The 112,920-nt window shown below is 65.5% G+C and carries 102 protein-coding genes, 2 tRNA genes and 1 other RNA gene (2 of these 105 running past the window's edge); 47 read left to right on the top strand and 58 right to left on the bottom strand.

The genetic code is table 11. The annotated features are described in order from the left end of the window. From KW836_RS10655 to KW836_RS10645, 3 genes are all read left to right on the top strand, one after another. Positions 1-348, top strand: the 3' portion of a protein-coding gene (locus tag KW836_RS10655) for a LysR family transcriptional regulator (protein ID WP_218343200.1). The gene continues 564 nt to the left of window position 1, outside the view; 348 of the gene's 912 nt are visible here — the last part of the coding sequence; its start codon lies off the left edge, out of view; it ends in the stop codon at positions 346-348. Between the two features lie 163 nt (positions 349-511). Further along, entirely contained in the window at positions 512-1,114 is a 603-nt protein-coding gene (locus KW836_RS10650; protein ID WP_218343199.1) for a LysE/ArgO family amino acid transporter, read from the top strand. An 81-nt stretch (positions 1,115-1,195) separates the two neighbouring features. Next, positions 1,196-1,537 (top strand): hypothetical protein, encoded by a 342-nt coding sequence (locus tag KW836_RS10645; RefSeq protein ID WP_175125980.1) that lies wholly within the window; start codon positions 1,196-1,198, stop codon positions 1,535-1,537. Positions 1,538-1,624: 87 nt separating this feature from the next. On the opposite strand, the gene KW836_RS10640 is transcribed toward KW836_RS10645, so the two are convergent. Beyond that, positions 1,625-1,942, bottom strand: coding sequence for an outer membrane protein assembly factor BamE (locus KW836_RS10640; RefSeq protein WP_254594382.1), 318 nt, complete (start codon positions 1,940-1,942; stop codon positions 1,625-1,627). A gap of 216 nt (positions 1,943-2,158) precedes the next feature. Between KW836_RS10640 and KW836_RS10635 the strand changes: the two genes are divergently transcribed. Beyond that, on the top strand, positions 2,159-3,067 hold the full coding sequence (locus KW836_RS10635; protein WP_218343198.1) for a DNA/RNA non-specific endonuclease: 909 nt from the start codon (positions 2,159-2,161) through the stop codon (positions 3,065-3,067). 64 nt (positions 3,068-3,131) lie between these two features. On the opposite strand, the gene KW836_RS10630 is transcribed toward KW836_RS10635, so the two are convergent. After that, the gene (locus KW836_RS10630) at positions 3,132-4,214 is read right to left on the bottom strand and encodes a flavodoxin family protein (protein WP_175186579.1); all 1,083 of its coding nucleotides are present in this window, start codon (positions 4,212-4,214) and stop codon (positions 3,132-3,134) included. Between the two features lie 156 nt (positions 4,215-4,370). Between KW836_RS10630 and KW836_RS10625 the strand changes: the two genes are divergently transcribed. After that, positions 4,371-4,637 (top strand): hypothetical protein, encoded by a 267-nt coding sequence (locus KW836_RS10625; protein WP_175138273.1) that lies wholly within the window; start codon positions 4,371-4,373, stop codon positions 4,635-4,637. A 90-nt stretch (positions 4,638-4,727) separates the two neighbouring features. Here KW836_RS10625 and KW836_RS10620 read toward each other — a convergent pair whose 3' ends face one another. Beyond that, the gene (locus KW836_RS10620) at positions 4,728-5,192 is read right to left on the bottom strand and encodes a hypothetical protein (protein ID WP_175138272.1); all 465 of its coding nucleotides are present in this window, start codon (positions 5,190-5,192) and stop codon (positions 4,728-4,730) included. 141 nt (positions 5,193-5,333) lie between these two features. Next, positions 5,334-6,227, bottom strand: coding sequence for a LysR family transcriptional regulator (locus KW836_RS10615; RefSeq protein WP_218343197.1), 894 nt, complete (start codon positions 6,225-6,227; stop codon positions 5,334-5,336). An 83-nt stretch (positions 6,228-6,310) separates the two neighbouring features. Here KW836_RS10615 and KW836_RS10610 point away from each other — a divergent pair, with 83 nt between their 5' ends. Both KW836_RS10610 and KW836_RS10605 read left to right on the top strand, forming a co-directional pair. Continuing rightward, positions 6,311-7,261 carry an esterase gene (locus KW836_RS10610; protein WP_218343196.1) on the top strand — a complete coding sequence of 317 codons (951 nt, stop codon included), beginning with the start codon at positions 6,311-6,313 and terminating at the stop codon, positions 7,259-7,261. A gap of 32 nt (positions 7,262-7,293) precedes the next feature. After that, positions 7,294-8,274, top strand: a complete 981-nt coding sequence (locus tag KW836_RS10605) for a tripartite tricarboxylate transporter substrate binding protein (protein WP_218343195.1) — start codon at positions 7,294-7,296, stop codon at positions 8,272-8,274. A gap of 189 nt (positions 8,275-8,463) precedes the next feature. On the opposite strand, the gene KW836_RS10600 is transcribed toward KW836_RS10605, so the two are convergent. The 6 genes from KW836_RS10600 to ppk1 all read right to left on the bottom strand — a co-directional run bounded on the left by KW836_RS10600 (position 8,464) and on the right by ppk1 (position 14,950). Continuing rightward, positions 8,464-8,540, bottom strand: a tRNA-Pro gene (locus KW836_RS10600). 149 nt (positions 8,541-8,689) lie between these two features. Continuing rightward, positions 8,690-9,466, bottom strand: a complete 777-nt coding sequence (pstB, locus tag KW836_RS10595) for a phosphate ABC transporter ATP-binding protein PstB (RefSeq protein ID WP_218343194.1) — start codon at positions 9,464-9,466, stop codon at positions 8,690-8,692. Positions 9,467-9,515: 49 nt separating this feature from the next. Beyond that, positions 9,516-10,370, bottom strand: coding sequence for a phosphate ABC transporter permease PstA (gene pstA, locus KW836_RS10590; RefSeq protein ID WP_082579045.1), 855 nt, complete (start codon positions 10,368-10,370; stop codon positions 9,516-9,518). A 24-nt stretch (positions 10,371-10,394) separates the two neighbouring features. Then, on the bottom strand, positions 10,395-11,411 hold the full coding sequence (gene pstC / locus KW836_RS10585) for a phosphate ABC transporter permease subunit PstC (RefSeq protein WP_175126056.1): 1,017 nt from the start codon (positions 11,409-11,411) through the stop codon (positions 10,395-10,397). A 100-nt stretch (positions 11,412-11,511) separates the two neighbouring features. Next, entirely contained in the window at positions 11,512-12,552 is a 1,041-nt protein-coding gene (gene pstS, locus KW836_RS10580) for a phosphate ABC transporter substrate-binding protein PstS (RefSeq protein WP_175138263.1), read from the bottom strand. Between the two features lie 322 nt (positions 12,553-12,874). Beyond that, complete coding sequence (gene ppk1 / locus KW836_RS10575) at positions 12,875-14,950, bottom strand: polyphosphate kinase 1 (protein ID WP_175138262.1); 2,076 nt, start codon at positions 14,948-14,950, stop codon at positions 12,875-12,877. Between the two features lie 219 nt (positions 14,951-15,169). Between ppk1 and ppx the strand changes: the two genes are divergently transcribed. Continuing rightward, entirely contained in the window at positions 15,170-16,657 is a 1,488-nt protein-coding gene (ppx, locus tag KW836_RS10570; protein WP_175138261.1) for an exopolyphosphatase, read from the top strand. 159 nt (positions 16,658-16,816) lie between these two features. Here the strand turns inward: ppx and KW836_RS10565 are convergent, their stop codons facing one another. From KW836_RS10565 to KW836_RS10545, 5 genes are all read right to left on the bottom strand, one after another. Beyond that, entirely contained in the window at positions 16,817-17,623 is an 807-nt protein-coding gene (locus tag KW836_RS10565; protein WP_218343193.1) for a GNAT family N-acetyltransferase, read from the bottom strand. A 169-nt stretch (positions 17,624-17,792) separates the two neighbouring features. Continuing rightward, positions 17,793-19,136 carry a phosphoglucosamine mutase gene (gene glmM / locus KW836_RS10560; protein ID WP_218343192.1) on the bottom strand — a complete coding sequence of 448 codons (1,344 nt, stop codon included), beginning with the start codon at positions 19,134-19,136 and terminating at the stop codon, positions 17,793-17,795. Further along, positions 19,133-19,978, bottom strand: coding sequence for a dihydropteroate synthase (gene folP, locus KW836_RS10555; RefSeq protein WP_218343191.1), 846 nt, complete (start codon positions 19,976-19,978; stop codon positions 19,133-19,135). Before folP ends, glmM begins: the two co-directional genes overlap by 4 nt. Positions 19,979-19,996: 18 nt before the next feature. Then, positions 19,997-21,883, bottom strand: coding sequence for an ATP-dependent zinc metalloprotease FtsH (gene ftsH, locus KW836_RS10550; protein WP_175126049.1), 1,887 nt, complete (start codon positions 21,881-21,883; stop codon positions 19,997-19,999). Between the two features lie 221 nt (positions 21,884-22,104). Continuing rightward, entirely contained in the window at positions 22,105-22,737 is a 633-nt protein-coding gene (locus KW836_RS10545; protein WP_175126048.1) for an RlmE family RNA methyltransferase, read from the bottom strand. Between the two features lie 18 nt (positions 22,738-22,755). On the opposite strand from KW836_RS10545, the gene KW836_RS10540 reads away from it, so the two are divergent. Continuing rightward, positions 22,756-23,358: a YhbY family RNA-binding protein gene (locus KW836_RS10540; protein ID WP_218343190.1), complete on the top strand. Its 603-nt coding sequence runs from the start codon at positions 22,756-22,758 to the stop codon at positions 23,356-23,358. A gap of 130 nt (positions 23,359-23,488) precedes the next feature. Here KW836_RS10540 and greA read toward each other — a convergent pair whose 3' ends face one another. Beyond that, positions 23,489-23,965, bottom strand: a complete 477-nt coding sequence (gene greA / locus KW836_RS10535) for a transcription elongation factor GreA (protein ID WP_175126060.1) — start codon at positions 23,963-23,965, stop codon at positions 23,489-23,491. 416 nt (positions 23,966-24,381) lie between these two features. Beyond that, a complete protein-coding gene (locus KW836_RS10530; protein ID WP_218343189.1) occupies positions 24,382-25,692 on the bottom strand; it encodes a solute carrier family 23 protein in 1,311 nt (436 codons plus the stop codon). A gap of 145 nt (positions 25,693-25,837) precedes the next feature. Between KW836_RS10530 and KW836_RS10525 the strand changes: the two genes are divergently transcribed. From KW836_RS10525 to KW836_RS10500, 6 genes are all read left to right on the top strand, one after another. Continuing rightward, the gene (locus tag KW836_RS10525) at positions 25,838-26,260 is read left to right on the top strand and encodes a FlxA-like family protein (RefSeq protein ID WP_218343188.1); all 423 of its coding nucleotides are present in this window, start codon (positions 25,838-25,840) and stop codon (positions 26,258-26,260) included. A gap of 116 nt (positions 26,261-26,376) precedes the next feature. Beyond that, positions 26,377-27,702, top strand: a complete 1,326-nt coding sequence (locus KW836_RS10520; RefSeq protein ID WP_218343187.1) for an ABC transporter substrate-binding protein — start codon at positions 26,377-26,379, stop codon at positions 27,700-27,702. An 89-nt stretch (positions 27,703-27,791) separates the two neighbouring features. Continuing rightward, complete coding sequence (locus KW836_RS10515) at positions 27,792-29,504, top strand: iron ABC transporter permease (protein ID WP_175126043.1); 1,713 nt, start codon at positions 27,792-27,794, stop codon at positions 29,502-29,504. Next, complete coding sequence (locus tag KW836_RS10510; RefSeq protein WP_105240132.1) at positions 29,501-30,586, top strand: ABC transporter ATP-binding protein; 1,086 nt, start codon at positions 29,501-29,503, stop codon at positions 30,584-30,586. Before KW836_RS10515 ends, KW836_RS10510 begins: the two co-directional genes overlap by 4 nt. Before the next feature lie 15 nt (positions 30,587-30,601). Next, positions 30,602-31,510 (top strand): LysR family transcriptional regulator, encoded by a 909-nt coding sequence (locus tag KW836_RS10505; protein ID WP_175126042.1) that lies wholly within the window; start codon positions 30,602-30,604, stop codon positions 31,508-31,510. A gap of 26 nt (positions 31,511-31,536) precedes the next feature. Then, a complete protein-coding gene (locus KW836_RS10500) occupies positions 31,537-32,181 on the top strand; it encodes a histidine phosphatase family protein (RefSeq protein WP_175126041.1) in 645 nt (214 codons plus the stop codon). A gap of 43 nt (positions 32,182-32,224) precedes the next feature. Here KW836_RS10500 and KW836_RS10495 read toward each other — a convergent pair whose 3' ends face one another. The 3 genes from KW836_RS10495 to carA all read right to left on the bottom strand — a co-directional run bounded on the left by KW836_RS10495 (position 32,225) and on the right by carA (position 37,469). Continuing rightward, positions 32,225-32,989, bottom strand: a complete 765-nt coding sequence (locus tag KW836_RS10495; protein WP_175138251.1) for an SDR family oxidoreductase — start codon at positions 32,987-32,989, stop codon at positions 32,225-32,227. Between the two features lie 75 nt (positions 32,990-33,064). Beyond that, complete coding sequence (gene carB / locus KW836_RS10490) at positions 33,065-36,304, bottom strand: carbamoyl-phosphate synthase large subunit (protein ID WP_175126039.1); 3,240 nt, start codon at positions 36,302-36,304, stop codon at positions 33,065-33,067. 10 nt (positions 36,305-36,314) lie between these two features. Next, on the bottom strand, positions 36,315-37,469 hold the full coding sequence (carA, locus tag KW836_RS10485) for a glutamine-hydrolyzing carbamoyl-phosphate synthase small subunit (protein WP_218343186.1): 1,155 nt from the start codon (positions 37,467-37,469) through the stop codon (positions 36,315-36,317). A 235-nt stretch (positions 37,470-37,704) separates the two neighbouring features. On the opposite strand from carA, the gene tal reads away from it, so the two are divergent. Next, positions 37,705-38,658 (top strand): transaldolase, encoded by a 954-nt coding sequence (tal, locus tag KW836_RS10480; protein WP_218343185.1) that lies wholly within the window; start codon positions 37,705-37,707, stop codon positions 38,656-38,658. Between the two features lie 38 nt (positions 38,659-38,696). Here tal and KW836_RS10475 read toward each other — a convergent pair whose 3' ends face one another. Next, positions 38,697-39,224 (bottom strand): carboxymuconolactone decarboxylase family protein, encoded by a 528-nt coding sequence (locus tag KW836_RS10475; RefSeq protein WP_218343184.1) that lies wholly within the window; start codon positions 39,222-39,224, stop codon positions 38,697-38,699. Positions 39,225-39,321: 97 nt separating this feature from the next. On the opposite strand from KW836_RS10475, the gene KW836_RS10470 reads away from it, so the two are divergent. The 4 genes from KW836_RS10470 to KW836_RS10455 all read left to right on the top strand — a co-directional run bounded on the left by KW836_RS10470 (position 39,322) and on the right by KW836_RS10455 (position 43,185). Next, positions 39,322-41,511: an ATP-binding protein gene (locus KW836_RS10470; protein WP_218343183.1), complete on the top strand. Its 2,190-nt coding sequence runs from the start codon at positions 39,322-39,324 to the stop codon at positions 41,509-41,511. Positions 41,512-41,536: 25 nt separating this feature from the next. Continuing rightward, entirely contained in the window at positions 41,537-41,893 is a 357-nt protein-coding gene (locus KW836_RS10465) for a response regulator (RefSeq protein ID WP_224776719.1), read from the top strand. Between the two features lie 10 nt (positions 41,894-41,903). Continuing rightward, positions 41,904-42,536 carry a hypothetical protein gene (locus KW836_RS10460; RefSeq protein ID WP_218343182.1) on the top strand — a complete coding sequence of 211 codons (633 nt, stop codon included), beginning with the start codon at positions 41,904-41,906 and terminating at the stop codon, positions 42,534-42,536. Between the two features lie 73 nt (positions 42,537-42,609). Then, on the top strand, positions 42,610-43,185 hold the full coding sequence (locus KW836_RS10455; protein ID WP_218343181.1) for a biliverdin-producing heme oxygenase: 576 nt from the start codon (positions 42,610-42,612) through the stop codon (positions 43,183-43,185). A gap of 25 nt (positions 43,186-43,210) precedes the next feature. Here the strand turns inward: KW836_RS10455 and KW836_RS10450 are convergent, their stop codons facing one another. The 12 genes from KW836_RS10450 to KW836_RS10395 form a co-directional block, all read right to left on the bottom strand. Beyond that, entirely contained in the window at positions 43,211-44,005 is a 795-nt protein-coding gene (locus tag KW836_RS10450; RefSeq protein WP_218343180.1) for an ABC transporter permease, read from the bottom strand. Between the two features lie 3 nt (positions 44,006-44,008). Then, on the bottom strand, positions 44,009-44,818 hold the full coding sequence (locus tag KW836_RS10445; protein WP_056570777.1) for an ABC transporter ATP-binding protein: 810 nt from the start codon (positions 44,816-44,818) through the stop codon (positions 44,009-44,011). Next, positions 44,811-45,851 carry an ABC transporter substrate-binding protein gene (locus KW836_RS10440; protein WP_175186418.1) on the bottom strand — a complete coding sequence of 347 codons (1,041 nt, stop codon included), beginning with the start codon at positions 45,849-45,851 and terminating at the stop codon, positions 44,811-44,813. Before KW836_RS10440 ends, KW836_RS10445 begins: the two co-directional genes overlap by 8 nt. Continuing rightward, a complete protein-coding gene (locus KW836_RS10435) occupies positions 45,848-47,122 on the bottom strand; it encodes a CaiB/BaiF CoA-transferase family protein (RefSeq protein ID WP_175126030.1) in 1,275 nt (424 codons plus the stop codon). Before KW836_RS10435 ends, KW836_RS10440 begins: the two co-directional genes overlap by 4 nt. A 67-nt stretch (positions 47,123-47,189) precedes the next feature. Next, on the bottom strand, positions 47,190-47,798 hold the full coding sequence (gene recR / locus KW836_RS10430; protein WP_175126029.1) for a recombination mediator RecR: 609 nt from the start codon (positions 47,796-47,798) through the stop codon (positions 47,190-47,192). A gap of 21 nt (positions 47,799-47,819) precedes the next feature. Continuing rightward, the gene (locus KW836_RS10425) at positions 47,820-48,146 is read right to left on the bottom strand and encodes a YbaB/EbfC family nucleoid-associated protein (RefSeq protein ID WP_056326789.1); all 327 of its coding nucleotides are present in this window, start codon (positions 48,144-48,146) and stop codon (positions 47,820-47,822) included. Positions 48,147-48,190: 44 nt separating this feature from the next. Continuing rightward, entirely contained in the window at positions 48,191-50,554 is a 2,364-nt protein-coding gene (dnaX, locus tag KW836_RS10420; protein ID WP_218343179.1) for a DNA polymerase III subunit gamma/tau, read from the bottom strand. A gap of 151 nt (positions 50,555-50,705) precedes the next feature. Further along, an RNA gene (gene ffs / locus KW836_RS10415) (signal recognition particle sRNA small type) lies at positions 50,706-50,803 on the bottom strand. A 272-nt stretch (positions 50,804-51,075) separates the two neighbouring features. Continuing rightward, positions 51,076-54,528: an exodeoxyribonuclease V subunit beta gene (locus KW836_RS10410; protein WP_218343178.1), complete on the bottom strand. Its 3,453-nt coding sequence runs from the start codon at positions 54,526-54,528 to the stop codon at positions 51,076-51,078. Positions 54,529-54,530: 2 nt separating this feature from the next. After that, entirely contained in the window at positions 54,531-57,200 is a 2,670-nt protein-coding gene (locus KW836_RS10405; RefSeq protein ID WP_370632999.1) for a PD-(D/E)XK nuclease family protein, read from the bottom strand. A 124-nt stretch (positions 57,201-57,324) separates the two neighbouring features. Further along, complete coding sequence (locus KW836_RS10400) at positions 57,325-57,483, bottom strand: hypothetical protein (protein WP_175126025.1); 159 nt, start codon at positions 57,481-57,483, stop codon at positions 57,325-57,327. A gap of 23 nt (positions 57,484-57,506) precedes the next feature. Beyond that, complete coding sequence (locus KW836_RS10395; protein ID WP_175126024.1) at positions 57,507-58,712, bottom strand: MFS transporter; 1,206 nt, start codon at positions 58,710-58,712, stop codon at positions 57,507-57,509. Between the two features lie 350 nt (positions 58,713-59,062). On the opposite strand from KW836_RS10395, the gene KW836_RS10390 reads away from it, so the two are divergent. Both KW836_RS10390 and pbpG read left to right on the top strand, forming a co-directional pair. Further along, a tRNA-Arg gene (locus KW836_RS10390) sits at positions 59,063-59,137 on the top strand. 310 nt (positions 59,138-59,447) lie between these two features. Then, positions 59,448-60,650, top strand: coding sequence for a D-alanyl-D-alanine endopeptidase (gene pbpG / locus KW836_RS10385; RefSeq protein ID WP_255595223.1), 1,203 nt, complete (start codon positions 59,448-59,450; stop codon positions 60,648-60,650). 60 nt (positions 60,651-60,710) lie between these two features. Here pbpG and KW836_RS10380 read toward each other — a convergent pair whose 3' ends face one another. Continuing rightward, on the bottom strand, positions 60,711-61,940 hold the full coding sequence (locus KW836_RS10380) for an MFS transporter (protein WP_218343176.1): 1,230 nt from the start codon (positions 61,938-61,940) through the stop codon (positions 60,711-60,713). After that, positions 61,925-63,133 (bottom strand): MFS transporter, encoded by a 1,209-nt coding sequence (locus KW836_RS10375; protein ID WP_218343175.1) that lies wholly within the window; start codon positions 63,131-63,133, stop codon positions 61,925-61,927. Before KW836_RS10375 ends, KW836_RS10380 begins: the two co-directional genes overlap by 16 nt. A gap of 135 nt (positions 63,134-63,268) precedes the next feature. On the opposite strand from KW836_RS10375, the gene KW836_RS10370 reads away from it, so the two are divergent. Continuing rightward, positions 63,269-63,856 (top strand): TetR/AcrR family transcriptional regulator, encoded by a 588-nt coding sequence (locus KW836_RS10370; RefSeq protein ID WP_218343174.1) that lies wholly within the window; start codon positions 63,269-63,271, stop codon positions 63,854-63,856. A gap of 81 nt (positions 63,857-63,937) precedes the next feature. Here the strand turns inward: KW836_RS10370 and KW836_RS10365 are convergent, their stop codons facing one another. Continuing rightward, positions 63,938-64,324, bottom strand: coding sequence for a ribbon-helix-helix domain-containing protein (locus KW836_RS10365; protein ID WP_175125912.1), 387 nt, complete (start codon positions 64,322-64,324; stop codon positions 63,938-63,940). Between the two features lie 199 nt (positions 64,325-64,523). Here KW836_RS10365 and adhP point away from each other — a divergent pair, with 199 nt between their 5' ends. The 5 genes from adhP to KW836_RS10340 all read left to right on the top strand — a co-directional run bounded on the left by adhP (position 64,524) and on the right by KW836_RS10340 (position 70,293). Further along, the gene (gene adhP, locus KW836_RS10360) at positions 64,524-65,549 is read left to right on the top strand and encodes an alcohol dehydrogenase AdhP (protein WP_175125911.1); all 1,026 of its coding nucleotides are present in this window, start codon (positions 64,524-64,526) and stop codon (positions 65,547-65,549) included. A 108-nt stretch (positions 65,550-65,657) separates the two neighbouring features. Further along, positions 65,658-66,722, top strand: coding sequence for a LacI family DNA-binding transcriptional regulator (locus KW836_RS10355; RefSeq protein WP_218343173.1), 1,065 nt, complete (start codon positions 65,658-65,660; stop codon positions 66,720-66,722). A gap of 149 nt (positions 66,723-66,871) precedes the next feature. After that, positions 66,872-67,777: a dihydrodipicolinate synthase family protein gene (locus KW836_RS10350; protein WP_218343172.1), complete on the top strand. Its 906-nt coding sequence runs from the start codon at positions 66,872-66,874 to the stop codon at positions 67,775-67,777. A gap of 85 nt (positions 67,778-67,862) precedes the next feature. Then, positions 67,863-68,846 carry a tripartite tricarboxylate transporter substrate binding protein gene (locus tag KW836_RS10345; protein ID WP_218343171.1) on the top strand — a complete coding sequence of 328 codons (984 nt, stop codon included), beginning with the start codon at positions 67,863-67,865 and terminating at the stop codon, positions 68,844-68,846. A 19-nt stretch (positions 68,847-68,865) separates the two neighbouring features. Continuing rightward, the gene (locus tag KW836_RS10340; RefSeq protein WP_218343170.1) at positions 68,866-70,293 is read left to right on the top strand and encodes an FAD-binding oxidoreductase; all 1,428 of its coding nucleotides are present in this window, start codon (positions 68,866-68,868) and stop codon (positions 70,291-70,293) included. Positions 70,294-70,342: 49 nt separating this feature from the next. Here KW836_RS10340 and aceE read toward each other — a convergent pair whose 3' ends face one another. Continuing rightward, a complete protein-coding gene (aceE, locus tag KW836_RS10335; RefSeq protein ID WP_218343169.1) occupies positions 70,343-73,030 on the bottom strand; it encodes a pyruvate dehydrogenase (acetyl-transferring), homodimeric type in 2,688 nt (895 codons plus the stop codon). Between the two features lie 172 nt (positions 73,031-73,202). Between aceE and KW836_RS10330 the strand changes: the two genes are divergently transcribed. From KW836_RS10330 to KW836_RS10320, 3 genes are all read left to right on the top strand, one after another. Beyond that, the gene (locus KW836_RS10330) at positions 73,203-73,649 is read left to right on the top strand and encodes a MarR family winged helix-turn-helix transcriptional regulator (RefSeq protein WP_218343168.1); all 447 of its coding nucleotides are present in this window, start codon (positions 73,203-73,205) and stop codon (positions 73,647-73,649) included. A gap of 192 nt (positions 73,650-73,841) precedes the next feature. Then, positions 73,842-74,507, top strand: coding sequence for a glutathione S-transferase family protein (locus KW836_RS10325; RefSeq protein WP_218343167.1), 666 nt, complete (start codon positions 73,842-73,844; stop codon positions 74,505-74,507). Between the two features lie 3 nt (positions 74,508-74,510). Next, positions 74,511-74,834: a multidrug efflux SMR transporter gene (locus KW836_RS10320; RefSeq protein ID WP_191575964.1), complete on the top strand. Its 324-nt coding sequence runs from the start codon at positions 74,511-74,513 to the stop codon at positions 74,832-74,834. A 62-nt stretch (positions 74,835-74,896) separates the two neighbouring features. Here KW836_RS10320 and KW836_RS10315 read toward each other — a convergent pair whose 3' ends face one another. The 4 genes from KW836_RS10315 to KW836_RS10300 all read right to left on the bottom strand — a co-directional run bounded on the left by KW836_RS10315 (position 74,897) and on the right by KW836_RS10300 (position 78,050). Further along, positions 74,897-75,475 carry a DJ-1/PfpI family protein gene (locus KW836_RS10315; RefSeq protein WP_175125902.1) on the bottom strand — a complete coding sequence of 193 codons (579 nt, stop codon included), beginning with the start codon at positions 75,473-75,475 and terminating at the stop codon, positions 74,897-74,899. 134 nt (positions 75,476-75,609) lie between these two features. Next, complete coding sequence (ybaK, locus tag KW836_RS10310; protein ID WP_175125901.1) at positions 75,610-76,098, bottom strand: Cys-tRNA(Pro) deacylase; 489 nt, start codon at positions 76,096-76,098, stop codon at positions 75,610-75,612. Positions 76,099-76,130: 32 nt separating this feature from the next. Beyond that, a complete protein-coding gene (xerD, locus tag KW836_RS10305) occupies positions 76,131-77,114 on the bottom strand; it encodes a site-specific tyrosine recombinase XerD (protein ID WP_218343166.1) in 984 nt (327 codons plus the stop codon). A gap of 9 nt (positions 77,115-77,123) precedes the next feature. After that, positions 77,124-78,050, bottom strand: coding sequence for a LysR substrate-binding domain-containing protein (locus tag KW836_RS10300; protein WP_218343165.1), 927 nt, complete (start codon positions 78,048-78,050; stop codon positions 77,124-77,126). Between the two features lie 165 nt (positions 78,051-78,215). Here KW836_RS10300 and KW836_RS10295 point away from each other — a divergent pair, with 165 nt between their 5' ends. The 3 genes from KW836_RS10295 to KW836_RS10285 all read left to right on the top strand — a co-directional run bounded on the left by KW836_RS10295 (position 78,216) and on the right by KW836_RS10285 (position 82,392). Further along, the gene (locus KW836_RS10295) at positions 78,216-79,898 is read left to right on the top strand and encodes a thiamine pyrophosphate-binding protein (RefSeq protein WP_218343164.1); all 1,683 of its coding nucleotides are present in this window, start codon (positions 78,216-78,218) and stop codon (positions 79,896-79,898) included. 143 nt (positions 79,899-80,041) lie between these two features. Further along, positions 80,042-81,235 carry an acyl-CoA dehydrogenase gene (locus KW836_RS10290; RefSeq protein ID WP_056570859.1) on the top strand — a complete coding sequence of 398 codons (1,194 nt, stop codon included), beginning with the start codon at positions 80,042-80,044 and terminating at the stop codon, positions 81,233-81,235. A gap of 170 nt (positions 81,236-81,405) precedes the next feature. Next, positions 81,406-82,392 carry a TRAP transporter substrate-binding protein gene (locus tag KW836_RS10285; protein WP_218343163.1) on the top strand — a complete coding sequence of 329 codons (987 nt, stop codon included), beginning with the start codon at positions 81,406-81,408 and terminating at the stop codon, positions 82,390-82,392. 13 nt (positions 82,393-82,405) lie between these two features. Here the strand turns inward: KW836_RS10285 and KW836_RS10280 are convergent, their stop codons facing one another. The 5 genes from KW836_RS10280 to KW836_RS10260 form a co-directional block, all read right to left on the bottom strand. Next, positions 82,406-82,849: a MaoC family dehydratase gene (locus tag KW836_RS10280; RefSeq protein WP_175125896.1), complete on the bottom strand. Its 444-nt coding sequence runs from the start codon at positions 82,847-82,849 to the stop codon at positions 82,406-82,408. Between the two features lie 70 nt (positions 82,850-82,919). Then, on the bottom strand, positions 82,920-84,170 hold the full coding sequence (boxA, locus tag KW836_RS10275) for a benzoyl-CoA 2,3-epoxidase subunit BoxA (RefSeq protein WP_218343162.1): 1,251 nt from the start codon (positions 84,168-84,170) through the stop codon (positions 82,920-82,922). 42 nt (positions 84,171-84,212) lie between these two features. Then, a complete protein-coding gene (boxB, locus tag KW836_RS10270; RefSeq protein WP_218343161.1) occupies positions 84,213-85,640 on the bottom strand; it encodes a benzoyl-CoA 2,3-epoxidase subunit BoxB in 1,428 nt (475 codons plus the stop codon). 111 nt (positions 85,641-85,751) lie between these two features. Next, positions 85,752-87,422 carry a 2,3-epoxybenzoyl-CoA dihydrolase gene (gene boxC, locus KW836_RS10265; protein ID WP_218343160.1) on the bottom strand — a complete coding sequence of 557 codons (1,671 nt, stop codon included), beginning with the start codon at positions 87,420-87,422 and terminating at the stop codon, positions 85,752-85,754. Positions 87,423-87,628: 206 nt separating this feature from the next. Beyond that, on the bottom strand, positions 87,629-88,537 hold the full coding sequence (locus KW836_RS10260) for a helix-turn-helix transcriptional regulator (RefSeq protein WP_175125893.1): 909 nt from the start codon (positions 88,535-88,537) through the stop codon (positions 87,629-87,631). A gap of 173 nt (positions 88,538-88,710) precedes the next feature. Here KW836_RS10260 and KW836_RS10255 point away from each other — a divergent pair, with 173 nt between their 5' ends. The 8 genes from KW836_RS10255 to KW836_RS10220 all read left to right on the top strand — a co-directional run bounded on the left by KW836_RS10255 (position 88,711) and on the right by KW836_RS10220 (position 96,400). Next, the gene (locus tag KW836_RS10255) at positions 88,711-89,184 is read left to right on the top strand and encodes a DUF4863 family protein (protein WP_218343159.1); all 474 of its coding nucleotides are present in this window, start codon (positions 88,711-88,713) and stop codon (positions 89,182-89,184) included. An 80-nt stretch (positions 89,185-89,264) separates the two neighbouring features. Continuing rightward, a complete protein-coding gene (locus KW836_RS10250; protein ID WP_218343158.1) occupies positions 89,265-90,824 on the top strand; it encodes a benzoate-CoA ligase family protein in 1,560 nt (519 codons plus the stop codon). Then, positions 90,821-91,645, top strand: coding sequence for an alpha/beta fold hydrolase (locus KW836_RS10245; RefSeq protein ID WP_218343157.1), 825 nt, complete (start codon positions 90,821-90,823; stop codon positions 91,643-91,645). The genes KW836_RS10250 and KW836_RS10245 overlap by 4 nt, the downstream gene beginning before the upstream one ends. A 54-nt stretch (positions 91,646-91,699) precedes the next feature. Further along, complete coding sequence (locus KW836_RS10240; RefSeq protein ID WP_175125890.1) at positions 91,700-92,860, top strand: ABC transporter substrate-binding protein; 1,161 nt, start codon at positions 91,700-91,702, stop codon at positions 92,858-92,860. Positions 92,861-92,893: 33 nt separating this feature from the next. Continuing rightward, the gene (locus KW836_RS10235; RefSeq protein ID WP_175138223.1) at positions 92,894-93,775 is read left to right on the top strand and encodes a branched-chain amino acid ABC transporter permease; all 882 of its coding nucleotides are present in this window, start codon (positions 92,894-92,896) and stop codon (positions 93,773-93,775) included. Between the two features lie 30 nt (positions 93,776-93,805). Next, positions 93,806-94,936, top strand: a complete 1,131-nt coding sequence (locus KW836_RS10230) for a branched-chain amino acid ABC transporter permease (RefSeq protein WP_218343156.1) — start codon at positions 93,806-93,808, stop codon at positions 94,934-94,936. Continuing rightward, entirely contained in the window at positions 94,929-95,690 is a 762-nt protein-coding gene (locus tag KW836_RS10225; RefSeq protein WP_175186265.1) for an ABC transporter ATP-binding protein, read from the top strand. The genes KW836_RS10230 and KW836_RS10225 overlap by 8 nt, the downstream gene beginning before the upstream one ends. After that, positions 95,690-96,400 carry an ABC transporter ATP-binding protein gene (locus KW836_RS10220; RefSeq protein WP_175125886.1) on the top strand — a complete coding sequence of 237 codons (711 nt, stop codon included), beginning with the start codon at positions 95,690-95,692 and terminating at the stop codon, positions 96,398-96,400. Before KW836_RS10225 ends, KW836_RS10220 begins: the two co-directional genes overlap by 1 nt. 55 nt (positions 96,401-96,455) lie before the next feature. Here the strand turns inward: KW836_RS10220 and KW836_RS10215 are convergent, their stop codons facing one another. From KW836_RS10215 to KW836_RS10195, 5 genes are all read right to left on the bottom strand, one after another. Continuing rightward, the gene (locus tag KW836_RS10215; RefSeq protein ID WP_218343155.1) at positions 96,456-98,015 is read right to left on the bottom strand and encodes an acetolactate synthase large subunit; all 1,560 of its coding nucleotides are present in this window, start codon (positions 98,013-98,015) and stop codon (positions 96,456-96,458) included. Positions 98,016-98,213: 198 nt separating this feature from the next. Continuing rightward, positions 98,214-100,622, bottom strand: coding sequence for a TonB-dependent siderophore receptor (locus KW836_RS10210; protein WP_218343154.1), 2,409 nt, complete (start codon positions 100,620-100,622; stop codon positions 98,214-98,216). A gap of 97 nt (positions 100,623-100,719) precedes the next feature. Next, positions 100,720-101,682 (bottom strand): FecR domain-containing protein, encoded by a 963-nt coding sequence (locus tag KW836_RS10205; RefSeq protein WP_218343153.1) that lies wholly within the window; start codon positions 101,680-101,682, stop codon positions 100,720-100,722. Further along, the gene (locus KW836_RS10200; protein ID WP_105240177.1) at positions 101,679-102,197 is read right to left on the bottom strand and encodes a sigma-70 family RNA polymerase sigma factor; all 519 of its coding nucleotides are present in this window, start codon (positions 102,195-102,197) and stop codon (positions 101,679-101,681) included. Before KW836_RS10200 ends, KW836_RS10205 begins: the two co-directional genes overlap by 4 nt. Before the next feature lie 188 nt (positions 102,198-102,385). Continuing rightward, a complete protein-coding gene (locus KW836_RS10195) occupies positions 102,386-103,408 on the bottom strand; it encodes an amino acid ABC transporter substrate-binding protein (RefSeq protein WP_218343152.1) in 1,023 nt (340 codons plus the stop codon). Positions 103,409-103,762: 354 nt separating this feature from the next. Here KW836_RS10195 and KW836_RS10190 point away from each other — a divergent pair, with 354 nt between their 5' ends. The 4 genes from KW836_RS10190 to KW836_RS10175 are packed head-to-tail and all read left to right on the top strand — an operon-like array spanning position 103,763 to position 107,000. After that, positions 103,763-104,782 (top strand): tripartite tricarboxylate transporter substrate binding protein, encoded by a 1,020-nt coding sequence (locus tag KW836_RS10190; protein WP_218343151.1) that lies wholly within the window; start codon positions 103,763-103,765, stop codon positions 104,780-104,782. 43 nt (positions 104,783-104,825) lie between these two features. Continuing rightward, positions 104,826-105,506, top strand: a complete 681-nt coding sequence (locus KW836_RS10185; protein ID WP_218343150.1) for a 3-oxoacid CoA-transferase subunit A — start codon at positions 104,826-104,828, stop codon at positions 105,504-105,506. Positions 105,507-105,531: 25 nt separating this feature from the next. Next, positions 105,532-106,173 (top strand): 3-oxoacid CoA-transferase subunit B, encoded by a 642-nt coding sequence (locus tag KW836_RS10180; RefSeq protein ID WP_175125880.1) that lies wholly within the window; start codon positions 105,532-105,534, stop codon positions 106,171-106,173. Further along, complete coding sequence (locus KW836_RS10175; RefSeq protein WP_175125879.1) at positions 106,173-107,000, top strand: IclR family transcriptional regulator C-terminal domain-containing protein; 828 nt, start codon at positions 106,173-106,175, stop codon at positions 106,998-107,000. Before KW836_RS10180 ends, KW836_RS10175 begins: the two co-directional genes overlap by 1 nt. A gap of 26 nt (positions 107,001-107,026) precedes the next feature. Here KW836_RS10175 and KW836_RS10170 read toward each other — a convergent pair whose 3' ends face one another. From KW836_RS10170 to KW836_RS10145, 6 genes are all read right to left on the bottom strand, one after another. Beyond that, positions 107,027-108,076: an L-threonylcarbamoyladenylate synthase gene (locus KW836_RS10170; RefSeq protein ID WP_218343149.1), complete on the bottom strand. Its 1,050-nt coding sequence runs from the start codon at positions 108,074-108,076 to the stop codon at positions 107,027-107,029. Positions 108,077-108,087: 11 nt separating this feature from the next. Next, positions 108,088-109,278, bottom strand: coding sequence for a 5-(carboxyamino)imidazole ribonucleotide synthase (locus KW836_RS10165; protein ID WP_218343148.1), 1,191 nt, complete (start codon positions 109,276-109,278; stop codon positions 108,088-108,090). A 5-nt stretch (positions 109,279-109,283) separates the two neighbouring features. Next, positions 109,284-109,805 (bottom strand): 5-(carboxyamino)imidazole ribonucleotide mutase, encoded by a 522-nt coding sequence (gene purE / locus KW836_RS10160; protein WP_218343147.1) that lies wholly within the window; start codon positions 109,803-109,805, stop codon positions 109,284-109,286. A gap of 103 nt (positions 109,806-109,908) precedes the next feature. Further along, complete coding sequence (locus tag KW836_RS10155; RefSeq protein WP_218343146.1) at positions 109,909-110,481, bottom strand: disulfide bond formation protein B; 573 nt, start codon at positions 110,479-110,481, stop codon at positions 109,909-109,911. 10 nt (positions 110,482-110,491) lie between these two features. After that, positions 110,492-110,650: a DUF5993 family protein gene (locus tag KW836_RS10150; protein ID WP_175125874.1), complete on the bottom strand. Its 159-nt coding sequence runs from the start codon at positions 110,648-110,650 to the stop codon at positions 110,492-110,494. 186 nt (positions 110,651-110,836) lie between these two features. Further along, positions 110,837-111,718, bottom strand: a complete 882-nt coding sequence (locus KW836_RS10145) for a phosphoribosylaminoimidazolesuccinocarboxamide synthase (RefSeq protein WP_175125873.1) — start codon at positions 111,716-111,718, stop codon at positions 110,837-110,839. 243 nt (positions 111,719-111,961) lie between these two features. Between KW836_RS10145 and KW836_RS10140 the strand changes: the two genes are divergently transcribed. Then, positions 111,962-112,414: a GFA family protein gene (locus KW836_RS10140; protein WP_218343145.1), complete on the top strand. Its 453-nt coding sequence runs from the start codon at positions 111,962-111,964 to the stop codon at positions 112,412-112,414. Between the two features lie 105 nt (positions 112,415-112,519). Here the strand turns inward: KW836_RS10140 and fba are convergent, their stop codons facing one another. Beyond that, a protein-coding gene (gene fba, locus KW836_RS10135) for a class II fructose-bisphosphate aldolase (RefSeq protein WP_056326713.1) crosses the window boundary here: on the bottom strand, positions 112,520-112,920 show its final stretch. Its footprint extends 664 nt past the window's final position; only the last 401 of its 1,065 coding nucleotides appear in the window; its start codon lies off the right edge, out of view; its stop codon occupies positions 112,520-112,522.

Raw genomic sequence — 112,920 nt, 5'->3', positions numbered from 1 at the left:
GAGGACGCGCTGGAGTACGAGCATGTCAGCATGCCGGCCGCCGGCGCCGTACTGCGCATGCTGCAAACGGCAGCCAACGACAGCGGCAAGGCGCTGCGGCACCGCGTCACGGTCAGCAACTTCGATTCTGCGTTTCGCGTCGTGCTGGCGGGACTGGCCATCAGCGTGGCGCCCATTGAAGTCGCCACGCCCTATGCGATGGCGCACGGGCTGCGGGTGCTGCCGCTGAAGGACGCCTGGAGCCGGCGGCGCTTTGCGATCTGCATGCGTAGCGAAGCGGCGCTGCCTGCGGCGGCGGCATTGTTGCTGGATCATCTGGTGGCGGCGGGCGCGAGCAGCGAGTCGTGAAATGGCGTGGGCATGGACGGGGCTTCGGTGTGCGCATCGACCGGGAGCAGGCAAGTCAGGAATGATTAGCCACGCTAATCAAAGATTAGGATATTTAGTTTTTCTAATTTCCCAGCCAGCGCTAGTCTGAGCGCCCCCTAATGACCTTGCCAGACCTTGCAGTATGTCCACCGCCTTCATCCCCGGATTTCTCCTCGGCCTCAGCCTCATCGTCGCCATCGGCGCACAAAACGCCTTTGTGCTGCGGCAAGGCTTGCGCAAGGAGCATGTCTTCCTGATCTGCCTGACTTGCGCGCTGTCCGACGCCGTCCTAATCGCGGCGGGCGTGGCGGGCTTTGGCATGGCGGTCGGTCTGCTGCCGTGGCTGGAGCCCGCAATGCGCTACGGCGGCGCCTTGTTTCTCTTTGTCTACGCGGCGCGCAGCCTGCACTCGGCGTTTCGCAAGCAGCACGACCATCTATCACCCTCGTCCCGTCAGGCAAATAGCCCGTTAGCGGCGCTGGCCACGTGTCTGGCGCTCACCTGGCTAAACCCGCATGTCTACCTGGACACCGTCGTCCTGCTGGGCTCCATCTCCAGCCAGTACGAAGGGCGCAAGCTGGCCTTTGCTGCCGGCGCGATCTGCGCGTCGTTCTGCTTTTTCTTTGCGTTGGGATATGGCGCGCGGCTCCTGCGACCCGTCTTCGCCAATGCCACCGCGTGGCGTGTGCTGGATGCCTGCGTCGGCATCCTGATGATCGTGATCGGCATACAGCTGGTGAGGTAATCCTCATCCTTCTGACGGACGGCGAAGGCGGCGGCGCGCTGCTACGCTGCCCTACCCGTCGTCCTTGAAGGATCGTCCGCCATGAGAATCGCAGCTGGCGCCGCCGGCGCATTGGCCATCCTGCTGTGCAGCGGCCCGGCCTTTGGCCAGTATGTGGTGCGGACCCAGGACATGAGCGGCAAATGGAGCGTGCCCAACCCGCAGTACGAAGGCGTGCCCGAGCTGTTCCGGGCAAGCTCGGGCGCCAAGCGTGCCTGCCTGGATCGCGGCCCGCCCAGCAACCTGTACCGCGCCGCCAAGGTCATCGACCTGCGGACCGGCGAAGAGGTGCTGGTGGTGGACTGCATTCCGATCCGCAACGAGCAGCGCCAGCGATCGGAGCAGATTCGGGCCAATGCGTTGAAGGCGGCGCCGACGCAGTGACCCCTCGTTCTTGAAACGTGTCGCCGTCCGTGATGGCGCGCCGACAGGGTTCGGCGGCCTAAGCCACGCGTCTTTGCGACGAGCGCCCTATCGCTTCTTTTGCGCGCCGTCCCTTTCGCCCGCGGACGCGTTCATGTAGTCCTTGACCGTGCCGTCCTTGTTGTAGGTCACCGTCAGCGTGCGCTGGTCCTGCATGGCGCCGTACTCGCTGTTGTTGAAGTAGAACCATGACGCGGTGCGCAGGCCTTGCGGGTTGACCTGCTGCGTGCGAGGGGGACCAAAGTCGCGGACCATCTCATCGAACGTCGTGACGTTGATCTGGATGGCTTGCACCTTATCTTGCGTGATCATGTCTCCCGGCGCGGGAGCAGCGCAGCCCGCCACGATGGCGGCGACGAAAAGCACGGACGATCTCATTGAACTTCCCCAGTCCTGTGTCAGCCGGCAAACGCGGCCGTTGTGTTTGTGAATTCCGAACGAGCATAAGAATACTCTGCCCGCTGCCGCGCGCAGCGTGGGCGTGCGCCGCAATGGCCGGTTAACGTCTGTCACGTTGCGGTCATCTACAATGCCGCCAGTTGCCGAGCGCGAAATGGCGCCGGCCCGCAACAAACAGGCAGCATGACCCGCGCGAAGAAATCAGCACCCAGAAAGAGAGCACCGGCCAGCAAAAGCCGGGCCGCCAGCCCCGGCCGCATCTACCGATTCCTGCGAACGTTCTCGCTCACGTCGCTGGCCGCTTTCGGCGCGGCCACGTACGCGCTGAACCCGCAATGGCGCGCCCACTTCTCCATCGACAACATCCTTGCGCGCGTCGGTTGGCCGACCCAGGAAAAGTTCGCCCCCGCCGCGGTGCCCGCCGGCGGCATGGCGCACACGCGCTTTGCCGACTGCCCGCAATTCTTCCCGCAGCAGCGCCCGCCCGTCGTGCCCGCCAGCCAGGCGCTGCGCGAGCTGTGCTTTTCAAACTTCGCCATCCTGCACAACGGACAGACCAAGACGCCGGTGTTCGTGGCCGAGCGTCTGAACCGCAAGATCCTGACGCAGGCACAGGGCATGGAACGGTCCGACAAGTTCTATGCCGAGGCACGCGTGCCGCGCGCCGAACGCGCTGAACTGACGGACTACAAGGGGTCGGGCTACTCGCGCGGTCACATGGCGCCGGCGGGTGACATGTCCACGCACGAGGCCATGGCGCAGAGCTTTTCGCTGGCGAACATGGTGCCGCAGGACCAGCGCCACAATGGTGGGCCGTGGAGCCAGATTGAACAGGACACACGCAAATACGTAATGCGGGCATCGGGCGACGTGTATGTGTTCACCGGGCCGTACTACGGCGACAAGCCCAAGGAGATTGGCTCCGGCGTGGCGGTGCCAAGCCATCTGTTCAAGGTTGTGTTTGATGCGTCCACGGGGCGCTCGTGGGTGCATTGGCAGGGGAACAGCGCGAGCACCAAGGCGGGCGCGCCGATCAGTTATGAAGAGTTCGCGCGCCGCACGGGGATGCAGTTGCTGCCGACGGGGAATTGAACGTCTCGTCGGCGTTGACTGCCCGATTTTGGTTTAGGTGTCGACCGCATATCGCCCGCGGCGCCTACTTCGGCCGCGGCGATGGCAACCCCTGATCCACGGCGGGCCACTCTCCGGCCCGCAGGCGCGGCAGGCACAGCACCATCGCCTTCGCCACATTGCGCACCTCTTCCTGCAACGCCGAGTCCTCGTCCAGCTCGGCATGACTCGTGGCATACGGCTTGTAGTAGCCAATGTAGCGATCCAGCTTCGACGACGCCCCGGCATCCACCAACCCCATCCATTCGAGCCAGTCGCAGAGCGCGCGCCGCTGCCCCTCAATGCCCGCCACGTCGCCGTGCACCACCACGCCGTAGGCGCGGCCAGCCAAATGCTTCGGAAACGGCCATCCGTCCATTTCGATCTGCTTGGCCTTCCTCGCGTCTTTGCCTGACGTCGTCGTCGGATCGGGGTTGCCGCCATCCGCACAGACCAGCCGGTCGATCATCAGCTTCAGGACGCTGGGCGACTGATACCAATAGGTCGGCGCGAGCAGGATCACGCCATGCGCCGCCATCCACTGCTCGTAGATGTCGTTCATCGCATCGTTGTCCTGCGCGAGCGAATGGTTGGGATAACAGCTACAGGGCCAATGGCAGAGCGGCATCGCGGTGGACACGCAGCCTTTGCAGGGGTGGATGAGGTACTGGTATTCCGACGTGAGGCGGCTCAGATCCAGCATGTCCGCCTGCACACTGGCCGACTCCAGTTCGTCGCGCACGATTTCCGACAGCCGCCAGGTCTTTGAGACCTCGCCAGGACAGGTCCCGTCATTGCGCGCCGCGCCGTTGACCACCAGGACGCGGGAGCGCGTTTCCGGATCGCGCTGCACCAACGCCGCGCGCGCGAGGCGGTCACGGGCATCTTTCCATTCCACAGATAAGTCGTAATCGGGATCTGCGTAACCTGACCCCGCCTTGACGGTATCGGGCGCCTTGCGTCCATTCTCGTAGGCATCCCAGGCGATGGCTTCAAGCCTTTCCAAGGCTTCGGTTTCAGACTTGAACGCCGGGTCATAGAAGCGGCGCATGAAACGCAGGCGGAATGTGTCGCGGGGCAGCTTGCCGGAATATTGTCCTGTTCGGACGTCGAGCTTCGGATTGGCCATTGCAGTGGTTCCGCGAAGATGAACCCTGCCAGGCAGCAACTCTCATGCCTGCCAGCTTGCCGCATGGCTTGCATTCGGCTGATGACTGCGCGGGCGCGTCACACCTTTCAAGCGCGCATCGAGTGCAGTAGGATGAACCGACCGACTGGAGGAATTATGCAAACAGCCAAGTGGGACTTTCAGATCGCGCAGCCAGAGCAGGAGGGCGATGAATGGCGCATCGGCTACACGCTGATCTCACCGATCGCCGGCGTGCCGTCCGAACGCATTGCCATCGACGAGCGGTTTCATTCCGCGCATGGCGCAATTGCCGAGGCGACCCGCCTCGCGCAGATTCATGTTGCCGACCTGAACGGTGAAGCGCCGACGTTCGAACGTCCGAGCGATGCCGAGGTGCCGTTCGACAAGGACCAGCGGTTTTAGGCAGTCGCGCGCAAACAGACAAACGCAGCCACGCGAACGTTTCTCGCGTGGCTGCAATTCGCTACGTTTGTGCGTTCTACGACAGGCCGTTCAGCGGGCCGGCGCCGGTGCGGTGCTGGCTGGCGTAGCCGGGTTCGCCGGGGTGGCGGGCACCTGAATCTCTTTCTTGCGCAATACGCCACCGCCCTGCACGCTACCCTGCACATTCGTGGGCGAGGTCATCTTGGCCACGCAGGTTGCACGCTGCGATTCGGGCAGACGGTTGCAGCGAGCCAGCTCATTCTGCCGAAGTTGCTCGGGGCTCTCCGCACTCAGATTCTGACGATCACGCTCTTGCCGTGCCGCTGCCGCTTCGCGCAGGCAAGTTTCCAGCGGTTGGCCGGAGGCGCCGCTCTTGCAGGTGGCGACATCCTGCTGATGCTGCGCTTGCGAGGTAGCGCTGGTGTCAGCGGCGTAAGCCGCGCCCGTGGCCCACGTCATACCCGCCACGCAAAGAATCGCGGAAACTCTTTTCAGGGGCACTTGAACAGCATTCATCTTGTGAACAGTATTCATGGTCAGCTCCTCAAAATAGGGACATGCGCCCGGCGACACGCCGAACGGAATCTCCCGGCGATATATCTACCACGCGGGGTTCAGAAGTAGCAGCGAACGAAGTAACGCGATGTGTCAACCGCCGCGTTCGATAGGCGTGTTTCAACGCGCAAGGTAGGCGCGTACGAGTTCCATCAGATACTGACCTTGCGGCGTCGGCGTGCTGTCACGGCGGCGCACGATATACACATCCCGCGCGATGTCGGGATCCAGCACTGGGATCGACTTCAGGCCATACCCATGCGCTTCGAACAACGCGGGCATGATGGTCACGAAATTGCCCGATTGCACCAGCCCGATCATGGTGGCCAGCTGATCGACTTCGATGGTCCAGGGCAACTCCAGCCCGCGAGCGTTCAGGACACTGTCGATCTGCAAACGGGTGGAACTGACCGGATTCAGCCCCACTACCGGCAGGCCCGGCAGCTTTTTCCAAGACAGCTTGCGGCTGCGTGGCGCCAGGGCAGAACCCTCGGCAAACACCAGGTTGTAGCCATAGGTGGCGACGCGCTCGGCCTCCAGGGTGGGACCGAATGACACCGGCGTGGTGATGCCGAATTCCACCTCGCGCTCTTCGACCAGTCCCGTCGTGACGGTCGCGTTGCCGTCGCGGATGGACAGATACACCTGCGGATGCCGTGCATAGAATTCGGGCAGCACATTCGGCAGCACCGAATAGCCTACCGAAGCCACCGTGCTCACCATCAGCGTGCCTTCGTGCCCCCGCGCGCGGCGGGCGGCCTCGGTCAGGCTGGCATCCATCTGGGTAACGATGGGCAGCACGCGCTCATACAGCGCGCGGCCTATCGACGTCAGCACCACGCTGCGCGTCGTACGTTCAAACAAGCGTCCGCCGATTTCCGATTCCAGCTTTGCGATACGCCGGCTCAAAGCCGACGTCGTGACGCACAGCAGCGCGGCGGCGGACGTGTATTGGCCCATGCGCGCCACGCAGCAGAACGAGCGGATATCTTCCAGATCGTAATTGATTCGCATGGATCAAGAATCGTTGAAATTTTTTCGATAGACGTAACTATACGCGCGGCCTGAACATGCGGGCATCACTTCAACGAGCCATCATGAATCCACAAGGCAAGGGCATTTTTCTGAAATCGATGAACAGCTTCTTCGTGGGCGGCGCGACCGCCGTGCTTGAAGGCCTGCCCGTCGAATATCGCAGCATGGTCCTGAACGGTTCCCCGCGCGAGGTCAACCCGAACGGAGAGCAGGTCTATGGGCAGATGTATGTCCAGGAATACCGCCTGGCACAGCCCCGGCATCCGGATCCGGTGCTGCTTTGGCATGGCGGGGGCATGACCGGCTGCACATGGGAAACGACCCCAGATGGCCGCAACGGCTGGCTGTGGAAATTCCTGGATGCCGGTTACGACGTCCTGGTCAGCGACGCAGTGGAACGCGGCCGTTCGTCGTGGGCACGCTTCCCGCAGGTGTATCGCGAGTCGCCCGTCTTTCGCACCAAGCGCGAGGCCTGGACGACGTTTCGAATCGGACCCGTCTACGACCCCGACCCGCCGCAGCGAAAGGCCTATCCAGGGCAACAGTTTCCCACCGAGGCGTTTGACGCGTTCGCCAATCAATGGGTGCCGCGCTGGCCGGGCCATGAATCCATGATTCTGGCGGCGTACGAAGCGTTGATCGACCGGGTGGGGCATTGCCATATCGTCGCCCACAGCCAGGGCGCGGGCTTTGCCGCCGAAATTGCGCGCCGCCGTCCTCAAGCAGTGCGCCGGGTGGTGGGCGTGGAGCCTGGCGGTATGCCGCAAGCGGCCCCGATTGAAGCGCTGCCGCCGCATCTTGTTGTGTGGGGCGACTACATCGAAGCGTCGGGCTCGCACTGGGTCGGCTACCGCCAACAAGCCGAGCGTTATCTGGATTCCATCCGGGGGTGCGCCGACGTGTCGGTGCTGGACCTGCCCGCCAGCGGCGTCGCGGGCAATTCCCACCTGCCGATGATGGACCGCAATAGCGACGAGGTGTTCCAACGCGTCTTGAAGTGGCTGCAAAGCTGAAGCAACACGAACGAAAACAACAGGAGACAACCATGACCATTCGACCCCTTTCCAGCGCAGCGCTGCTGGGAGCCCTTGTGTTGGGAGGAACCAGCGCGGCGCATGCGCAGGCCTACCCCGCCCATCCCATCAAGCTCATCGTGGGCTACGCACCGGCAGGATCGGTGGACACGTTCGCTCGCATCATCGCCCCCGAACTGGGCCGCGAGCTGGGCCAGACCATCGTCATCGAGAACGTCGCGGGAGCCGGCGGCATCATCGGCGTCACGCGCGCGGTCAACGCCAAGCCCGACGGGTACACGGTGCTGATGGGCATCGTGTCCGATGTCGTGATCGCGCCCATTCTGCAATCGTCGGCCAAATACACCTACCGCGACCTGGCCGCCGTCGCGCCGCTGGGCACAAGCGGCGTTGGCGTCGTGGCGAATCCGAATCTGGGCGTGAAATCGTTCGGCGACCTGATTGCACGGGCCAAAGCAAACCCGGGCAAGCTGACGTACGGCGCCACGGGCGTCGGCTCGCTGCCCGCCATCGCCATGGAGAGCTTCAAGCTCACCACGGGTACGGACATCACGTTCATTCCCTACGCCAGCGCGTCGAAAATCGCGACCGATGTCATCGGCGGCAATGTGGATATCGCGGTGTCCGGGCTGCCAGCCCTGCTCGAACTAATTAAAAGCGGCCGTGTGACGGGCGTGGGCGTCATGAGCCGCGACCGCGACATCGGCAACCCGGACTTGGCGTCGGCGGGTGAAACACCGGAACTCAAAGGGATGGACTATTACTTCTGGACCGGAATTTTCGCACCGTCGAATACGCCGGACCCCATCGTCCAGACGTTGAACGCCGCGTTCAGCCGTGTCATGGCCAAGCCGGAGATCCAGGCACGGTTCAAGGAATTGGGTGTCAAGGTCAGCCCGGCCACCTCGCCGTCAGCGTTTGGGCAGTTTGTGGCAAGCAGCGATGCGCAATGGCAAAAGCTGATCGAAGACGCGAAGATCCCGCGTCAGTAGGAGGAAGGGGCGGAGCATGCGCTTACACGCCTAAGCTCACACGCTCGAAGCCCGATCGCGAGTCGGGCGGACCAACAAAATGGCCCCAACCTCGGTGAGTTTGGGGCCATTTTGTTGGTGGTCCCAATTTTCTTGGACCACCTGTCGTCTTTGCTTGCACTGCGGAAATCCGGAGACCCGCATGGATATTGGTCGGGGCGGTGGGATTCGAACTCACGACCCTCTGCTCCCAAAGCAGATGCGCTACCAGGCTGCGCTACGCCCCGAAGGGTGGCAACTATACCAGAAAGCGATCATTCGCGGCCGAGGTTCAGCCATTCGGCGACGTAACAAAATACCTGCCCTGCATCCCACGAAATGAAAAACGGCGCGCCACCCAGGCGCGCCGCTTCCAGCACTGCAGGACGAATCGCGATCAGCCAAAACGGCCCGTGATGTAGTCCTCGGTTTCCTTGCGCGAAGGCTTCACGAAGATCTGGTCGGTCTGACCAAACTCCATCAGCTCGCCCAGGTACATATACGCCGTGTAGTCCGAGCAACGCGCAGCTTGCTGCATGTTGTGCGTCACGATAACGACGGTGTAGTCGTTCTTCAGCTCAGCGATCAGTTCTTCGATCTTGGCCGTGGAAATGGGATCCAGCGCCGAGCACGGCTCATCCAGCAGGAGCACTTCGGGTTTGATCGCCACGCCGCGCGCGATGCACAGACGCTGTTGCTGGCCGCCGGACAGGCTGTTGCCGCTTTGATGCAGCTTGTCCTTCACTTCGTTCCACAGCGCAGCCTTGCTCAGCGCCCATTCCACGCGCTCGTCCATCTCACCCTTCGACAGGCGCTCGAACAGACGCACGCCGAAGGCGATGTTGTCGTAGATGCTCATGGGGAACGGCGTGGGCTTTTGAAAGACCATGCCGACCTTGGCGCGGATCAGCGAGATGTCGGTCTTGGCCGTCAGCAGGTTTTCGCCGTCCAGCAGAATTTCGCCCTCGGCGCGCTGGCCGGGGTACAGCTCGAACATGCGGTTGAACGTGCGCAGCAGCGTCGATTTGCCGCAGCCCGACGGACCGATGAAGGCGGTGACCTTCTTCTCCTGGATCGACATGTTCACGTTACGAATCGCGTGGAACTTGCCGTAGTAGAAGTTCAGGTTCTTGACCTCGAGCTTGTTCTTGACTGCGGTAGCGGTGTTTTCCATTGGGTTTCCCTTGGATGTCGGCGCGGCCAGCGCGCCGGCAAAGCGATCTTTATTTGCGGAACAGGTTGCGGGCGATGATGTTGATGCCCAACACCAGCAGCGTGATCAGCGTGGCGCCGGCCCAGGCCAGGTTGTTCCAGTCCTTGAAGGGGCTGGCGGCGTATTGGTAGATGACGACCGGCAGGTTGGCCATCGGGCCGTTCATGTTCAGCGACATGAACTGATTCGACAGCGCGGTGAACAGCAGCGGCGCGGTTTCGCCGGAGATGCGGGCGATGGCGAGCAGCACGCCGGTAATGATGCCGGACTTGGCGGCGCGATAGCAGACCAGCGTGATCATGCGCCACTTCGGGCAGCCCAGCGCGGCGGTCGCCTCGCGCAGGCTGTTGGGCACCAGCAGCAGCATGTTGTCGGTGGTGCGGACCACGACCGGGATCACCAGGATGGACAGCGCAATGGCGCCGGCCCAACCCGAGTAATGCCCGACCTGCGCCACATATACGGCATAGATGAACAGGCCGATGATGATGGATGGCGCCGACAGCAGCACGTCGTTCAGGAAGCGCGTGGCCGGGGCCAGCCAGCCGCGCTGGCCGTATTCAGCCAGGTAGGTGCCGGCCAGGATGCCGACCGGCGTGCCGATCAGCGTGCCGACGCCCGCCATCATCACACTGCCGAGAATGGCGTTGAGCAAGCCCCCCGCCTGGCCCGGCGGCGGCGTGATTTCGGTGAAGAGCGTGTACGACAGCGCGGGCGCGCCCTTCATCAGCAACGTGAGAATGATCCAGAACAGCCAGAACAGGCCGAAGACCAGCGTCGTCATCGACACGGCGAGCATGATGCGATTGACCACGCGGCGCCGGCGGTAGATGCCGTTCTGCATGTTGAGTACGGATTCAGCCATGATTTTTTCCTTGTGCTCCGGGCGTCAGGTCTTCTTGCCTTCGCCGGCGGACAGGCGGACCAGCAGCGTCTTGGCCAGGGCCAGCACGATGGTCGTGATGAGGAACAGGATCAGGCCCAGTTCCAGCAACGCCGCCTTCTGGATGCCGCCCGCCTCGTTGAATTCGTTGGCGAGCGCCGAGGCGATGGAGTTGCCGGGCGAGAACAGGGAACCGGACCACTTGAAGGCGTTGCCGATGACGAAGGTCACGGCCATGGTCTCGCCCAGGGCACGGCCCAGGCCGAGCATGATGCCGCCGATGACGCCCGACTTGGTGAAGGGCAGCACCACGCGCCACATCACTTCCCAGGTCGTGCTGCCCAGGCCGTAGGCCGATTCCTTGAGCATCGCGGGGACCAGTTCGAACACGTCGCGCATCACCGCGGCGATGAACGGGATGATCATGATCGAGAGGATCAGGCCGGCGGTGAAGATGCCGATACCGAACGGTGGGCCTGCAAACAGACCGCCGATGATGGGAAGATTGCCCAACGTCGCGATCAGGAACGGCTGCACGTACTGCTGGAACACCGGCACGAAGACGAACAGGCCCCACATGCCGTAAATGATGGACGGGATGGCCGCCAGCATTTCGATAGCGGTGCCCAGCGGGCGGCGCAGCCAGGTCGGGGAGAGTTCGGTCAGGAAGATGGCGATGCCGAAGGACACCGGCACGGCGATGATCAGTGCGATCGCGGACGTCAGCAACGTGCCGATGATCGGCACGACGGCGCCGTAATTGGAGTTGACCGGGTCCCAGTCATTGAGCCACAGGAACGACAGGCCATATTTGGCCAGCGATTCGCGGCTGCCGTAGATGAGGGAGATGAGAATCGCCGCCAGAAGAATGAACACCAGGAAGGCGAACAGGCGGGTCAGATTCTTGAACAGCGCATCCATCAGCGCGTTTTTTGTTTGCTTCATAGGCGAAGGCGTGCCGGTAGTCACGGAATCCGCCACGCTGGGCGGAAGCGGCACACTATTATCCATTACCGCGCTCATGGATGGACTTTCCTTAGGAAACCTGGGGGAACAGCAGAGAGGTCGATTTACAAGCGGCGGCCCCGCCCGCCATCAGGCGTCGGGGCCGCTCGGTACTGATTTACTTCCAGACAGCCTGGCCGTCAGCGGACTTCACTTCGCCCCAGGCGGCGCGGATTTCCTTGGTCACGGCTTCCGGCAGCGGCACGTAGTCCATGGCTTCAGCCGACTTGGCGCCGTTCTTGAAGGCCCAGTCGAAGAAGTCCAGCACAGCCTTGCCCTGAACCGGCTTGTCTTGCGACTTGTGGATCAGGATGAAGGTGGCGGCGGTGACGGGCCACGAATCGGCGCCCGGCTCGTCGGTCAGGACCACGCCCATGCCCGGCGCGCTCTTCCAGTCGGCGTTGGCGGCCGCGGCAGCGAAAGCCTTTTGCTCGGGCTGGACGAACTTGCCGTCCTTGTTCTGCAGTTGCGTCCAGGCCAGCTTGTTCTGCTTGGCGTAGGCGTATTCGACGTAGCCGATCGAGTTCTTCAGTTGGCCGACGTAGGCGGCGACGCCTTCGTTGCCCTTGCCGCCCTGACCGGTGGGCCACTTGACGGCCTTGCCTTCACCGACTTGCGACTTCCACTCCGGCGACACCTTGGACAGGTAGTTCGTCCAGCCGAAGGTGGTGCCCGAGCCGTCCGAACGGTGCACGACGATGATGTCGGCCGAGGGCAGCTTGACGTCGGGGTTCAGCGCCTTCAGCGCAGCGTCGTCCCACTTCTTGATCTTGCCCAGGAAGATGTCGGCCAGGACCTTGCCCGACAGCTTCAGCTTGCCCGGCTCGACGCCGTCGACGTTCACGACGGCCACGGTGCCGCCGATCACGGCGGGGAACTGCAGCAGGCCATGCTTTTCCAGGTCGGCAGCCTTCATCGGGTCATCCGAAGCGCCAAAGTCGACCGTCTTTGCAATGATCTGCTGTTGACCACCGCCCGAACCGATGGACTGGTAGTTGACCGCGTTGTTGGTCGCAGCCTTGTAGTCGGACGCCCACTTGGCGTAGATCGGGTACGGGAACGATGCGCCGGCGCCGGTGACGTTGGCGGCCTGGACGGCAAAAACGGCGGCGCTCAGCGCGACGCCCACGGAAACTTGCTTGAAGACACGTTTGAACATCTGGGTTCCTTCTGTGCTCGTTAAAGGAGTCTTGGCAGGCTTTTTAGCTGCCTGTCTTTCAGCGACCTTCGCATCTTAGGTACCCAACGTGACAAGACCATGACAGTCATGATCCCCCCCCCGACGCGCTTCGCGCCTCCCCCCAGGGGGCGCCGGTGGCGGACCGGCGAAGCCGGATCCGCGCGGCCGCGCTCGGGAGGCCGAAGCTCGAAGAAAAGCCCATTCCCGCTGAGGGAATGGGCTCGTCGCGCCGGTGACACAGGCCAGGCGTAAAGTGGCGTTCGCCCCCCCCTTACTCATTTGGGGACAGAACACTAACCTGCTACACGCCCAGCTTCTGCATCAGGAACTGGTGCAGGTTATACGGCTCGCGGCGGCTCTTGACGCGCGCATAGTCGCCACTGGGTTGCTGCTGCCAGGCAAGCTGGTTGTCGCGCAGCGCGTACGTGAAGGCTTCGTCGATGACGCGCTTTTTGAGCGTCTTGTCATAGATCGGGAACGCGATCTCGACGCGGCGGAAGAAGTTGCGGTCCATCCAGTCGGCGGACGACAGGTACACGGTCTCTTCGCCGTCGGCGTAGAAATAGAAGACGCGGGAATGCTCCAGGAAGCGGCCCACGATGGAGCGCACACGGATGTTTTCGGACAGCCCCGGCACCCCGGCGCGCAAGGCGCAGACGCCCCGCACGATCAGGTCGATCTTCACGCCCGCCTGGCTGGCCTTGTAAAGCTCGGCGATGATCTGCTCTTCCAGAAGCGAATTCATCTTGGCCATAATGCGCGACCGTTTGCCCGCCTTGGCGGCGCGCGCCTCGGCGCGGATCAGCGACACCATGCCTTCGTGCAGGGTGAACGGCGACTGCATCAGCGATTTGAGCGCGCGGCGCGCACCCAGGCCGGTCAACTGCGCGAACACCTTGTCCATGTCCTCGCACAGCTTCGGGTCCGCCGTCAGCAGCCCGAAATCGGTGTACAGGCGCGCCGTGCGCGGGTGGTAATTGCCGGTGCCCAAGTGGGCATAGCGGCGCAGACGACCCTTTTCCCGGCGCAGCACCACCGCCATCTTGGCGTGCGTCTTGTGCGCCACTACGCCATAGACGACGTGCGCCCCCACCTCTTCCAGCTTGGAGGCCCAGTTGATGTTGGTCTGCTCGTCAAAGCGCGCCATCAGCTCCACCACCACCGTCACTTCCTTGCCGGCGCGCGCGGCCGCCAGCAGGATCTTCATCAGCTCGGAGTCCTCGCCGGTGCGGTAGATGGTCTGCTTGATGGCCATTACGTCCGGATCCAGCGCGGCGGCGGTCAGGAAGTCGATGACGGGCTGGAACGACTGATAGGGATGGTGCAGCAGGCGGTCGCACTCGGCCACTGCCTCAAAGAGTTCCGCGGGCTTGTCGCCGACGCGGTCAAACGGCGCGGGCACGGGCGCGCGGTAGTCGGGAAACAGCAGGTCCGGCCGCGCCGCGGAATTGCACAGCTGCATGAGCCGCGACAGGTTCACCGGGCCGGGCACGCGATAGGTGTCGTCGGCCTTGAGCGAAAACTCGCGCTGCAGGAAGGTTTCCAGTTCGACGGGCGTCAGCTTGTCGATCTCAAGGCGGACGGCGGCGCCGAAGTTGCGCTGCGACAGCTCGCCCTGCAGCGCGTGGCGCAGGTTGGTGACTTCTTCCTCGTCCACGAACAGGTCGCTGTTGCGCGTGACGCGCCACTGGTAGCAACCCAGCATCTCCAGGCCCGGGAACAGCTCGCCCACGAAGGCGCGCAGGAGGGAGGTCAGGAGGATGTAGCCCTCCGGCTGCCCAGAGAGCTCCTGCGGCATCTTGATCAGGCGCGGCAGCGCGCGGGGCGCCTGAACGATGGCGATGGACGCCTGACGGCCGAACGCGTCAGCGCCGGCCAGCGACACGATGAAATTCAGGCTCTTGTTGTAGACGCGCGGAAACGGGTGCGCCGGGTCCAGCCCGATGGGGGTCAACAGCGGCATCACGTCACGGTGGAACACGTCGCGCGCCCATTCCTGCTGCTCCGGATTCCATTCGGAAGCGTGATGCAGCGCGATGCCCTCCTTGTGCATGGCGGGCAGGATCTGATCGTTGAGCAGGTTGTACTGGCGGTTCACCAGTTCGTGCACCGCCTGCTGGACGCATTCGAATGCCTCGTCGGGCGTCATGCCGTCCGGGCCGACCAGATTGGGCGACTGGCGCTGCTGCTCTTTCAGGCTGGAGATCCGGATCTCGAAGAACTCGTCCAGGTTGGAACTGACGATGCACACGTAGCGCAGCCTTTCCAGCAGCGGCGTCTTGGGGTTTTCCGCCATCGCCAGCACGCGTTCATTGAACTTGAGCAGCGACAATTCGCGATTCATGAGCAGAGGCTCGCCTGGCGGACGTGTGGGCATACCGGATTCCATACGAAAAGAGAGCGTGAAGTTTTACTGCAAACAGGTGACGGTTCTATGACAGCGCCCAATCGCTAAGGGTACGTCAAATGCGGGACATATGGCGCACTGGACAATGGCTTCCAAGCCTCTGTTCCGTAAGCAAAAACCCGTATCCGGCGGCGTTGTCACATGGGGTCCTTATAATCGGTCCACCTCACAGCCAATATTACGAGCCGCATGGATCAACTTCTGGCCGCGGTGGACCTCGGGTCCAACAGCTTTCGCCTCTCCATCGGACGCATCGTTCAGCAGGACGGTACGCCCCAGATCTACCAGATCGACCGCCTCAAGGAAACCGTCCGGCTCGCCGCCGGTCTGGACGCCGAAAAACGGCTTGGCGACGCCGCCATCGACCGCGCCATTGCCGTCCTGGAACGCTTCGGCGAACGCCTGCGCAGTTTCCACCCCAACCGGGTCCGTGCGGTTGCCACCAACACGTTCCGCGTCGCCCGCAATACCAAAGATTTCCTGCCCCGCGCCGAAGCCGCATTGGGCTTTCCCATTGAAGTCATCGCCGGCCGCGAAGAGGCCCGCCTGATCTTCACGGGCGTGGCCCACACCCTGCCCCCCTCGCCCAACAAGCGCCTGGTCATCGACATCGGCGGCGGTTCCACCGAAGTCATCATCGGCAAGGGCCACGAACCGGGCCTGATGTCCTCGCTGTACATGGGCTGCGTCAGCTACAGCCGCCAGTTCTTCTCGGACGGCGTGGTGGATGCGCACCAGATGAAGCAGGCCGAGCTGGCCGCGCGCCGCGAAATCGAAGTCATCGCCAAGCAATACCGCAAGATGGGCTGGAAGGAAGCCTATGGCTCCTCCGGCACCGCCAAGGCGCTCTTCGCGATCCTGACCGAAGGCGGCTATTCCGACCGCGGCATCACGCGCTCGGGCCTGACCAAGCTGAAGGACCGTCTCATCCGCTCGGGTCGCGTCATTCCGTCCGAGCTTCCCGGCATTAAGATCGAACGCGCCGACGTGCTGCCCGGCGGGCTGGCCATCATGAGCGCGCTGTTCGACGAGCTGGGCATCGATGTCATGCACACCGGCGACGGCGCACTGCGCCTGGGCGTGTTGTACGACCTGCTGGGCCGTGACGACGAGCACGACAAGCGCGACGAATCGGTACGCCAGTTCGTCAAGCGCTATCACGTGGACGTAAACCAGGCGCGCCGCGTTCGCCACGCCGCCCTCAGCCTGTTCGACGCCATGTTCCCCGAAGGCCAGGAGCGCGCCGAGCTGCGTCCCGCACTGGGCTGGGCGGCCGATCTGCACGAAGTGGGTCTGTCGATTGCCCACAACGCGTATCACAAGCACACCGCCTACGTGCTGGAAAACGCCGACATGCCGGGCTTTTCACGCGCCGACCAGCAACTGCTGGCCTTGCTGGCGCTGGGACACCAGGGCAAGCTGGCCAAGGTGGAACCGCTGGTGCGCACGCGCCCGCAATGGAAGGCCATCCTGGCGCTGCGTCTGGCGGTGTTGCTGTTCCGCCGCCGCGGCGAGATCGAACCCCTGCCCCTCACCGCGTCGGTCCGAGACAATTCCATCGTGGTGCGCGTCAACCGCGAATGGCTGGCCGAACACCCGCTCAGCGACTTCACGCTGCGCGCGGAAGAAGCCGAGTGGAACAAGGTCGGGTTTTCGTTCGAACTGCTGGAGTTCTGAAAATCAAGAACGGGGCGGCGCGGCCGCCCCGGCTGATCAGAATGGCGAGAGATCGGTTTCCCGATCCAGCCGCCTGAGTTCCATGCGCAGCGGCCGGGTGGCCCGCCGGATCAGTCTGATTGTCATTCGGCGGAACAGGCGGCGCATGATGGATGGGGTCTAGCGCTGGGTAGCGATGATGGCCGGCTGGTCCAGGCCGAAGTGGCGACGGTAGCGCTCGTCCATGCGCTCCATCTTCAAGAGCACGGGGAAGTCGGCGGCGTTGAAATCCGGATCCCATGCCGGTTCGCCGCATACCTTGGCGCCCAGCTTCAGATAGCCCTTGATCAGCGGCGGCACGCGCGCCGGCAAGGTGCTGTTGAGCTTTTCGACCGGGTAGCGGTGCAGCGGCGTGACGCGCGGCTCGTTGCCCTGGGGCATCTGCTTGGCCACCGTACGCCACACTTCCGCTGCGGTGACGCCGTCATCGCGCAGGCTGACGCTGGCGCAACCGAGCACGTATTCGTAACCGCCGCGGCGCAGGTATTCCGCCAGGCCGGACCACAGCAGCATGATGACCGCGCCGCCACGGTAATCGGCGTGGGTGCAGGAGCGTCCGACTTCAACGACTTCGTCGCGGATGGCGCCCAGGCCCGACAGGTCGAATTCCGACTGCGAGTAATAGCCGCCGGCTTCGCGCGCTTTTTGGGGGGTCAGGATCCGATACGTGCCAACGACTCGATCCGTGTCGAGTTCGCGGACCATCAGGTGTTCACAGAACGGATCGAAGCGGTCTTGCTCGATGCCATCTTGCGCATCGGGGAAGACGACACCCATGTCTTCGGTGAAGACCTCATAGCGCAGGCGTTGGATCTGCTCTATTTCTTCGGCGGTACGCGCCAGGCCGACAGCCAGGACCTTCGGGGCGGAGCCCGTCCAGGGTTCTGCGGTACTGCGGCTCGGATTGATGCGTGCTAATTCCAGCATTGCGCGAAGCTCCTAGAGAGTCCAGCCAGTGTGGACGCCCTGTATGTCAATGACTTGACCAATATGTTACGTGACTATGACGCTTAAACCGGCATCGAAAACGCAAACAAACAAAAGGCCACGCGACGATTTCGACGCGTGGCCCACATATTAAATCGAAACTCAGGGTTTACCCCAGGCTTGCCGCAAGCTTCTCTGCAGAATTGGTCGCCAGCGCCTCATCTTCGGCCTCAACCATCAGGCGCAGCTTGGGTTCCGTCCCCGAAGCGCGGATCAGGATGCGCCCCCGGCCGTCCAGCTCTGCCTCGACGGCCTGGCGCGCGGCGGTCAGACCGGGATGCGTCTTCCAGTCCAGGCCCGGCGTCAGCGGCACGTTGATCATCTTTTGCGGATACATGCGCAGGTCGCTGACCCAGTCGCCAAGCGTGGTGGAATTGCGACGCAGCGCGGTCAAGACCTGCAGCGCGGCCACGATGCCGTCGCCGGTGGAGTGGCAATCCAGGCACAGCAGATGGCCGGAGCTTTCGCCGCCGTACAGCCAGCCGCGCGATTGCATCTGTTCCAGCACATAGCGGTCGCCGACGTTGGCGCGGTCAAAGCCCACGCCCAGACGCTTCATTTCGCGCTCGAAGCCAAAGTTGGTCATCAGCGTGCCGACCACGCCCTCGACCTTGCCGCGCTGCATGCGCTCGCGCACGATGGCGTACATGAGTTCGTCGCCGTTGTAGATGCGGCCCTCGCCGTCCACCATCTGCAGGCGGTCGGCGTCGCCGTCCAGCGCAATGCCAAGCTGGGCGCCGCGCGCCTTGACTTCCTTGGCCAGCAACTCGGGATGCAGCGCGCCCACGCCCTTGTTGATGTTGAAGCCGTCGGGGTGCACGCCGATGGCGTGGACTTCGGCGCCCAGCTCACGGAAGACGTGCGGCGCGATGTTGTAGGCGGCGCCGTGCGCGGCGTCCACCACGATCGTCATGCCGTTCAAATCCAGGTCGTTCGGGAACGTGCTCTTGCAGAACTCGATGTAGCGGCCCTGAGCGTCGCCCATGCGGCGCGCGCGTCCCAGCGCTTCCGAACTGACGCAACCCAGGGGCTCGTCCAGCGCGGCCTCGATGTCGGCTTCGATTTCGTCGGGCAGCTTCATGCCCTGCGCCGAGAAGAACTTGATGCCGTTGTCCTGGTAGGGATTGTGCGAGGCGCTGATGACGATGCCGGCGACCAGGCGCAGCGCGCGGGTCAGGTAGGCGACCGCAGGCGTGGGGATCGGGCCGGCCAGCAGCACGTCAATACCGGCGGCGGACAGCCCCGCTTCCAGCGCGGACTCCAGCATGTAGCCGGAAATCCGGGTGTCCTTGCCGATGACGACCTGCGGGCGACTTGCGCCGCGCACGGCGTGCTCGCGGGCCAGCACGCGGCCAGCGGCGTAACCCAGGCGCAAGGCGAATTCGGCATTGATCACCGGACCGCCGACTTCACCGCGTACGCCATCGGTACCGAAATATTTGCGTCGAATCATGAACTGATTGCTCCTTGTTCAGCCGCCTGCCATACCTTAAGCGCATCCACCGTGGCCGCAACATCGTGCACGCGCACGATGGAGGCGCCACGCGCGACGCAGGCAAGCGCGGCGGCAATGCTGCCGGGCAGCCGGTCGCCAACCGACCGGCCGGTGGCCTGGCCGATCATGTTTTTGCGCGACAGGCCGATCAGCAATGGATAACCGGTACTGCGCAGGCTGGACAGCCGGCGCAGCAGTTGAAAGTTCTGGTCGGCCGTCTTGCCAAACCCGAAACCCGGGTCCAGCACGATGCGGCGAGGATCGATCCAGGCCGCGCGCAGCTTTTGCGCGCGAGCCCCCAGAAACAGGCCGATTTCACCGATCAGGTCGGTGTACTCGGGCGGCGCTGCCTGCATGGTGCGAGGCTCGCCTTTCATGTGCATGACGCACAGGCCACAGCGCGATTGCGAGACGGCTTCGATCGCGCCCGGCTGCCTGAAACCGTAGATGTCGTTGATCATGTCCGCGCCGGCGTCCAGCGTGGCGCGCATGACTTCCGGCTTGAACGTGTCGATGGAGAGCGGCACGCCGCAGTCGCGCAGCGCCTCGACCACCGGGAGCAGCCGGTTCAGCTCGTCGGCCACGGAAACGGGGTCGGCCCCCGGGCGCGTGGATTCGCCGCCCAGGTCCAGAATCTGGGCGCCTTCCTCGATCAACTGGCGCGCATGCGCCACGGCGGAATCGGTATCGTCGTGTTGGCCGCCATCGGAAAACGAGTCCGGCGTGACGTTGACGATGCCCATGACAAGCGGGCGCTCGAGATCAAACTCGAAGCGCCCGCAAAGGAAGTTATTTGCCATAAACCAGAACGAAGAACCTCAGACCGCAGCTGCCGTGCTACCGCCTGCAGCCAGGCCGGTCGGCGGCGTATCGGACGTGTCCGACGGGCCTTGCGGCGTCTTCGGGGGACGCGGGGGGCGGCCCTCCATGATGTCGTTGATCTGGTCGGCGTCGATGGTTTCCCATTCGAGCAGCGCGGACGTCATGACTTCGACCTTATCGCGGTTGTCTTCCAGGATCTTGCGCGCAACGCCGTACTGCTCGTCGATGATGCGGCGGATCTCGGTGTCCACCTTCTGCATGGTGGCTTCGGACATGTGCGTGGTCTTGGTGACGCTGCGGCCCAGGAAGACTTCGCCTTCGTTCTCGGCGTAGACCATGGGACCCAGTTCGTCGGTCATGCCGTAGCGCGTGACGATGTCGCGGGCGATGGCGGTGGCACGTTCGAAGTCGTTCGAGGCGCCCGTCGTCATCTGGTCCATGAAGATTTCTTCGGCGATACGGCCGCCGAACAGCACGGCGATGGTGGACAGCAGACGGCCCTTGTCCATGCTGTAGCGGTCGGTTTCCGGCAACTGCATCGTCACGCCCAGCGCACGGCCGCGCGGGATGATGGTGACCTTGTGGACCGGGTCGGTCTTGGGCAGCATGCGCGCGACGATCGCGTGGCCGGATTCGTGGTACGCGGTGTTCTTGCGTTCCTCTTCGGGCATCACGATGGAGCGGCGCTCGGCGCCCATGATGATCTTGTCCTTGGCCTTTTCAAAGTCGGACATATCGACCGTGCGGCCATTGCGGCGGGCGGCGAACAGTGCGGCTTCGTTGACCAGGTTGGCCAGGTCGGCGCCGGAGAAGCCCGGGCAACCGCGCGCCAGGATGGTCGCGTCGACGTTGGGCGACAGCGGAACCTTGCGCATGTGAACCTTCAGGATCTGCTCGCGGCCACGGATATCGGGCAGCGGCACCACGACCTGGCGGTCGAAACGGCCCGGACGCAGCAGCGCCGGATCCAGCACGTCGGGACGGTTGGTTGCGGCGATCACGATGACGCCCTGGCCGGATTCGAAGCCGTCCATTTCAACCAGCATCTGGTTCAGGGTCTGTTCGCGCTCGTCGTTGCCGCCACCCAGGCCGGCGCCACGCTGGCGGCCCACCGCATCGATTTCGTCGATGAAGATGATGCAGGGAGCGTGCTTCTTGGCGTTTTCGAACATGTCGCGGACACGGGCCGCGCCCACGCCGACGAACATTTCAACGAAGTCCGAACCGGAGATGCTGAAGAACGGGACCTTGGCTTCGCCGGCGATGGCCTTGGCCAGCAGCGTCTTGCCGGTACCGGGCGAACCCACCATCAGCACGCCGCGCGGGATACGGCCGCCCAGCTTCTGGAACTTGCTGGGGTCACGCAGAAAGTCGACCAATTCCTGCACGTCTTCTTTCGCTTCGTCGCAACCGGCGACGTCAGCGAAGGTGATCTGGTTGGTGTTCTCGTCGAGCATCCGGGCGCGCGATTTGCCGAAGCTGAATGCGCCGCCCTTGCCACCGCCTTGCATCTGTCGCATGAAGAACACCCATACGCCGATCAGAAGCAGCATCGGGAACCACGAGACGAAGATGCTCATCAGGAGCGACTGCTCTTCGCGCGGCTTGCCCGAAACCTGCACGCCGTACTTCAGCAGATCGGAGACCATCCAGAGATCGCCGGGGGAAGTCAGCGTATAGGCGCGGCCCGCGTCCGGGGTGACGTAGAGCACGTCGCCTTGAACGTCGACCTTGCGGATACGTCCCGCCTTGGCGTCGTCCATGAACTGCGTGTAAGTCACACCGTCCTGGGTCTGAGCGCGTCCGTCGAACTGTTTGAAGACGGTGAACAGCACCAGGGCTATCACCATCCAGACAGCGACTTTGGAAAATGAATTGTTCAAGGTCGATCTCCTGCTTTCGATTCCGACCGGCGACTGCGCACCCGCGTATGGCACAGTCACAAGTATGTCAATAGCCCATTCTAACCTGTAGGACGGAGTTGCGTCCTGGCAGCCGTGGGGCCCATTTAATTACATTTGATTCTTGAGTTTTCTGGTCGTTGTCTCGGCGGGACGGGGGTTTTCTTGGCCGGGACGGTTTGCCCCGGATGATTACGGAAGGGTTACTTCAGATCGCGCGCCACCAGAAAGGTTTCTGAGGACTTGTCCCGAGAGGCCTTCGGTTTGCGTTCGACCACCCGGCGGAAGCGCTTTTTGAAGGATTCCACGATCTGCGAGAAGCCCGTGCCGTGGAAAGCCTTGACGATCAGCGCCCCGTTGGGCTTGAGGTGGGCGCAGGAAAATTCCATCGCCAATTCGCAAACATGCTGGATGCGCGCGGAGTCGGCAATACCCACCCCGGACAAGTTGGGGGCCATGTCTGAAATAACAAGGTCCACCGCACGCGATCCGACCATGTCTTCCAATTGTTTCAAGACTTCGTCTTCGCGGAAGTCGCCCTGGATGAATTCCACGCCCGCCACGGGCTCCATGGGCAGGATGTCCAGCGCGATGATGCGCCCGTCCACGACGCCGCCCGGCCCGGCGAGCCGCTCGCGCGCCACCTGTGACCAGCTGCCCGGCGCGGAGCCCAGATCGATGACCAGGTCGCCCCGGCGCATCAGCTTTTCGGTGTCGAGGATCTCGATCAGCTTGAAAGCGGCTCGGGCGCGATAGCCCTTCTGTTGCGCCAGCTTCACATAGGGATCGTTGATGTGCTGGTGAATCCAGTCTTTAGAGAATTTATTCTTGGCCATTACCGTACAATTCCACGCATGCCTATATTAGAACTTACCTCTCGTGAGCGCAGCGACCTGCGGTCCGCCGCTCACCCTCTGCGCCCCGTCGTCCTGATTGGCGACAACGGTTTGACCGACGCCGTGCTGAAGGAAATCGATCGGGCGCTGACTTCGCATGGCCTCATCAAGGTTCGCGCGGGCGGCGACGACCGTGAAGCCCGGGACGCCATGCTCGCCACGATCTGCGAGACGCTATCCTGCGCGCCCGTGCATCACTTGGGCAAGACCCTGATCCTGTTCCGCCCGCTGCCCGGCAACATCAAGCCCGCCGCGCTGGCCGCCCAGGAACCCGAAGCGCCTGCCAAACGCCGCGCCTCGGAACCTTACACGCCCAAGAAGCTGGCCGCCGAAGGCAGGACCCTTGCCAAGCGCCCGCGCCGCAGCGAATCCGAAGAGCCCGCACCCGCCAAGAAGCGTTACATCCCCCAGGACGAACTCAACAAGAACGGCAAGCCCATGCGGCCTTCCAACAAGCGCGCCACAGCTGGCGGCCACGGCATTCCGCGCCGCGCCGGCAGCGCGCTGAGCCTGCGCGCCGGAGCCCGCAGCGGCACCAGCCGCAAGACCGCAAAAAGGTAAGTCCAGGCACAAAAACGGGCGCTTTACGCGCCCGGTCCACCATAGCGATCCGCAATGTACCGCGGAATTCAGACGAACGTAGCGTCCGGGCCAGGGTGGTTTGACATTTTTACTGCTTGTGGCGCTAGCGTCAGATGTAACGCACGCCCAGGACTTCGTATTCGCGAACGCCAGCCGGGGCAACGACCTCGACCACATCGCCTTCACTCTTGCCGATCAGCGCGCGAGCCACGGGGCTGGACACGGAAATCAGGTTGGACTTGATATCGGCTTCAACGTCGCCGACGATCTGATACGTAACGCGATCGCCCGAATCCAGGTCTTCGATGTCGACGGTAGCGCCAAACACGGCGCGGCCTTCGGCCTCGAGCGAGGTCGGGTCGATGAGGTGGGCATTGGAAAGCGTGCCTTCAAGCTCGGCAATCCGGCCCTCGATGAAACCTTGGCGCTCGCGAGCGGCATCGTACTCGGCGTTTTCCGACAGATCACCCTGTGCGCGCGCCTCGGCGATTGCGTTGATCACGGCAGGACGTTCGACGGTTTTCAGCCGTTGGAGCTCTTCTTGCAAGCGCTCGGCCCCGCGCACGGTCAAAGGAATGGCAGACATGTCGTTTCCCAAACAAAAAGTAGAAAAACGCCCCGAAGGAGCGTTCTCGGTGAAGGCCGCAGGACCGGCGCGCTTGCCTTTTGTTTGCCATTTGATGCTTGGAAAAATCTGGCGAGCGGCGCGGGCGACCAAAACAAAACCCCGGCTCGGGTCGGAACCGGGGCAATCAAAGTCATATTGTGGTCAATCTCGGCGGGAATTGCAAGCCGCCGGAGAAAACGGCCTTTTCGGCGCATTTCGGCGCTGTAACGCGCTAAAACCGGCGATTTCGCACCGAAAAGGCTTTGCGGCCTTGCCGGGCCCGATGGACTCCCGCGCGAACCGAGGGTTTTCCGGGAGCCTCCCGAGCCAAGATACTACTGGACGATAGGCTTTGCGCCACGATCCGGCACGCCTCGGCGTCCCGGATGTCGCCGTTACTTCGTGCGCCGCAAGAGCGCGTACAGGATGATCGCGCCGAACGTGGCGGTACCGATGCCGCCCAGCGTGAAGTTGCCCAGCTTGATGGTGAAGTCGCCCGCGCCCAGCACCAGCGTGACCGCAGCCACGATGAGGTTGCGGTTGTCAGTGAAATCGACCTGGTTGACGACCCAGATACGGGCGCCGGCAATGGCGATCAGGCCGAAGACCACCACCGACATGCCACCCAGCACAGGTCCCGGGATCGTCTGGATGAGCGCGCCGAACTTGGGCGAGAAGCCCAGGACGATGGCGATCAGGGCAGCGATCACGAACACCAGCGTGGAATAGATGCGGGTGACCGCCATCACGCCGATGTTTTCGGCGTAGGTCGTGACGCCCGTGCCGCCGACGGCGCCCGACACCATCGTCGCCACGCCGTCGCCCACGAATGCCCGGCCAAGGTAGCGGTCGAGGTCGCGCCCCGTCATGGCGCTGACGGCCTTCACGTGCCCCAGGTTTTCGGCCACCAGGATGATGGCGACCGGAACGATCAGCCCCATGGCCTCGCCCTTGAAGACCGGCGCGGAGAACTGCGGCAGGCCGAACCACGCGGCGGCGGACACCGCAGAGAAATCGATGGGCTTGCCCAGGCCCAGGCCGTTGGCCAGCACCGCGTACACCACGCAGGCAAGGATCAGGCCGACCAGGATGAGCAGGCGCTGCACCATGCCGCGCGTGTAGACGGCGATGCCGCCCACGCAGACGATCGTGACGATGGCCATGGCGCTATCGAAGCCCGACGCCCCCATCGCGCCCTTGGCGGCGATGGGCGCGAGATTCAGGCCGATCACGGCCACCACCGCGCCTGTGACGACGGGCGGCATGAGGGTATCGATCCAGTTGGCGCCGCCGCCTGCCCGGGCATTGACGATCCAGACGATGACGCCGATCAGCGTGTAAGCCAGACCGCAGGCAATGATGGCGCCCAGCGCGACGCCGATGTTGGCGTTGGCCCCGCCGCCGGCATAGCCGGTCACCGCGATGACGCCGCCGATGAACGCGAAGCTGGAACCCAGGTAGCTGGGCACCCGGCCGCCCACGAACAGAAAGAAGATCAGCGTGCCGATGCCCGACATCAGGATGGCGACGTTGGGATCGAACCCCATGAGCAACGGCGCCAGGACGGTCGAGCCGAACATCGCGACGACGTGCTGTGCGCCCATGGCGACGTTCTTGGGCCAGGACAGCCGTTCGTCGGGCGCGATGATGACGCCGGGCTCGGCGTCGTCCGCCAGGCGCCAGCGCGGAAAGTAGGAGTTGGACATGGATTCCCCGGGGTGGTACGAGAGGGTTTCAAACTGCGAGCGGGCGCCAGTGTAAAGGGGGCCATCAAGCGGGGGCAACGTTTAAGTTTTGCCGGCCGATTGCCGTATTAGTGGAAACCCCGAAATCCCAGGCAAAGGAATAGTCATGGCGATCAATAGCATCAGCGGCACCTCCCGGATCAGCAGCCTTGCAGATCTTTGGGCCGAGAAGATCCAGGCCAACAAGGAAGCGAAGAACGCTGCGGGGCAGGATGCGGTGTCGGTGACCGCGGAAGGCAAGATCCGCGTCAACAATCCGGGCGCCACCAAGGTCGGCAACGCGCAGGCCACCGAAGAAACCGACAACGACGACGAATACACCCGCCAGATCAAGGAGTTGCAAAAGCAGCTCAAGCGCATCATGGATCAGATCGCCAAAGTGAAGGCGAGCGGCATGTCGGCCGAAATGAAGGCGCAGCAGATCATGGCGCTCAATGCCCAGGCTGTGCAGATCCAAGGCCAGATTTCCCAACTCCTGGCAAAACAGGCGCAGGCTGCCAAACAGGCCGGCGTGTCGGCCCAGGCCTGATTCGGCGCAAGCGATGTGGCGCCGTCGCTGATGGCGCGCATCAAAATTTCTGATTGGACGCTCATCGGGCGTGCCAGTACTGTCTCCAGACAAATCTAAAACCACGGAGACAAACCATGCACGCAATGCGCACAGCCCTTGCCGGGGCGCTGCTGGCCGTTTGCGCGGCGCCGGCCCTGGCCGGCACCGTCACGGTGATCACGTCGTTCCCCAAGGACCTGACCCAGGCCTACAAGACCGCTTTCGAGAAAGCCAATCCCGGCATCACGCTGGAAATCCTGAACAAGAACACGGTGTCGGGGATCGCCTTCGTGCGGGAGACGCCAGCGGGTCAGCGCCCCGAGGTCTTCTGGGCCAGCGCGCCCGATGCGTTCGAGGTGTTGGGACGCGACAAGCTGCTGGCCAAGTCGGCCGACATCGCGAACAAGGATGTGCCGGACAAGATCGGCAGCTATCCCATCAATGATCCGGGCGGCATGTATCTGGGCCAGGCGCTGGCGGGCTACGGCATTATCTACAACACCCGGTACATCGCGGCGCACAAGATCCCGGCGCCCGTTGAGTGGAAGGATCTGTTGTCGCCCAAGTGGTTCGGCCACGTGGGCATCACGTCGCCCTCGCGTTCGGGCACGATGCACCTGACCGTGGAAACCATCCTGCAAGGCGAAGGCTGGGATGACGGCTGGAACACACTTTTGCGCATGTCGGGCAACAGCAGCGCCGTCACCGAGCGCTCGTTCGGCGTGCCCGACGGCGTGAACAACGGCCAGTTCGGCGCCGGACCGGTCATCGACTTCTTCGGGCTGTCGAGCAAGTATTCCAAGTTCCCCGTTGAGTTCGTCTATCCGTCCGAGACCGCCATCGTCCCGGCGAATATCGCGCTGATCGAGGGCGCCAAGAACAGCGAGGAAGGCAAGAAATTCATCGCCTTCACGCTGAGCCAGGCGGGCCAGGAGCTGCTGCTGGAGCCGAAGATCTCGCGGTTGCCGGTGCTGCCCTACTCCGCGCTGGCCGGCAAGATTCCGCCCGGCTATCCCGACCCGGCGGAAATCGCCAAGCGCAGCAAGGTTCATTTCGACGCGGACCTCTCGCAGTCGCGCTACTACGTCGTGCAATCGCTGTACGACCAGACCGTCACGTTCCGTCTGAAGGAATTGCAGGCGGCCACCAAGGCGATCTACGACGCCGAGGCCAAGCTGGGTGACAAGGCCAAGAGCGGCAAGGCAGCCGAATTGCTGGGAGAGGCACGCAAGCTGGCCTGGGCGCCGCTGATCGACAGCAAGAAGGCGGCCGACCCCGCGTTCCTGGCGATCTTCGCCGGCAACAAGAAGGACGCGGCCGTCAACCAGCAGATCACGCAGCTTGAAGGCGAGTGGAATGGCCGCGCGCGCGCCAACTACGAAGAAGCCGTGAAGCTGGCACGGCAGGCCGCCGCGCTCTGATCGTCTGAATGCGCTGAACACGGCAGGCGGGCTTGCCCCGCCCGCCGTGGATCGCGCCTGTCTTCTGGCAACGATTTTCGGGAATCTCGATGAATCATTCGAGCCATTCGCGCCTGCCCGCCGGCCCCGTCCTGGCGGCGCTGCTGGTGTTCGGCTTTCTGCTGCTTTTCCTGGCCGTGCCCGTGGGTACGGTCTTTCACAGCGCCTTCGTCAATGCCGACGGCAGCTTCACCACCGGTCACTTCGGCGCCTTCTTCAACCAGCCGTTGATGCGGGAAGCGTTCTTCAACAGCCTGTACGTGGCGGGCTGGTCGGCGCTGATTGCGTCCCTGATCGCGGTGCCGCTGGCGTACTTCACGGTGCGCTTCGATTTTCGTGGCGCCCTGCTGATCCAGACGTTGGGCGTGCTGCCGCTCATCATGCCGCCCTTCGTGGGCGCGGTGGCCATGCAGCTGATCTTTGGCCGATCCGGCAGTGTGAACCTGCTGCTCAATGACTGGTTCGGCTTCACGATTCCGTTCATGGAAGGGCTGAATGGCGTCATTTTCGTGGAAGCCATCCACTATTTCCCGTTCATCCTGATGAACCTCGTGGTGGCGCTGCGCAACATCGACGGGGCCATGGAAGAAGCGGCCTTCAACCTGGGTTCGCGCGGGTTCCGGCTGTTCCGCCGCGTGATCTTTCCGCTCGCCCTGCCCGGCTATGTGGCGGGCGCGTCGCTGGTGTTCGTGAAGGTGTTCGACGACCTGGGCACGCCCCTGGTGCTGGGCACGACCAACATGCTGGCGCCGCAAGCGTACCTGCGCATCACGCAGGTGGGGCTGGAAGATCCGCTGGGCTATGTGATCAGCGTGATCATGGTGGGATTTTCGATCCTGGCGCTGTGGCTGTCGGCGCGCGTGCTCAAGGGACGCGACTACTCCACGCTGCAAAAGGGCGGCAATTCCATCCAGAAGCGCAAGCTGGGTCCGATGGAAAGCGTGCTGGCGTATGGCTGGATCATCCTGGTGCTGCTGCTGGTGTTGTCGCCGCACATCGGCGTGCTGCTGCTGTCGCTGGCCAGCGTCTGGAGCTATGCGCCGCTGCCGGACGGGTACACGCTGGCCCACTACTCAGCCGTGTTCTCGGAATCGCAGGGCATGATCGCCAACACGCTGTTGTATTGCGGCCTTGCCGCGGGCATCGACGTGATCCTGGGCACCGCGATCGCCTACCTGATGCTGCGCACCCGGCTGCCGGCACGGCAGTGGCTGGATTTTCTGGCGTCCGCAGCGCTGGCGATTCCGGGAATTGTGCTGGCCATCGGCTTTCTGCGCACCTTCCGCGGCATCGAGCTGCCTGGCACGGGCACGATGCTGACGTCCTCCTGGATCATCATCATGCTCGCCTACTCCGTGCGGCGTTTGCCGTACGCGCTGCGTTCGTGCGTAGCGGCGTTGCAGCAGATCCACGTGTCGCTAGAAGAGGCGGCCCAGTCGCTGGGCGCCACGCGCATGAGCACGATCCGACGCGTCGTGGTGCCGCTGATGGCGGGCGGCATGCTGGCCGGGTTCGTGACCAGCTTTGTGACGGCCGCCGTGGAACTGTCGGCCACCATCATGCTGGTGACCAAGGACAGCCAGGCGCCCATGAGCTACGGCATCTATCTGTACATGCAGAGCGCGGCGGGCCGCGGACCGGGCGCCGCGCTTGGCGTCCTGGCGGTGGTCGCCGTGGGTATCGGCACTTACGTATCGCACCTGCTGGTGGACCGCGCATCGAAGCGCCAGCAACCGGCGCGCAATGAAGGGGAATCCGCATGAAGAAAGTCAGCGTCGAATGCCGCAACATCCAGCTCTCGTACGGCAAGACCGAAGTGCTGAAGGACGTCAGCATCAGCATCGAGCCGGGCGAGTTCTTCGCGCTGCTCGGGCCGTCGGGCTCGGGCAAGTCCACCCTGCTGCGGTTGATCGCGGGTTTCAATCGTCACAGCGCAGGCCAGTTGCTGGTGGACGGCAAGGACATCAGCGGGACCCCGCCCTGGCATCGGAACATCGGCATGGTGTTCCAGAACTATGCGCTGTGGCCGCACATGACGGTATGGGACAACGTGGCGTTCGGCCTGGTCGAGCGCAAGCTGCCGCGCGCCGAGATCCGCACCAAGGTGGAAGCCGCGCTCGATCTGGTGGGGCTGTCGCAATATGCCAAGCGGCGTCCCAACCAGCTTTCGGGCGGACAACAGCAGCGCGTGGCGTTGGCGCGCACCATCGTGATCGAACCGCAGGTGCTGCTGCTGGACGAGCCGCTGTCCAACCTGGACAAGAAGCTGCGCGTGCAGATGCGCCAAGACCTTCTGAGCCTGCAGCGCCGCCTGGGCATCACGACGATCTTCGTCACGCACGACCAGGAAGAAGCGATGACCACCGCCGACCGGATGGCGGTGCTGGATCACGGCGTGGTGCAGCAGATCGGCGCGCCGAGCACGCTGTTCGACTACCCCGTGAACCGCTTCGTGGCGAATTTCGTGGGCACGATGAATGTGCTGGAAGGCAATGTGCGCGAGCGCACCAGCAGCAGCGTAACGCTGGCGGTGGACGGCGTGGGCGACCTGCACCTGCCGCTGACGGGCGAGGCCCCCGCAGCCACTCGGCTGGCAGCGAGCTTTCGGCCCCACACGGTGCAGATCGAGATGGCGGATGGCCTGGGCGATGCGCGTTATGTCTGGCTGCCGGGCATCGTGGAAAGCAGCGAGTTTCTGGGCGAATTCACGCGCTATCAGGTGCAGGTTGGCGAGCAGCGGCTGACGGCCGACCAGGCGCATCTGGCCGGCCTGTCGCCGTTTCCGGCGGGCGCGCCGGTGTCGGTGGGACTGGAGCCGACACAGGTGCGGCTGCTGGCCGCCTGACCTACACTCGCGGCCATGGAAATCTACCAGATCCGCGCCTTCGTCACGGTTGCCCGATTGGGCAACCTGACGAAGGCGGCCGAGGCGCTGTCGCTGACACAGCCCGCCGTGACCGCGCAGATCAAGGCGCTGGAGCAGAGCCTGGGCGTCGCGCTGTTCGACCGCAGCGGCGGCCGGCTAGCCTTGGCCAAGGCGGGCGAAGTGCTGCTGCCGACGGCGGAATCGCTGCTGGTGCTGGGCGCGCAATTCAAGTCCGAAGCCCAGCAGTTGCAGGGCAATCTGCATGGCGTTGTCGAACTGGGTGTTCCCAGCGAAAAGCCCGATTTCCTGCGCTTGGGGGAGCTGGCCTCGGCAGTCACGCAGCGCCTGCCGCTGGTTGAACTGAAGACCCAGACCCAGCCCGCTGCGGCGCTGGCCGAACAGGTCAGTACCGGCCGCCTGCCCGCCGCGCTGACCATCGCGGCCAACGCGCCGCGCGGCGTGTTGTGGCAGCCGCTGCGCAGCGTGCGGTATCGGATTGCGATGCCCGCCGAGCACGCGGCGGTGCTCAAACGCGGCGGCTGGCGCGAGGTGGCGCAACTGCCGTGGCTGGACGGTCCGTCCGGCAGCCACACGCATCTGTTGCTGCGCGATATGTTCGAGCGCCACGGGCTGTCGCCGCGCATCGTCATGCAGAACGACGATCAGGCCAACATGGACGCGCTGGTGCGGGCCGGCGCGGGCTGCGCGCTGCTGCGCGAGGAAACCGCGCTGGCGGGTGCCGCGTCCAGCGACTTCATCGTGTGGGGCCAGGCGCGCGTCGACGCGGTGCTGGGCTTCATGCTGCCTTACGAACGCGCTAGCGAGCCCGCGCTGGTCGCGTTAAGCTCGATCATTCAAGCCATCTGGAAGCCGCGCGCGCCCATCGCGCCGGTCCAGGCATAAGGCTCAATCCCCGCAACAAGACTGCAATGACTGAAATCTGGTTCATCCGCCACGGCGAAACCGACTGGAATCGCCAACGGCGCCTGCAAGGCTGGCAAGACATCCCCCTGAACGAATTCGGCGTCAACCAGGCCAGCCTGCTGGCCGCGCGCCTGCACGAAGAGGCCAAGCACACGCCAATCCACGCGATCTACAGCAGCGACCTGCAACGCGCGCACGCGACGGCCGTGCCTGTGTCGGAGCAGCTTGGCCTGCGCGTACGCGTGGAACCCGGCATCCGCGAGCGGGGCTTTGGGGTGCTGGAAGGCCTGGACCATGAGCGCATCGACGTGCTGGCGCCGGAAGCCGCGGCGGCGTGGAAGAGCCGCGATCCGTTGCGCCCGCTGGACGGCGGCGAATCGCTCGGGCAGTTTCAATCGCGCGTCATCAGCACCGTGGACGATATCGCCAGCCGCCATGAGGGCGAGCGCATCCTGATGTTTACCCATGGCGGCGTGCTGGACATCATTTGGCGCCATGCCTCGGGCGTACCGCTGAACGCGCCGCGCGACGCGGCGCTGCTCAATGTCAGCATCAACCGCGTCGGCGTTGAAGGCCGGAAATGGGAAGTGCTGGATTGGGGTGACGTGACGCACATCGCCGCCGAAGTGGGCGACGACGTGGTGCCTTGAGGGACATGTCTGCCCCCGTCCGGCGAATGCCGGACGGCTGGCCTCACACCGTCTTGCGCGGCTTGCGCGGGGCGTTGCGGGCCAGCCTATCGTAGACGGCATTGGGCAGCAGCCGCATCAGCTTGGCCACCACGCCCATTTGCCACGGAATCACTGTGTAGCTAGTCCCCCGGCTGATTGCCGCGTGCGCGCGGGTGGCGAAGGCGTCGGCTTCCATCAGGAAGGGCATCGAGTACGGGTTATGCGCCGTCATGGCCGTCTTGATATAGCCGGGCGCGATCGTCACGACGCTGATCCCCTGCGCGGCCAGTTCCAGCCGCAGGCTTTCGCAATAGGTCACCACCGCCGATTTGGACGCGCTGTAAGCGCCGGCACCGGGCAGGCCGCGTATGCCCGCCACGCTGGCGATCCCGACCAGGCGCCCTGCCCCCGCCGCCCGCATCGGCGCGATGAAGGGTTCGAACGTGGACACGGTGGCCAGAAGATTGGTGTCGACGATGGCCTTGAAGACGTCGAAATCCTCGCCGTGGTCGGTCAGCGTGCCGGCGCTGATGCCGGCGCTGGCGATAACCACATCCACCCTGCCCTCGCAGAACGCGATGAAGTCCTGCGCCGCGGCGTGCAGCGCCGTGCGGTCGCGCACGTCCACGGCATAGCAGCGATGCTCGCCCGGCAGGCTGGCGGCGAGTTCGCGCAGCGCTTCCTCGCGGCGGCCCAGCAAGCCCAGCGTGGCGCCCTTGGCTGCATATTGCTGCGCCAGCGCGCGCCCCAGGCCGCTGCTGGCGCCGGTGATGAAGACTTTGTCCATGTCCTGACCTGCCTGTTGTCGCGTTGCAAAAAAATTAGGGCACGCTTTCGCGTGCCCTAATTGTGATCTGCCGGCTTACTTCTGCAGGGAAGCGTGAAGCTCTTGCAGCGGGTAGACCTGCAGGCCGAGGCCCTGGCGCAGATACTGCATGCCTTCGACCGCGGCGCGGGCGCCCGCGATGGTCGTGAAGAAGGTCACGCGGGCGGCCAGCGCCTGGGTGCGGATGGTGCGCGAGTCGGCGATGGCGTTGCGGCGCTCTTCGACGGTGTTGATGACCAGCGAGATTTCGCCGTTCTTGACCATGTCGACGATGTGCGGGCGGCCTTCGTTGACCTTGTTGACCACCTGCACCGGGATGCCGGCCGCTTCGATCTCGGCGGCCGTGCCGCGCGTGGCGACCAGCTTGAAGCCCAGGGTGTGAAGGCCGCGAGCCACTTCAACGGCGCGGGCCTTGTCCTGGTTCTTGACGCTGATGAACACCGTGCCGGACTCCGGCAGGCGCACGCTGGCGGCAAGCTGCGACTTCACGAAGGCTTCGCCGAAGCTCATGCCCACGCCCATCACTTCGCCGGTCGACTTCATTTCCGGACCGAGGATGGTGTCCACGCCCGGGAACTTCACGAACGGGAACACGGCTTCCTTGACCGAGAAGTAAGGCGGCACGACTTCCTTCGTGATGCCTTGCGCGGCGAGGGTCTGGCCGGCCATGGCGCGCGCGGCGATCTTGGCAAGCTGCAAACCGGTGGCCTTGGAGACGTAAGGCACCGTGCGCGAGGCGCGCGGGTTCACTTCCAGCACGTAGACGTCACCGCCCTGGATGGCGAACTGCACGTTCATCAGGCCGCTGACGTTCAGGGCCTTGGCCATCATCGTGGTCTGGCGCTTGATCTCGGCGATGACTTCCGCCGACAGCGAGTACGGCGGCAGGCTGCACGCCGAGTCGCCCGAGTGCACGCCGGCCTGCTCGATGTGTTCCATGACGCCGCCGATGAAGACGGTTTCGCCGTCGGCCAGGCAGTCCACGTCGACTTCGGTGGCGTTGTTCAGGAAGCGGTCGAGCAGCACGGGCGAGTCATTGCTGACCTTCACGGCTTCGCGCATGTAGCGCTCGAGGTCCTGCTGCTCGTGCACGATTTCCATCGCGCGGCCGCCGAGCACGTAGCTGGGACGCACGACCAGCGGATAACCGATTTCGGTGGCGTGGGCCAGGGCCTCGCCTTCGGTGCGCGCGGTGCGGTTGGGCGGCTGACGCAGGCCGAGCTTGTTGAGCAGCTTCTGGAAGCGCTCGCGGTCTTCGGCGACGTCGATGGATTCGGGGCTGGTGCCGATGATGGGCACGCCGTTGGCTTCCAGGGCGCGCGCCAGCTTCAGCGGGGTCTGGCCGCCGTACTGGACGATCATGCCGACCGGGTTTTCCTTGTGGACGATTTCCAGCACGTCCTCGAGCGTCAGCGGCTCGAAGTACAGACGGTCGGAGGTGTCGTAGTCGGTGGACACGGTTTCCGGGTTGCAGTTGACCATGATGGTCTCGTACCCGTCGTCGCGCAGCGCCAGCGCGGCATGCACGCAGCAGTAGTCGAATTCAATGCCCTGGCCGATCCGGTTCGGGCCGCCGCCCAGCACCACGATCTTCTTGCGATCGGTGGGGGCGGATTCGCACTCTTCCTCGTACGTGGAGTACATGTAGGCGGTGCGGGTGGCGAATTCGGCGGCGCAGGTGTCGACGCGCTTGTAGACCGGACGCACGTTGAGCTGGTGGCGCAGCTTGCGCACTTCGGATTCCGAGGAATCCAGCAGGAACGCGAGGCGGCGGTCGGAGAAACCGCGGCGCTTCAGTTCAAACAGCGTGGCGTAGTCCAGGTCGGCCAGCGTCTTTTGCTCGAGCGCCAGCTCGATGTCGACGATTTCCTTGATCTGCGAAAGGAACCACGGGTCGATGTGCGTGATGTTGTGCACTTCGTCCAGCGTGAAGCCTTGCGCGAAGGCGTCGCCCACGTACCAGATGCGTTCCGGACCGGGCTCGCCCAGTTCGACCTGCAGCTTTTCGCGGTCGGTGGTCTTCTGGTTCAGGCCGTCGACGCCCACTTCCAGGCCACGCAGCGCCTTCTGGAACGATTCCTGGAAGGTGCGGCCGATGGCCATGACTTCACCCACGGACTTCATCTGGGTGGTCAGGCGCGCGTCGGCGGTGGGGAATTTTTCAAATGCGAAACGCGGCACCTTGGTGACCACGTAGTCGATCGTGGGTTCGAACGAAGCCGGCGTGGCGCCGCCGGTGATCTCGTTGCGCAGCTCGTCGAGCGTGTAGCCGACGGCCAGGCGCGCGGCGACCTTGGCGATGGGGAAACCGGTGGCCTTGGAGGCCAGCGCCGACGAACGCGACACGCGCGGGTTCATCTCGATGACGATCATGCGGCCGTTCTTGGGATTGACGGCGAACTGCACGTTCGAGCCGCCCGTATCCACGCCGATCTCGCGCAATACCGCGATCGATGCGTTACGCATGATCTGGTATTCCTTGTCGGTCAGCGTCTGGGCCGGCGCGACGGTGATGGAGTCGCCCGTGTGGACGCCCATCGGATCCAGGTTTTCGATGGAGCAGACGATGATGCAGTTGTCCGCCTTGTCGCGGACCACTTCCATCTCGAATTCCTTCCAGCCGAGCAGCGACTCTTCGATCAGGAGTTCGCTGGTGGGCGAGGCTTCCAGGCCGCGGCGGCAGATGGTTTCGAATTCTTCGGCGTTGTAGGCGATGCCGCCGCCCGAACCGCCCATCGTGAAGCTGGGGCGGATAACGGCGGGGAAACCGGAGGTGCCGACTTCGGCCGCGATGCGGCGCTGCACTTCCCAGGCTTCGTCCATGCTGTGGGCGACGCCCGACTTGGCCGATTCCAGGCCGATGTCGGTCATGGCCTGCTTGAACTTCTGGCGGTCTTCGGCCTTTTCGATGGCGTGCTCGTTGGCGCCGATGAGTTCCACGTTGTGCTTCTTGAGCACGCCATGGTGGGCCAGGTCCAGCGCGCAATTCAGCGCGGTCTGGCCGCCCATCGTGGGCAGCAGCGCATCGGGCTTTTCACGCTCGATGATTTTTTCGACGGCTTGCCAGGTGATGGGCTCGATGTAGGTGACGTCGGCCGTTTCCGGGTCCGTCATGATCGTGGCCGGGTTGCTGTTCACCAGGATGGTGCGGTAGCCCTCGGCCTTGAGCGCCTTGCAAGCTTGCGCGCCGGAGTAGTCGAATTCGCAGGCCTGCCCGATGATGATGGGGCCGGCGCCGATGATGAGAATGCTTTTTAGGTCTGTACGCTTGGGCATGATGCAGTCTTTACTTTTGGCCGGACATCAGGCTGATGAACTTGTCGAACAGCTCGAGGATGTCGTGCGGACCCGGGCTGGCTTCGGGGTGACCCTGGAAGCAGAAGGCCGGGCGGTCGGTGAGCTCGAAGCCTTGCAGCGTGCCGTCGAACAGCGAGACGTGCGTCACGCGCGCATTGGCGGGCAAGCTGGCTGCGTCGACACCGAAACCGTGGTTCTGGCTGGTGATGAACACGCGCTTGGACGCGAGGTCCTGCACCGGATGGTTGGCGCCGTGATGGCCGGTCTTCATCTTGACGGTCTTGCCGCCCACCGCCAGGCCCATGATCTGGTGGCCCAGGCAGATGCCGAACACCGGCAGCTTCTTGTCCAGGAAAGCGCGGGTGGCGTCGATGGCGTAGTCGCAGGGCTCGGGGTCGCCGGGGCCGTTGGACAGGAACACGCCGTCGGGATTGAGCTTGAAGACGTCTTCGGCGGAGGTCTGGGCCGGCACCAGCGTGATGCGGCAGCCACGGTCGGCCAGGAGACGCAGGATGTTGCTCTTTACGCCGTAGTCATAGGCGACCACGTGGAACTTGGACTGGTCGGGCGACGTGAACCCGCCTTCGAGCTGCCAGGTGCCTTCGGTCCAGCCGGTGCTTTCCTTGATGGACACGACCTTGGCCAGATCCTGGCCGGCCATGCCGGGAAAGCCGCGGGCGAGTTCAACGGCGCGCTCGGCGTCGGAACCCACGAGGATGCACGCGCCCTGGGCGCCCTTTTCGCGCAGGATGCGCGTGAGCTTGCGGGTGTCGATGCCGGAAATGGCAACGATGCCCTGCTCGGTCAGGTAGTCGGGCAAAGATTGCGTGGAACGGAAGTTCGACACGCGGGCGGGGCAGTCGCGTACCACCAGGCCGGCGGCATAGACGCGATTGGATTCCACGTCTTCGGCGTTGACGCCGGTGTTGCCGATGTGCGGATAGGTCAGCGTGACAATCTGACCGCTATAGCTGGGATCGGTGAGAATTTCCTGGTACCCGGTCATCGCGGTGTTGAACACCACTTCGGCAACGGTATGGCCAGGCGCACCGATCGACACGCCTCGAAAAATGGTACCGTCCGCCAGAGCCAGAATTGCAGGAGGGAAGCGGTTGATCCCCTCGGGAAAGAGTTGCGGCAGCACAGTAAACCCCGGTTTTAGAATCGATAATCAAACCTTCGGATTATACCTCGAGCGGCCGTTTTTCCCGGAGAACCGCGCCAAATAAGGCCGAAACCGGGTTTTTCGGCCGTTTTGCCGCGCCGTTGCGCGGCCTGCAATCAGCGCCCCTCGCCCTTGCGGCGGACTGCGGGCCGGCAGCGTCGGTGATACGCTAGCAGCACCTTCAACCCTAGCCAGCTGCGAGTCGTATAAGTCCATGCCCAGCCAACTTGACGCCCTGCGTGACCACACCACCGTTGTTGCCGACACCGGCGATTTCGAAGCCATGAAGGCGTTGCGTCCCACGGACGCGACCACCAACCCGTCCCTGATTCTGAAGGCCGTCCAGCAGGACGCCTACCGCCCGCTGCTGGAAAAGACCGCGCGCGAGCACCGCGGCGCCTCCACCGCCGAACTCATGGATCGCCTGCTGGTCGCCTTCGGCCGCGCGATTCTGGACATCGTGCCGGGCCGCGTGTCCACCGAAGTGGACGCCCGCCTGTCCTTTGACACCCGCGCCACCATCGAACGCGCCCGCGGCCTGATCGCCCTGTACGAAGCCGCCGGCATCCCGCGCGAGCGCGTGCTCATCAAGATTGCGTCCACCTGGGAAGGCATCCAGGCCGCCCGGGTTTTGCAGTCCGAGGGCGTCCGCTGCAACCTGACCCTGCTCTTCTCGCTGCCCCAGGCGGTCGCCTGCGCCGATGCGCACGTGCAGCTCATTTCGCCTTTCGTCGGCCGCATCTACGACTGGCACAAGAAATCGGCCGGCGCGAACTGGGTCGAAGACGACAACACGGGCGCGCGTGACCCGGGGGTTCAGTCCGTCACCAATATCTACCGCTACTACAAGCACTTTGAAATCCCGACCGAGATCATGGGCGCGAGCTTCCGCAACGTGGGTCAGATCCTTGCGTTGTCCGGCTGCGACCTGCTGACGATCAGTCCGGACCTGCTGAACAAGCTGGCCGCCACCGAAGGCGACGCGCCCGCCCAGCTTCGCGCTGACGACGCGCGCGGCGACATTGCGCGCATCGGCGCGGACGAAGTGACGTTCCGCACGCTGCTCAATGACGATGCGATGGCCAGCGAAAAGCTGTCCGAGGGGATCCGCCTGTTCGTGGCCGACGCCATCAAGCTGGATGCCCTGATCGACGCGCAGCGAGGCTGAGCCAGTGCGGCGCGCGGTTGCTGTCCGCGCGCCCTTGCCTAGCGGTGATCGTGAGAGTGCACCTGCAGCGCTTCCAGGAACCGCGATACCATGTTGTACGCGGCGACTGTCGCCGTCAGCTCTACCACCAGCTTTTCCGACCCCATGGCCGCCCGGACGGCGTCGAACACCGCCTCGGGAACCTGCACGTGACGCGTCATGGCGTCCGTGTAGGCCAGCACCGCCCGTTCGCGTTCGCTGAACAGACCCGAGGTTTCCCAAGCATCCAGCGCGTCCAGCTGCGCCTGGGATACGCCTTCCTTCAACGCGATCGGCGCATGCTGGTCGGCCTCGTAGGGCGCACCGTTGATGGCCGCCACCCGCATGATGACGAGCTCGCGCAGATCGCCCGGCAACGTGCTGAGCTGCCGGATCGACGTCAGGTAATTCAGCCAGCCGCCGGCCACCGCGGGACTGTGCAGCAGCATCTGATACAGATGCAACACACTGCCCCGCTGCGCGACAATGCTTTCCACCAGGGGCCGTGCTTCGGGATGAGTCAGATCAGCGTAGGGCAAACGGGCCATGCGAACTCCGGAAGGTAGAGGGCAGCAAATGCACACATTCTCACAATATCTTTGACATAATGGCAACACACTTGCGCGTCCACGGTATCTCACTCGCATGAATGCGCCCACCGAATCCTACCCCCAACTCACTCTCGCCAATTGCGACAGCGAACCGATACACATACCGGGCGCCATCCAGCCGCTCGGGGCCCTGCTCGCGTTCGATCCCGACGGCACGCTGCGTTACGCCAGCGAGAATGCCGCCCAGTTGCTCGACACCTGCCTGACGCTGGACCAGCCTTGCGCGCCTGAGGCGTTGCCGCCGGGCCTTGCGTACTGCCTGTCCACTTGGCTCGGCAACCCCGACCCCATTTTCGATCCGCTGACCATCACGCTGGATCGCGCCACCTATGACGTGATCGGCCATCGCAATGTCGATGGGCTGACGATTGTCGAACTCGAGCGCCGGGCCGACGGCGTCGGCATTGCCGCGCCCGAGCGCATCTACCGCAGCATCGAGCGCGTGCGCCGGCAGCGTGACATTCCCGCGCTCCTGGACAGCATGGTGCGCGAAGTGCAGCGCGCCACGGGCTTTGACCGGGTGATGGCGTATCGCTTCCATCCCGACGACAGCGGCGAGATCGTGGCTGAACAGCGACGCGCCGACCTGGACGACTGGGTGGGCCGCCGCTATCCCGCCGGCGACATTCCGGCGCAGGCGCGCCGGCTCTATACGGTAAACACCCTGCGCCTGATCGCCGATGCGACCTACCACCCGGTGCGCGTGCTGAGCGCCCCTTCGCCGGATCCCCAACCGCTCGACTTGAGCTTCTCGGTCTTGCGCAGCGTGTCGCCCGTCCACCTGGAATACATGGCGAACATGGGGGTACGGGCGTCTATGAGCCTGTCGCTGGTGATCGGCGGCCGCCTGTGGGGCATGATCGCCTGCCACCATCACACGCCGCGGGCCGTGCCCTACCCCGCCCGCCTGGCGTGCGAGGCGATGGCGCAGGTCGTTGCGGCCACGGTGTCCGGCATCGAAGCCAATGAGCGGGCCGAGCAATCCCGCCAGAACGCCGCGCTGGTCAGCAAGCTTGTCGAGCGCGTTTCAGCCTCTGAAAACGTGCATCAGGCGCTGTCGCAGGGCGGCGATACGCCGGCCTCGCTGGTCCCGAACGATGCCGCGCTGTGCCTCTGGAGCAACAGCGTCACGGTGTTTGGCGGCATTGCGCCGCGCGGCGAACTGGCGGGCATCCTGAACGCGCTGGACCAGAGCGGACAGCGCGTGGTGCACACCACCAACATCGCGCGCGACTACCCCGAATTGCAGACCGAAATCGTCCCGTATGCGGGCCTGCTCGCGTGCAAGTTTGACCCCATGAACAATGGCTGGCTGGTCTGGTTGCGCAAGGAGCAGATCGAGACCCTCGTGTGGGGCGGCAAGCCGGAAAAGCAGTACGCGGTCGGCAGTCTCGGCCCGCGGCTGACCCCGCGCGGCTCGTTCGAAGCCTGGCGCGAGGTCGTACGCGGGGTCTGTCTACCCTGGCTGCCTGGGGAGCTTGAGGCCGTGGACAACCTGCGTGACGAGCTCTCGCACATTTCGACCAGCCGCGCCGCCGACGTCGACCGCGCCCGCACCGCGCTGCTGGCCATGCTGGGCCACGACCTGCGCGACCCGCTGCAATCCATTTCCATGGCCGCGACCCTGCTGTCCCGCACCGATACCGGCGCGCGCATGGGCGAGCGCATCCGTTATTCCAGCGGCCGGATGCAGCGCCTGATATCGCAGGTGCTGGACCTGTCGCGCCTGCAAGGCGGCCTGGGGCTGGGCATTGAAAAGCGGCTGTGCGACCTGTCGGCACTGGTGAACGGCCTGATCGAGGAAAAGCGCCAGGCCTACCCCGGCCTGCGCATCGAACCCGACGTGCCGGACGGCCTGACGCTCATGGCCGATACCGACCGTATCGCGCAGGTGGTGACCAATCTGATGGGCAACGCGCGTCAGCACGGCGCGCCCCGTCAGCCCATCATGGTGACCGCCGCAAAAACCGATGACGGCATTACGCTCAGCGTCATCAACCATGGCGGCCCGATTGCCGAAGACGTGCTCGCGCACCTGTTCTCGCCCTTCAAGCCGGAATCGGTGGGCCAGTCGCGCAACCGCTCCGGCCTGGGGCTGGGCCTGTACATTGCCGAGCAGGTCGTTCGCGACCACGGCGGCGACATTGCCGTCCAATGCCGCGACGGGCTCGTCATCTTCACGGTCACGCTGCCCCGCGCCATGCCTGAAGCAACCCCCTCTTGAACCTGGGAGACATAACTTGAACGAAGTGCGCGCCATGCGGGTCCTGCTGGTGGACGACAACGAAATGGGATCGGAACTGCTGGCCGAGTTCCTGGCGCTTTCAAACCTGGAGACGCGGTGCGCCGCCACCGGGGCCGAAGCCCTGGAGCTGGTCAACACGTTCGCGCCGGATGCCGTGCTGCTGGACATCCTGCTGCCCGACATGGACGGCTACGAGCTGGCCAAGCGCCTGCGCGAACGCGCCAACCCGCCGCGCATCTATGCGCTGAGCGGCCTGGCGCGGCACGAACGACGCGATGCCATCAACGGCATCTTCACTGGATGGATCGAAAAGCCGGCGGACCCCGACGCGCTCCTGGCCATTCTGCACGAGGCCAACTGACGGTTCTTTCATGATGCAATCCGACACCCTTGGCCTGCTGGCCGCAAAGGGCGTGCAGCTCAAGGTGCTCAGCCAGATCTTCCCCGTGCTGCGCCATGAAGTGCTGGGCCCGCTGTCCAGCGCCTCGCTCGCGGCCGCCATGCTGCGCCAGGCGCCTGAAGGCACCACCGGCGAAGCCGTCCAGCAACGCTGCGAGCGGCTTGCCGGTGACCTTTCCGACATGCTCGACGAAAGCGTGGGCGTGGTGCGCGAGCTGGATGGTTGGCTGAGCGATGGCGGCGCCATGACGTCCAGCGGCGACCTGCTGCATGACTGCCGCAAGCTGATGTTCTCGCACCTGCTGCTGGCGAGCCACGGCATCCGCTGGCCCGAGCAGGTGGCGCACGCGGACGTGCCATTGTTCAGCACACGATATCTGGTCCTGGCATGGCTGTTGTGCCTGTTGCCGCTGGTGCCCGCGGATGCGCAGCTCGAAGTGGACGCGTCCGAGCCCGGCGTGTGGCGTGCCCGCGTGCCCGAAGGCGCACCGGCCTCGGACAAGCCGCCGGCTTTTGATCCGCAGGAAATCGAGCTGCTTGCGTCCGCTTCGGGCTGGCGGCTGGAGCGTCAGGATCGCTGCTGGTCGCTGCATCTGCCGGCGTAACCCGCCGCCGTAATATCACCGGCTTGATGTCGCCGGTTTAACCGTTCCACCAACTCTTCACGTCACGAACCCCATGATTTCTCCCGTCCACCAAGTGCTGCGCGATGGCACCCGCGAACGTCACGAAACGCTGGACCAAGGTTTGGCGCTGGCCGAAGACCACGTTGACCGCGGTCATTATCTGGCCTATCTGCGCGCGCTGCTGGGATGGCTGGAACCGTTGGAGCAACAGCTCTGGCAACTGGACTGGCCGGCGTCGCTGCGCGCCGCTGAGCGGGCCGGCAAGACCGCCTGGCTGCATGAAGACCTGAAGGCGGCGGGCGACCCCGCGCCCGTCGTGCATTGCGCACAGCCGCCGCAGGTGGCCGCGCCCGACGCCTACGCACTGGGCGTCGCGTACGTGGTCGAAGGGTCTCAGTTGGGCGGCCGGTTCCTGGTCAAGCGTCTGCAGGCGGTGGCGCCCGACCTGCCCCAGCGCTACTTGCGCGGGTATGGCGAACAGGTGGGACCGTTGTGGAAGGAGTTTCTGCTGCACCTGGACAGCGAGGCCGGCGCGCGGGGCCGCGAGGAACAGGCGCTGCAAGGCGCCCGCGACGCCTTCGACAGCCTGACCAACTGGCTGCGCAGCCAGGGCGCGCTGCGGGCCTGAGCCCGGCAGCGCGACGCACGTCGGATTACAGCTTTTCGGTTTCGCCCGACTTGGGCTGCCACTTCATCAGGCGCTTCTCGCCGACCCCGACGATCGTATCCAGGATCAACGCAAACGCCGTCAGCACGATGATGCCGGCAAACACGGTGTTCACGTCGAACGTGCCTTCGGCCTGCAGGATCAGGTAGCCGACGCCGCTGGCCGAGCCCAGGTATTCGCCGACGACCGCGCCCACGAACGCCAGACCCACCGACGTGTGCAGGCTGGAAAACACCCAGCTTGTCGCCGACGGCAAGTACACATGGCGCAGCAGCTGGCGCTTGCGTGCGCCCAGCATGCGGGCGTTGTCCAGCAAGGTGGGGCTGACTTCCCGCACGCCTTGATAGACGTTGAAGAACACGATGAAGAACACCAGCGTCACGGCCAGCGCCACCTTGGACCAGATGCCCAGGCCGAACCACATGCCGAAGATGGGCGCCAGGATGACGCGCGGCATCGAGTTGGCTGCCTTGATGTAGGGGTCCAGGATTGCGCTGGCGCGCGGCGACAGCCCGAGCCACAAGCCGAAGGCCAGGCCCGCGATCGTGCCGATGAAGAACGCCAGCACGGTCTCGGTCAGCGTCACGGCCAAGTGGTTGTAGATGTCGGCGTTGGTGACGAACCACGCCCAGATGCGCCCCCACACCTTCAGCGGTTCGCCAAAGAAGAAGGCGACCTTCGGATCGCGCGACGCAAAATGCCAGACGGCCAGGATGACGACGAGCAGCAGCAATTGCCAGACGCGCAGGCTGCCGGAACCGGATTTGTTCAGTTTGGGCATGGCTCAGGCTCGCTTCTGTTGGGCATAGCCCTTGAGCACTTCCTCGCGCAGCACGCCCCAGATGGCGGCATGCAGCTCGACGAAACGCGGGTCGATGCGCACTTCGGCCACGTCACGCGGACGCGGCAGATCGATGGCAAATTCTCCGATGGGATGGGTGCCCGGACCGGCGGACAGGACGATCACGCGGTCGCTCATGGCGATGGCTTCGTCCAGGTCATGGGTGATGAACAGCACCGCCTTGCGCTTGGCCATCCACAGGTCCAGGACCTCGTTCTCCATGAGCTGGCGCGTCTGGATGTCCAACGCCGAGAACGGTTCGTCCATGAGGATGATGTCGGGGTCGCGGATCAGCGTCTGCGCCAGCATGGCGCGTTTGCGCATGCCGCCCGACATCTGGTGCGGATAGCGGCCCTCGAAACCGCCCAGACCAACGCGGCGCATCCATTCACGTCCGCGGTCCAACGCCTCGGCGCGGGGCACGTTGGCGAACTCCAGGCCGGCAATGACGTTGTCCAGCGCGCTGCGCCAGGGGAGAAGCGCCTCGCCCTGGAACATGTAGCCCGCACGTTCGTTGATGCCAACCAGCGGCTGGCCAAAGACCTTCACCTGCCCCGACGACGGCGCCAACAGGCCGGCGCTGACGTTGAGCAACGTGGACTTGCCGCAACCGGTCGGGCCCACCACGGACACGAACTCGCCCGGCGCGATGGCCAGGGTCGTGTCGCTGACCGCGGTGTAGCGCTGCGACCGGTCGTCACGCGAGACAAAGGTGCAACTTATGTTTTCCAGCGACAGCGCGGCTTCAGCCATTGGCATACTTCTCGTTGGCGCGGCGCGCGAAATCGTTGGTCCACACCTTCGACGGATCGACCTTCGAGCCGTTGAAGTCAGCCTGGTAGGCGGCCAGCGCCTTGAGCGCGGTGGCCGCGCCGTCTTCGGGGATCATGCCGTCCGGCGACAGGCCTTCCATGCTCTTGCCGAGCGCGGCCTTGTAGATGGCCGGATCGCCCAGCAGGTAGGTTTCGGGCACGACCTTGGCGATTTCCTCGGGGCCAGCCTTCTGAATCCACTTGTCGGCGCGCACGATGGCGTTGGTCAGCGCCTGGACGGTGTTGGGATTGGCGTCGATGAACGTCTGCGGCGCATACAGGCAGCCGGCGGGCATGTTGCCGCCGAAGATTTCCTGCGTGTCCTTGAGCGTGCGCGTGTCGACGATGATCTGGATGTCGCCGGGCATTTCCAGCATCGAGACCACCGGGTCCGTGTTGGAGATGGCGTCGATCTGGCCGCTGCGCACGGCAGTCACCGCGCCCGCGCCAGCGCCCACGCCGATGAAGGACACGTCAGAGGCCTTCAGGCCGTGCTTGGCAAGGAAGAAGCTGACCACCATGTTGGTGGACGAGCCCGGCGCGGTCACGCCGATCTTCTTGCCTTTCAGGTCAGCCGCGCCCTTGTAGCCCGGGATGTTTTTCTTGGAGACGCCCACGCCGATCATCGGCGCGCGGCCTTGCAGCACGAAGGCGCGATAGGCCTGACCCTTGGAGTGCATGGACAGCGTGTGCTCGAAGGCGCCCGAGACCACGTCGGCGCTGCCGCCCACCACGGCCTGCAGGGCCTTGGAGCCACCGGCAAAGTCCGCGATGCTGACGTCCAGCCCTTCGTCCTTGAAGTAACCGCGCACCTCGGCGATCGTCAGCGGGAGGTAATAGATCAGCGGCTTGCCGCCGACTGCGATCTGGACCTTGGTCTTTTCAAGCTTCTGCGCGCGCACGATGGCAGGGGCCATGCTCATGACGCCGGCAGCGCCGGCGATCTTGAGCAGTTCACGGCGGGTGACTGTCATTGCTTTGTCTCCTGGTTGTCGGATATTCCGATAGCGCCGGTCTTCGCCAGCTTGTCGATAGCCGCTGAATCATACCCCAGCGATTTCAGGACTTCCTCGGTATGTTCCCCTAATTTCGGGCCCACCCAGCGCGTCTGGCCAGGTGTTTCGGATAGCTTGGGAACCACGCCCGGCAGCTTGACGGGACTGCCGTCTGCCAGGCGATGCTGTTCGATCATGCGGCGCGCAAGGAACTGCGGATCGCTGAACATGTCGGCCACGCTGTAGATCTTGCCGACCGGCACGTCGGCGCGCTTCAGGGCTTCGAGCGCCGCTTCGATACCGCGTCCGTCGCACCATTGCTGGATGGCGCCGTCGATCTCTTGAACGCGCCGCGCGCGGCCGTCGTTGCGCACCAGATCCGGATCCTCGGCCAAGTCGTCGCGGCCGATGGCCCGCATCAGGCGATGAAAAATCGCGTCGCCGTTGCCGGCGATGACGATGTTCTGGCCGTCGCGCGTGGTGTAGGTATTCGAGGGCACGATGCCCGGCAGCGCGCCGCCGGTGCGCTCGCGCACCACGCCCGCCACGTCGTACTCGGGGACCAGGCTCTCCATCATGTTGAAGACGGCTTCGTACAGCGCCACGTCAACCATCTGGCCCTGCCCTGCCTGGCATTCGTCGCCCGTCTTGCCGTTCCAGCGGCCGCCGGTGGCGTCGCGATGGCGCAGCGCCATCATCGCGCCGATCACGCCGTGCAGCGCCGCGATGGAGTCACCGATGGAGATGCCGACCCGCAGCGGCGGGCGGTCGGGGTGGCCCGACACGTAACGCAGGCCGCCCATGGATTCACCGATGGCGCCAAAGCCGGGCTGATCCTTCATGGGGCCCGTCTGGCCGTAGCCGGACAGGCGGACCATGATGAGCGCGGGATTGATGGCGCGCAGCTGCTCAAAGCCGAGCCCCCACTTTTCCAGGACGCCGGGGCGGTAGTTCTCGACCACCACATCGGCGTCCAGCGCCAGCTTGCGGGCGATCTCTTGCGCACGCGGGTCCTTCAAATTGAGCGCGATGGATTGCTTGTTGCGGGCCTGCACCGTCCACCACAGGGAATTGCCCTCGTGCAGATGGCGCCAACTGCGGATGGGATCGCCGCCGCCCGTGCCGTCCGGCCCGTGCGGGGTCTCCACCTTGATGACGTCGGCGCCGAATTCGCCGAAGATGCGCGCGGCGAATGGGCCGGCGATAAGCGTGCCGAGTTCCAGGACTTTCAGTCCGGTCAGCGCTGACATGGATTGTCTTCCTCACATTGATTGCCCGGCCGATACGTTGCCGGCGGGCGTTCTGGTACCGCGAGCGTCAGGTGGTCTTGCGCTCCATCAGCGCCCAGGCGATGGTGCCGGCGTCGACGTATTCGAGCTCGCTGCCGGCGGGCACGCCACGCGCCAGGCGCGTGACCCGCAGGCCGCGCTCGCCCAGGGCCTCGCCCAGGAAATGCGCGGTGGTCTCGCCTTCGGCCGTGAAGTTGGTGGCCAGGATGACTTCCTGCACCACCCCATCCGTCGCGCGCTTGATCACGCGCTCGAAATCCAGTTCACGCGGACCGATGCCTTCCAGCGGCGCGACCCGGCCCATGAGCACGTAATACAGGCCACGGTAACCGTGGCTGGACTCGATCATGTTCTGGTCGGCCGGCGTTTCGACGATGCACAGCAGCGAGGGATCGCGCTTGACATTGGAGCAGGTGGCGCAGACCTCGTCTTCAGAGAAGCTATTGCAGCGCGCGCAGTGCTTCAGATCCCGCACCGCGCCGGCAAGCGCCCGCCCCAGCAGATCCGCACCCTGCGGATCATGCTGCAACAGGTGATACGCCATGCGTCGGGCCGATCGCACGCCCACGCCGGGCAGGCGCCGCAGCGCTTCGATCAGCGAGACCAGCGGCTCGGGTTCGGGCAGTAAGGGATCCATTGCAACCTACGGCAGCGGCAATCAGAACGGCAGCTTCATGCCCGGGGGCAGCGGCATGCCGGCAGTGACGGACGCCATCTTTTCCTGCGAGGTGGCTTCGGCCTTGCGCAGCGCGTCGTTGAACGCGGCGGCGACCAGGTCTTCCAGCATGTCCTTGTCGTCGGCGAGCAGCGACGGGTCGATCTCGACGCGCTTGACGTCGTGGCGGCAGGTCATGGTGACCTTCACCAAGCCACCGCCCGAGGCGCCTTCGACCTGGATGTCGGCCAGCGCGTCCTGCGCCTTCTTCATGTTTTCCTGCATCTGCTGCGCTTGGCGCATCAGGCCGGCGAGTTGTCCTTTCATCATGATGGGAGCTTCCTTGAACGAGGGGAATGAGGTTGGCCGCCGCGTCAGGCGGCGGCCGCTGAATCAACGTGGCGGATCGAGCCAGCAACGACGTGGCCGCCGAAATCCGACAGCAGCGCTTGCACGAAGGGATCGTCGGCGACGGCGTTTTCGGCCGCGAGCTGGCGCGCCGCGCTCTCGGCCTGGGCCACGGCATACGCCGTGGCGTCGCCGGTGACGCCAACCTGCACGTCCAGCCGGATGCCCTGCCCGAAATGTTCGCACAGGACGGTCTGCAGGCGCACGCGGCTTTCGCTTTCGGCCAGGGTCTTGACGGCCACGCGCAGGATGATGGCATCGCCCTGCACGCCGGCCCATTCGCTCTGGCGAGCCAGTTCCGATGCCAGGCCCGTCACGGGCAGGCGCGCGGCCAGCTCGGGCCAGGACGCCGAGTCCATGTCCGTCAGGCGAGGCGCACGCGACTGGCGCTTGCGCGCGGGCGCGGGGGCATCGCGGCGAGCGGCGGACGGCGCGGGTGCGGGCGACGGCGACGTGGCCAGCGTTTCGAAATCGTCATCCGGGTCGGACGTGAAGCCGCTGTCGGGCATGAACCCGCCTTCGGCTTCAAAGGGAATTTCTTCGTCGACCCAGGACGGCGGGCCGTCGGTGTCGCCCATTGCCGGGGCGGACGCGGATGCCGGAGCGATCGCGGCGGCGGCCGGTGTCACGGCCAGGGCAGCGGCGCCTTGCGATTTGGCGGACGGGGCGTGAGGCGCTGCGGCGTCGGGAGGCGAGGTGTCGGCGGTCGGGGCGTCGGCGGTCGATGTGTCAGGCGTCGATGCGTCGGCGGCCGTTACGGCGGGCCCTGCTGCGTTGCTCTTCGGGGCATCGGACGCCGCTGCGCCCGCGTCTGCATTCGCGGCGTCCGGCGGCAGGTCTTCCCAGGGGGGGACGCTGCTGCTGTCTGCGGATTGCGGGACGGGCGCGGCTGGCGATTGCGGCGATGCGACGGCGGCGGGCTGCGCGCGCGCGGCAGCGACGGCGGCGGGAGATTCCGACGGCGCGTCAACAGATGCGGACGCTGCTGCGGACGCGGACTCTGATGCGGATGCCGGCGCCTCGTTGCGCGACGCATTGTCGTCGGCGGCGTTGCTCGCCGAGGCATTAACTGCCTCGGGATGGTTGACCGCTGCGCCGGACACTGGCGGAGCGACTGCGCCGGCGTCGGGCGCAGACGCGGCAGGCTGACCCGCGCCCGAAGGCGCTGCGGCGGCGATGACAGCAGCGGGTTCCGCGGTCTGACGCGCGGGCGCGGCGGGCGCTTCCAGCGCGGTCTGCGGACCGGCGTCGCCATTGAGCGCCAGCATGCGCAGGCACGCCATGATGAAGCCCGCGTATTCGTCGGGCGCCAGCGTCAGTTCGCCGCGGCTGTGCACGGCGACGGAGTAGAACAGTTGCACGGCATCCGGATGCAGCGCCTGTGCAAGCCGGGCGATGTCGCCGGCCAGCGGATCTTCGGCGGCGGTCACGCCGGTCACACGCTGCTCGATCGCCACGCGCGAGAGCAGCACGGCCAGGTCGGCCAGCGCACCGGCATACGACAGTCCGCGAATCGCAAGTTCGTCGGCCACGGCCAGCACGCCCTTGGCATCGCCCGAAGACAGGGCATCCAGCAGGCGCACGAGATGGCGTTGGTCGATGGTGCCGAGCATGCCGCGCACGGCATCTTCGGTAAGGTTGCCCGCGCTGTAGGCGATGGCCTGGTCGGTGAGCGACAGGGCGTCGCGCATCGAGCCCGACGCCGCCTGCCCGATCAGCCGCAGGGCCGGGATTTCAAAGCCGACGTCTTCCTGGCCGAGCACGGCCTGCAGATGGCCAACGATAGAGTCGGCCGGCATCTGCTTCAAATTGAATTGCAGGCAGCGCGACAAAACCGTCACCGGGATCTTTTGCGGATCGGTGGTGGCCAGGATGAATTTGACGTGCGGCGGCGGCTCTTCCAGCGTCTTGAGCATGGCGTTGAACGCGTGCCCGGTCAGCATGTGGACTTCGTCGATCATGTAGACCTTGAAGCGTCCCGCGCCCGGTGCGTAAACCGCCTGCTCCAGAAGCTGCGTCATTTCCTCGACGCCGCGGTTGGACGCGGCGTCCAGCTCAAGGTAGTCGACAAAGCGGCCCGCATCGATCTCGGTGCAGGCGCGGCAGACGCCACAGGGCTTTGAGGTGATGCCGGTTTCGCAGTTGAGCGATTTGGCCAGGATGCGCGAGAGCGTGGTCTTGCCGACGCCCCGGGTGCCGGTGAACAGCCAAGCGTGATGCAGGCGTTGCGTGTCGAGCGCATGCGTGAGCGCGCGCACCACGTGATCCTGTCCCACCAGGGTATCGAACGATCGCGGCCGCCACTTGCGGGCCAATACCAGATAAGTCATGGCTGGATTGTAGAGCCTGATTGTTGAACCCGTTGATCGAGCGGGCTGGAATGCAAAGGGGACGGGCTTATTCCCGTGGAACGAATCCTTGGAAAATAACCCCGTCCCCTGTGAAAGCGAAGTAGCAAACGCTACAGCTTTGAAGAATCCGGTTGGCGAGCCTTACTCCGGCACTGACCCTAAACGACTATGGCTGCTTCGTTCCCGACCTGACCAGGTTCACCGTCGAACCATGCGAAGGGGCCCGCCAGCCGAGATTCTAGCAGAGCTGCGCTTCGCGCGCTCGCTAGCCTCTCGGCTGGCGGGCCCCGGGGGGCAATATGTGGGCCCCCTCCCCGGCCCTCCCCCCGAGGGGGAGGGGGTGGGGGTCTTGCTTCGCTTGCCCCCCTTCGGCTCGCTTCGCTTTGCCTTGCCTTGCTTTGGGTGCTGCGCTTTCTTTGTTGGGGGGCGTTGCTTCGCTTGCCCCCCCTTCGGCTCGCTTCGCTTTGCCTTGCTTTGCTTGCTTGGGTTTTCGCTTCGCTTTATTCCATCAAATCTATCCACGCCTTTGCGCGGGGGAAGTACAGGGCGGCTCGGGCGCTGCGGCCATCTAGGGCTGTGACCTGGGTGCAGTAGCGCTGCAACTGTTCACCGTGGCGTTGGCGCATTCGGGTGGCGAAAGCGGGTGCGGACTCGCCGGGGTGAGGTCTGCCCGTCTTGTAATCGACGATCAGCCAGCCGTCTTCGGTGCTTAGGGCCAGGTCGATGACCGACACTTTGCCCGCTGCATCGATGAGGGGCCACTCTCGACGGGCGCCTGACTGGGATAAGAGCCATAGGCCGCGTTCGTCTGCCAGGGTGGCTTGCAGGGTTTCCAGGACGGCTTCGGCGGCTGCGTCGGCTTGGCTGGCGGGGATGCCTGCTCGGGTCAACTGACGGCGCATGGCCGGTAGGCGGGGGGTTAGCGCTTCGGGGGGCCACGCGTGTATGCCGTCCTGGCCGATGCGGGCCAGCCATGCGTGGGCCAAGGTGCCGATGGCGGCGTCGTAGCCGGCTTCCAGTTGCCACGCGGGATGTTCGGCGGCTTCGCCCCATGCGCCTCGGGTGGCCGTGGCAAAGCCGGCGCTCATTGTGATGTTCGATTGGCGTTGCAGCTGCGCGAGGCCCGCGCTGTCGATGCGGCGCAGGGGTTCGCCTTGCCATTCGGGGGCGTCGCCCTCCTCTTGGATCGGCTCGCCGTTGAGCGATGGCGGGACGGGTGGGGTCAGGCAGGGCCACAGGCGGCCTAGCAGGCTGGCTGCGGGTGGGGTCTTGGTCTGGCCGGTGGCTTCGTCGATCGATACGTGACCGACCAGGTGCAGGCGCTTGCGGGCTCTTGTGGCGGCGACGTAGAGGAGGCGGTCGATTTCGTAGGAGGCGCGGCGGGCTTCGCGGGCGCCCAGATAGCGGGAGACGGGGTCTGCCTCGGTTTCGGCACGGGGTTTGACCGGGCCGAAGAGGACGCGGCCGCCGCTTTGTTCGAAGCGCACCAAAGGCGCCTGGTCGCCGCGCGGCGCGCGGTGCAGGCCGTACAGGATCACGGTTTCGAACTGCAGGCCCTTGGACTTGTGCATGGTCATGATTTCGACCGCGCCTTCGTCTTCGTCGGCGGCGTCGGGGGCCGCGAAGAGGCGGGAGATGCCGGCGTCCAGTGCAGCCACGTCAATGCTGCCGTGGGGGGCAAGGCGTTCGACCAGTTGGAACAGGCTTTCTGCGTCGTTGGCGACGGACAGGCCGGCGTACAGGCCCGGTCCGCCCAGCCGGCGCCATAGCGACTCCACCCATGCTGCGAACGGCATTGCACCGGAGGCGTTGCGCTTGTCCAGCAGCACGGATGCGACTTGGCGCAGGCGTGCGAACTCGTCGGCGCTAAGCACGCTTTGCGCCGACGGCGCTTCGGGTTCGGATGCCGGCGCATCAAAGAGCGAAGCTTGCGGGTCTGCCGACGCAGCGGCCGTGGCGGCGGGTTGCGGCACAATGCGCAAGGCGCGTTCCAGCAGCACAGGTATCGGCGTGATGTGGTCGTCGCCAAACAGGCGCTGCAGCGACGTTAGCGTCAGGCCGCAATAGGGCGCGCGCAGCACGGACAGCCAGGCGAGGCGGTCGGCGGGATGCGACAGCGCGCGCACGAGCTGGACCAGGTCGGCCACGACAGGGCGCAGCGCCAGCGGCACGAGGTCGACCGCGCGGGAACGGATGCCTTCCTGCGCCAGCCGGCGCGTGAGATTGCCGAGGTGGCTGCGGGCGCGCACCAGGATGGCGACGGGGTGCTTGGCGCCCTTGTGGTCGGTGAGGGCCTGGCGCACCAGTCCCACCGCGATGTCTTCGGCCTGCTCTTCGGCGGGCGGCGCGCCCTCGCGTGACCAGGCCGGATGAAAGCGCACGGCGGGGTCGGGCAAGGCCGGATGAAAGGCCGTGGACGGGCTGTAGGCGATGGCGCCTGCGGCGGCGTCGCTGCGACGGGGCAGCAGGTCGACGAACGACTGGTTCACCCAGTCCACGATGCCGGCTTGCGACCGGAAGTTGTCCGTGAGGTTCAGGAAGTCTGGTTTGACCTCTCCCACGCCGACGTCGGCCACTTCCAGGAACAGGCCGACCTCTGCCTTGCGGAAGCGGTAGATCGACTGCATGGGGTCGCCCACCAGGAACAGGCTGCGGCCGTCGCCGGACTGCCAGCCTGCCGTGAGCGTGCGCAGCAGGTCGAGTTGCGTCTGGCTGGTGTCCTGGAATTCGTCGATGAGCAGATGGCGGATCGAGGCGTCCAGCTTGAGCAGCAGTTCGCCGGGATCGTCGGCGCTGCCCAATGCGGCGGCGGCGCGCTGGGCAATTTCGATGAAGTCCACCTCGCCCTTGTCGGCGAAGCGCAGTCGCAACTGCGCGACGGCGAGCGCGAGCGTCATGAGCTGCGCGCCCAGCACTTCCCATTGCGCATCGGTGAAATGCGGCGCGGGGATATCGCGGACGGCGTGCAGGCGGCGCACCCACGCGCCTTGCGCGTCGGCGCCTTCAAGCCAGGCGACGAAAGGTTCCTTGTGCGCGCATTTGGCCGGGAACCCCAGATTCTTGTTGACCGTCTTGCGCAAGGAGCCGGTGCCGGTCAGCAGCAGATGCGCGACGGCGCGCCAGGCGTCCAGCAGTTCTGCATCGGGCTGCAGTTCGTCAGTCCAATCCAGCAATGCGGCCAGCTTGTTTTCGTCTTCGCCGTCCTGCAGGTTGGCCGCGGCAAGCCGCGCGGGGCCGCTGAGCGAATCGCACCAGCCGTAGGGCATGGCGGCGCACAGGGCATCGAGGTCTTCGCCGATGGCTTCGGCCAACGTGGCCTCCATGGCCTCGCGGTCGGAGCCGTGGCGCAAGAGCGGCAGCCATTGATCGCGCTGGCCCAGCATGTCGGCGATGGCGTCCTTGGCCGCCTGCACGTCGACATCGAGGTGGCGCAGCAGGATGCGCACGGCCTCGTAGTCGTCGGCGAGATCCAGCGTGGCGCGCGCCGCGGCCTCGTAGTGCGAACGCGCATCGTCCGTGATGTCCGGCATGCCGCCCAGCTCGGACAGCCACGGCATGCTGCGCACCAGCCCCGCGCAGAACGAGTCGATGGTGCGAATGGCAAGACGCGCGGGATGCTCGAGCAGATGCCAGCCTTGTTCGGCATTGCGATCGAGCGCCGCGCGAGCGAGGTCCCAGCTGCGGCGTTCGTGGGCGGCTGCGGGCGGCGCGTCCAGGCCACGGCGAAGCTTGCTCAGCACGCGGGCATGCATCTCGGAGGCTGCCTTGCGCGTGAACGTGATGGCGACGATTTCTTCGGGCCGGTTCACCGTAGCCAGCAGGGCCAGGATGCGGTCGGTCAGGAGTTCGGTCTTGCCCGACCCCGCAGGCGCCTGGACCAGAAAGGAGCGCGCGGGATCGAGCGCTGCGGCGCGCGCGGCGTGGTCATGCGGAAGGCGATCTTGTTCGGCCATGGTCATGCGTCCTCGTCGTCCAGATGCAAGCGCAGGAACGGCAAGGCATCACAGTATTTCAGATCGTCGCGCCGGTACGCGACATTGGCCGCATAGCCGGCGACGTATTCGTCGGCCAGCGACTCGATAGCCACGCGCCAGCGTTGGCGGATTTCGGGCCAGGACAGGCCTTCGAAGAATTTGCTTTCGCTGGCCAGCGTAACGCCCGGCATGCCCAGGTCTTCGTCGGCCAAGCCTTGTGCGGCGACTTGCCGCGCGTGGATCTGCGCAAGCACCAGGCCCGCCGCTTCCCCGCCGGCGGCGTCGGCCAGCACGGACGCGTAGAACGGCAACTGCACGTTCACGGGACGGCTGCGCGACCAGTCGGGCTCGGGCTTGGCCGCGGCCACGCCGGTCTTGTAGTCGACGATGACGTTGCGGCCATCGGGCAGGCTGTCGATGCGGTCCAGCCGCAGCTTCAGGTTGAGCGCGCCACGCTGCCACTGATGGTTCTTTTCGACCTGTGCGACCGCGAACGGCATGCGCTGCGCTTCGAGGTCGAGCCACGACGCCAGTACGGCCTGGGCACGCTGGCATTCCAGCGCCCGCAGGGCCGGTGCGTATTCCTTGAGTTCTTCGTCAGCGGCCTGCGCCACGGCCTGCTCCAGCAGCGCCGGCAGGCGGCCTGCCGCAAGCTGTTCGTGCAGCGCATCCTGGTCGGGCATCATGCCCCACACGATTTCGAGCGCCTTGTGCAGGAACTGGCCGCGCACGTTCACGGTGGCGGCGTCGGCATACGGCGCGAGCTCGCGCCCGCCGAGACGGTGGCGCACGAAGGCCCACAGCGGATTGCGCGCCTGCGTGTCCAGCACATCCAGCCCGCCCCCGCCACGATTGCCGGCGGCCAGCGGCGGCCCTTGCGAATCGTCGAGCGATTCCTGCGGCAAGGCGGCCTGCGATTCGGCCATGACCGGCGCCCAATCGGTGAGGGGAAGCGCGGCGATCAGCGGCGACGGGCGCAATTCGCGTTCGCCATCCATGTGCGCGTGGCTGACGATGATGCTGGGCGCACAGCGGCAGAGCGCGGCGTACATGCCTTCCGCCCATTCGCGTTCGCGCTCGGGCGTGGCGCGTGGCGCCCTGGCCTGACGCAATACGGCCAGGGGCAGCAGCGGGTTTGGCTTCGGCGATGCCGGCAATACGTCGTCCGTCAGGCCCAAGAGCCAGACACCATCCCAGTAGCCGCCTTCGGCTTCCAGCAAACCCAATACGTCCAACCGCGCGAGCGGGTCGCGCTGCGGCTGGAACGAGGATGAACGCGCCACGCTTTCCAGCAGGTTCACCGCCGCCAAGCCGCCCAGACGGCCCGCGGCCGGCGCCAGCGCCGAAAAGCTGCCGAGCGCATCGCCAAGCGCACCCATGACCTGATAACCCACACTGTCCAGCGGCGCTTCGCCGGGGAAGCCCAGGGCCGTCAATGCGGCCTTCATGCGCAGCATCCAGACATCGCACGTAGCCTTGTTGCCGCCTTGCGTCCAGATCTCTGTGGCGTGGTTCCATGCCTGCGCCAACAACGGTATGTCCGCGAGCAGTTTGCGCCATTCCGGCAAGGCTACGTGCAGCTTGCCCTGGCGCCGCCAGCGCGCGTCAATGGCCGCAAGACGCGCGCGGTCGCGCACGTCGCCGGCGCAATGCCCTGCAAGCAGCGCGGCGCCCAGCACGTCGACGCCACATCCCTTGCCGGGCGCGCATTCGGCCAACGCCCGCAGCCACGCCAACGCCGCGCGCGCCATGGGCCATTCGTCGAGCGGGCGGCCCACCGCCACGTTGAACGCAAGCGCCGGCGCGCCGTCTCGCCCGGCCAGCGCCTGGCTGAGCACGCGGCGTGCAAATGGGGATTCGGCTTCAAGTTGCGGCGAGACGATGGCATAACGGCCGGCGGGGTTGGCCTTCAATTGGCTGGCCGCCCAGGCCGCGGCGGCGCGCCATTCAGCGCCTTGGTCTGCGGCTTCGAAGCGATGCGCCACCGCTTGCACGCGCTGCGTGTCGCGCCATTGCGCAACATCCGTGCCCTGCGCCTCGAACGCGAGCAGCAGGCGCTGAAAGCGCGGTGAGATGTCCGTGAATCCGGCAAGCACCAGTTGCCGCGGCGTGGCGAGGCGGCCGGCTTCAAGCGCGCGCAGCACGCGCGCATAGCCCTGGTTCGCGTCTTCGGCGTCAATGCCGGCGAGGGTCTGGCGGTAGCGTTCGCGCCATCGCGCAAAGCCGCGGTATTCGTCGGTATCCGCGCCGGAAGGCACCTGCAACGCCCATTCGTCCATGAGCAGGTCGGCATCCATCGACAGCCGGGCAGCCTGGCTGGCGTCCAGCAGGACGCGTTCGGCTTCTTCGATGCGGATGGCTTCGGTCCAGACGAGCTGTGTGGCGAAACTGTCGAGCCGGTAGGCAGGCACGTCTTCGTCGGATTCGAACGCGAGCTCGTTGGCGGATTCCGCAAGCCAGGCGGACAGCGGCAGGATGCGAGGCAATTCGCTGACCTGACGTTCCTGGCGCAGCAATCCGGCGAGCTCGAGCGTAAGGCGGCGCGACAGGCGATTGTTCACCGTCAGCACAAGCGTGTCCGCCGCAGGCAGACCAGCGATGTCTGGCAACGAGAGATCGGAGTAGGTGGGCGCTGCGTCCTGCATGGTCATCCAAGGGCGCGCGCGGCAGGCGCCACGCGAAGAAAAAGAGATGAAAAAGGCGGAGAAAAATCTCCGCCGTAGGATACCGCGAGCCGGCCGGCAAAATGCGCCGGTTGCGGTAAGCCGAGCCCTGTCAAAACCCGCAGAGTGCGGCCAGGTTTTCCCAGTGAATCTGCATCTCTGGCGTGGTGTACCCCCAGAATGCAAGCCCCAACACGGCAACCAACGCCAGCACGCCCACGGCGCGCCAGCCTTTGCGGCGCGGGGCTTCGGGGTTCGGGCTGGCGTTCATGGCGCGGTTCCGGGAGGTCGTGATCACGCCGTTGCGGGCTGAGCCGGCGTCACCGGCTGTTCACGCACGGGCAGGCACAGCAGCGCGGCGATGACCGCCAGTGCAACGCCCAGCCACCAGACCAGGTCATAGCTGCCGGTCTTGGCGTAGGCGTAGCCGCCCAGCCACACGCCGATGAAGCTGCCCAACTGATGGCCGAGGAACACGATGCCCGAGAGCGTGGCCGCATAGCGCAGGCCATAGATCTGACCGATGAGCCCCTGCGTCAACGGCACGGTGCCCAGCCAGAACAAACCCATCCATGCGGCAAATACGTACAACACCCATGGCGTCAGCGGCACCGAAAGCAGCAACAGGATGCCGAAGGCCCGCATGAAGTACACCACCGCCAGCAGCCGCTTCTTGCTGTACTTGCCGCCGAGTTTGCCGGCGTAGAACGACCCCAGGACGTTGAAGAGGCCGATGAGCGCGATTGCGGTGGCGCCCTGCCCGGCCGTCAGCCCGCCGTCGGTCACATAGGCAGGCAAATGCAAGGTGATGAACGCGGTGTGAAAGCCGCAGACGAAGTAGCTCCAGAACAGGAAGTGGAACGACGGATGCCGCACGGCCTGCTTGATGGCGGTGGCCAGCGATTGCTGGGGACCCGTGTGCGCTTGCGGCCGGCCGCGCAGGAAATACGCAAGCGGTGCGGCACAAGCCACGAAGAGCGACAGCACCCACAGCGCGCCGGTCCAGTCCAGACCGCTGATGAGCAGTTGTCCGGTAGGCACCACGGCAAACTGCCCCAGCGAGCCGCCCGCGCTGGCAATGCCCATCGCCGTGCTGCGATAGGCGGGCGGCACGGAGCGCGCGACGACGGGCAGGATGACGGGGAACGTCGTGCCCGCCTGGCCCAGCCCGACCAGCACGCCGGCCGTCAGATAAAGCGTGGCCTCGTCGGTGGCAAAGCGCGTGCCGATGAGGCCCAGCATGTACAGCAGCGCGCCCAGGGCAATCGTGCGGCCCGAACCGTAGCGGTCGGCCAGCATGCCCATGAAGATACAGGCCACGCCCCACACCAGGTTCTGCAGGGCGAAGGCCATGGAGAACACTTCGCGGCTCCAGCCGTGCGTCAGGCCCATCGGCTGCATGAAAAGGCCAAAGGTGGCGCGCACCCCCATGGCAAGCAGCACGACCAGGGTGCCCAAGGCAATGGTGCGTGCGGAAATCGTATCGGTTTGGCTAGACATGAAACCCGTGTCTGGTTGTTTTTGGGTTTTCGCCCCCTCCTCGGGGCGGCCCCACGCGGCGGCGGGACTCAAACATCATATACAAGTCGGCAGGCGGGCCCGCGAATACCCGCGTTGGCACGACAAGCTTCGCGGACGAGGCGTTTGCGAGGCGCAAGTCAAAGCCCAATGATTTGGGCGTTGCCCCGCCTGCTGATAGACTTGCGTCCTGCTTCGAGGCCCGCGTCCGCAGTGCTAAACTTCGGCTCGCAAGTTCCGCAGCAATTTCAAGGCCTTAGTGCAGTAGCGCGCCCATGCTGGCGCCCGTTTGCCGCCCTCAGTGCTGCAAGCGTCTCGCGCACCCCGCCCCGCTCGCCGTAGTTAAATGGATATAACCGGCCCCTCCTAAGGGTCAATTGGTGGTTCGATTCCACCCGGCGAGGCCACTCAAGCCTCGGCCTTGCGCGCCGTTCCTCCTCAAAAAAGTCCACCCATTCAGCCAGATGAGGGTTAATCCGGGCTACGCTCTTGCGCGCTGCGCGGTTAGCTTTGCGACTTCTGACATGTGACCAATTGCTGCTGCGTCAATATGTCACTGATATTTTTTTCGGTAAACGTCGCAAATCGCCTTGCGTGGCACTTGAAATTGCTGTTTAAATTCGACGCGTAAGCCCATAATTCATCTGGACTTTTCCTGATCCGACGAAACGCCGGCTTAAGAAATATTTGTTCACAGACCGACAAGCCTGCTCAACCATGGCCTTTTCCTGGAAACGTGCAATTGCGAAAGCCCTAGCGCCTGCCGCGCTGGCGGTGTGCGCGCTCCTGCCCCCTGCGGCACAAGCAGCCAAAAATTCCGATCCTTGCAAGACAAACGCCAAATCGGCGGCCTGCAAGGCGCAACAAGCAAAGAAGGCCCCCGCGCCCAAGGCGGGCTCGGGCAAGAGCGCCGCTGCCAAGCAGGCCGCGCCGTCCGCCAAGAAGGCGCCACCCAAATCCTCTTCGGCCAAGAAGGCCCCGCCCAAGAGCGGCAAGCAGGTTGCCGCGAAAGGCACGCCGCCCAAGAAGGCGGGCGCGTCGGGTAAGAGCGGCAAGGGTGGCAAGGCGGACAAGGCCGCTCGCGGCCGGCGCGTTGCCGCAGCCGGCGCTGCCAGCGCCGCGATGCCGCCGCCCGCCGCCTCGGCCCGCGCCGAAGCGGCCGCGCTGCGCTCCAGCACCGCCTATGTGCAAGACCTGGAAACTTCCACGGTCATCTTCGCCAAGAACGAAAACGTCGTGCGCCCCATTGCTTCGATCTCGAAGCTGATGACCGCCGTGGTCGTGGTGGACGCCAACCTGCCGATGGACGAAATGCTGGAGATCACCGACGAGGACGTCGACGAGCTCAAGCACACCACGTCGCGGCTGCGCGTGGGCACCAAGCTGTCGCGCGGCGACATGCTGCACCTGGCGCTGATGTCTTCCGAAAACCGCGCCGCGAACGCGCTGGGCCGCCACTACCCGGGCGGCCTGCGGGCCTTCGTGGCCGCCATGAATGCCAAGGCGCAATCGCTGGGCATGACCAGCACGCGGTTCATCGAACCCACCGGCCTGTCCAGCAACAACGTGTCGTCGCCGCATGATCTGGCGCGCCTGTTGCGCGCGGCGTCGCAGCGTCCGCTGATCCACCGCTACTCCACCGACACGGAGTACGAGGTCGAGATCAACAACCGCACGCAGACCTTCCGCAACACCAACCTGCTGGTGCGCAAGCCCGACTGGGACATCAAGGTGTCCAAGACCGGCTACATCAACGAAGCGGGCGAATGCCTGGTGATGCTGGCGCGTATCAACGGCCGCGACCTGGCGATCGTGCTGCTGGATTCGCAGGGCAAACTCTCGCGTATCGGCGATGCCGTGCGCATCCGCCGCATCGTGCAGAGCGAAGTGGCGATGGCGTCGATAGGCGCCGGCGGCTGATGGCCGGCTGACCGCTGCGTGTGGCAAAAATGAAGGGCCCGATTGCATCGGGCCCTTTCCTTATTTGGCGCGCACTTGCGCACTGCACTTCGCGGGCTTTCCATCAGAGCCGGCTTTCGCGCCCTGCTTCCCCAGGCTGGCATACAGCGTCCGCACCAGCAGCGCCGCGGCAGCCAACCCTCCCGCCGCAAACAGATTGCCGGTCAAGCCGAAGCCATCGACGATCTGGCCGCCTGCCCATGACCCGAGTGAAATGCCGATATTGAACACGGCTACATACAGCGCGGTGGCGACTTCCACATGCCCCGGCGCGGCCTTCATCATCCAGGTCATGAGGCCGACAGACACGCCGCCATAGGCCAGGCCCCATGCCACGAGCGCCACACTACCGCCGATAGGAAAACCGCCCACGGCCAGGAACAGGGCCGGTGTCAGCAGCAACCCCAGCGCAATTGCCGTCAAGGTCGGCACGGTGCGCTGCGCCGCGGCGATGCCAGCGAGGAAGTTGCCGGCGATGCCCGCGAGTCCATAGGCAAACAGCAACGCGCCGATCCATTGCGCGTCGAACCCCGACACCGACAGCAATAGCGGACGCACGAAGGTGAAAGCCGTGAAGTGCCCGGTCACCAGCAACAACGTCAGCAGCAGTCCCGTCCGCAATCCGCGATTGGCCAGTTGCGCGCCGAACTGGCGCGCGGAGGCCGAACTGGCCACGGGCAACGCCGGCATGACAGCAAGATGAAGCGCCAGCACCAGCGCGCTAAAGACGGCCATGCTTGCGAAGGCCCAGCGCCACCCGGCGAGTTCTCCAATCAGCGAGCCGAGCGGCACGCCCATCACGGATGCGGCGGCGACGCCGCCAAAGATGATGGATGTCGCCAAGCCAACAGCGCCGTGCGGCACAAGCCGTGCAGCCAGGCCGCCGGCGATGGCCCATATGCCTCCCATGCAGAATCCGACGAGGACGCGCGCCGCGAGTAGCCAACCCAGGCCAGGCGCGAATGCCGAACCCACGTTGGCGATCACCAGCAGACCCAGCAGGCCGCTCAGGATCTTGCGCCGATCCATGCCGCCCGATGCGATCACCACCAACGGCGCGAACAGCGCAGCCAGCAACGCGGGCAGCGAGATCGTCAGCCCGGCGGATCCCGTGGAGACGCGCATCGTGTCGGCAATGGGCGTCAGCAGACCTACCGGCAGCATTTCAGTGGTCACGACGGAGAAAGTGGCAAGACTGGCCGCCCCGACGGCCAGCCATAATGACCGGGCCGCCATCACGCGGCCCGCCATGCCGGCGAGTCATGGGCGCTCAGGCGCCGATGCCCCCACATCGCCACCAACAGCACTACCCCACCTGCACCGACCGCGACGGCGAAGCCCGCCCGTGCGCCACCGCCATCCACCACGTGGCCGGAAAACGCAGCGCCCAGCGCAACGCCGACATTCAATCCTGCCAGCAGCCAAGTCATGCCTTCGGTCAGGCGTTGCTCGGGCACCAGGCGCTCGACCAGCGACATGGCCACGATCATGGTCGGCGCGAAGAACACTCCAGCAACCAGCACGGCCCCCGCCAGCGCGGCGATGCTGCCGACGAGCAGGAATGGCAAGGTGGTGGCTGCGATTGCCAGACCGCACAGCAGCAAGAGGCGATGCGGCGGCGTCTTTACCTTGAACGCGCCGTACAACAGTCCGGCTGCGCAGGAACCCACGGCATAGGCCGATAGCACCAGACTGGCCGCGGCCGGCTGGCCCGTCTGTTCGGCGAAGGCCACGCTCACGATGTCCACCGTGCCCACGATGACGCCCATCGCCACCATCAGCAGCGCCAGCACACAAACGTGCGCCGATCGGATCACCGATCCGGCGTCCGTGGTGGCGGCGTCTTGCGCCTGGACGGGCGGTTCGGTGTCCCGCTGCACAACCAGCGCGAACACACCAACCATCAGCAACAGTGCCGCGGCCAGCGGACCGGCCTGGGGAAACACCGCGACCGACAGTCCGACCGACAATGGCGGACCGGCGATGAACGTGACTTCGTCGAGCACCGTTTCCAGGGAGTAAGCCGTCTGCAAACGCGGCTGGCCCCGGTAAAGCATGGCCCAGCGCGCCCGCACCATTGCGGACATGCTTGGCATGAATCCCGCCAGCAAGGCGCCGGCAAACAGCGTCCAGTTGGCCGCCTGCCACCACGAACCGCCAAGCAGGATCAAGAATCCGATGACGCTAACGGCCGTGGCGACGGGTAGCACGCGCATTTGCCCATGCCGGTCCACCAGGCGGGAAATCTGCGGCGACAGCAGCGCATAGGTCAGCACAAAAGTGGCGGAAACAGCTCCCGCCAAGGCATAGCCGCCGCGCAGTTGCGACAGCATGGTGATGATGCCGATGCCGGTCATCGGCAGCGGGATCCGCGCCACGAGGCCCGCCAAGGCAAAGCCCCGCGTGCCGCGGGCGGCGAAAAGGTCGCCATAAGGGTTGGTCATTCATCTCTCCAGCAGGTATCGGCTTGCCGCTGCACGGCCGGCCAGCGACAATACAAACAGTCCGTATGAATAAGATCGTATATTCATACGGACTGTTTGTAAATAATCATACGCGTCGTATGTAAGGAGAGAGGAATGGTTCGCCGCACGCGCGCCGAGATGGAAGAAACCCGCGCCACGCTGCTCGCAACGGCCAGACAGTGCTTTGCGGCGCACGGCTATGCCGCCACTTCGATGGACGACCTCACTGCGCAGGCGGGACTGACCCGTGGCGCGCTATACCACCACTTCGGCGACAAGAAGGGATTGCTGTCGGCGGTCGTGGCGCAGATCGACGCCGAGATGGATGCACGCCTTCAGACGATCTCGGACCGCTCCGACGACGCATGGGAAGGCTTTCGCAAACGCTGCCATGCCTACCTGGAAATGGCGCTGGAGCCCGAGATCCAGCGCATCGTGCTGCGCGACGCCACGGCGGTGCTGGGTGGCGCATCCCCGGAATCACAACGCCATTGCGTGGCGTCTATGCAGCGCCTGATCGACAACCTCATCCAGCAGGGGATTGTGGCCGACGCGGATGCGCAGGCGCTCGCTTCGCTGATTTACGGCAGTCTTGCCGAAGCCGCGTTCTGGATTGCCGACGGCGAAGATGGCAGTGCGCGGCTGGCGCGGGGCAGCGCGGCGTTGGACCTATTGCTGCGCGGACTGTTGGCGACACGGTAGGCAGCACGAACGCGGGACCTGTTGCTGCCGCGGGCGGGCATGGCGCGACGCCTGCTCGCCAAGTCAGCGCGCGCTATGTCGTCATGCCGCGCGGCGCTTCGCGGGAACGGGTTGGGCATCGCACAGCGACGGCGGCAGTCCTTCCAGGACGGCTTGGGCATTGAGCGATTGGATAGGCACGCGGGCATCCCGGGGGATGCGGCCTTCGGCCTGCAGCAACTGATACCGCAGGCAGCATACGCGCAGGAACGAGGTGAAGTTGGCGGCCTCGCCGCGGTACTCGACCAGTTCGTCGTACAGGCGTTCGATCAGTTGCGTGACCCGCATGCCGTCGCGGCCGGCGATTTCTTCCAGCACCTGCCAGAACAGGTGCTCGAGCCGAAGGCTGGTCGCCACGCCGTGCAGGCGCAGCGATCGGGTTTCGCAGGCGTAGGAGTGCTCGGTGGCGCGGATGAAGATTTCACACATGGACGGCTCCTGGGCATCGGCGACACGCTGCCGGGAACGGCGCGCCTGCGAACGACTGTACGACGATTGCCGCGCCGGCCGCAATACGGCCCCCGACTCGGTGACGAGTTGTACCTTCCCGCGCTGATTGATGTACATCATGGTTTTAGCCGCGCAAGCGGCCGAGCATAGTGAAACTGATCAGACTTCGGAGGTAGTGATGAACAAGACCATGAAGGCAGCAGTCGCACGCGCGTTTGGCCAACCGCTGGTAATCGAGGAAGTCGCCGTGCCGCGCCCGGGTCCGGGCGAACTCCTGGTAAAGATCGAAGCCTGCGGTGTCTGTCACACGGACCTGCACGCCGTCGAAGGCGACTGGCCCGTCAAACCCAATCCCCCTTTCATTCCCGGCCACGAGGGCGTCGGCTACGTCGTCGCCGCGGGCGCCGGTGTCACGCACGTCAAGGAAGGCGACCGCGTCGGGATCCCGTGGCTGTATTCCGCTTGCGGCCATTGCGAGCACTGCCTGGGCGGCTGGGAAACCCTGTGCGAATCGCAGCAGAACACGGGCTACTCCGTCAACGGCGGTTTCGCCGAGTACGCGCTGGCGGCAGCCGATTACGTGGGCCTGCTGCCCAAGAGCGTCGGCTTCGTCGATGTGGCCCCGGTGCTGTGTGCCGGCGTCACCGTGTACAAGGGCCTGAAAATGACGGACACCCGGCCTGGCAATTGGGTGGTCATTTCGGGGATTGGCGGCTTGGGCCACATGGCGGTGCAGTACGCCAAGGCAATGGGCCTGAACGTGGCCGCGGTGGACATCGACGACGCCAAGTTGGATTTCGCGCGCCGCCTGGGCGCGGAAGTCACCGTCAATGCGCTGACCACGGATCCGGCTGCTTACCTGAAGCGGGAGATCGGCGGTGCGCATGGCGCGCTGATCACCGCGGTGTCGCCCAAGGCGTTCGAGCAGGCGCTGGGCATGGTGCGCCGGGGCGGCACGATTTCGCTGAACGGGTTGCCGCCGGGGGATTTCCCGCTGTCGATCTTCGACATGGTGCTTAACGGCGTCACCGTGCGCGGCTCCATCGTGGGTTCGCGGCTGGATCTGCAGGAGTCCCTGCAGTTTGCCGAAGAGGGCAAGGTCCACGCCACCGTCGCCACCGAAAGCCTGGACAACATCAATAGCGTGTTCGACCGCATGAAGCAGGGCCAGATCGAAGGCCGCATCGTGCTCGACTTCGCCTGATACCTGCGCGCGCCCCAAAAGCGCCCGCTGCGGCATGTGCCGCAGCGGGCGCTTTTTCGTGGCGGCGGCTCGGTACAATCCGGCCTACCCTGATCCCAGAGAGGCCGCATGTCCCCTCCTCCCACTGAGCGTCGCAGCAAGCCTGCCACCAGCCGCGCGCCTCGGCGCGGGTCTGGCCGGGTGACCATTGCGGACGTCGCGCGCGTGGCGGGCATGTCGATGCACACGGTGTCGCGGGTGCTGAACGCCCCCGAGAACGTACCTGAACGCACCGTCAAGCTCATCCACGACGCCATCGCCCAGACCGGGTACGTGCAGGACCTGGTTGCCGGCGGTCTAGCCAGCGGCCGAAGCCGTCTGGTGGCGGTGACGGTGCCCACGCTGGGCAGCCCTGTGTTTCTGGAGGCGCTGCAGACGCTCAGCCTGCACCTCAGCCGCCACGGCTATCAGATGATGCTGACCGAAAGCGGATACGACCCCGAACTGGAAGTGTCCGCCCTGCAAGCGATCCTGGGCCGGCGGCCCGACGGCGTGGTCATGATGCGCACGGTGCTGACCCCGACCGGCAGGACGCAGTTGCGCGCGGCGCGCATTCCCGTTGTGGAAGCCTGGGATTGGAATGACGATCCGGTCGATATGCTGATCGGCTTTTCGCACGAGGCGGCGGGCGCATGCGTGGCGCAGTTTCTATCTGAAACCGGAAGGCGGCGGCCCGTGGCCGTCATTGGGAATGATCCGCGTGCGGGACGCCGGTTGCAGGGCTTCACGGCGGCGGCGCGCAAGTTGCGTTTGATCGACGCGGACGCAGACACGCCGCATGTGCTGATCCCCGCCCCCGCCACGATGGGCGCGGGCCGCAGCGGGCTGGCCGAACTGCTGGCGCGCGAGCCCGATGCCGATGCCGTGGTGTGCAGCACCGACATGATTGCCATGGGCGTATTGCTGGAAGCCGCAGCGCTGGGCAGGCAGGTGCCGGGTGACCTGGCCGTCGTGGGATTCGGCGATCAGGCTTATGCGGCGGCAACCACCCCGCCGCTGACGACCGTGCGCATCGACGGCTCGCTGATCGGCGAGCAGGCCGCGCGCGCCATCATCGACCGCCTGGAGGGTCAAGCCAATGCGGGGTTGCGGGTCGATGTGGGATTCACGTTGATGCGGCGTCAGAGCGCCTGACGCTTTCCCTGTCATGAACACGCTCAACCGCGCCTTGATCTGAGCGGAAACATCGCATTTCCTGGGGAATCTCCCTATCAAAAATATTAGCGCTAATAAAATATTAGCGCTAATATTTTCAGATATTCATACCAAGATCAGGAGACAACATGCTTGACCAAGCCCGTGGCGTTTACATCGTTGCGCAGACGCCCTTTCAGGAGAACGGCGCTATCGACCTGGAGAGCGTCGACTCGCTGACCGACTTCTATTTTTCGCACGGCGCCAATGGCCTGACCGTGCTGGGCGTTGCCGGCGAGGCCAACAAGCTCACGCCGGCGGAATCGCTGGCGGTGGCGTCGCGATTCATCGCGCGCGCCAGGAACAAGCCGATCGTGGTGGGCGTCAGCAACAGCAGCGTGGCCCAGATGGCCGAGCTCACCGGTCAGGTGATGGACGCGGGCGCCGCGGGCGTCATGATCGCGCCGCCAGGCGGGTTGCGCACCGAGCAGGAAGTGTTGTCCTACTTCGAGGCCGTGTTCGACCGTATCGGGAATGTGCCGACGGTGCTGCAGGACTTTCCGTTTTCGACAGGCACCTGGATGTCGGTGCCGGTGATTGGCCAGTTGATCGAGCGTCACCCGCAAATCCAGGCGGTCAAGGAAGAGGACCTGCCCAGCATCACCAAGATCACCAAGCTGCGCGCCCTGCCCGGCCGCCGCGTCGCCATCCTGACCGGCAACAACGCGATGTTCCTGCCGCTGGAAATGGGCCGCGGCATCGATGGGCCGATGGCCGGGTTCTCGCATCCCGAGATGCTGTCGCAGGTCTATGCGCTATACACGGCGGGCCGTGTCGACGAAGCCCACGCGGTATTCGACCGCTACCTGCCGTTGCTGAGCTACGAGAACCAGAGCCAGTGGGGCGTCGCCGTCCGCAAGGAGATCATGAAGCGCCGCGGCGCGATCAAGCATGCGGGCATGCGCCGGCCGGGTCCGAAGCTGGACGCGACCGACCACGCCGAGATCGATCTGCTGCTTGAACGCCTGAAGCGCACGCTCGCCGAAGCGGGTTGACCGAATTTCCCGAGCGCCGTGTTCCCGCGGCGTTTCGGGATGCACTGCAGTACCGAACATCAAAAACCATAAGCAAGGAGACAACATGTTCAAGAGCACCAAGCAGAGCATTGCCTACGCGTGCGCGGGTCTGGTCGCACTGGCGGCGTCGGCGGGCGCGAGCGCGGCGGATAACTGGCCGACCAAACCCATCCGCATGGTCATCCCGTTTTCGGCGGGCGGAAACACCGACGTGGTGGCCCGGCTGATTGCGCCGCACATCGAGAAAGCGGTAGGTCAACCCGTCGTGGTGGAAAACCGTCCGGGCGCGGCGGGCAACATTGCCGCGGACTTCGTGGCGCGCGCCGATGCCGACGGCTACACGCTGTTGATGGGCACGGTGGGCACGCAGGCCATCAACTACGCCATCTACAAGGACATCCGGTTCAAGCCGGCGGATTTTGCGCCGATCACGCTGGTGGCGTCCGTGCCGAACGTGCTGGCCGTGACGGCCAGCCTGCCCGTGAAGTCCGTGCAGGAACTGATCGAGTACGGCAAGAAGAATCCGGGCAAGCTGAGCTTTGCGTCCAGCGGCGCGGGCAGCTCGATCCATCTGTCGGGCGAAATGTTCAAGAGCCGCACGGGTGTCGACATGGTGCACGTGCCGTACAAGGGCAGCGCCGCGGCGGTGACGGATCTGGTCGGCGGACAGGTGCATCTGATGTTCGACAACCTGCCGACCTCGCTGCCTTTCATCAAGAACGGCACGCTGCGCGCGTTGGCCGTGACCAGCGCGGAACGCAGCACCAATCTGCCCGACGTGCCCACCATGGCCGAGGCCGGCGTGCCCGATTTCGAGGCGGGCTCGTGGTTTGGCGTGCTGGCCCCGGCAGGCACGCCGGCGCCCATCGTAAACCGCATCGATCAGGCCATCGAGAAGGCCATGGCCGACCCCGATATGCAGAAGCGCGTGATCGAGCTGGGCGCGGTGCCTACCGTCAAGGGTCCGGCGGAATTCAACGCCTTCATCGGCACCGAGATCGAGAAATGGAAAGCCGTGGTGCAAGCCGCCGGCGCTTCCGCCAACTGACGCGACGAACGAGCCGGCCATGCCTGACGAAGACATCAAAGCCTCTTTACGCGCCGCTTTTCAGGGGCGCGTGCTGGACGACGCCGACGCCCTGGCGCCGCACCTGACCGACTACCGCAAGCGGTGGACGGGCCGCACCTTGGCGCTGGCGCAGCCCGACAGCACCGAGGACGTGGCCAAGCTGGTGAATTGGTGCCGGGAGCGCCGCGTCGCCATCTATCCGCAAGGGGGCAACACAGGCCTGGTCGGCGGCAGCGTGCCGGACGGCGGCGGACACAGCATCGTGCTGTCGCTGGCCCGCATGAGCGCCATCCTGGACGTGGACCGCTACAACAACACGTTGACCGCGCAAGCGGGCGCCGTGCTGGCCAACGTGCAGGAGGCTGCTGCGCAGGCGGACCGGCTGTTTCCGTTGAGCCTGGGCGCGGAAGGGAGCTGCACGCTGGGCGGCAACCTGGCCACCAACGCCGGCGGGATTCAGGTGCTGCGCTATGGCAATGCGCGGGACCTGTGCCTGGGCCTGGAAGTGGTGACGCCCGACGGGCAGATCTGGAACGGACTGCGCGGGCTGCGCAAGGACAACACCGGGTACGACCTGAAGCAGCTTTTCATCGGCGCGGAGGGCACACTGGGCATCATCACGGCCGCCACCGTCAAGCTGTATCCGCGCCCCGCCGCGCAGATGACGGCCTTTGCCGCCGTACCGGACCCGCAGAGCGCGGTGCAACTGCTGTCGCTGGCGCAGTCGTATCTGTCGGCCAGCCTGACGGCCTTTGAACTGATCAGCGGTCCGGCCGTAGAGCTGGTGCTGCAACATACGCCCGGCGCCCGCAGCCCCGTGCCTGCCAAGGCGCCGTACTACGTGTTGCTGGAATCCAGCGACGCCGAAAGCGCGGCCCATGCCACGGAGCGGTTCGAAGCGCTGATGGAAGCGGCCTTCGAGGCGGGCATCGTCACGGATGCGGCCATTGCGTCGACCCTGGCGCAGTCGGCCTCGTTCTGGCAGATCCGGCATCACCTGCCCGAAGCGCAATCCATCGACGGCGAGAACATCAAGCACGACATTTCGCTGCCGATCTCGCGCATCGGGGAATTCATCGACGCCGCGCAGACGGCGGTGCATCGCGTGTTGCCCAATGCCCGCATCTTCGTGTTCGGCCATGTGGGCGACGGCAACTTGCACTACAACGTGTCGACGCCGCCCGGCGCGGATGCGTCGGCTTACCAGGCCATGCGCAATTCGGAGAAGGCGGTTTCGGGCGCGGTGTACGACGTGGTGGCGCGCATGAACGGGTCGATCTCCGCCGAGCATGGCGTGGGACAGCTGCGGGTGGGTTCGATCGGCCGGTACAAGCCGGCCAACGAGATGGCGATGATGGCAAGCATCAAGCGCCTGTTCGATCCGCTGGGGTTGTTCAACCCGGGGCGGGTGATCGACGCGGACTGACGTCGACGATCATTGAAGCGCGCCCCTGTGGTGTCGCCTTCGCCTTGGCCTAGACCGAGGCCGGGTCCACTTTATCCACGTCGATGTCATAACGGCTGATGACCTCACCGATCTTCTGCCGCGGGACGACGCCCTCGTCAGCCAGCGCCTTGACGGCTGCCAGCACGATGAAATGACGATCCACCTCGAAGAAAGTGCGCAGTGATTCGCGGGTGTCCGAGCGGCCGAACCCGTCCGTGCCAAGGGTGACGAACCGGCGGCCAGTGACGAAGGGACGGATCTGGTCGCCGATGATCTTCATGTAGTCGGTCGCCACGACGACGGGGCCGGCCCGGCCCTGCAAGCATTGCTGGACGTACGGAATACGCGGCTCGTCTTCGGAATGCAGCAGGTTCCAACGCTCGGCGGCCAGCCCGTCACGGCGCAATTCGGTCAGGCTGGTGGCGCTCCATACGTCACTGGAGATGCCGAAGTCCTGTTCCAGCAGTTCACTTGCGGCAATGACTTCGCGCAGGATCGAGCCGCTGCCCATCAGTTGCACATGCGGCTTGCTGGCCGGCTTCGACACGGCGTCCTGTTGTTGACCGTCCCGCAGCAGGTAGAGTCCCTTGAGAATGCCGGCTTCACTGCCTTCGGGCAGCGCAGGATTCGGATAGTTCTCGTTGAGCAGGGTGATGTAGTAGTAGATATCTTCCTGTTCCGCGTACATGCGCCGCAAGCCGTCCTGGATGATGACCGCCAGTTCGTACGCATAGGTCGGGTCATACGAAACGCAGTTCGGGATGACCGACGACAGCACATGGCTATGGCCGTCGTCGTGCTGCAGGCCTTCTCCCATCAGCGTCGTACGGCCCGACGTGGCGCCCAGCAGGAAGCCGCGTGTGCGCGCATCGGCGGCGGCCCAGGCCAGATCGCCGACACGCTGCAGGCCGAACATGGAATAGAAGATGTAGAACGGGATGGCTGGCAGTCCATGATTGCTATAGGCCGTGCCCGCCGCGATCCAAGATGAAATCGCCCCGGACTCATTGATGCCCTCCTGCAGGATCTGACCGTCCTTGGCCTCCTTGTAGTAGCTCAACTGGCCCGCATCCTGCGGGGTATAGAGCTGCCCCAGGTATGAATGGATGCCGATCTGGCGGAACAGGCCTTCCATGCCGAAAGTGCGCGATTCATCCGGCACGATAGGAATCACCAGCTTGCCCAGGTTGGGGTCCTTGAGCAGCGTGGTCAGGATGCGCACGAAAGACATGGTGGTCGAAACCCCGCGCTCGCCACTGTCTTTCAATTGCGTGGCGAAGGCGCTGAGCGGCGGCACCGCCAGCGGCGCAACCTTGCCGGAGCGCGACGGAACATAGCCGCCCAGCGCAGCCCGGCGTTGTGCGAAGTAGCGGGCTTCTTCGCTGGCGGGCGCGGGTTTCAGGTAGGGCATGGCTTCGAGCTCGTCATCGGGCACCGGCAGCGAAAAGCGATCACGGAACGCACGCACGGCGTCTGCGCTCATCTTCTTTAACTGGTGGTTGATGTTCTGGCCTTCGCCAGCCTCGCCCATGCCGAATCCCTTGACGGTCTTGACCAGGACGACCGTGGGCCGGCCTTCCGTGCTGACGGCTTGTGCGTAGGCCGCATGCACCTTCTCCGGGTCATGGCCGCCGCGTGTCAGCGCCCAGATCTCGTCGTCCGACAGGTGCGCCACCAACGCCAGCAGCTCGGGATACTTGCCGAAGAAGTGTTCGCGCACATAGGCGCCGCTTTGCGACTTGAAGGTCTGATATTCGCCGTCCACGCATTCCATCATGCGTTGGCGCAGCAGCCCGCTCGTGTCGTGCTTGAGCAGATCGTCCCAACCGCTGCCCCACAGCACCTTGATGACGTTCCAGCCTGCGGCCCGGAAGGTGCCTTCGAGTTCCTGCACGATCTTGCTGTTGCCCCGCACCGGGCCGTCCAGACGTTGCAGATTGCAGTTGACGACGAAGATCAGGTTGTCGAGGCGTTCGCGCCCCGCGACCGAGATGGCGGCCAGCGATTCCGGCTGGTCCATCTCGCCGTCACCCAGGAAAGCCCACACCTTGCGGCCCTGGTGCTCCAGCAACCCGCGGTATTCGAGATAGCGCATGAACCGCGCCTGATAGGCGGCGGTCAGCGGACCCAGACCCATCGACACGGTGGGGAACTGCCAGAAGTCGGGCATCAGGCGCGGGTGGGGGTAGGAGGACAGGCCATTGCGTCCCGCCTCGCGGCGGAAGTTGTCCAGCTGCGCTTCGGTGATGCGCCCCTCCAGATAGGCGCGTCCGTAAATGCCCGGTGCGGAATGGCCCTGGATGTAGACCATGTCGCCGCCGAATGTCTCGGTACGTCCCCGGAAGAAGTGGTTGAAACCCACGTCATAGAGCACGGCGGCGGACTGGTAGGTGGCAATGTGTCCGCCGACGTTGGAATGCTTGCCGGCGCGCAACACCATGACCATCGCATTCCAGCGAATGTAGGCATTCAGGCGCTGTTCGATGCCGATGTCGCCCGGGTAGGCGGGCTGCCGGTCTTTGCCGATGGTGTTGACGTAGGCGCTGGTGACGCGGCCATGCATATCACCGTGCCGGCTGGCGTCGAAGTCGGTAAGCCGGTCGATCAGGTAGTGGGCGCGCGAACGGCCTTCGACCGTCGTGACAGCCTCCAGCGCTTCCAGCCACTCTCGAGTTTCCAGCGGGTCGACGTCGACCAGGGCGAGGGGGTGATTCATGGCGGTCCTCCAGGGAAAATGACGGGTTGAAGCGGGGCTGCGGCTGACCAGCCAGACGGGCGTGGCGCAGTCACCAACGTTCAATCCATGAATTGCAAATGCAATCGTACGGGTCGCAATTCTAGTTCAGCTAGAATTGCAAATGCAACTAAAACTCGAAAGGAGCCTTGCCATGGCGAAAGACGGAGCGGATCTTTGGTTCTCGTTTGTGCGCGCCCATCGTTTGATGATCCGCGAGGTCGAAAGCCGCCTGGCAGCGGCCAAGCTGCCCGTCTATGCCTGGTACGACGTTCTTTGGGGACTGGAAAGCGGGCCAGGCGGCACACGACGGATGCACGAACTGGCCGACGCGCTGGCGATCGAACGCTACAACCTCACGCGGCTGGTCGACCGCCTGGAGCAAGAGGGCCTGGTCCAGCGCGCGCGCTCGGCTGAAGATGGCCGCGCCGCGTTCGCCACCATCACGAAGGAAGGCCGCGCGCTGCGCAAGAAGATGTGGAAGGTCTACGAAGGAACCGTTGCCGAAGTGTTTCTGAGCCAGTTCAGTGCCGAAGAGCAAAGCAAGTTTGCCGCGGCGCTGGACCAGGCCGCTGCCGTTGCCCGCGCGCAAGGCAACTGAAGCTGGCAGGCAAGTTGTTCAAGACATGCAGACGCCGCCTGCCGTCTTTGCGGCGTGAACGCGGGCGAGCGAAGACGCTGCGATCGCATGGCTGACCTCTGTTGATGAACGTCTTGCACGACGCGGCATCGTGTCCTACGATTGCATTTGCAACGATTGCAAATGCAACGCTATTCATCGACAAGGATAGACATGACACAGGCCGATCTCGCGTTCTACACCGCAGACACCCCCAACGGGCAGAAGGTCAGCATCTTTCTCAAAGAAGCCGGACTGACCTATGAGCAGTTCGATCTTGATCTTGAAAAGGGCGACCAGCATCAACCGGAGTTCCTCAAGATCAACCCCAACGGCAAGATTCCCGCCATCGTTGATCGAAAAGCCGGCCTGGCCGTCTTCGAGTCGGGCGCCATCCTTTCCTATCTGTCGTCGCAAACGGGATGTCTGCAGCCCGAAACGCAGGCCGAAAGCGTTGCTGTGCAGCAGTGGCTGCATTTCCAGATTGACGGCATAGGCCCGATGCTGGGGCAGCTGTGGTGGTTTCTGCATGCCTCGAGAACGGGCAATGCCGAGGCGATACAGCGATACCGGAAGCAATCGCTTCGGCTTTATCAGGTCGTGGATACCCGCCTGAGCGAATCCGCCTTCATCGCCTCGGAAAACTACAGCATCGCCGATATCGCCGCATTCACCTGGCTGAGAACCTGGGACGAGTTGGACCTGGACATCAAGCCTTATCCGCGTGTCCAGCGCTGGCTGGATGTGATCGCTGCGCGGCCTGCGGTACAGGCGGGGCTTCTGGCGAACAAGCCGGCTTCCCGTGCTGCCCCCAACCGGTCTGCTTCCACCAAGGGCTGAGCCATGGCGTGGACTTATCTGTTCCTTGCCGCAGCCTTGGAGATAGTGATGGGTCTTTCGCTCAAACTGAATGCGGGTTGGACCAAGCCTGGGCCAAGCATCATCGCCGTGATGGCGGGGTTGGGCAGCATCTACCTGCTGGCGCTGGCCTTGCGCGCATTGCCCATGGGGATGGCTTATGCCATCTGGACCGGCATTGGAACGATCGGGCTGGTGCTTGTCGGCGTGCTGGTGTTTCAGGATGAGATGAACTGGACCCGGGCCTGCTTCCTTGGCCTGGCGTTCATCGGAATCGTTGGACTGCGCTTCTCGGAGGCGGCGACGTAAGGAACATGATCGTCGACAGCTGAGCGCGGCGCCCGCGCGCCGCGCTCAGTGCGTGATCCCAGTCAGTGCGTGATCTTGGTGCCCAGCACCGCCAGGAACTGCGCCATCCAGGCCGGATGCGCGGGCCAGGCGGGCGCCGATACCAGGTTGCCATCCGTGTAGGCCTGGTCGACGGCGATCTCGGCGTAGGTGCCGCCCGCCAGCCGGACCTCGGGTGCGCAGGCGGGGTACGCCGAGCAGGTCCTGCCCTTCAGCACGTCGGCCGCAGCCAGGATCTGCGCGCCGTGGCAGACGGCGGCGATGGGCTTGTTGGCCTTGTCGAAATGCCGCACGATCTCCAGCACCTTTTCATTCAGGCGAAGGTACTCGGGCGCGCGCCCGCCGGGGATCACCAGGCCGTCGTAGGACGAGGGCTCGACGCGATCGAAGTCGTAGTTCAGCGTGAAGTTGTGGCCGCGCTTTTCGGTGTAGGTCTGCGCGCCTTCGAAATCATGGATCGACGTGGCCACCGTGTCGCCCGCCTTCTTGTCCGGGCAGACCGCATGCACCGTGTGGCCGACGGTCAGCAGCGTCTGGAACGGCACCATGGTTTCGTAGTCTTCGGCGTAGTCGCCGACCAGCATCAACAGTCGTTTGCTCATGATTGTCTCCGTGGGATGAGGGTGGCGTCCGGTTGCTTGCCCGCGGATCGGGCTCCGGTTCTTGGTGTTCTTGTCCCATTGTGCCCGCCGCGCCAGCGGACCAGGTGGTAGCGGGATACCACCGGGTTCCCTCTCTACTCCAGCGCCACCGTCACCGGTTTCGCGCCCAGCAGGTCCACCAGCACCTTCGGATCGATGCCCACCAGATAGCCGCGCCGCCCGCCGTTGATGTAGACCACGGGATACTCCAGCACGTCGGCTTCCACCCACACCGGCATCTTCTTGCGCGTGCCGAACGGCGACGTGCCGCCCACCTGATAGCCGGAATGGCGCTGCGCAACCTCGGGCTTGCAGGGCTCGACCTTTTTCAGGCCCGCCTGGCGCGCCAGGTTCTTGGTGGAGACTTCGCGGTCGCCGTGCATGACCACGATCAGCGGCTTGGCCGATTCGTCCTCCATCACCAGCGTCTTCACGACGGCGTGCGGGTCCAGACCGAGCTGGCGCGCGGCTTCGCCGGCGCCGCCGTGATCGACGTAGTCATACGTGTGTTCGGAATAGGCCACCTTGTGCTGCTTGAGGAATTGAGTGGCGGGCGTTTCGGAGACGTGGCGGGCTTTGCTCATTTTTGTGCCGGTGGGTAGGGAGATGGCGGCGGTCAGCCGCGTGGATGATGGGCCGCGTGCAGCGCCTTCAGGCGTTCGCGCGCCACATGGGTGTAGATCTGCGTGGTGGAAATGTCCGCGTGGCCCAGCAGCATCTGCACGACACGCAGGTCGGCGCCATGGTTCAGCAGATGCGTGGCGAAGGCGTGGCGCAGCACATGGGGCGACAAGGGCGCATTGACGCCGGCGAGCACAGCGTACTTCTTGACGAGTTGCCAGAACGCCTGCCGCGACATCGCCTCGGCGCGGCTGGTGATGAAGAGCGCATCGCTGACGCGGCCGGCGGCCAATTCGGGGCGTGCCGTGGCCAGGTACTGCGAAATCCAGTGCGCGGCTTCGGCGCCCAGCGGCACGAGGCGGTCCTTGCCGCCCTTGCCCAGGACCACGCGCACCACGCCTTCGTTCAGGCTGACGTCCAAAGCTCGCACGCCGACCAGCTCGGACACACGCAGGCCCGTGGCGTACAGGGTCTCGAGCATGGCGCGGTCGCGCAGCCCGCGCGGCTGGCTGACGTCGGGCGCGCGCAGCAGCGCGTCCACCTGTTGCTCGGACAGCGTCTTGGGCATGCGCGGCGGCTGCTTGGCGGCGACCAGCGTCAGGCAGGGATCGCGCTCGGCGCGGTGTTCGCGCAGCGCCCAGGCGTAGAAGCGGCGCAGCGCGGCCAGCCGGCGGTTGGCGGTGGTGGCGCGGGTTTCTTCGTGACGGAAGGCAAACCAGGCCTCGATATCGGCCTTCTGCGCATCGCGGATCGGCTTGGCCGGGCCGGCGGGCAGGATCTGGGCACGCGCCGGCTCGCCGTGCCGGTCGGCCAGTTCCCGGGCGTAGGCGTCGGGGTCTTCAAGCCAGCGGGCAAAACCGGTCAGGTCGCGCCGGTAGGCGGCCAGAGTGTTGGCGGACAGGCCGTCTTCGAGCCACACGGCGTCGATGAAGGCGTCGATATCGGCCTGGGAGGCAAGCGGCTGGCGGGCGGTGGACATGGCGGGATTCTACGGCGCGGCGCGGCCGGGCAGGCGCTCGCCCACGCCTGCCGCGGCGGACTTGAGCCAGGCCTCGAATACCTTCAGCGCATCGGACCGTTCGCTGCGTTGCGGATAGCCGAAGTAATACCCCTGGCTGACCGCCAGCGACTGCGCCACCGGCATGGCAAGCGCGCCCTGGTCCAGCGCGGGCTGCGCCAGAAAGCGCGGCATCAGCCCGACGCCAAGCCCGGCCTGCACCGCCGCCATCACCATGGTGAAGAGCTCGTAGCGCGGGCCGCCAGCCGCCTGCGGTCCATACAGATATCCATTGGCCGTATACCACTGGCGCCAGGCGTCGGGCCGCGAGGCCAGATGCAGATGCGTCATCCCGGTCAGCGCGCCGCCGCCCTGTTCCGCCACGCGCGCCGCCAATTCGGGCGCGCAGACCGGCACCAGTTCGCGTTCCGGAAACAGCAGCCCACCCTGCGTGCCGGGCCAGAGTCCGTCCCCGTGATACAGCGCGCCGTCGAATGGCTGGTCCTTGAATTGAAACGGCAGGGTGCGCACAGACAAGCTGACGGTGATGTCGCCGTGCTCGCGTTGGAAATCGGCCAGACGCGGGATCAGCCAGGTGGTGGCCAGCGTGGGCACGACGGCGATGTGGATGCTGCGCCCCATGCCGGTCCGGCTGACGAGACCAAAGGTGTCCTTTTCGATCTGATCAAGATGGTGACGGATCCGGCCGGCGTATTCGGCGCCGTGATCGGTCAGCACGATGCGGCGGCGCACCCGCGTGAACAGTTGCACGCCCAGCCGCGCTTCCAGGCTGGCCACCTGACGGTAGACGGCGCTGTGCGTCAGCGACAGTTCTTCGGCGGCGCGCGAAAAGCTGCCCAGCCGGGCCGAGGCCTCGAACGCCTGCAGGGCCGTCAGATTGGGGATGCCGTTTCTCATGGAAATACCGCCGGAAGTCCGGCCCGCCGCCGTGCGCCCGCATGCTGCGGCGCACCAGCCGCCACGTGCCGGGGGATCAACAGAATGTGCAATTTTATCAATTGCGTTGTGCGCCCAGGGAACATATGCTCGGGAGTTCTACCCTAGGCTAACCACGACACCACCATGCCCCAGCAAGATTCCCGCCTTGGCGGTCACATTCTGGTCGACCAACTGGTCGCCCATGGCGTCAAACATGTCTTTTGTGTCCCCGGCGAAAGCTATCTGGCGGTGCTGGACGGCCTGCACGATGCCGACATCAAGGTCACGGTGTGCCGTCAGGAAGGCGGCGCGGCCATGATGGCCGACGCGCACGGCAAGCTGACCGGCGAGCCCGGCATCTGCATGGTGACGCGCGGTCCGGGCGCCTCCAATGCGCTGGCCGGCGTGCACATTTCCAAGCAGGACTCGTCGCCGATGATCCTGTTCGTGGGCCAGATCGAGCGCGGCATGCGCGAGCGCGAAGCCTTCCAGGAAATGGACTACCGCGCCGTGTTCGGCACGCAGGCCAAGTGGGTGACCGAGATCGACCAGGTCGAACGCATTCCCGAACTGATCTCGCGCGCTTTCCACATCGCCACGTCCGGCCGCCCCGGCCCGGTGGTGATCGCGCTGCCGGAAGACATGCTGGTCGAGGCCGCCAAGGTGGCCGACGCGCCGCGCTACGAAGTGATTGAATCCGCCCCCACCGCCGGCCAGCTGGCCGACTTGGAAAAACTGCTGGCCGATGCGAAGAACCCGGTCGCCATTCTGGGCGGCACGCGCTGGGACGCGCGCGCCGTGCAGGAATTTGCCGACTTCGCACAACGCCACGCGCTGCCGACCGCCGTGTCGTTCCGCCGCCAGATGCTGTTCCCGGCCGATCATCCGTGCTTCATCGGCGACGTGGGCCTGGGCATCAATCCCGCCCTGCTCAAGCGCGTGGCCGACGCCGATCTGATCCTGCTGGTGGGCGGCCGCATGTCGGAAAACCCCAGCCAGGCGTACACGCTGCTGGATATTCCGGTGCCCAAGCAAAAGCTGGTGCACGTGCATCCCGATGCCGCCGAGCTGGGCCGTGTGTACCGCCCTACCCTGGCCATCAACACCTCGCCGTCCGCCTTTGCCGCGTCGCTGGCGGACCTGAAGGCGCCCGCCACTCCGGTCTGGGTCGACGGCACCAAGGCCATGCGCGAGTCGTACCTGAAATGGAGCGACCCCGAAACCGTCACCACGCCCGGCGCGCTGCAGTTGGGCCAAGTGATGGCGTACCTGGAAAAGACGTTGCCGGCCGATGCCATCATGACCAACGGCGCGGGCAACTACGCCACCTGGCTGCATCGCTTCCACCGCTTCACGCGCTTTGGCACTCAACTGGCCCCCACGTCCGGATCCATGGGCTACGGCCTGCCGGCGGCCGTTGGCGCCAAGCGCGTCTGGCCCGACAAGACCGTGGTGTGCTTTGCGGGCGACGGCTGCTTCCTGATGCACGGCCAGGAATTCGCGACGGCGGTGCAGTATGACCTGCCCATCGTCGTGATCCTGGTGGACAACGGCATGTACGGCACGATCCGCATGCACCAGGAAAAGCACTACCCGGGCCGCATTTCCGCGACCGAGCTCAAGAACCCCAATTTCGCCGACTACGCGCGCGCCTTTGGCGGCCACGGCGAACGCGTGGAAACCACCGAACAGTTTGGTCCGGCCTTTGAACGGGCATTGGCCAGCGGCAAGCCCGCAATCCTGCACTGCTTCATCGACCCGGAAACCATCAGCCCGTCCACGACCCTCGAGAAGATCCGCGAGGCGGCGCTGAAGGCCCAACACTGAACCCTGCACGGGCGGAATAGCCGGCAACCCCACCGGCGGCGCGCCCTGGCGCGCCGCCGTGCAAACCCCAACTTGCCGCCCGAATTATTTTAAGTTTAAACTTTCCAGATTCCGATCACGGAAATCCATAGCGGAGACCCAGCATGTCCTCGAACCCCTCATTCCACTGGCAAGATCCTCTGTTGCTGGACCAGCAACTGACCGACGAAGAGCGTATGGTGCGCGATGCCGCCTACGCCTACTCGCAGGACAAGCTGGCTCCCCGCGTGCTCAACGCCTTCCGCAACGAGAAGACCGATCCCGAGATCTTCTCCGAAATGGGCGAACTGGGCCTCCTGGGCGCCACGATCCCCGTCGAATACGGCGGCGCCGGCCTGAACTACGTCAGCTACGGCCTGATCGCCCGTGAAGTCGAACGCGTCGACTCCGGCTACCGCTCGATGATGAGCGTGCAGTCCTCGCTGGTGATGGTGCCGATCAACGAATTCGGCTCCGAAGAACAAAAGAAGAAGTACCTGCCCAAGCTGGCGCGCGGTGAATGGATCGGCTGCTTCGGCCTGACCGAACCCAACCACGGCTCCGACCCCAACGGCATGGAAACCCGCGCCGTCAAAACGGCCGACGGCTACAAGGTCAGCGGCAACAAGATGTGGATCACCAACTCGCCCATCGCGGACGTGTTCGTGGTGTGGGCCAAGTGCGTCGGCGGCGACTTCGACGGCAAGATCCGCGGCTTCATCCTTGAAAAGGGCATGAAGGGCCTGTCGGCACCCGCCATCCACGGCAAGGTCGGCCTGCGCGCGTCGATCACCGGCGAAATCGTCATGGACGAAGTGGAAGTGTCCGCCGACCAGATGATGCCCGGCGTGTCCGGCCTGAAGGGCCCGTTCACCTGCCTGAACTCCGCCCGCTACGGCATCGCCTGGGGCGCTGTCGGCGCCGCCGAGGCCTGCTGGCACACCGCCCGCCAGTACACCCTGGACCGCAAGCAGTTCGGCCGCCCCCTGGCCGCCAACCAGCTCATCCAGAAGAAGCTGGCTGACATGCAAACCGAAATCACGCTGGCCCTGCAAGGCTGCCTGCGCCTGGGCCGCATGAAGGACGAAGGCACCGCCGCCGTCGAAATCACCTCGATCATGAAGCGCAACTCGTGCGGCAAGGCGCTGGACATCGCCCGCCTGGCGCGCGACATGCTCGGCGGTAACGGCATCTCCGACGAGTTCGGCGTCGCCCGCCACCTGGTGAACCTGGAAGTGGTCAACACCTACGAAGGCACGCACGACGTGCACGCCCTGATCCTGGGCCGTGCGCAGACGGGCATCCAGGCGTTTTATTGATCGCCTGCCTCATGTAGCGAAGGAAGCCGCCTGCGTAGGCGGCTTTTTTATGTCCGAATGCAATAAGCCATACGCCCGATCCCGTCCCGCCTGCGCATTGCCGTAAGCCCGACTAGGCGTACGCCTGTATACCTCTTACGCTTCACGGGTCCCTTTACGAGGAGTCGCGCATGCAAGGCATCACCCCCCTGCGCCTGGCGGCAGTCATCGCCATGGCTTTCGTTGCCCACGGCGCTCAGGCCGCCACGACGCTCACCATGACCACCGAGTACCCGGCCACCTCCATGCCGGGCCAAGGCGTGTCCACGTTTGCCGAGCTGGTGCGCGCCAAGTCGGCGGGCAACGTCATCATCGACACGAGTTTCGACGCGGCCAAGGGCATCAAGTCCGGCGACATGATCGACGCGGTTCAAACGCGCAAGGTGGATGCGGGCGACGCCTTCGCCGGCGCGTTGGCCACGAAGTATCCGCTGTTCGGCGTGTCGTCCCTGCCCTTCCTGGCGGACTCGCTGTCCAAGGCGCGCAACCTCAACAAGGCCGCCCGTCCGGCGTACGAGAAGCTGCTGGCTGCGCATGGCCAGAAGCTGCTCTACACCACGCCGTGGCCGGCGTCGGGCATCTGGTCCAAGCAGAAGGTGGACAGCGTGGCGGCGCTGAAGCGCCTGACCATCCGCACCTATGACGCCACGTCGCAGGACGTCATGCAGCGTGCCGGCGCGCGCGCGGAGAACATCTCGTTTGCGGACGCCATGCCGCGCATCGCGTCGGGCGAGGTCAATGCGGTGCTGTCCTCCGGCGACGGTGGCGCGGGCCGCAAGTTGTGGGAGTATCTGCCCCACTTCGCGGAGATCAACTACGCCATGCCGATCTCGGTGGCGACGATGAATCTGAAGGCGTACGAAGCGCTGGATGCGCGGTCGAGCAAGGCCATTGACCAGGCGGCCGCGCAGACCGAGACCGAGCAGTGGAAACGCATCGAAGGCCGGCTGCAGCAGAACTACGCGAACATGCGCAAGAATGGCGTGGCCATCAACACTGCCGTGCCGCCCGCGGTGCGCAAGGCGTTGCAGGACGCATCCAAGGAATCGATCAACGCCTGGAAAGCGGCGGCCGGCCCGGAAGGGGCCTCCATTCTCAAGCAGGCGGGCAAGCGGTAGACGAAAGCCGCGCCTAGTTGTTGCCGGACAGGTCGAACAGGCTGGTCGCGTCCATTTCCAGCACGCTTTCGTCGTGCTGGTTCACGACCGTCCACGCCCAGTTGATGATGCCCAGATCCGGGCGCGAGGACGAGTGGCGCGCGCCTTGCACGCGCGCGTGCAGGTGCAGGGTGTCGCCAGGGCGGACCGGCGTGCGCCAGCGGACTTCGCCCAGGCCGGGCGAACCGAAGGATTCGGAATCATGCAGGGCGGCGTCGACCGCCATGCGCATGGCCAGCGCGCAGGTGTGCCAACCGCTGGCGATGAGGCCGCCCCACCGGCCTTCCGCGGCGCGCTGCGGATCGGTGTGAAACCACTGGGGATCGAATTGGCGGGCAAACGCCAGGATCTCCGCTTCCGTCACGGTGACCGGCCCGCCCTTGATCACCATGCCGTCCTTGAATTCCGCGAACTTCATGTTGTTTTTCCCCGTGCAAACGAAACCGGCGCGCCCAGGCGCGCCGATCGTCACGCAACTGTTGTTGTGGTCAGTAAGTCTCGAAGTGCAGCCGGCCTTCACGGCGCAGCGCTTCATGCAGGATAGACCAATCCTCGCCCGACTGCACCACCACTTCGCGCAACGCGTCCAGCACGCCGACCTCCATGCCCTTCAGGCCGCAGACGTAGATGCAGGTGTTGCGGTCGGCCAGCAATCCTCGGACTTGCGCGGCGCGCTCGCGGATCAGATCCTGCACATAGCGCTTGGGCTGGCCGGGTTCGCGCGATAGCGCCAGGTTGATGTCGATGAAATCACGCGGCAGCTTCATCAACGGCCCGAAGTAAGGCAGCTCGCGTTCGGTGCGCGCGCCGAAGAAAAGCATGAGCTTGCCGATGTCTGCCGTGCCGATCAGGCGGCGGCTGCGCTCCGTCATGGCGCGCATCGGCGCAGAACCTGTGCCCGTGCAGATCATGATGAGGTTGGCCTTCGGATGATTCGGCATCAGGAAGGTGTGGCCGAACGGGCCAATCACCTGCACCGTGTCGTTCTTCGCCAGGTCGCACAGATAGTTTGAGCAGACACCGTGCGCGGCCTCTCCGCCGTGATCCTGCGTGACGCGCTTTACCGTCAGCGACAGGTTGTTGTAGCCCGCGCGTTCGCCATCGCGCGGGCTGGCCAGCGAATACTGGCGCGCGTGATGCGGCCGGCCCATCGCGTCCACGCCCGGCGGCAGGATGCCGATCGACTGCCCTTCCAGCACCGGAAACGGCTGCTCGCCGAAGTCCAGCACGATGTGGTGGATGTCGCTTTCCGTGTCGGCGCCGGTGACGCGGTAGTTGCCCACCACCGTTGCGGTAATCGGCGTCTTGTGCGTGTAGAGATTCACATAGGGGTGCGCGGCAGACCACGGGGGGACGGCCGCGCCGGGCGTCACAAGCGTCGCCGGCGGCGCTGCCGGTTCAGCCTGCGGATCCGCGGCGGCCTGCTGCGCGGCATCGTCCGCACCAGCAGCATCCAGCGGCAACGACTTTTCCTGCGGCAGCTCTTCCCAGCCTAACTGGTCCTGCACGGAATAGGCCTCGGCGCGCACCACCAGCCGCCAGTTGTCGATGGAACCCGTCGGGCACGGCGGCACGCAGGCCATGCAGCCGTTGCAGATCTCCGGATCCACCACGTAGTTGTTCGAATCGTGCGTGATCGCATCGACTGGACAGGTCTCTTCGCAGGTATTGCAGCGGATGCAGATCTCGGGATCGATCAGATGCTGCTTCAGGACTTCCACCGGTAATGGGGCGTTCATCGCCGTCCTCCCAAACGCGCGGGCGCGCGGCCCGCGCGGCCATCAGTTGAAACGCACGTACTCGAAATTCACCGGCTGGCGGTTGACGCCCATGACGGGCGGCGCGATCCAGTTGGCGAATTTGCCCGGTTCCGTGACCCGGCCCATCAGCGATGCGACGAACGCGCGATCTTCCGGCGTGGGCAGCCACTTGCGCTGGTTGGCCTGCCATTGCGATTCGGACACGATCTCGCCTTCGGGCGACATGCGGATGCCGGCCAGCGTGCCGATCTGGCGGTTGAACGCCTTGTGCGGCACCTGCAGGCGAAAGGCCAGGCCGCTCTTTTCGATGACCTTGTTCCAGCGGCCGATGCCGGCCACCGAGTCGCGGATGAAGTCGTCGCGCAGCACTTCGTTCAGCGCGTTGAGCATCGGCACCTCGATCTCCGTCAGCTTGCCGTTGCTGACGTTCAGCACGCGATAAGTGTCGTTCTTGAGCTGATGGTCGTCGTTGCGCTTGGTCTCTTCGTAGCGGCCCTTCAGGCCCGAGCCGTAGAAGATGGCGGCATTGGACGACTGGTCCGCGCCGAAGAGGTCGATGGTGACGCTGTAGTGGAAGTTCAGGTAGCGCTGGATGGTGGGCAGGTCGATCACGCCGGCCGCGCGCACGGCTTGCGGATCGTCGGTCTTCAGTTCCTTCATCACTTCGCAGGTGCGCTGGATGACGCGCGAGATGCCGGACTCGCCGACGAACATGTGGTGCGCTTCCTCGGTCAGCATGAACTTGGTCGTGCGGGCCAGCGGATCGAAGCTGGATTCGGCCAGCGCGCACAACTGGAACTTGCCGTCGCGGTCGGTGAAGTACGTGAACATGTAGAACGCCAGCCAGTCGGGCGTCTTCTCGTTGAAGGCGCCCAGGATGCGCGGGTTGTCGGAATCGCCCGAGCTGCGCTGCAGCAGCGCATCGGCTTCCTCGCGTCCGTCGCGTCCAAAGTAACGGTGCAGCAGGTAAACCATCGCCCACAGATGCCGCCCTTCTTCGACGTTGATCTGGAACAGGTTGCGCAGGTCGTACTGCGACGGCGCGGTCAGGCCCAGATGGCGCTGCTGCTCGATCGACGCCGGTTCCGTGTCGCCCTGCGTGACGATGATGCGGCGCAGGTTGGCGCGGTGTTCGCCCGGCACGTCCTGCCACACGTCGCGGCCGATGTTCTCGCCGAAATGGATCTTGCGCTGGCCGTCCTGCGGCGCCAGGAAGATGCCCCAGCGGTAATCCGGCATGCGCACATGGTTGAAGTGCGCCCAGCCGTCGGGCTCGACGCTGACCGCCGTGCGCAGATAGACGTCGAAACCATGCGAGCCATCAGGCCCCATGTCCTGCCACCATTGCAGGTAATTGGGCTGCCAGTGCTCCAGCGCACGCTGCAACGTACGGTCGCCGGACAGGTTGACGTTGTTGGGAATCTTGTCGGTGTAGTTGATGCCGGACATGTCTCTCTCCTGATTCTTGGAATGGGGCGCCAGCCGCGCGGCGCTTGGGTCTCAGGACCACCGGGCCGGCGCGCATGACGCCTGGCCGCCCGTTGGCCGAACGCTTGCCGCCTAGACGCGGTTCCAGTCGAATGCCGCCTGCTCGCCCTTGCCGTACAGCTTGAGCGCACCCTTGTCGCCCGCCGCATTGGGGCGGTTGAAGATCCAGTTCTGCCAGGCGGTCAGCCGGCCGAAGATGCGGGTTTCCATGGTTTCCTGCCCGCCGAAGCGCAAGTTGGCTTCCAGGCCGGTCAACGCATCGGGCGACAGCGCGCGGCGCTCTTCCAGCGCCAGCCGCACTTCGTCGTCCCAGTCGATGCTGTCGGGCGCGTAGGTGATGAGGCCCAGCTCCAGCGCGGCGGATGCCGGCAGGCTGCGGCCGGCCTGCGCGCGCACCGCTTCCAGCGGCTGCGCCTCGCCGTAAAAGCGCCGTTGCAAGCGGCTCTGGCCGTTCACCATGGGGTACGCGCCGAAATTGCGCTCGCCCACCACGATCTGCGGCGGCGGGGCGTCGATGGCTTCGTCGTCCTCCACGTCCAGCATGTAGGTGCGGTCCGCAGCCAGCGCCAGTTCCAGCAGCGTGCCGGCAAAGCACGAGCCCGGTTCGATCAGCGCGAACAGGCTGCGCGACGTCACGTCCAGCCGCGCCAGCGTGCGGCGCAGCATGCCGGCGGTCTCGCGCACGAACCAGTGGTCGGCGTGCCGTTCCAGCGCCGCGTCGGCCGCAAGCACCGCCTCGGCGTCGCCCTCGGTCTTCAGGATCCAGGTGCCAATGTCCAGCTCGTTGGTGCGCATCGACAGGATGGCGTCATCCAGTTCGCGCGCCATCTGCAGCGGCCACCAGGCGGCGCCTGCGGCAACGATGTCCTGCAATTCCGTTTCGACGCGGCCTTGCGGCGCGCGAACCGTCCACGTCGCCTGACGCTTTTCGCGATCGAGCTGCACGTCGACGTAGCGATAGGACAGGCTGGTCTCGGTCTCGGTGCGTTGCAGCGGCGTCAGCGACACGCCCTGCTCGCCGGCCGGGCGGTGGCTGTCCTGCGCCAGCGCCAGGGCGCGGGCACGGACTTCTTCCTCGAAGCGGGCTGGCTTGACCACGTCGTCCACCAGCCGCCAGTCCTTGGCGCGTTGCCCGCGCACGCCCTCGACCAGCGTGCAGAAGATGTCAGCATGATCGTGCCGCACGCGGCGCTTGTCCGTGACGCGGGTCAGGCCGCCCGTGCCGGGCAGCACGCCCAGCAGCGGCACTTCGGGCAGGGCCACGGACGACGAACGGTCGTCGATCAGCAGGATTTCGTCGCAGGCCAGCGCCAGTTCGTACCCGCCGCCCGCGCACGCGCCGTTCAGCGCGGCGATGAACTTCAAGCCGCCGTGGCGGCTGGAGTCTTCGATGCCGTTACGGGTTTCGTTGGTGAACTTGCAGAAGTTCACCTTCCAGGCGTGGGTGGACAACCCCAGCATGAAGATGTTGGCGCCGGAACAGAAGATCCGGTCCTTCATGCTGGTGACGACCACGCTGCGCACTTCCGGATGTTCGAAGCGGATGCGCTGCAGGGCGTCGTGCAGTTCGATGTCGACGCCCAGGTCGTACGAATTGAGCTTGAGCTTGTAGCCCGGGCGCAGGCCGCCGTCTTCGGCGACATCCATGGCCAGTGTCGCGACCGCACCGTCGAAGGACAGGCGCCAATGCCGGTACTGGGCGGGATCGGTTCGAAAGTCGACCCGGCTGATGGGGCTGCTCATAGTGTGTCTCCTCATACGCCCTGTGCTCGGACAGGAAAAATACTGCACTACATGAATTATTATGCAGATTAGTGCAGGCGATTTGGAGCGTCAAGCGGAATATGCAGAAAAGTGCAGGTCCCGAAGGACGGGAGGCGGAAAGCAAAAAGCCGCCCTCGAAGGGGCGGCCTTATCGCACATCAACCGGGCGAGCGGGCGGTGCAGCCCTATAGCGGCAGCCCGCAAGCTTTGCGCACCTGCGTACGCAGACCGGCAAAGCTTTCGGGCACTTCCAGATTGCTGGTCACCCAGGTCAGATCGGCCTTGGCATAGAACGCTTCGCGTCCGGCCAGGATGCGCTTCAAGTCAGCCATCGCTTCGTTGTTGCCCGACATCGGGCGGAAGTCGCCCTGCGCCATGACGCGGCTCATGTGCTCTTCGGGCGTGGCGCGCAGCCAGACCGTATAGCAATGCGTCAGCAGCAGGTTCAAGGTTGCGGGTTCGGACACCAGACCGCCAGGCGTCGCCAGCACCATTTCCGGGTAGATCTGCACGGCCTCTTCCAGCGCGCGCCGTTCGTAGCGGCGATAGGCATTGGGACCGTAAAGGTTGTGGATCTCCAGGATGCCGCAGCCGGCCACCCGCTCGATCTCGCGGTTCAGTTCCACAAAGGGGTAGCCAAGATCGTCGGCCAACATCTGGCCCAGCGTCGACTTGCCCGCACCGCGCAGGCCGATGAGCGCCACGCGCTGCGTACGGTTTGGGCGCTGCGCCCCCGCGCCCACGCCAAACAATTGCGTCAGCGCCTCGCGCGCACGCTGCAGATCGGATTCGGTGCGCCCGCTGAGCAACTCCCGGATCAGCAGCCAATCGGGCGATTCCGTGGTCACGTCGCCGACCAGTTCGGCCAGCGCGCAATTGAAGGCGCGCGCAATCTGCAGCAACACCAGGATCGACGCGTTGCCGACGCCGTGCTCCAGATTGGCCAGGTGGCGTTCGGAGACGCCGGTCGCCTGGGACAGCCCCTTGCGCGTCATGCCGCGGATGGCTCGCAGGCGGCGCACGCGCTCGCCCAGGGCGATCAGAAAAGGCTCGCGCCGGGGTTCGATGGGCGCCGTGTCTAGCGCTTGATTCATGGTTCGACTGACTCCGCAAAAACCCTGATTACCGCTCTTTTATGCACTATAGTGCTTGACCCACATCAACGGAAGCACTATTTTTCCATCCAACGAGTCCACAGCCGATCCGGTGCAAAAAAACAGCAGTCCAACAGGACTGCCGAGCGCCGACAGTGTAAAGGAGCCGCCTGGTGAGTACGCCTGACCAATTCCATGCCCTGATGCGCGACGTGACGCGTTTGACGGCCGGCCAGCCGCTGGATGCAGCGCTGCAGGCCCGGCTCAATGACGCGGCCGGTCCGGACAGCGCGCTGTTCCAGGACATCTTTGCCACCTGTAGGCAGGGCGTGGCCGACGGCTGGATGTGCAACCGCGAAGGCGGCGGCATCAAGTACGGCCGGGTCATCAAGCCCGCCGATGACCTGGGCGGCTGCTCGGTGGACGTCGTCGACATGAACGATCTTGCCGGCCCGCACCACGCGCATCCCAATGGCGAGATCGACATGATCATGCCGCTCACCGAAGACGCCCGCTTTGATGGCCACGGCGCCGGCTGGCTGGTCTACGGCCCGGGGTCGGCGCACCGTCCCACCGTGACGCAGGGCCGCGCCCTGGTGCTGTATCTGCTGCCCGGCGGGGCCATCGAATTCACGCGCCCCGGCTGACAGCCGGTCCGGATACCCGCCCTGCCGCCAACAACAACCACAGGCACGGCGTCCGCCCACCAGGACATCAGGAGACAACCGTGAACACCTGCCCCGCCGAACTGAATTTCGCCAGCCACCTTGCCGCGCTGAACGCGCCGCGCGCCAACAAGCTGGCCTACATCGACGACACCCGCCAGCTCACGTACGGAGATCTGGCCGAGCGCGTGGCCCGCATGGCCGGTGCACTGCGCAATCTGGGCCTGCGCCGCGAGGAACGCATCCTGTTGCTGATGCAGGACACGGCCGACTGGCCGGTGGTGTTTCTGGGCGCGCTGCACGCCGGCGTGGTGCCGGTGGCCGTGAACACGCTGCTCACCGCCGACGACTACGCCTACATCATTGCGCACAGCCGCGTTCGGGCCGTGTTCGTGTCGGGCGCATTGCTGCCGGTTCTGCAATCGGCGCTGGCCCAGGCCCCGGCGGATATCGAACACCTGGTCGTTTCGCAGCCGGGCGCAAACCTGCCGGACGGCGCCCACGAATTCGAATCCCTGCTGGCGGCCGCCCCGCTCGCGCCCGCCGCGCGGACGCTGTCCGACGAGATTGCGTTCTGGCTGTACTCGTCCGGGTCCACGGGCAAGCCCAAGGGCGTGGTGCACACGCACGGCAATCTCTGGCACACGGCCGAACTCTATGCCAAGCCCGTGCTCGGCATCCGCGAAGACGACGTGGTGTTCTCGGCTGCGAAGCTGTTCTTTGCGTACGGCCTGGGCAATGGCCTGACGTTTCCGCTGTCGGTGGGCGCCACCGTCGTGCTGATGGCCGAGCGCCCCACGCCGCAGGCCGTGTTCCAGCGTCTGGTCCGGCACCGCCCCACGGTGTTCTATGGCGTGCCGACGCTGTACGCCAGCATGCTGGCCTCGCCCGACCTGCCCGCCCGCGAGCAGGTGGCCATGCGCGTCTGCACATCCGCGGGCGAAGCCCTGCCGCGCGACATCGGCGAGCGCTTCACGCGCCATTTCGGCTGTGAAATCCTGGACGGCATCGGTTCGACCGAGATGCTGCACATCTTCATTTCGAACCGCGCGGGCCAGTTGCGCTACGGCACCACGGGCAAGCCCGTGCCCGGCTACGAGGTGCAATTGCGCGACGACAATGGCGCGCCGGTCGCGCCGGGCGCCATCGGCGATCTCTACATCAAGGGCCCGAGCGCCGCGCTGATGTACTGGAACAACCGCGACAAGACGCGCCAGTGCTTTCTGGGCGACTGGCTGAAAAGCGGCGACAAGTACGTGTGCGATCCCGACGGCTACTACACCTATGCCGGCCGCAGCGACGACATGATCAAGGTCAGCGGCCAGTACGTGTCGCCGGTGGAGGTCGAGAACATCCTGATCCAGCACGAGGCGGTGCTGGAAGCCGCAGTGATCGGCGTGCCGGATCACGACGGCCTGGTCAAGACGAAGGCCTATGTGGTGCTGCGCGCCGGCTTCGAACCCGACGCGCAGACGGGCGCCGCCTTGCAGCACTATGTGAAGCAACATCTGGCGCCGTTCAAGTACCCGCGCCAGATCGATTTCCTGGAAGAACTGCCCAAGACCGCCACCGGCAAGATCCAGCGGTTCCGCTTGCGCGCGCTGGAAGAGGCCGCGCTATGACCACCGCCACCGGGGCTGCCCCGGTCTTTGCCACCCTCCACGCGCGCGGCCGCGACATGCGGCTGGAATGCGCGTGGATCGCGCCGGAACGCGCCGATGCGCCGCTTATCGTGTTCCTGCACGAGGGGCTGGGATCGGTGTCGATGTGGAAGGACTTTCCGCAACGCGTCTGCGAAGCGGCCGGCTGCCGTGGCCTGGTGTATTCGCGCTACGGCTACGGCCAGTCCACCGCGCGCCCGCTGCGCGAAGCCTGGCCTGTGGACTTCATGCATCGCGAGGCGCACGAGGTGCTGCCCGCCCTGCTTGAAGTTTTGGGCGTGAACGCGCACCACGACAAGCCCGTGTTGTTCGGCCACAGCGACGGCGGCTCGATCGCATTGCTGTACGCCGCGCGGTATCCGGATAAGGTCGCCGGCGTGGTCGCGGCCGCGCCCCACATCTTCGTCGAGGACATCTCGGTGGCCAGCATCGCGCAGGCGCGGCAGGCCTATCTGGAATCGGACCTGCGTGCGCGGCTGGGGCGTCATCACGAGGATGTCGACTCGGCATTCTGGGGCTGGAACGACATCTGGCTGAAGCCCGAATTCCGCGCGTGGAACATCGAAGACGACTTGAACCGTATCACCTGTCCCGTGCTTGCCATCCAGGGCATGGACGACGAGTACGGCACGCTGGAGCAGGTGCGCGGCATCCGCCGGCGCGCGCCGCAGACCGAATTGCTGGAGATACCGGCGTGCGGGCATTCGCCGCACCGGGATCAACCCGCCACCGTTGTCCAGGCCGTCGCACGCTTTGTGGGCGCGCTGGAAAAACCCGGTTGACCCAGGCCGCGCGATCGGCCCGGCGTTAGCCCATAACAAGCACGGAGACAAACCATGAACCACGTCCTGACCCGGGCTGCGCTGGCCGCCGCCCTGACGATCGCCGCAAGCGGCGCGCATGCCGACGACAAGCTCAAGGTCGGCTTCATGCTGCCCTACAGCGGCACCTTCGCCGCGCTGGGCAACGCCATCGAGAACGGCTTCAAGCTCTACGTCGCCGAGCAAGGCGGCAAGCTGGGCGGGCGCGAGATCGAATACTTCAAGGTGGACGACGAGTCCAATCCGGCCAAGGCTGCGGAGAACGCCAACCGCCTCATCAAGCGCGACCAGGTGGACGTGCTGATCGGCACGGTGCATTCGGGCGTGGCGATGGCGCTGGCCAAGGCGGCCAAGGACGCCGACACCACACTCATCGTGACCAACGCCGGGGCGAATGCGATCACCGGCCCGCTGTGCGGCCCCGGCATCTTCCGCACCTCGTTCACCAACTGGCAACCGGCCTATGCGATGGGACCGGTGGCGTATGCCAAGGGCCACAAGACCGCCGTGACCATCACGTGGAAATACGCGGCGGGCGACGAAGCCATCGGCGGCTTCAAGGAAGGCTTCGAGAAGGCCGGCGGCAAGGTCGTGCGCGAACTGAGCCTGCCGTTTCCCAACGTGGAATTCCAGTCCCTGCTGACGGAGATTGCCGCGCTCAAGCCGGACATGGTCTTCACCTTCTTTGCGGGCGGCGGCGCGGTGAAGTTCGTGCAGGACTATCACGCCGCCGGCCTGGACAAGACGATTCCGCTGTACGGCTCGGGCTTCCTGACGGACGGCACGCTGCAGGCGCAGGGCGCGTCCGCGCAGGGGCTGCTGACCACCCTGCACTACGCCGACGGGCTGAACACGCCGCGCGACAACGCGTTCCGCGCCGACTATTCCAAGGCGTACAAGATGCAGCCGGACGTCTATGCGGTGCAGGGCTATGACGCCGCGCAGCTCATGCAGTCGGGCCTCACGGCCGTGAAGGGCGATTTCTCGAAGAAGGAAGCCTTTCGCAGCGCCATGCGCACGGCAACCGTCGACAGCCCGCGCGGCTCGTTCACGCTGTCCAAGGCGGGCAACCCGGTGCAGGACATCTACCTGCGCCGCGTCGACGGCCTGGAGAACAAGGTCGTCGAAGTCGCGGTTCAGAAGCTGGCCGACCCCGCGCGCGGCTGCAAGCTGTAACGCCACGCACCGCGTCCGCCACAGGGAGGCCCCATGGACATCAGCATCCTGCTCATTCAGAGCCTGAACGCATTCCAGTACGGCTTGCTGCTGTTCCTGGTGGCCAGCGGACTCACGCTGATCTTCGGGATCATGGGCATCATCAATCTGGCTCACGGCAGTTTCTACATGATCGGCGCGTACATGGCGTTTGCGCTGGGTCCGGTGGTGGACCGCTGGCTGGGCGGCGGCTTTCTCACGACGCTGGCGGTCTGCGTGCTGGCCGCCGCCGTACTGGGCTACCTGCTGGAAGCCGCGTTCTTCAGCTATCTGTACAAGCGCAACCACTTGCAGCAGGTGCTGATGACCTACGGCCTGATCCTGGTGTTCGAGGAGCTGCGCAGCATTCTTGTGGGCAACGACGTGCACGGCGTGCCGTTGCCGTCGTGGCTGCAGGGCAGCATTGCGCTGGGTGACGTGATGACCTATCCCGTCTACCGGCTCTTCATCTCGGCCGTGGGCATTGCGGTGGCGCTGCTGCTGTACTGGGTCATCTCGCGCACGCGGCTAGGCATGATGCTGCGTGCCGGCGCCAGCAACCGCGAGATGATCAGCTCGCTGGGCATCGACATCAACAAGCTGTACCGCGTGGTGTTCGCGGCCGGCGTGGCGCTGGCGGCGCTGGCCGGCAGCATCGCGGCGCCCGTGTCGTCGGTGTATCCCGGCATGGGCAACGGGGTGCTCATCATCTGCTTCGTGGTGGTGGTGATCGGCGGCATCGGGTCGATCCGCGGCGCCTTCCTGGCCGCGATGCTGGTGGGCTTTGCCGAGACCTTCGGCCAGGTGCTGTTCCCTTCCGCGGCGGGCGTGCTGGTCTATCTGCTGATGGCCTTCATCCTGCTATGCAAGCCCGAAGGGCTGTTCAAACAGGGCTAGGTCCTGTCGACATCAAAAGGACCCTCTCGCATGCGCACGCCTCTGCCCAACCGACTTCTACCCTTCGCCGCGCTGCTGGCGCTGGCCGCCTTTTCGTTCAGCGGCAGTGATTACTACACCGGCCTCGCGGTGAAGATCATGATCTACGCGATCTTCGCGCTGAGCCTGCAACTGCTGGTCGGCGGCGCCGGGCTGGTCAGCCTGGGACACGCCGCGTTCTTCGGCATCGGCGCGTACGTGGCGGCGCTGCTGTCGCCGGAGTCTGAAGCGGCCGGGCTGTGGTGGCTGCTGCCAGCCGCCCTGCTCGCAGCCGCCGCCTATGCGCTGGTCACCGGCGCGCTCGCGCTGCGCACGCGCGGCGTGTACTTCATCATGGTCACGCTGGCCTTCTCGCAGATGGCCTACTACGTCTTTCACGACACCAAGATCGGCGGCGGCAGCGACGGCATCTATCTGTACTTCCGGCCCGAACTCTCGGTGGGCGGCTGGATGCCGTTCGATTTAAGCAATGGCAGCACGTTCTACTTCTTCGTCCTGGCGTGCCTGGCGCTGGCGTGGGGGTTTCTGGCGCTGTTGCGGCGCTCGCCCTTCGGCGCGGCGCTGGCCGGCATTCGCATCAACGAACAGCGCATGCGCGCGGCGGGCTATTCGACCTATCCGTACAAGCTGGCCGCGTACGTCATCGGCGCCACGCTCGCAGCGCTGGCGGGCTTTCTGTTTGCGTTGAAGGACGGCTTCGTCACGCCCGAACTGCTGGCGTGGGAACAGTCCGGCTTGGTGCTGCTGATGGTCATCCTGGGCGGCATGGGCAGTCTGGGCGGCGCGGTGCTGGGCACGGTGACGATGGTGCTGCTGCAGGAACTGTTCCAGTCGCAGGAGTTGTTTGGCGACTACGCGCGCCACTGGCATCTGCCGCTGGGCATCGCGATCATTGCGCTGGTGGCGTTGCTGCCGAACGGGTTGGCAGGATTGCCGGCGCAATGGCGCGAGCGCCGGCAGGCGCGCTTGGCGGATGCTGGAAAGGGCGCAGGCAAGGACACCCGAATCGACTCCCGAAGCGACACCCGAAGCGACCCCAGCCGAGACGCCATCACGCCGTCACGCGCGCCCTCCAAGACACCCGCCCCCCGCCTGCCGATTCAGGGAGAACGCCATGTCTGATGTCCTGCTCGCCGCCACCGCGGTCACGCGGCGATTCGGCGGTCTCACGGCGGTCAACGGCGTGTCGCTGCAATTGCAGCGCGGCCAGGTGCACGCCGTCATCGGCACCAATGGGGCGGGCAAGTCCACGCTCATCAACATCCTGTCGGGCGAACTGGCGGCCAGCAGCGGGCAGGTCACGCTGGCGGGCCGCGACATCACCGCCTGGCCGCAGCCCGAGCGTGCACGCGCCGGGCTGGGCCGCAGCTACCAGCGATCCACGATCTTTCCGGAACTCAGCGTGTTCGAGAACTGCAGGCTTGCGGCGCAGGCCAGCCGGCAGCGCTTCTGGCACTGGTGGCGCGACGCCGCGAGCTGCCGCCGCAGCGCCGACCTGGCCGGCGAGGCGCTGGACCGCACGGGCCTGACGGGCGACGCGATGCAACCCGCCGGTCTGCTGGCCCACGGCCGCAAGCGCCAGCTGGAGATCGCGATGTGCCTGGCGGGCGAACCGCAGGTGCTGCTGCTGGACGAACCGCTGGCGGGCATGGGCCCCGAGGAAACCGACCGCATCCTCGACCTGCTGCAAACGCTGAAGGCCGGCCACGCGATCCTGCTGGTCGAACACGACATGGACGCGGTGTTCCGCATCGCCGAAACCATCACCGTCATGGTCAACGGCAGTGCGATCGCGAGCGGCGCGCCGGCTCAGATCCGCGCCAATCCCGAGGTGCGCACCGCCTACCTGGGCGAAGACGGACAAGGAGCGCATTGATGCACACGCTGATCGAAGCCGGCGGCCTGCACGTGTACTACGGCGCCAGCCATGTGCTGCGGGGCGTGGACATGCACATCGCACCGGGCGAATCCGTGGGTCTGGTGGGTCGCAATGGCATGGGCAAGACCACGCTCATCCGCAGCCTGATGGGCCACGTGAAAAGCGCGCAGGGCAACGTGCGGGTGCGGGGCAGCGACTGCACGCATGCGCAGCCGCACGCGATTGCGCGTATGGGTGTGGCCTACGTGCCCGAGGGGCGCGGCATCTTTCCCAACCTGAACGTGCGCGAGAACCTGCAGGTCGCCGCAAGGCCGGGCAAGCGCGCCGGCCAGGACTGGACGTATGCGCGCGTGCTGGACACGTTTCCGCGCCTGCGCGAGCGCCTGGGCCACGGCGGTCAGCAGTTGTCGGGCGGCGAGCAGCAGATGCTGGCCATCGGCCGGGCGTTGATGACCAATCCCGACCTCTTGATCCTGGACGAGGCCACCGAAGGCCTTGCGCCGCTGATCGTGGCAGAGATCTGGCGCATCATCCGCGACATCCGCGCGACCGGCATGTCCACGCTGATCGTGGACCGCAACTACCGCGCGGTGCTGGAACACACCGATCGGTGTCTGGTCATGGAGAAGGGATTGATCGTGCAGGATGGCGATAGCGCGTCGCTGGCCCGGCAGCCGGAGCAGTTGACGCGCTATCTGGGGGTGTAGCAGCGGGGCGCGTGCGAAGACTGTTCGCCAAGCGCACGCGCCAATGCGGCAATCGTCAGATCACCGCTTCGATCAGGAAGGGGCCGCGGCGCTTCAAGCCTTCGGCCAGCGCACGCGCAAAGCCTTCGACCGTATCCACGCTGACCGCTTCAACGCCCATGCCGCGCGCCAGGTGCGTCCATTCCAGATGCGGATCCTGCAGGTCCAGCATGCGGCGCGCGTTGCGGCCCGGTTCCTGCACGCCCACGTTCTTCATCTCGCCGTGCAGCGTGGCGTAGGAACGGTTGGCCAGGATGATGGTCAGGCAATCCAGATTCTCGCGCGCCTGCGTCCACAAGGCCTGCAAGGTGTACATGCCGCTGCCGTCCGCCTGCAGGGTCACAACCTTGCGATCGGGGCACGCCACTGCCGCGCCCGTCGCCATCGGCAGGCCGATGCCGATGGCGCCGCCGGTCAGCATCAGCCAGTCGTGCGGCGCGCTGTTGACGCTGTAGAGCGGAAATTCGCGGCCCTGCGTGATGGACTCGTCGCAGACGATGGCCTGTTCGGGCAGGTGGTGCGCGACCAGGATGTTGACCGCGGCGCCGGTCAGCTTGCCGGACGCAGGCACTTCGTAGCTGGGCGCGGGCGCCACCAGCCGCGGCGCGTCGGCGGCGATGCCCAGTTCGTCGGCCAGCCATTCCAGCGCGTGCGGCAGGTCCTGGTCGGCGGTGGCCAGCACGAGCTGGTTGCTGTCCTGCGGGGCCAGCAGGCTGGGCTTGCCGGGGTAGGCAAAAAAACCGACCGGCGACTTTGCGCCCGCCAGCACCAGATGCTTCACATCCTTCAGCTTGGCCACGGCCAGGTCGATCGGATACGGCAGACGGTCCACCGGGGTGCGCGCACCGCCACGCTCGATACGGCGGTTCGACGTCTCCGACACCAGGCGCACGCCCGTGGCCCGCGCGATCCGGCCGGCGGCATTCAGGGCGCGCTCGCGCAGCGCGGCGCCGCCCAGCATCAGCACGGTGACTTCCCCCGAACGGATGGCGGCGGCGGCGGCGCGAACGGCCTCAGCCGTGGTCTGCGCCAGCGGCTCGTCCTTGGCCACGATGGGCGCGGGCGCGTTGTCGGGCAGTTCGGTCCAGGCCGTGTCGGCCGGCAGGATCAGCGTGGCGATGTTGCCCGGCGCGCGGCGCGCCACAGCAACGGCTTCGGCGGCGTCCGCGGACAGGGCCGACGCCGTCATCGTGCGCTTGACCCAGTGCGACATCGGCCGCGCCACGCCTTCCACGTCGCTGGTCAGTGGGGCGTCGTACTGCACGTGATAGGTGGCGTGGTCGCCCACGATGTTGACCATCGGCGTGCGCGCACGCTTGGCGTTGTGCAGGTTGGCAAGGCCATTGCCCAGGCCCGGGCCCAGGTGCAGCAGCGTGGCTGCCGGCTTGTCGGCCATCCGCGCATAGCCGTCGGCCGCGCCCGTCACCACGCCTTCGAACAGGCCCAGCACGCAGCGCATCTTGGGCTTGCGATCCAGGGCCGCCACAAAGTGCATCTCGGATGTGCCCGGATTTGCAAAGCAAACGTCCACATCATTGGCAAGCAAGGTGTCGCAGAGGCTGTCGGCGCCGTTCATCGTTGTTTCCCTGGTAGTTATCAATGGCAGGCGGGTGGCAAGGCCACCCGCGCAACGGACATCATAGGGAGCCTGGCGGATTCGCGATAGTGCCATTTCCGCTTGCGCGCATGGAACCATTCCCGGCAGGGTTCCGCCTGGCGGAACAAACCCGGGCGGCGTCCGGGGAGCGGACGGCCGCGCCAGGTTCGGGTGCCGTCAGAACGTGGCGCGCAGCGCGAGGCGGAAGGTGCGCGGCTGGCCGAAGTAGTTCCAGTAGTTGGTGTTGCCCACGGACTGGTAATAATTCCGGTCGAACAGGTTGTCCACGTTGAACTGCACCGCCAGGTTCTTGTTGACGTCGTAGACCGCATGCAGGCCGACCAGCGTGTACGCGCCCTGCGAGATCTTGTACTCGTCTTCGTCCGGACCGCTGGCGTTGAAGATGCCGCTCTGCGCGTAGACCGAGCCGCCTACGCGCAGCTTGTTCCACTGGTCCGGCAGACGGTAGTCGGTGGACAGCTTCAGCAGATGGCGGGGGTAGGTGCTGGCGAACGTCTGGCCCGACTGCGGCCCCTGCGCGTACTTCGACTGCGTGTACGTATAGCCCAGGCTGACGTTCCAGGCTGGCGTGATGGCGCCGTTGACCTCGAAGTCCACCCCGCGGTTGCGTACCTTCTCGGCAGCGCGATAGCAGGAGAAGATGCCCGGCGGGCACAGGTCGCTGTCCTGGATCAGGTCGGCCCGGCCCTTCTGGTCCGTCTGGAACAGCGCCAGCGCGGCGTTCACCCGGCGGTCCATGAACTCGCCCTTCAACCCAATTTCGTAGTTCTGCCCCGTCATCGGCGGCAGCACGCCGCCATCGACGCCGATGTTTTCCTGCGGCTTGAAGATTTCGGTATAGCTGGCGTAGGCCGACAGGTTTTCGTTCAGGTCCTGCACCACGCCCGCATACGGCGTGACCTTGCCGCGCTGCTCGTACCGGCTTTCGGTGCGCACGGTGGTCTGCGCAAAGCGGTCGAATTCGAACCAGCTCATGCGCGCGCCCAGGATGAAGGTCGTGCTGTCGGTCAGGCTGAAGCGGCCCGCGGTGTAGATGCCCTGCTGCTTCTGCGTGATGTTGTACTGCCACATATGCGCGTCCAGCCCGGTCGGCGCGGGCGGATTGAAGGCGCCCAGGTCATTCATGTCGACCAGATAGCGATAGCCGGCGTCGCGCCCGCCGTGATAGCTGAAATCGTCCTTGCGGGTGGTGGCGCCCACCACCAGCTCATGCTGGCGGCCCAGCAGCTGGAACGGGCCGGACGCGTAGGCGTCCACGCCCCACTGCGTGTCGTCGTACTGGAACAGGCGCGGATTCAGCGTGAAGATATCGCCCGTCGTGCGCTGCGTGTAGTTGCCCAGGAAGTCCGACTTGGCGGACAGCCAGTTGCCGGCTACGGTCAGCTTCCAGCCATTGCCGAACTCGTGCTTGATGTCGGCGAACAGATTGGTGTTGCGCTTGTTCAGGTAATTCCAGTCGCCGACCAGGGCGGTCTTGCGCGACATCGGGTAGAACGAACCATCAGCCCGTGTCGGCAGTCCGGACCAGTCGTAGCCCTGATTGCGGTCCTTCTGGTAGGTCAGGCCCGCCGTCACCGTGGTGGCGGGCGTGATGTCGGCCTCCAGGATGCCGTAGAAGAGCGTGTTCTCCTTGCCCGCCCGTTGCTGGAAGTCGCCCGCGTTGGTGTAGGCCACCACCGCACGGCCGCGCAGCGTCTTGGCCTCGTTCAAGGGCGAGGACACGTCCAGCATGGTGCGATAGTCGTCCCACGACCCCGCCGACAGCGTCATGACGCCCGTGGTCTCGTAGCCGGGCCGCTTGCGCACCAGGTTGATGGCGGCAGCCGGATTGCCCGCCCCTTCCAACAGGCCCGTGGCGCCGCGCACGACCTCCACACGGTCATAGATCTCGGTGGTGGGTTTGTTGATGGCGTCAAACGAATACGCGTTGCTGATGTTGGCCGGCACGCCGTCGATCTGCAGGTTGTCGATCAACTGGCCGCGCGCCTGGTACACCGAACGTTCGGAGCCGTTCTGCACCACCGAAATGCCGGTGGTTGCCTGCAGCACGTCGTCCAGGTTCTGCATGGACTGATCGTCCATGCGCTGGCGCGTCACCACCGTCACGGACTGCGGCGTTTCGCGCGGCGACAGGTTCAGGCGCGTGGCGCTGTTGGTGACCTGCACCACGTACGTGCCGCTGGTGTCCACCGGCGGCAGCATGCCGGATACGGTGACCGGCGCCAGCGTCATGGTCTGCGCGGCCGGCGCGCGCCGCAAGGTCAGCGTGCCGTCGGCGGCCCGGGTGGATTCCAGGCCGCTGCCGGCCAGTGCGACGCGCAGCGCCGCATCCATCGTGTAGACGCCCTGCACGGCCGGGGCATTCAGGCCGCGCACGAGCTGCGGATCGTAGGACACCACGGTCCGGGTCAACCGCGCGATTTCGGTCAGCGTGGCGTCCAGGCTGCCGGCGGGCAGGTCGAACGCGATGGGCGCCCGCGGCTGGGCGTGGGCCGGCTGGCCCAGGCTGGATGCCGCCAGGACCACGGCAAGGCTAAGGACGTGGGGAACAGGCAAAACGCGCATGAGGGTCTCCGATACGTTGCGCACAGTGATATGTGGGTATGTGCCGCGAGATCGGAAAAGTGACAGTCCTCGTGCGAAAAAAAATGAAAAAGGCCGTTCAGGCGGCGCGGACGTCGATCACGGTCAGCCAGCGCGTGTAGCGGCTGATGGTGATCGGCAACGTATGCTCCAACGCGCTCAGCGCGCGGTCGGTGTCGTCCAGCGGATAGAGGCCGGACACGGCCAGGCGGGCGGCCTGCGGGCTGACGCGCAGCACGCCCGTGCGGTAGCTGGCCAGCGCCGCGGCAATTTCGCCCAGCGGCTGGTCGCGCGCCTTCAGCCACCCCTCGCGCCACGCGGCGGCGTCGTCCATCGGTTGCGGACGGTCCGCCCAGCCCTCGCCGAAGCGCGCGCCCTGCCCCATCGCCAGCGTCAGGGGCGCAGATTCGCGCGGCAGGACCTCGATGCTGTTCTGCAAGGCCACGGCCAGGCTGGCCTCTTGTACCAGCCGCACCATGCAGCCCGCGCCCGCGCTGCGGACCTGCCCGTGCGCCGTATGCACCGCGAACATCGACGAAAGACCGGTGCGCGGTTGCACCACCAGCGCCCCCTCCAGCAGCCGCACGTTGCGCGCGTCCGCCGTGAAATCCAGATCCACGCGGCTGCGCGCGTCCAGGGTCAGCAGGCTGCCGTCCGGCAGCGTGAAGGTCCGGCGTTCACCCGTGGCCGTACCCAGATCGGCCGTCAGATTGCCCAACGGCGTGATGCGGTTGGCCACCCAGCCGCCGGCCGCTGCGGCGCCGGCCAAGGCGGCCGCGTTGAGCAGCACGCGGCGACGCGCCGGGCGCACCAGCGTGCGCCGCAACGCGTGATGCTCGTTCTTCATGACCGTTTCCAGCCGCCCCACCGACTGGCTCAGGCCCTGCTGCAGCCGCGCCCAGGCATGTTCATGGACCGGGTCGGCCGCGCGCCAGGCGGCACAGGCGGCGTGATCGGCGTCGGTCGCCTCGCCCGAGGTCAGCTTGACCCAGAAGCCGATCGCGCGGTCCCCGGCCTCGGCCGCGCTTTGCTCGCGGCTCATGGCGCGTCCGCCAGCGCGTAGCAGCGCTGCAGCGCCTGCGCGATGTACTGGCGCACCATGCTGACCGACACGCCCAGCGCGGCGGCGATTTCCTTGTGCGTCAGGCCGTCGAGCTGGCTGTACAGGAATGCCGCGCGCGCCTTCGCCGACAGGCCATCGAGCATCTGGTCCACCTGCTGCAGCGTCTGCAGGATGGCAAGCTGTTCCTGCGGCGACGGCGCAAACTGCTCGCCCTGATGGAATAGGCTTTCCAGCCACGCGGCTTCCAGCTCGCGGCGGCGCCACAGTTTCCAGACCAGACGTTTCGCGATGGTGATGATGAGGGCGCGCGGCTCGCGCACGGAGGCGAGCCGCGGCGTCTGGATGAGCTGCACGAACGTGTCGCCCGCGACGTCTTCGGCGTCTTCAAGGTTACGCAGGCGGGTGTAGAGCCTGCCCAGCAGCCATGGCCTGTCTTCGGTGTAGATCCGGGCCAGCAGAGGATGGTCCGAGGTAAGCGTGGAAGGCGGAAGCATGGCGCGGCGGGCGGTTATCTGCAAATGGGAATCGCTCGCATTCTATCGCAGACGTTCCAAGGCGTCCTCTTTGCGGAGGGGCGCGTTGTCCGCATGCGGGCCGCGCCCGGAAACGGCAAGGCCTCCCGAAGGAGGCCTTGCGCGATCACATCGGACGGGTTTGTCCGTCCGCTATGGGTGATTGCCCATCAACGAATCGGCCACGGATACATCGCGCCGCCCTGGTTCCACAGCGCGTTCGTGCCGCGTTGCAGGCCCAGCTTGCTGTCCTTGCCCACATTGCGCTCGAACACCTCGCTGTAGTTGCCGACCGCCTTGATGGCGTTGTAGGCCCACTTCTCATCCAGGCCCATGTTCTTGCCGGCGCCCGGCGTCACGCCCAGGATGCGCAGCACGTTGGGGTTCTTGCTCTTGAGCATTTCGTCGACGTTCTTCTGCGTGATGCCGTATTCCTCGGCTTCCAGCAGCGCAAACAGCGTCCAGCGCACGATGCCCAGCCAGTTCTCGTCGCCCTGGCGCACCATGGGACCCAGCGGCTCCTTGGAGAAACGCTCCGGCAGGATCTCGTAGTCGTTCGGGTTGGCGACCTGCGTGGCGCGCACGGCGGCCAGCTGCGAGGCGTCGTCGGTAAAGGCGTCGCAGCGGCCGGATTCAAAGGCGCGCACGACTTCGGTCACCTTGTCGATCACGACCGGCTTGAACTCGATGTTGTTGGCGCGGAACCAGTCGGCCAGGTTCAGTTCGGTGGTGGTGCCCGGCTGCACGCAGACCGTGGCGCCGTTCAGTTCCTTGGCGCTCTTGACGCCCAGCTTCTTGCTCACCAGGATGCCCTGGCCGTCATAGAAACTGGCGGCAACTGCAGACAGGCCCAGCGACGTGTCGCGCGTCTGGGTCAGCGTCACGGTGCGCAGCAGCACGTCGACCTCGCCCGATTGCAGCGCGGTGAAGCGTTGCTGGGTGGACAGCGCGGTGCCCTTGAATTTCGAGGCATCGCCAAACACCGCCGCCGCCACCGCGCGGCAGATGTCCACGTCCATGCCTTCCCATTCGCCCTTGCTGTTCGTCGCGGAGAATCCGGAGACGCCGTCCGTCAGGCCGCATTGCACGAATCCCTTCTTTTTCACCGCGTCCAGCGTGGGACCGGCCATCGCCGCCTGGGACGCGCAGGCCAGGGCAATCGCGCCGGCCGCAACCTTCAATTTCCGCTTCATGTTCTGCTTCTCCTGAGATAGATGACCGCCCTGGGCTCGTAGCCGGGGGCAGTTGAAACCAGGTCCTGCCTTACCGGACCGGCCGCCAGATTAAGGCATGTCCACAGCGTGAACAACGCGCCGATCCCTAGTGAAAACCCGTAAAAATGGCGCACCGGTGAACGCGAACCCCTTGTCCGGTGATCGAACTTTTTTGACGGAGACATGCGCCGTCGTGCCGATTTCCCCGTGCCATACTTTTTTTGCGTCTTTGTCCGATAGCCGGCAAATCCGCAGACCCTTAAAAGCCGTCGCGTCACATAAAAACCCGGACGCGCAGCGGCAAATCGGCCGATTCATGGAGGAGACAAGTCCATGGCACATGCATGCAAGTCGCAGCCTCATCACCCGGCGGCCACTGACCGCCGCCGCGTCATCAAACACGTGCTGTTCGCCGCGCTGGCGGCGGCCGGCGTGGTCACCGGCACCGCCCACGCGGCCGATAACTGGCCCAGCAAGCCGATCAAGATCATCGTGCCGTACACGCCGGGCGGTTCCACCGACATCGTGACGCGCATCGTGATGGAAAAGCTGGGACCGCGGCTGAACCAGACCATCGTCGTCGAGAATCGCCCCGGCGCAAACAGCAGCCTGGGGTCGGCGCTAGCCGCCAAGGCGGAACCCGACGGCTACACGTTCCTGTCGATGCTGCCGGCCTACATCATCAACTTCCATCTCTACAAGCTGGGTTACACGCCCGCGGACCTGACGCCCGTTGTGCAGATGGCGGACCTGCCGCTGTTCCTGTTCGTGGCGAACGAGCTTCCCGTCAAGACCGTGGCGGAGCTGGTCGCGTATGCCCGCAAGAATCCGGACAAGCTCACCTACGCGTCCAGCGGCAACGGCTCCAGCGCGCACCTGACCGGCGCCGACTTTGCGCTGCAGAACAAGATCACGATGACGCACGTGGCGTACAAGGGCAGCGCGCCGATCCTGACCGACATCCTCGGCAACCGCGTAAGCATGGTGTTCGATCCCGTGCTGGTGCCGATGCAATACGTGAAGCAGAACCGCCTGAAGGCGCTGGCGTTCACGGGCAAGGAACGCTGGCCCACGGAACCGGACATTCCCACCATGGAAGAAGCCGGCATGCCGGGCTTTGTCACCGGCTCATGGGCCGGCCTGATGGCGCCGGCCAACACGCCCAAGCCGATCATCGAACGCATGGCGCGCGAGATCAGCGAGATCGTCAAGGAGCCGGACGTGCGCCAGAAGTTCGTGGATGCGGGCTTTCTGCCGGTGGGCGGCACGCCGGCGGAGTTTGCCGAATTGATGAAGAAGGACTCGGCACGCTACGCCGAGATCATCAAGCAGGCCAACATCACCGTGAACTGAGCGGGGCCGGGCGCCGCGGCGTCCGCCCCATCGGAGCCCTCCCATGATCGACAAGTTCATCGACACGCCGGAAGCCGCCGTTGCGGATGTGCATGACGGCGCCATCGTGCTCATCAGCGGGTTCGGCGGCGCCGGCATGCCCACCGAACTGATCCACGCCCTCATCGACCAGGGCGCGCGCGAACTCACCGTGGTCAGCAACAACGCCGGCAATCGCGAGACGGGCCTGGCCGCGCTGGTTAAGGCCGGACGCGTACGCAAGGTGATCTGCTCGTTTCCGAAGGCCTCGCACTCCTGGGTCTTCGACGAACTCTACCGGCAAGGCCGCATCGAGCTCGAATGCGTGCCGCAAGGCACGATCGCCGAACGCTTGCGCGCGGCCGGCGCGGGACTGGGCGGCTTCTTCACGCCCACCGCCTACGGCACCGAGCTTGCGCGCGGCAAGGAGACCCGCATCATCAACGGCCGCGGCCACGTGTTCGAGGAGCCGCTGCATGGCGACTTTGCGCTGGTCAAGGCCGACCGCGGCGACCGCTGGGGCAACCTGACCTACAACATGAGCGCGCGCAACTTCGGCCCCATCATGTGCATGGCCGCCAAGACGACCATCGTGCAGGTGCGCGCCAAGGCTGAATTGGGCGAACTGCCGCCCGAGGCCGTGGTGACGCCGGGCATCTTCGTCAAGCGCGTGACCGAAATGCCCAACGCCGCCTTTTCCAGTTGACGCCATTGCGCTTGAAGGAGTCCGCATGTTTCATCCCCTGACCCGCGAAGCCATGGCACGCCGCCTGGCCCTGGACATTCCCGACGGCAGCTACGTGAACCTGGGCATCGGCATGCCGGTGCTGGTGGCCGCCCATCTGCCCGAGGGCCGCGAGATCGTGCTGCACAGCGAAAATGGCATCCTCGGCATGGGTCCGCCCCCGGCCGAGGCCGACATCAACCTGGACCTGATCAACGCCGGCAAGCAACCGGTGACCCTGCTGACCGGCGGCTCGTATTTCCATCACGCGGACTCGTTCGCGATGATGCGCGGCGGCCATCTGGACATCTGCGTGATGGGCGGCATGCAGGTTGCGGCCAACGGCGATCTGGCGAACTGGTCGCTGAACAAGCCCGGCGAAGCGCCGGCCGTCGGCGGCGCGATGGATCTGGCCGTGGGCGCGCGCAGCGTGTTCATCATGATGGAGCACAACAGCAAGAACGGTGATCCCAAGATCGTCGAACGCTGCACCTATCCGCTGACCGGCGCGGGCGTGGTGGACCGCATCTACACGGACCTCGCGGTTATCGACGTCACGCCGGACGGCCTGGTGGTCCGGGATATGATCGACGGCATGACGCTGACCGAACTGCAGACGCGCACCGGCGCGCCCCTGCGCGCAGCCTGATGCTGCCCAACCTGCCCGCTCCCGGCTACGCCGCGCCGCCCACGGCCGAAGACCATCCGGACCAGTTGCGCGGCGATCCGGACTATATGCTGACGCTGGCGCGCGGCCTGCACGTCATCCGCGCCTTCGGCACGCGCCGCCATCCGCAGACCGCGGCCGAACTGAGCCGGCGCGCCGGCCTGCCGCGCGCCGTCGTGCAACGCTGCCTGCACACGCTGATCCTCTTGGGCATGGCCGAGCAGCACGGCAGGCTCTACGTGCTGACGCCGCGCATCCTGGGGCTGGGCTACGCGTACTTTTCGTCCACGCCGTTCGTTTCGCTGGCGCAGCCCGTGCTGGAAGAATTGAGCGCGACCGTGAACGAGACCTGCGCGCTCGCCATCATGGAAGGCCATGAAATGCTTTACCTCGCGCGGTCCGAGGTGAACCGCCTGCTGGCCACGTCGATGGGGTTGGGAAGCCGCCTGCCCGCGTATTGCACGTCGATCGGGCGCGTGCTGCTGGCGGAACTGCCGGAGCCTGCCCTGGCGCGGTATTTCGCGGCGACCGACCTGCAGCCCTATACCGAGTTCACGCTGACCACCGAGGCAAAGTTGCGCGCGGAGCTGGCGCGCATCCGCGAGCAGGGCTATGCGGTCGTCGACCAGGAACTGGAATTGAACGTGCGCGCGATCTCGGTGGCCGTGCGATCGGCCAGCGGCAAGGCCTGCGGGGCGGTGAATGTCAGCGTGAAGGCGGCGCGCGTGCCGCTCAGCCGCCTGCAAGACGACTTCCTGCCGCCCTTGCGGCAGGCCGTGGAACGGATCGGGGAATTCCTGGCCGCGTGAGCGGTCAGGTGTGAGCGGCCAGCAGGTTACAGGCCGGTGGTGTCCAGCGTGAAGGCCGCGGCGGCGCGGCCGATGCGGTCGTTGACCGCGTGCCAGTCATCGGTGGCGGGCGGCGCCTGCACGATGATGCGCGCATAGCCCTGACCATCCAGATCGCGCAGCAGGCCGTACAGCGCCTGCGCATAGCGCGCCGGGTCCGCGGATACCGGTTGCCACTGCACGCGGGGATCGGCTGCGGCGGGTTGCGGGCCGTAGGCCACTAGCACCACGCGGCCTTCGGGCAGATTGCGTCCGGCCAGCACATCGTTCATGCGGGCCTCGCTGGCCAGTTCGAGCGGCGTGCGCGGCGCGTAATGCGCCTTCAACGTGCCGGACGCGCGCGGCGCCGCGGCGTCGGGCGCAAAGACCTGCACGCCCAGCACGGCTTCGATCTGCGCGGCGCTGATGTGGCCGGGCCGCAGCAGCACGGGCCCCGCGCCGCGATCCAGGCGCGACAGGTCGAGAATGGTGGATTCGATGCCAACGTCCGACGCGCCGCCTTCCAGCACGGGCATGCCGGCCGCGACTTCGTCGGGGAACTCGTTACGGACGTGCTCGGCGCGGGTGGGCGACACCTGGCCGAACTTGTTGGCCGATGGCGCCGCCACACCGCCCTGCCCGTTCGGCTTGCCGGCCGCAAACGCCGCCAGCAGCGCCTGCGCCACCGGATGCGACGGACAACGGATGCCGATGCTGTCCTGCCCGCCGCTCACCGTGTCGACGATGTGCGGCGCGCGCTTCAGGATCAAGGTCAGCGGACCCGGCCAGAACGCGTCGATCAGCAATTGCGCTTCGGGCGGCACGTGCGCCGCCCAATACGCCACGTCGCCCTGCGGCGCGATATGCACGATGACGGGATGGTTCGAGGGCCGGCCCTTGGCCGCGTAGATCTTGGCGACGGCCTGCGGGTTTTCGGCGTCCGCGCCCAGGCCGTAGACGGTCTCGGTCGGAAAGGCGGCCAGTTCGCCGTCCAGCATGCGCTGGGCGGCGTGGGCGATTTCCGCGGCGCTGGCGGAGACGGACGGAGATGAGGACATCGGTTTGCCGCTTACTCGGGCGCCTGCATGCCCAACGCGGCGGCCACGCGGGCGGCGTCGTCGCGGGCCTGCTGCAAGGTGGCCGCCACGATCGTGATGTGGCCCATCTTGCGGCCACGGCGCGCCTCGCGCTTGCCGTACAGGTGCAGCTTGGCCGAGGGCACGGCCAGCGCGGCCGCCCAATCGGGCTCGCGTTGAGCGTCACCCGTGGCGTCGGCGTACCAGATGTCGCCCAGGATGTTCAGCATGACGGCGGGCGCCAGCAGGTCGGTGCCGCCCAGCGGCAGGCCGGCCATGGCGCGCGCCTGCTGCTCGAACTGGCTGGTGACGCAGGCGTCGATCGTGTAGTGGCCGCTGTTGTGCGGACGCGGCGCGATCTCGTTGACGATCAGACTGCCGTCCTGGAGCACGAAGAATTCCACGCACAGCACGCCGTGATAGCCCAGCCCCTGCGCGATGGCCTGCGCGGCTTCGGTGGCGCGGGCCTGGCGTTCGGCGTGGGCCGCGTCCTGCTGCACGGGCGCCGCGGTGGATACGGCAAGGATGCCGTCGACATGCACGTTGCGCGCCACGGGAAACACCACGCTGGCACCGTCAAAGCCGCGCGCCAGCACGACCGAGATTTCGTAGTCCAGCGGCATCAGCGCTTCCAGCACGCAAGCGACACCGCCGAATTCGGCGAAGGCGGCGATGGCTTCTTCGCGGGTGTTGATGCGGGCCTGGCCCTTGCCGTCGTATCCCAGGCGCGCCACCTTGAGGATGCCGGGGAACAGCGCGTCCGATGCGGCGTTCAGATCGGCTTCGCTGCGGATGGCAGCGTGCGGCGCGACCGGGATGCCTTGCGCGGCGATGAAGGTCTTTTCAGCGATGCGGTCCTGCACGATGGCCACGGCGTCACCAGCCGGGCTGACGCGGCACTGGGTCGCCAACGCGCGCAGGCTGTCGGCGGGCACGTTTTCGAATTCAGTGGTGACGGCCTGGCACGTCTGCGCCAGGCGGACCAGACCGGCCTCGTCGTCATAGGCGGCCTGGATGTGCAGGTCGGCCACCATGCCGGCCGGGCATTCTGCGGCCGGGTCCAGCACCGCGACCTTGTAGCCCAGGCTTTGCGCCGCGTGACAGAACATGCGGCCCAGTTGGCCGCCGCCCAGCATGCCCAGCCAGCCGCCGGGCGCGATCAGGAAAGGAGTCGATTGAGTCATTCGGATCAGGCCTCGGGCGGAACCTTCATGTCGCGCGCGACCTGCGTCTGGCGGGCGCGGAACGCCACCAGCTTTGCGTGCAGGCCGGCATCGGTGCCCGCCAGCGTGGCGATCACGTGCAACGCGGCGTTGGCGGCGCCGGCTTCGCCGATGGCAAAGGTGGCCACCGGCACGCCCTTGGGCATCTGCACGATGGACAGCAGCGAGTCTTCGCCGCGCAGGTATTTGGAGGGGACCGGCACGCCGAACACCGGCACTTCGGTCAGGGCAGCCATCATGCCCGGCAGGTGCGCCGCGCCGCCGGCGCCGGCGATGATGCCGCGCAGGCCGCGCTGGTGTGCTGCGGCGCCGTATTCGGCCATGTCCTGCGGCATGCGGTGCGCGGAGATGACGCGCGCCTCGTAGGCCACGCCGAAATCCTCCAGCATCGTCACCGCGTGCTTCATGACCTCCCAATCGCTGGAAGATCCCATAATCACGCCCACCACGGAGGAGGCTTGCGCCGCTGCGGAAGTCTGGTCTGTCATAACCGGTGTCTAGTAGTTGAGACACGGCGCACGCGCCGCGAAATGTCGGGGGACCGCGGGACCAGCCCGCGAAACCCGGTATTTTACCCGGCGCCGGAGACCGTTACGGCGACGCGGCGCTTTTCAGCCAAAGGTAGCTGACCGGATCGTCGGGGCACGGTCCGAAACCGCACTGCAGCGTGGTGCTGCCGGCGTTGGCCAGGGCGACGATGAAAAACAGGGCCATGACCACCATGCCCAGCATCGAGACGGGCTTTTTGAGCATGCTGTCGCCCCACTTGCGGTCCACGCACAGCATGACGACGCAGAACACGATGATCGCCGTGAAGGCGACGAACGCCCAGGTATAAAAGTGCACGCCCAGAAAGGGCGTGCCGTAGCCCGCGTCGCCCGGGGCAATGTGCAGCAGCACCTGGCGTCCCGCGGCCAGCATGCCGGCCAGCGCGCCGGCAATGCTCATTGCATAGTGCATCGGCGACGGTCCGAGTCGCAGGTTCAAGAGGAAACCCACACCCGCAAGGATCAGCGCCACGCGCTGCAGCAGGCACAGCGGACACGGCAGTTCGTCGTAGGCGAATTGCCAGGCGAAGGCCATGCAGAGGATGCCGGTGACCCCGAGCAGCGCCAGGGCATTGAGGATGCGCGAGCCGCGCGCCGGATTGCTGGAAAAGATCATCGCTGCCGCTTCACAGGGACATCGCCAGCGGGCTGGTCATATGGTATTTGCACCAGGCGGCAAAGATGGCCAGGGTCAGCAGCCAGAAGGTCACGCACGGACGGCGCCGGCCCACGAGTCCAAACCACACTGCCAGCGTCCCAGTCACAAAGGGCAGCATCATCACCATGCGGCGCTCCTTTTCTCGGAAATCCCGTATCAAGCAGCGGACGAGTATAGCGTAACAATCCGAAATAATTTCGCACTGAAAATGCGGGTTTGCCCGAGGGGTGCGTCAGCCTGCGGCGCCACGTCAAGACCCGTCGGCGAAAAAAAACCGCTCGAACGACGAGCGGCTTTCTTGGTGTGGACGCGATCAGGCGATCAGGCGGTCCAGGGCTTCGCGGTACTTCGCGGCCGTCTTTTCCAGCACTTCCTGCGGCAGGCGCGGCGCGGGCGGGGTCTTGTCCCACGTTTGCGTCTCGAGCCAGTCGCGCACGAACTGCTTGTCGAACGACGGGGGGCTGATGCCGACGCGGTAGCCGTCGGCGGGCCAGAAGCGCGACGAATCGGGCGTCAGCACTTCGTCCATCAGGTGCAGCGTGCCGTTGTCGTCCAGGCCGAACTCGAACTTGGTGTCGGCGATGATGATGCCCTTGGTGGCGGCAAAGGCGGCGGCTTCGGCGTACAGCTTGAGCGTCACGTCGCGGATGCGCTCGGCCATTTCCTGGCCGACTTCCTTGACCACGTGCGCGAAGTCCACGTTCTCGTCGTGCATGCCGAACTCGGCCTTGGCGGCGGGCGTGAAGATGGGCTCGGGCAGCTTGCTGGCCTGTTGCAGGCCGGCCGGCAGCTTGATGCCGCAAACCGCGCCGGTCGCCTGATAGTCCTTCCAGCCCGAACCGATCAGGTAGCCGCGGGCAACCGCTTCCACCAGGATGGGCTTCAGACGCTTGACCACCACGGCGCGGCCGCGCACCTGGTCCACTTCGTCGGGCGCCACCACGTCTTCGGGCTTCACGCCGGTCGAGTGGTTGGGCAGGATGTGCGACAGCTTCTGCAACCAGAATTCGGTCAGTTCGGTCAGCACCTGTCCCTTGCCGGGAATGGGGTCGTCAAGGATCACGTCAAATGCGGAGATGCGATCCGACGCGACGATCAGCAACTTGTCGTCGCCGACCGCGTACATATCGCGCACCTTGCCGCGTCCCAGCAGCGGCAGGGACTTGATGCTGGATTCATGCAAAGCAGAAGTCACGGGAATGGCCTATGGCAAAAATGAACATTCCCGCCGCGGGCGGACGCCAGGGCGGGAAGGGAAACGAAATCGGGCACCAGGCGGAGGCGGCGCCGGACGGCAGCTTCCGCAAAGCGCATAGATTACTGCAAATAAGTTCGTCTTGCCGCCGCTCCGGGCGCGGGGTAGGCTTTCTTTCCCATCCATGATTCGCGCCGGCCGCCCCGAGCGTCACGGCGCAACACCGCCCGGAGACAAAGCCGTATGCAGGATGCTTCCCCCAAACGCATGCCCCACGCCGACGCGCAGGTCCACATGACAGGCGGCTGCCAGTGCGGCGCCATCCGCTACGCCCTCACCGACGAGCCCCTCACCGCCGCCACCTGTCACTGCCGCGACTGCCAGTACTCCAGCGGCGGCGCGCCGGCCCACGCCCTGATCTTTCCCGCGGGCGCCGTCACGCTGCTGCGCGGACAACCCAAGGAACACCGCTACCAGGGCGACTCCGGCCACACCGTCATGCGCAGCTTCTGTGCGGCGTGTGGCACGCCGCTGTTCGGCAATTCGGAAGGCATGGGCTACGAAGTCGTGCGCGCAGGGTCGCTGGATGACCCCGAAGCGTTTCATTCCAAGGCAAGCCTGTGGACGGACTCGGCGCCGTCATGGCATCACGTAGACCGGTCGGTGCCGAGCTTCGGGAAGAATTCGCCGGCGTAGCGCGCGCGTCCGTCATGGCCGCAAAAACAAAAAGAGCTGGCCCGCGAGGACCAGCTCTTTTTCTGCCTGCGCCGCCTTCGCAAGAAGGCGGCATGGGCGAGGACCTTATTGCACCACTTGCGACAGCTTGCCCGACGCGTACTGCGCGGCGATTTCGGTCAGCGGCAGCGGCTTGATCTTGCTGGCGTTGCCGGCGGTGCCGAATTCCGTGTAGCGAGCGACACAGATCGCCTTGGCGGCGGCGCGGGCGGGCTTGAGGTATTCGCGCGGGTCGAATTTCTCGGGGTTCTCGGCAAAGAAGCGGCGGATCGCGCCGGTCATGGCCAGACGGATATCGGTGTCGATATTGATCTTGCGCACGCCGTACTTGATGGCTTCCTGGATTTCCTCGACGGGCACGCCGTAGGTTTCCTTCATGTTGCCGCCGAATTCACGGATCTCGGCCAGCAGTTCCTGCGGCACGCTGGAGCTGCCGTGCATCACCAGGTGGGTGTTGGGCAGGCGGG

The organism is Achromobacter sp. ACM05 (assembly GCF_019218915.1).
Lineage (GTDB): Bacteria > Pseudomonadota > Gammaproteobacteria > Burkholderiales > Burkholderiaceae_B > Achromobacter > Achromobacter animicus.
This window is presented reverse-complemented; position numbering and strand designations above follow the sequence as displayed.

What these genes read in the sequence shown, in the direction of transcription:
- KW836_RS10540 (WP_218343190.1), top strand. Translation starts at nt 22,756, where the DNA reads ATGCCTATATTAGAACTTACCTCTCGTGAGCGCAGCGACCTGCGGTCC.
- KW836_RS10185 (WP_218343150.1), top strand. Translation starts at nt 104,826, where the DNA reads ATGATCGACAAGTTCATCGACACGCCGGAAGCCGCCGTTGCGGATGTG.
- KW836_RS10565 (WP_218343193.1), bottom strand. Translation starts at nt 17,623, where the DNA reads ATGCTGGAATTAGCACGCATCAATCCGAGCCGCAGTACCGCAGAACCC.
- KW836_RS10645 (WP_175125980.1), top strand. Translation starts at nt 1,196, where the DNA reads ATGAGAATCGCAGCTGGCGCCGCCGGCGCATTGGCCATCCTGCTGTGC.
- pstS (WP_175138263.1), bottom strand. Translation starts at nt 12,552, where the DNA reads ATGTTCAAACGTGTCTTCAAGCAAGTTTCCGTGGGCGTCGCGCTGAGC.
- dnaX (WP_218343179.1), bottom strand. Translation starts at nt 50,554, where the DNA reads ATGACTTATCTGGTATTGGCCCGCAAGTGGCGGCCGCGATCGTTCGAT.
- KW836_RS10460 (WP_218343182.1), top strand. Translation starts at nt 41,904, where the DNA reads ATGATGCAATCCGACACCCTTGGCCTGCTGGCCGCAAAGGGCGTGCAG.
- KW836_RS10395 (WP_175126024.1), bottom strand. Translation starts at nt 58,712, where the DNA reads ATGTCTAGCCAAACCGATACGATTTCCGCACGCACCATTGCCTTGGGC.
- KW836_RS10445 (WP_056570777.1), bottom strand. Translation starts at nt 44,818, where the DNA reads ATGGCTGAAGCCGCGCTGTCGCTGGAAAACATAAGTTGCACCTTTGTC.
- KW836_RS10365 (WP_175125912.1), bottom strand. Translation starts at nt 64,324, where the DNA reads ATGTGTGAAATCTTCATCCGCGCCACCGAGCACTCCTACGCCTGCGAA.
- pstC (WP_175126056.1), bottom strand. Translation starts at nt 11,411, where the DNA reads ATGAGCGCGGTAATGGATAATAGTGTGCCGCTTCCGCCCAGCGTGGCG.
- KW836_RS10355 (WP_218343173.1), top strand. Translation starts at nt 65,658, where the DNA reads ATGTCCCCTCCTCCCACTGAGCGTCGCAGCAAGCCTGCCACCAGCCGC.
- KW836_RS10215 (WP_218343155.1), bottom strand. Translation starts at nt 98,015, where the DNA reads ATGAACGGCGCCGACAGCCTCTGCGACACCTTGCTTGCCAATGATGTG.
- KW836_RS10375 (WP_218343175.1), bottom strand. Translation starts at nt 63,133, where the DNA reads ATGACCAACCCTTATGGCGACCTTTTCGCCGCCCGCGGCACGCGGGGC.
- KW836_RS10225 (WP_175186265.1), top strand. Translation starts at nt 94,929, where the DNA reads ATGTCTGATGTCCTGCTCGCCGCCACCGCGGTCACGCGGCGATTCGGC.
- KW836_RS10325 (WP_218343167.1), top strand. Translation starts at nt 73,842, where the DNA reads ATGACACAGGCCGATCTCGCGTTCTACACCGCAGACACCCCCAACGGG.
- greA (WP_175126060.1), bottom strand. Translation starts at nt 23,965, where the DNA reads ATGTCTGCCATTCCTTTGACCGTGCGCGGGGCCGAGCGCTTGCAAGAA.
- KW836_RS10295 (WP_218343164.1), top strand. Translation starts at nt 78,216, where the DNA reads ATGCCCCAGCAAGATTCCCGCCTTGGCGGTCACATTCTGGTCGACCAA.
- KW836_RS10620 (WP_175138272.1), bottom strand. Translation starts at nt 5,192, where the DNA reads ATGAATACTGTTCACAAGATGAATGCTGTTCAAGTGCCCCTGAAAAGA.
- KW836_RS10170 (WP_218343149.1), bottom strand. Translation starts at nt 108,076, where the DNA reads ATGTCCTCATCTCCGTCCGTCTCCGCCAGCGCCGCGGAAATCGCCCAC.
- KW836_RS10350 (WP_218343172.1), top strand. Translation starts at nt 66,872, where the DNA reads ATGCTTGACCAAGCCCGTGGCGTTTACATCGTTGCGCAGACGCCCTTT.
- KW836_RS10510 (WP_105240132.1), top strand. Translation starts at nt 29,501, where the DNA reads ATGAAGAAAGTCAGCGTCGAATGCCGCAACATCCAGCTCTCGTACGGC.
- KW836_RS10495 (WP_175138251.1), bottom strand. Translation starts at nt 32,989, where the DNA reads ATGGACAAAGTCTTCATCACCGGCGCCAGCAGCGGCCTGGGGCGCGCG.
- KW836_RS10625 (WP_175138273.1), top strand. Translation starts at nt 4,371, where the DNA reads ATGCAAACAGCCAAGTGGGACTTTCAGATCGCGCAGCCAGAGCAGGAG.
- KW836_RS10315 (WP_175125902.1), bottom strand. Translation starts at nt 75,475, where the DNA reads ATGAGCAAACGACTGTTGATGCTGGTCGGCGACTACGCCGAAGACTAC.
- KW836_RS10515 (WP_175126043.1), top strand. Translation starts at nt 27,792, where the DNA reads ATGAATCATTCGAGCCATTCGCGCCTGCCCGCCGGCCCCGTCCTGGCG.
- KW836_RS10260 (WP_175125893.1), bottom strand. Translation starts at nt 88,537, where the DNA reads ATGAATCAAGCGCTAGACACGGCGCCCATCGAACCCCGGCGCGAGCCT.
- pstB (WP_218343194.1), bottom strand. Translation starts at nt 9,466, where the DNA reads ATGGAAAACACCGCTACCGCAGTCAAGAACAAGCTCGAGGTCAAGAAC.
- glmM (WP_218343192.1), bottom strand. Translation starts at nt 19,136, where the DNA reads ATGATTCGACGCAAATATTTCGGTACCGATGGCGTACGCGGTGAAGTC.
- KW836_RS10435 (WP_175126030.1), bottom strand. Translation starts at nt 47,122, where the DNA reads ATGTCAGCGCTGACCGGACTGAAAGTCCTGGAACTCGGCACGCTTATC.
- KW836_RS10290 (WP_056570859.1), top strand. Translation starts at nt 80,042, where the DNA reads ATGTCCTCGAACCCCTCATTCCACTGGCAAGATCCTCTGTTGCTGGAC.
- KW836_RS10525 (WP_218343188.1), top strand. Translation starts at nt 25,838, where the DNA reads ATGGCGATCAATAGCATCAGCGGCACCTCCCGGATCAGCAGCCTTGCA.
- KW836_RS10370 (WP_218343174.1), top strand. Translation starts at nt 63,269, where the DNA reads ATGGTTCGCCGCACGCGCGCCGAGATGGAAGAAACCCGCGCCACGCTG.
- pbpG (WP_255595223.1), top strand. Translation starts at nt 59,448, where the DNA reads ATGGCCTTTTCCTGGAAACGTGCAATTGCGAAAGCCCTAGCGCCTGCC.
- tal (WP_218343185.1), top strand. Translation starts at nt 37,705, where the DNA reads ATGCCCAGCCAACTTGACGCCCTGCGTGACCACACCACCGTTGTTGCC.
- KW836_RS10470 (WP_218343183.1), top strand. Translation starts at nt 39,322, where the DNA reads ATGAATGCGCCCACCGAATCCTACCCCCAACTCACTCTCGCCAATTGC.
- adhP (WP_175125911.1), top strand. Translation starts at nt 64,524, where the DNA reads ATGAACAAGACCATGAAGGCAGCAGTCGCACGCGCGTTTGGCCAACCG.
- KW836_RS10220 (WP_175125886.1), top strand. Translation starts at nt 95,690, where the DNA reads ATGCACACGCTGATCGAAGCCGGCGGCCTGCACGTGTACTACGGCGCC.
- aceE (WP_218343169.1), bottom strand. Translation starts at nt 73,030, where the DNA reads ATGAATCACCCCCTCGCCCTGGTCGACGTCGACCCGCTGGAAACTCGA.
- KW836_RS10545 (WP_175126048.1), bottom strand. Translation starts at nt 22,737, where the DNA reads ATGGCCAAGAATAAATTCTCTAAAGACTGGATTCACCAGCACATCAAC.
- KW836_RS10520 (WP_218343187.1), top strand. Translation starts at nt 26,377, where the DNA reads ATGCACGCAATGCGCACAGCCCTTGCCGGGGCGCTGCTGGCCGTTTGC.
- KW836_RS10605 (WP_218343195.1), top strand. Translation starts at nt 7,294, where the DNA reads ATGACCATTCGACCCCTTTCCAGCGCAGCGCTGCTGGGAGCCCTTGTG.
- KW836_RS10635 (WP_218343198.1), top strand. Translation starts at nt 2,159, where the DNA reads ATGACCCGCGCGAAGAAATCAGCACCCAGAAAGAGAGCACCGGCCAGC.
- KW836_RS10405 (WP_370632999.1), bottom strand. Translation starts at nt 57,200, where the DNA reads ATGACCATGCAGGACGCAGCGCCCACCTACTCCGATCTCTCGTTGCCA.
- KW836_RS10505 (WP_175126042.1), top strand. Translation starts at nt 30,602, where the DNA reads ATGGAAATCTACCAGATCCGCGCCTTCGTCACGGTTGCCCGATTGGGC.
- xerD (WP_218343166.1), bottom strand. Translation starts at nt 77,114, where the DNA reads ATGTCCACCGCCCGCCAGCCGCTTGCCTCCCAGGCCGATATCGACGCC.
- KW836_RS10610 (WP_218343196.1), top strand. Translation starts at nt 6,311, where the DNA reads ATGAATCCACAAGGCAAGGGCATTTTTCTGAAATCGATGAACAGCTTC.
- KW836_RS10205 (WP_218343153.1), bottom strand. Translation starts at nt 101,682, where the DNA reads ATGAGCCGCGAGCAAAGCGCGGCCGAGGCCGGGGACCGCGCGATCGGC.
- KW836_RS10210 (WP_218343154.1), bottom strand. Translation starts at nt 100,622, where the DNA reads ATGCGCGTTTTGCCTGTTCCCCACGTCCTTAGCCTTGCCGTGGTCCTG.
- KW836_RS10440 (WP_175186418.1), bottom strand. Translation starts at nt 45,851, where the DNA reads ATGACAGTCACCCGCCGTGAACTGCTCAAGATCGCCGGCGCTGCCGGC.
- purE (WP_218343147.1), bottom strand. Translation starts at nt 109,805, where the DNA reads ATGACAGACCAGACTTCCGCAGCGGCGCAAGCCTCCTCCGTGGTGGGC.
- KW836_RS10165 (WP_218343148.1), bottom strand. Translation starts at nt 109,278, where the DNA reads ATGACTCAATCGACTCCTTTCCTGATCGCGCCCGGCGGCTGGCTGGGC.
- KW836_RS10425 (WP_056326789.1), bottom strand. Translation starts at nt 48,146, where the DNA reads ATGATGAAAGGACAACTCGCCGGCCTGATGCGCCAAGCGCAGCAGATG.
- KW836_RS10410 (WP_218343178.1), bottom strand. Translation starts at nt 54,528, where the DNA reads ATGGCCGAACAAGATCGCCTTCCGCATGACCACGCCGCGCGCGCCGCA.
- KW836_RS10150 (WP_175125874.1), bottom strand. Translation starts at nt 110,650, where the DNA reads ATGGTGATGATGCTGCCCTTTGTGACTGGGACGCTGGCAGTGTGGTTT.
- recR (WP_175126029.1), bottom strand. Translation starts at nt 47,798, where the DNA reads ATGGATCCCTTACTGCCCGAACCCGAGCCGCTGGTCTCGCTGATCGAA.
- KW836_RS10300 (WP_218343165.1), bottom strand. Translation starts at nt 78,050, where the DNA reads ATGAGAAACGGCATCCCCAATCTGACGGCCCTGCAGGCGTTCGAGGCC.
- KW836_RS10140 (WP_218343145.1), top strand. Translation starts at nt 111,962, where the DNA reads ATGCAGGATGCTTCCCCCAAACGCATGCCCCACGCCGACGCGCAGGTC.
- KW836_RS10280 (WP_175125896.1), bottom strand. Translation starts at nt 82,849, where the DNA reads ATGAAGTTCGCGGAATTCAAGGACGGCATGGTGATCAAGGGCGGGCCG.
- KW836_RS10235 (WP_175138223.1), top strand. Translation starts at nt 92,894, where the DNA reads ATGGACATCAGCATCCTGCTCATTCAGAGCCTGAACGCATTCCAGTAC.
- KW836_RS10155 (WP_218343146.1), bottom strand. Translation starts at nt 110,481, where the DNA reads ATGATCTTTTCCAGCAATCCGGCGCGCGGCTCGCGCATCCTCAATGCC.
- KW836_RS10285 (WP_218343163.1), top strand. Translation starts at nt 81,406, where the DNA reads ATGCAAGGCATCACCCCCCTGCGCCTGGCGGCAGTCATCGCCATGGCT.
- KW836_RS10650 (WP_218343199.1), top strand. Translation starts at nt 512, where the DNA reads ATGTCCACCGCCTTCATCCCCGGATTTCTCCTCGGCCTCAGCCTCATC.
- boxB (WP_218343161.1), bottom strand. Translation starts at nt 85,640, where the DNA reads ATGTCCGGCATCAACTACACCGACAAGATTCCCAACAACGTCAACCTG.
- KW836_RS10615 (WP_218343197.1), bottom strand. Translation starts at nt 6,227, where the DNA reads ATGCGAATCAATTACGATCTGGAAGATATCCGCTCGTTCTGCTGCGTG.
- ppx (WP_175138261.1), top strand. Translation starts at nt 15,170, where the DNA reads ATGGATCAACTTCTGGCCGCGGTGGACCTCGGGTCCAACAGCTTTCGC.
- ppk1 (WP_175138262.1), bottom strand. Translation starts at nt 14,950, where the DNA reads ATGCCCACACGTCCGCCAGGCGAGCCTCTGCTCATGAATCGCGAATTG.
- KW836_RS10230 (WP_218343156.1), top strand. Translation starts at nt 93,806, where the DNA reads ATGCGCACGCCTCTGCCCAACCGACTTCTACCCTTCGCCGCGCTGCTG.
- pstA (WP_082579045.1), bottom strand. Translation starts at nt 10,370, where the DNA reads ATGGCTGAATCCGTACTCAACATGCAGAACGGCATCTACCGCCGGCGC.
- KW836_RS10190 (WP_218343151.1), top strand. Translation starts at nt 103,763, where the DNA reads ATGGCACATGCATGCAAGTCGCAGCCTCATCACCCGGCGGCCACTGAC.
- KW836_RS10320 (WP_191575964.1), top strand. Translation starts at nt 74,511, where the DNA reads ATGGCGTGGACTTATCTGTTCCTTGCCGCAGCCTTGGAGATAGTGATG.
- KW836_RS10345 (WP_218343171.1), top strand. Translation starts at nt 67,863, where the DNA reads ATGTTCAAGAGCACCAAGCAGAGCATTGCCTACGCGTGCGCGGGTCTG.
- KW836_RS10195 (WP_218343152.1), bottom strand. Translation starts at nt 103,408, where the DNA reads ATGAAGCGGAAATTGAAGGTTGCGGCCGGCGCGATTGCCCTGGCCTGC.
- KW836_RS10455 (WP_218343181.1), top strand. Translation starts at nt 42,610, where the DNA reads ATGATTTCTCCCGTCCACCAAGTGCTGCGCGATGGCACCCGCGAACGT.
- KW836_RS10450 (WP_218343180.1), bottom strand. Translation starts at nt 44,005, where the DNA reads ATGCCCAAACTGAACAAATCCGGTTCCGGCAGCCTGCGCGTCTGGCAA.
- KW836_RS10380 (WP_218343176.1), bottom strand. Translation starts at nt 61,940, where the DNA reads ATGGCGGGCCGCGTGATGGCGGCCCGGTCATTATGGCTGGCCGTCGGG.
- KW836_RS10180 (WP_175125880.1), top strand. Translation starts at nt 105,532, where the DNA reads ATGTTTCATCCCCTGACCCGCGAAGCCATGGCACGCCGCCTGGCCCTG.
- KW836_RS10330 (WP_218343168.1), top strand. Translation starts at nt 73,203, where the DNA reads ATGGCGAAAGACGGAGCGGATCTTTGGTTCTCGTTTGTGCGCGCCCAT.
- KW836_RS10400 (WP_175126025.1), bottom strand. Translation starts at nt 57,483, where the DNA reads ATGAACGCCAGCCCGAACCCCGAAGCCCCGCGCCGCAAAGGCTGGCGC.
- KW836_RS10630 (WP_175186579.1), bottom strand. Translation starts at nt 4,214, where the DNA reads ATGGCCAATCCGAAGCTCGACGTCCGAACAGGACAATATTCCGGCAAG.
- folP (WP_218343191.1), bottom strand. Translation starts at nt 19,978, where the DNA reads ATGGCAAATAACTTCCTTTGCGGGCGCTTCGAGTTTGATCTCGAGCGC.
- KW836_RS10530 (WP_218343189.1), bottom strand. Translation starts at nt 25,692, where the DNA reads ATGTCCAACTCCTACTTTCCGCGCTGGCGCCTGGCGGACGACGCCGAG.
- KW836_RS10240 (WP_175125890.1), top strand. Translation starts at nt 91,700, where the DNA reads ATGAACCACGTCCTGACCCGGGCTGCGCTGGCCGCCGCCCTGACGATC.
- KW836_RS10175 (WP_175125879.1), top strand. Translation starts at nt 106,173, where the DNA reads ATGCTGCCCAACCTGCCCGCTCCCGGCTACGCCGCGCCGCCCACGGCC.
- KW836_RS10475 (WP_218343184.1), bottom strand. Translation starts at nt 39,224, where the DNA reads ATGGCCCGTTTGCCCTACGCTGATCTGACTCATCCCGAAGCACGGCCC.
- carB (WP_175126039.1), bottom strand. Translation starts at nt 36,304, where the DNA reads ATGCCCAAGCGTACAGACCTAAAAAGCATTCTCATCATCGGCGCCGGC.
- boxA (WP_218343162.1), bottom strand. Translation starts at nt 84,170, where the DNA reads ATGAACGCCCCATTACCGGTGGAAGTCCTGAAGCAGCATCTGATCGAT.
- KW836_RS10500 (WP_175126041.1), top strand. Translation starts at nt 31,537, where the DNA reads ATGACTGAAATCTGGTTCATCCGCCACGGCGAAACCGACTGGAATCGC.
- KW836_RS10200 (WP_105240177.1), bottom strand. Translation starts at nt 102,197, where the DNA reads ATGCTTCCGCCTTCCACGCTTACCTCGGACCATCCTCTGCTGGCCCGG.
- KW836_RS10245 (WP_218343157.1), top strand. Translation starts at nt 90,821, where the DNA reads ATGACCACCGCCACCGGGGCTGCCCCGGTCTTTGCCACCCTCCACGCG.
- ybaK (WP_175125901.1), bottom strand. Translation starts at nt 76,098, where the DNA reads ATGAGCAAAGCCCGCCACGTCTCCGAAACGCCCGCCACTCAATTCCTC.
- KW836_RS10340 (WP_218343170.1), top strand. Translation starts at nt 68,866, where the DNA reads ATGCCTGACGAAGACATCAAAGCCTCTTTACGCGCCGCTTTTCAGGGG.
- boxC (WP_218343160.1), bottom strand. Translation starts at nt 87,422, where the DNA reads ATGAGCAGCCCCATCAGCCGGGTCGACTTTCGAACCGATCCCGCCCAG.